This is a genomic window from Pseudoalteromonas sp. SCQQ13, assembly GCF_015864415.1.
Lineage (GTDB): Bacteria > Pseudomonadota > Gammaproteobacteria > Enterobacterales > Alteromonadaceae > Pseudoalteromonas > Pseudoalteromonas nigrifaciens.
This window is the reverse complement of sequence record NZ_JADYXG010000001.1, coordinates 1-115,343: the sequence shown is the minus strand read 5'-3', so window position 1 is coordinate 115,343 and position 115,343 is coordinate 1. Positions and strand designations below refer to the sequence as shown.

General features: G+C 37.9%; 96 protein-coding genes and 1 pseudogene. 52 read left to right on the top strand and 45 right to left on the bottom strand.

Annotated elements, in window-relative coordinates:
* The first annotated feature begins 11 nt into the window (after nt 1-11).
* Nucleotides 12-1,151, top strand: a complete 1,140-nt coding sequence (gene asd / locus I6F41_RS00480) for an aspartate-semialdehyde dehydrogenase (protein WP_197107477.1) — start codon at nt 12-14, stop codon at nt 1,149-1,151.
* Nucleotides 1,152-1,305: 154 nt separating this feature from the next.
* Here the strand turns inward: asd and I6F41_RS00475 are convergent, their stop codons facing one another.
* Entirely contained in the window at nt 1,306-2,115 is an 810-nt protein-coding gene (locus I6F41_RS00475; RefSeq protein ID WP_176359708.1) for an ion transporter, read from the bottom strand.
* A gap of 80 nt (nt 2,116-2,195) precedes the next feature.
* On the opposite strand from I6F41_RS00475, the gene I6F41_RS00470 reads away from it, so the two are divergent.
* The 5 genes from I6F41_RS00470 (at nt 2,196) to I6F41_RS00450 (ending at nt 4,218) form a co-directional block, all read left to right on the top strand.
* Nucleotides 2,196-2,408, top strand: coding sequence for a hypothetical protein (locus tag I6F41_RS00470; protein WP_197107475.1), 213 nt, complete (start codon nt 2,196-2,198; stop codon nt 2,406-2,408).
* 96 nt (nt 2,409-2,504) lie between these two features.
* On the top strand, nt 2,505-2,786 hold the full coding sequence (locus I6F41_RS00465; RefSeq protein ID WP_011330155.1) for a hypothetical protein: 282 nt from the start codon (nt 2,505-2,507) through the stop codon (nt 2,784-2,786).
* Nucleotides 2,787-2,855: 69 nt separating this feature from the next.
* Nucleotides 2,856-3,047 carry a YwbE family protein gene (locus tag I6F41_RS00460; protein ID WP_197107473.1) on the top strand — a complete coding sequence of 64 codons (192 nt, stop codon included), beginning with the start codon at nt 2,856-2,858 and terminating at the stop codon, nt 3,045-3,047.
* On the top strand, nt 3,047-3,565 hold the full coding sequence (locus I6F41_RS00455) for a DUF4240 domain-containing protein (protein WP_086999126.1): 519 nt from the start codon (nt 3,047-3,049) through the stop codon (nt 3,563-3,565). The genes I6F41_RS00460 and I6F41_RS00455 overlap by 1 nt, the downstream gene beginning before the upstream one ends.
* A 191-nt stretch (nt 3,566-3,756) precedes the next feature.
* Complete coding sequence (locus I6F41_RS00450) at nt 3,757-4,218, top strand: hypothetical protein (protein WP_011330158.1); 462 nt, start codon at nt 3,757-3,759, stop codon at nt 4,216-4,218.
* 18 nt (nt 4,219-4,236) lie between these two features.
* On the opposite strand, the gene I6F41_RS00445 is transcribed toward I6F41_RS00450, so the two are convergent.
* The 3 genes from I6F41_RS00445 to I6F41_RS00435 form a co-directional block, all read right to left on the bottom strand.
* The gene (locus tag I6F41_RS00445; protein ID WP_197107471.1) at nt 4,237-5,496 is read right to left on the bottom strand and encodes a Y-family DNA polymerase; all 1,260 of its coding nucleotides are present in this window, start codon (nt 5,494-5,496) and stop codon (nt 4,237-4,239) included.
* Nucleotides 5,484-5,897 (bottom strand): translesion error-prone DNA polymerase V autoproteolytic subunit, encoded by a 414-nt coding sequence (gene umuD / locus I6F41_RS00440; protein ID WP_011330160.1) that lies wholly within the window; start codon nt 5,895-5,897, stop codon nt 5,484-5,486. The genes I6F41_RS00445 and umuD overlap by 13 nt, the downstream gene beginning before the upstream one ends.
* Nucleotides 5,898-5,979: 82 nt before the next feature.
* Entirely contained in the window at nt 5,980-6,399 is a 420-nt protein-coding gene (locus I6F41_RS00435) for a MarR family winged helix-turn-helix transcriptional regulator (RefSeq protein WP_086999137.1), read from the bottom strand.
* Between the two features lie 120 nt (nt 6,400-6,519).
* On the opposite strand from I6F41_RS00435, the gene I6F41_RS00430 reads away from it, so the two are divergent.
* The 3 genes from I6F41_RS00430 to I6F41_RS00420 all read left to right on the top strand — a co-directional run bounded on the left by I6F41_RS00430 (nt 6,520) and on the right by I6F41_RS00420 (nt 9,671).
* Nucleotides 6,520-7,263, top strand: coding sequence for a siderophore-interacting protein (locus I6F41_RS00430; protein WP_197107470.1), 744 nt, complete (start codon nt 6,520-6,522; stop codon nt 7,261-7,263).
* Between the two features lie 128 nt (nt 7,264-7,391).
* Nucleotides 7,392-8,381: an LLM class flavin-dependent oxidoreductase gene (locus I6F41_RS00425; protein ID WP_197107625.1), complete on the top strand. Its 990-nt coding sequence runs from the start codon at nt 7,392-7,394 to the stop codon at nt 8,379-8,381.
* A 270-nt stretch (nt 8,382-8,651) separates the two neighbouring features.
* Nucleotides 8,652-9,671 carry a patatin-like phospholipase family protein gene (locus I6F41_RS00420; RefSeq protein ID WP_011330164.1) on the top strand — a complete coding sequence of 340 codons (1,020 nt, stop codon included), beginning with the start codon at nt 8,652-8,654 and terminating at the stop codon, nt 9,669-9,671.
* Between the two features lie 94 nt (nt 9,672-9,765).
* Here the strand turns inward: I6F41_RS00420 and I6F41_RS00415 are convergent, their stop codons facing one another.
* Complete coding sequence (locus tag I6F41_RS00415; RefSeq protein ID WP_011330165.1) at nt 9,766-10,197, bottom strand: Lrp/AsnC family transcriptional regulator; 432 nt, start codon at nt 10,195-10,197, stop codon at nt 9,766-9,768.
* A 168-nt stretch (nt 10,198-10,365) separates the two neighbouring features.
* Here I6F41_RS00415 and I6F41_RS00410 point away from each other — a divergent pair, with 168 nt between their 5' ends.
* The 8 genes and pseudogenes from I6F41_RS00410 (at nt 10,366) to I6F41_RS00380 (ending at nt 21,530) form a co-directional block, all read left to right on the top strand.
* Entirely contained in the window at nt 10,366-11,436 is a 1,071-nt protein-coding gene (locus I6F41_RS00410; protein WP_197107469.1) for an ornithine cyclodeaminase, read from the top strand.
* Nucleotides 11,433-12,344 carry a citrulline utilization hydrolase CtlX gene (ctlX, locus tag I6F41_RS00405; RefSeq protein ID WP_041454948.1) on the top strand — a complete coding sequence of 304 codons (912 nt, stop codon included), beginning with the start codon at nt 11,433-11,435 and terminating at the stop codon, nt 12,342-12,344. Before I6F41_RS00410 ends, ctlX begins: the two co-directional genes overlap by 4 nt.
* A 112-nt stretch (nt 12,345-12,456) precedes the next feature.
* The gene (locus tag I6F41_RS00400) at nt 12,457-13,863 is read left to right on the top strand and encodes an alanine/glycine:cation symporter family protein (protein WP_011330168.1); all 1,407 of its coding nucleotides are present in this window, start codon (nt 12,457-12,459) and stop codon (nt 13,861-13,863) included.
* 183 nt (nt 13,864-14,046) lie between these two features.
* Nucleotides 14,047-14,163: pseudogene (locus I6F41_RS17980) on the top strand (patatin-like phospholipase family protein); the annotation flags it as partial.
* Nucleotides 14,164-14,270: 107 nt separating this feature from the next.
* Entirely contained in the window at nt 14,271-18,377 is a 4,107-nt protein-coding gene (locus I6F41_RS00395; protein ID WP_197107468.1) for a hypothetical protein, read from the top strand.
* 21 nt (nt 18,378-18,398) lie between these two features.
* Nucleotides 18,399-19,945, top strand: a protein-coding gene (locus I6F41_RS00390) for an IS3 family transposase (protein WP_197107467.1) whose coding sequence is annotated in 2 segments (ribosomal slippage) — nt 18,399-18,858 and nt 18,858-19,945 — 1,548 coding nt in all. Because the reading frame shifts where the segments join, the coding sequence is not laid out codon by codon here.
* 25 nt (nt 19,946-19,970) lie between these two features.
* The gene (locus tag I6F41_RS00385) at nt 19,971-20,477 is read left to right on the top strand and encodes a hypothetical protein (RefSeq protein WP_197107466.1); all 507 of its coding nucleotides are present in this window, start codon (nt 19,971-19,973) and stop codon (nt 20,475-20,477) included.
* Nucleotides 20,478-20,510: 33 nt separating this feature from the next.
* Nucleotides 20,511-21,530: a patatin-like phospholipase family protein gene (locus I6F41_RS00380; RefSeq protein ID WP_197107465.1), complete on the top strand. Its 1,020-nt coding sequence runs from the start codon at nt 20,511-20,513 to the stop codon at nt 21,528-21,530.
* A 5-nt stretch (nt 21,531-21,535) separates the two neighbouring features.
* On the opposite strand, the gene I6F41_RS00375 is transcribed toward I6F41_RS00380, so the two are convergent.
* The 9 genes from I6F41_RS00375 to I6F41_RS00335 all read right to left on the bottom strand — a co-directional run bounded on the left by I6F41_RS00375 (nt 21,536) and on the right by I6F41_RS00335 (nt 34,963).
* Nucleotides 21,536-22,456: a DUF2971 domain-containing protein gene (locus tag I6F41_RS00375; RefSeq protein WP_197107464.1), complete on the bottom strand. Its 921-nt coding sequence runs from the start codon at nt 22,454-22,456 to the stop codon at nt 21,536-21,538.
* A gap of 154 nt (nt 22,457-22,610) precedes the next feature.
* Complete coding sequence (locus tag I6F41_RS00370; protein WP_182684433.1) at nt 22,611-23,174, bottom strand: YSC84-related protein; 564 nt, start codon at nt 23,172-23,174, stop codon at nt 22,611-22,613.
* A gap of 367 nt (nt 23,175-23,541) precedes the next feature.
* Nucleotides 23,542-24,384: a hypothetical protein gene (locus I6F41_RS00365; RefSeq protein WP_197107463.1), complete on the bottom strand. Its 843-nt coding sequence runs from the start codon at nt 24,382-24,384 to the stop codon at nt 23,542-23,544.
* Nucleotides 24,371-26,326, bottom strand: coding sequence for an AAA family ATPase (locus I6F41_RS00360; RefSeq protein ID WP_197107462.1), 1,956 nt, complete (start codon nt 26,324-26,326; stop codon nt 24,371-24,373). The genes I6F41_RS00365 and I6F41_RS00360 overlap by 14 nt, the downstream gene beginning before the upstream one ends.
* 46 nt (nt 26,327-26,372) lie before the next feature.
* The gene (locus tag I6F41_RS00355; RefSeq protein ID WP_197107461.1) at nt 26,373-29,678 is read right to left on the bottom strand and encodes a type I restriction endonuclease subunit R; all 3,306 of its coding nucleotides are present in this window, start codon (nt 29,676-29,678) and stop codon (nt 26,373-26,375) included.
* A 51-nt stretch (nt 29,679-29,729) separates the two neighbouring features.
* On the bottom strand, nt 29,730-31,277 hold the full coding sequence (locus I6F41_RS00350) for a restriction endonuclease subunit S (RefSeq protein ID WP_197107460.1): 1,548 nt from the start codon (nt 31,275-31,277) through the stop codon (nt 29,730-29,732).
* A complete protein-coding gene (locus I6F41_RS00345) occupies nt 31,267-32,883 on the bottom strand; it encodes a type I restriction-modification system subunit M (protein WP_197107459.1) in 1,617 nt (538 codons plus the stop codon). The genes I6F41_RS00350 and I6F41_RS00345 overlap by 11 nt, the downstream gene beginning before the upstream one ends.
* 227 nt (nt 32,884-33,110) lie before the next feature.
* Nucleotides 33,111-34,625: a hypothetical protein gene (locus I6F41_RS00340; RefSeq protein ID WP_197107458.1), complete on the bottom strand. Its 1,515-nt coding sequence runs from the start codon at nt 34,623-34,625 to the stop codon at nt 33,111-33,113.
* A gap of 80 nt (nt 34,626-34,705) precedes the next feature.
* The gene (locus I6F41_RS00335; protein WP_197107456.1) at nt 34,706-34,963 is read right to left on the bottom strand and encodes a helix-turn-helix domain-containing protein; all 258 of its coding nucleotides are present in this window, start codon (nt 34,961-34,963) and stop codon (nt 34,706-34,708) included.
* A gap of 156 nt (nt 34,964-35,119) precedes the next feature.
* Here I6F41_RS00335 and I6F41_RS00330 point away from each other — a divergent pair, with 156 nt between their 5' ends.
* The 5 genes from I6F41_RS00330 to I6F41_RS00310 all read left to right on the top strand — a co-directional run bounded on the left by I6F41_RS00330 (nt 35,120) and on the right by I6F41_RS00310 (nt 41,286).
* Nucleotides 35,120-35,704 (top strand): hypothetical protein, encoded by a 585-nt coding sequence (locus I6F41_RS00330; protein WP_197107454.1) that lies wholly within the window; start codon nt 35,120-35,122, stop codon nt 35,702-35,704.
* Nucleotides 35,698-37,086: a DEAD/DEAH box helicase gene (locus I6F41_RS00325; RefSeq protein ID WP_197107452.1), complete on the top strand. Its 1,389-nt coding sequence runs from the start codon at nt 35,698-35,700 to the stop codon at nt 37,084-37,086. The genes I6F41_RS00330 and I6F41_RS00325 overlap by 7 nt, the downstream gene beginning before the upstream one ends.
* Nucleotides 37,087-37,380: 294 nt before the next feature.
* On the top strand, nt 37,381-38,217 hold the full coding sequence (locus tag I6F41_RS00320) for a hypothetical protein (RefSeq protein ID WP_188161733.1): 837 nt from the start codon (nt 37,381-37,383) through the stop codon (nt 38,215-38,217).
* Between the two features lie 58 nt (nt 38,218-38,275).
* The gene (locus I6F41_RS00315) at nt 38,276-39,466 is read left to right on the top strand and encodes an SIR2 family NAD-dependent protein deacylase (RefSeq protein ID WP_188161734.1); all 1,191 of its coding nucleotides are present in this window, start codon (nt 38,276-38,278) and stop codon (nt 39,464-39,466) included.
* Nucleotides 39,463-41,286, top strand: a complete 1,824-nt coding sequence (locus I6F41_RS00310; RefSeq protein ID WP_197107450.1) for an ATP-binding protein — start codon at nt 39,463-39,465, stop codon at nt 41,284-41,286. Before I6F41_RS00315 ends, I6F41_RS00310 begins: the two co-directional genes overlap by 4 nt.
* Nucleotides 41,287-41,481: 195 nt before the next feature.
* Here the strand turns inward: I6F41_RS00310 and gmtX are convergent, their stop codons facing one another.
* The 3 genes from gmtX to gmtY are packed head-to-tail and all read right to left on the bottom strand — an operon-like array spanning nt 41,482 to nt 46,179.
* Entirely contained in the window at nt 41,482-42,132 is a 651-nt protein-coding gene (gene gmtX, locus I6F41_RS00305) for a gamma-mobile-trio protein GmtX (protein ID WP_086998414.1), read from the bottom strand.
* An 8-nt stretch (nt 42,133-42,140) separates the two neighbouring features.
* Nucleotides 42,141-44,735 (bottom strand): gamma-mobile-trio integrase GmtZ, encoded by a 2,595-nt coding sequence (gmtZ, locus tag I6F41_RS00300; protein ID WP_197107448.1) that lies wholly within the window; start codon nt 44,733-44,735, stop codon nt 42,141-42,143.
* 1 nt (nt 44,736) lies between these two features.
* Complete coding sequence (gene gmtY, locus I6F41_RS00295; protein ID WP_197107446.1) at nt 44,737-46,179, bottom strand: gamma-mobile-trio recombinase GmtY; 1,443 nt, start codon at nt 46,177-46,179, stop codon at nt 44,737-44,739.
* Nucleotides 46,180-46,353: 174 nt separating this feature from the next.
* On the opposite strand from gmtY, the gene I6F41_RS00290 reads away from it, so the two are divergent.
* The gene (locus I6F41_RS00290; RefSeq protein WP_182684435.1) at nt 46,354-47,565 is read left to right on the top strand and encodes a tyrosine-type recombinase/integrase; all 1,212 of its coding nucleotides are present in this window, start codon (nt 46,354-46,356) and stop codon (nt 47,563-47,565) included.
* The gene (locus I6F41_RS00285; RefSeq protein WP_182684436.1) at nt 47,565-48,758 is read left to right on the top strand and encodes a cation:proton antiporter; all 1,194 of its coding nucleotides are present in this window, start codon (nt 47,565-47,567) and stop codon (nt 48,756-48,758) included. The genes I6F41_RS00290 and I6F41_RS00285 overlap by 1 nt, the downstream gene beginning before the upstream one ends.
* A gap of 61 nt (nt 48,759-48,819) precedes the next feature.
* On the opposite strand, the gene ydiJ is transcribed toward I6F41_RS00285, so the two are convergent.
* Nucleotides 48,820-51,870 carry a D-2-hydroxyglutarate dehydrogenase YdiJ gene (gene ydiJ, locus I6F41_RS00280; RefSeq protein ID WP_182684438.1) on the bottom strand — a complete coding sequence of 1,017 codons (3,051 nt, stop codon included), beginning with the start codon at nt 51,868-51,870 and terminating at the stop codon, nt 48,820-48,822.
* Nucleotides 51,871-52,017: 147 nt separating this feature from the next.
* On the opposite strand from ydiJ, the gene I6F41_RS00275 reads away from it, so the two are divergent.
* Complete coding sequence (locus tag I6F41_RS00275; RefSeq protein ID WP_197107444.1) at nt 52,018-52,227, top strand: PGPGW domain-containing protein; 210 nt, start codon at nt 52,018-52,020, stop codon at nt 52,225-52,227.
* Between the two features lie 66 nt (nt 52,228-52,293).
* Here the strand turns inward: I6F41_RS00275 and ppsA are convergent, their stop codons facing one another.
* Entirely contained in the window at nt 52,294-54,669 is a 2,376-nt protein-coding gene (gene ppsA, locus I6F41_RS00270) for a phosphoenolpyruvate synthase (RefSeq protein ID WP_041454953.1), read from the bottom strand.
* 313 nt (nt 54,670-54,982) lie between these two features.
* Here ppsA and ppsR point away from each other — a divergent pair, with 313 nt between their 5' ends.
* On the top strand, nt 54,983-55,792 hold the full coding sequence (gene ppsR / locus I6F41_RS00265) for a posphoenolpyruvate synthetase regulatory kinase/phosphorylase PpsR (RefSeq protein ID WP_011330181.1): 810 nt from the start codon (nt 54,983-54,985) through the stop codon (nt 55,790-55,792).
* 82 nt (nt 55,793-55,874) lie between these two features.
* Here the strand turns inward: ppsR and I6F41_RS00260 are convergent, their stop codons facing one another.
* The gene (locus I6F41_RS00260) at nt 55,875-57,224 is read right to left on the bottom strand and encodes a class II 3-deoxy-7-phosphoheptulonate synthase (protein WP_172459254.1); all 1,350 of its coding nucleotides are present in this window, start codon (nt 57,222-57,224) and stop codon (nt 55,875-55,877) included.
* Between the two features lie 1,151 nt (nt 57,225-58,375).
* On the opposite strand from I6F41_RS00260, the gene I6F41_RS00255 reads away from it, so the two are divergent.
* Complete coding sequence (locus I6F41_RS00255) at nt 58,376-59,251, top strand: DNA replication terminus site-binding protein (RefSeq protein WP_089369317.1); 876 nt, start codon at nt 58,376-58,378, stop codon at nt 59,249-59,251.
* A gap of 58 nt (nt 59,252-59,309) precedes the next feature.
* On the opposite strand, the gene I6F41_RS00250 is transcribed toward I6F41_RS00255, so the two are convergent.
* Nucleotides 59,310-60,524 (bottom strand): hypothetical protein, encoded by a 1,215-nt coding sequence (locus tag I6F41_RS00250; protein ID WP_011330184.1) that lies wholly within the window; start codon nt 60,522-60,524, stop codon nt 59,310-59,312.
* Between the two features lie 772 nt (nt 60,525-61,296).
* Between I6F41_RS00250 and I6F41_RS00245 the strand changes: the two genes are divergently transcribed.
* The 5 genes from I6F41_RS00245 (at nt 61,297) to I6F41_RS00225 (ending at nt 71,923) form a co-directional block, all read left to right on the top strand.
* Entirely contained in the window at nt 61,297-62,535 is a 1,239-nt protein-coding gene (locus I6F41_RS00245; protein WP_058374625.1) for an AAA family ATPase, read from the top strand.
* 15 nt (nt 62,536-62,550) lie between these two features.
* The gene (locus tag I6F41_RS00240; RefSeq protein WP_011329645.1) at nt 62,551-63,513 is read left to right on the top strand and encodes a transcriptional regulator; all 963 of its coding nucleotides are present in this window, start codon (nt 62,551-62,553) and stop codon (nt 63,511-63,513) included.
* Between the two features lie 425 nt (nt 63,514-63,938).
* Nucleotides 63,939-67,085, top strand: coding sequence for a DEAD/DEAH box helicase (locus tag I6F41_RS00235; protein WP_089369318.1), 3,147 nt, complete (start codon nt 63,939-63,941; stop codon nt 67,083-67,085).
* 838 nt (nt 67,086-67,923) lie between these two features.
* Complete coding sequence (gene rmuC, locus I6F41_RS00230; protein ID WP_089368995.1) at nt 67,924-69,390, top strand: DNA recombination protein RmuC; 1,467 nt, start codon at nt 67,924-67,926, stop codon at nt 69,388-69,390.
* Between the two features lie 199 nt (nt 69,391-69,589).
* A complete protein-coding gene (locus I6F41_RS00225; RefSeq protein ID WP_197107442.1) occupies nt 69,590-71,923 on the top strand; it encodes a S9 family peptidase in 2,334 nt (777 codons plus the stop codon).
* Between the two features lie 126 nt (nt 71,924-72,049).
* Here I6F41_RS00225 and I6F41_RS00220 read toward each other — a convergent pair whose 3' ends face one another.
* From I6F41_RS00220 to I6F41_RS00195, 6 genes are read right to left on the bottom strand one after another with little or no spacing between them, the layout of a single operon-like run.
* Nucleotides 72,050-72,577 carry a DUF411 domain-containing protein gene (locus I6F41_RS00220; RefSeq protein ID WP_089368997.1) on the bottom strand — a complete coding sequence of 176 codons (528 nt, stop codon included), beginning with the start codon at nt 72,575-72,577 and terminating at the stop codon, nt 72,050-72,052.
* Between the two features lie 10 nt (nt 72,578-72,587).
* Entirely contained in the window at nt 72,588-73,076 is a 489-nt protein-coding gene (locus I6F41_RS00215; RefSeq protein ID WP_089368998.1) for a YybH family protein, read from the bottom strand.
* Between the two features lie 22 nt (nt 73,077-73,098).
* Nucleotides 73,099-74,001, bottom strand: a complete 903-nt coding sequence (locus I6F41_RS00210) for a copper resistance D family protein (RefSeq protein ID WP_197107440.1) — start codon at nt 73,999-74,001, stop codon at nt 73,099-73,101.
* A gap of 11 nt (nt 74,002-74,012) precedes the next feature.
* The gene (locus I6F41_RS00205; RefSeq protein ID WP_197107438.1) at nt 74,013-74,417 is read right to left on the bottom strand and encodes a copper resistance CopC family protein; all 405 of its coding nucleotides are present in this window, start codon (nt 74,415-74,417) and stop codon (nt 74,013-74,015) included.
* 22 nt (nt 74,418-74,439) lie between these two features.
* Nucleotides 74,440-75,315 (bottom strand): copper resistance protein B, encoded by an 876-nt coding sequence (locus I6F41_RS00200; protein WP_115121849.1) that lies wholly within the window; start codon nt 75,313-75,315, stop codon nt 74,440-74,442.
* On the bottom strand, nt 75,312-77,150 hold the full coding sequence (locus I6F41_RS00195) for a copper resistance system multicopper oxidase (protein ID WP_182684443.1): 1,839 nt from the start codon (nt 77,148-77,150) through the stop codon (nt 75,312-75,314). Before I6F41_RS00195 ends, I6F41_RS00200 begins: the two co-directional genes overlap by 4 nt.
* Before the next feature lie 174 nt (nt 77,151-77,324).
* Between I6F41_RS00195 and I6F41_RS00190 the strand changes: the two genes are divergently transcribed.
* Together I6F41_RS00190 and I6F41_RS00185 are read left to right on the top strand one after the other, a co-directional pair.
* On the top strand, nt 77,325-78,011 hold the full coding sequence (locus I6F41_RS00190) for a heavy metal response regulator transcription factor (protein ID WP_086998455.1): 687 nt from the start codon (nt 77,325-77,327) through the stop codon (nt 78,009-78,011).
* Nucleotides 77,998-79,395 carry a heavy metal sensor histidine kinase gene (locus I6F41_RS00185; protein ID WP_231613327.1) on the top strand — a complete coding sequence of 466 codons (1,398 nt, stop codon included), beginning with the start codon at nt 77,998-78,000 and terminating at the stop codon, nt 79,393-79,395. The genes I6F41_RS00190 and I6F41_RS00185 overlap by 14 nt, the downstream gene beginning before the upstream one ends.
* 186 nt (nt 79,396-79,581) lie before the next feature.
* On the opposite strand, the gene I6F41_RS00180 is transcribed toward I6F41_RS00185, so the two are convergent.
* Complete coding sequence (locus I6F41_RS00180; protein WP_011329657.1) at nt 79,582-80,493, bottom strand: LysR family transcriptional regulator; 912 nt, start codon at nt 80,491-80,493, stop codon at nt 79,582-79,584.
* A gap of 274 nt (nt 80,494-80,767) precedes the next feature.
* Nucleotides 80,768-81,670 carry a LysR family transcriptional regulator gene (locus I6F41_RS00175; RefSeq protein ID WP_011329658.1) on the bottom strand — a complete coding sequence of 301 codons (903 nt, stop codon included), beginning with the start codon at nt 81,668-81,670 and terminating at the stop codon, nt 80,768-80,770.
* 192 nt (nt 81,671-81,862) lie between these two features.
* Here I6F41_RS00175 and I6F41_RS00170 point away from each other — a divergent pair, with 192 nt between their 5' ends.
* The 3 genes from I6F41_RS00170 to I6F41_RS00160 all read left to right on the top strand — a co-directional run bounded on the left by I6F41_RS00170 (nt 81,863) and on the right by I6F41_RS00160 (nt 84,492).
* Nucleotides 81,863-82,294, top strand: a complete 432-nt coding sequence (locus I6F41_RS00170; RefSeq protein WP_086996219.1) for a PACE efflux transporter — start codon at nt 81,863-81,865, stop codon at nt 82,292-82,294.
* A gap of 327 nt (nt 82,295-82,621) precedes the next feature.
* Entirely contained in the window at nt 82,622-83,296 is a 675-nt protein-coding gene (locus tag I6F41_RS00165; RefSeq protein ID WP_182684444.1) for a glutathione S-transferase family protein, read from the top strand.
* A gap of 68 nt (nt 83,297-83,364) precedes the next feature.
* The gene (locus I6F41_RS00160; protein ID WP_182684445.1) at nt 83,365-84,492 is read left to right on the top strand and encodes a zinc-binding dehydrogenase; all 1,128 of its coding nucleotides are present in this window, start codon (nt 83,365-83,367) and stop codon (nt 84,490-84,492) included.
* Nucleotides 84,493-84,643: 151 nt separating this feature from the next.
* Here I6F41_RS00160 and I6F41_RS00155 read toward each other — a convergent pair whose 3' ends face one another.
* From I6F41_RS00155 to I6F41_RS00145, 3 genes are all read right to left on the bottom strand, one after another.
* Nucleotides 84,644-85,435, bottom strand: a complete 792-nt coding sequence (locus tag I6F41_RS00155; protein WP_182684447.1) for an aspartate dehydrogenase domain-containing protein — start codon at nt 85,433-85,435, stop codon at nt 84,644-84,646.
* Nucleotides 85,436-85,494: 59 nt separating this feature from the next.
* Nucleotides 85,495-86,367, bottom strand: a complete 873-nt coding sequence (locus I6F41_RS00150; protein ID WP_182684449.1) for a DMT family transporter — start codon at nt 86,365-86,367, stop codon at nt 85,495-85,497.
* Nucleotides 86,368-86,767: 400 nt separating this feature from the next.
* Nucleotides 86,768-87,196 carry a PACE efflux transporter gene (locus tag I6F41_RS00145; RefSeq protein WP_182684451.1) on the bottom strand — a complete coding sequence of 143 codons (429 nt, stop codon included), beginning with the start codon at nt 87,194-87,196 and terminating at the stop codon, nt 86,768-86,770.
* Nucleotides 87,197-87,287: 91 nt separating this feature from the next.
* Between I6F41_RS00145 and I6F41_RS00140 the strand changes: the two genes are divergently transcribed.
* Complete coding sequence (locus I6F41_RS00140; RefSeq protein WP_182684454.1) at nt 87,288-88,163, top strand: LysR family transcriptional regulator; 876 nt, start codon at nt 87,288-87,290, stop codon at nt 88,161-88,163.
* A gap of 316 nt (nt 88,164-88,479) precedes the next feature.
* On the opposite strand, the gene I6F41_RS00135 is transcribed toward I6F41_RS00140, so the two are convergent.
* The 7 genes from I6F41_RS00135 to I6F41_RS00105 all read right to left on the bottom strand — a co-directional run bounded on the left by I6F41_RS00135 (nt 88,480) and on the right by I6F41_RS00105 (nt 95,645).
* Nucleotides 88,480-89,127: a hypothetical protein gene (locus tag I6F41_RS00135; protein WP_182684455.1), complete on the bottom strand. Its 648-nt coding sequence runs from the start codon at nt 89,125-89,127 to the stop codon at nt 88,480-88,482.
* A gap of 260 nt (nt 89,128-89,387) precedes the next feature.
* The gene (locus I6F41_RS00130) at nt 89,388-89,909 is read right to left on the bottom strand and encodes a hypothetical protein (RefSeq protein ID WP_182684457.1); all 522 of its coding nucleotides are present in this window, start codon (nt 89,907-89,909) and stop codon (nt 89,388-89,390) included.
* 348 nt (nt 89,910-90,257) lie between these two features.
* Entirely contained in the window at nt 90,258-91,865 is a 1,608-nt protein-coding gene (locus I6F41_RS00125; protein ID WP_197107436.1) for an LA2681 family HEPN domain-containing protein, read from the bottom strand.
* A 112-nt stretch (nt 91,866-91,977) separates the two neighbouring features.
* Entirely contained in the window at nt 91,978-92,754 is a 777-nt protein-coding gene (locus I6F41_RS00120; protein WP_197107434.1) for a hypothetical protein, read from the bottom strand.
* Between the two features lie 79 nt (nt 92,755-92,833).
* Nucleotides 92,834-93,157 (bottom strand): hypothetical protein, encoded by a 324-nt coding sequence (locus tag I6F41_RS00115; protein ID WP_197107432.1) that lies wholly within the window; start codon nt 93,155-93,157, stop codon nt 92,834-92,836.
* Between the two features lie 41 nt (nt 93,158-93,198).
* Entirely contained in the window at nt 93,199-93,780 is a 582-nt protein-coding gene (locus I6F41_RS00110) for a hypothetical protein (protein WP_197107430.1), read from the bottom strand.
* 347 nt (nt 93,781-94,127) lie between these two features.
* On the bottom strand, nt 94,128-95,645 hold the full coding sequence (locus I6F41_RS00105; protein ID WP_182684459.1) for a DUF3360 family protein: 1,518 nt from the start codon (nt 95,643-95,645) through the stop codon (nt 94,128-94,130).
* 604 nt (nt 95,646-96,249) lie between these two features.
* Between I6F41_RS00105 and I6F41_RS00100 the strand changes: the two genes are divergently transcribed.
* Entirely contained in the window at nt 96,250-97,119 is an 870-nt protein-coding gene (locus I6F41_RS00100) for an MYG1 family protein (protein WP_011329667.1), read from the top strand.
* A gap of 100 nt (nt 97,120-97,219) precedes the next feature.
* On the opposite strand, the gene I6F41_RS00095 is transcribed toward I6F41_RS00100, so the two are convergent.
* Complete coding sequence (locus I6F41_RS00095) at nt 97,220-97,669, bottom strand: GyrI-like domain-containing protein (protein WP_011329668.1); 450 nt, start codon at nt 97,667-97,669, stop codon at nt 97,220-97,222.
* 138 nt (nt 97,670-97,807) lie between these two features.
* Nucleotides 97,808-98,677 (bottom strand): LysR family transcriptional regulator, encoded by an 870-nt coding sequence (locus I6F41_RS00090; protein WP_086996247.1) that lies wholly within the window; start codon nt 98,675-98,677, stop codon nt 97,808-97,810.
* Nucleotides 98,678-98,781: 104 nt separating this feature from the next.
* On the opposite strand from I6F41_RS00090, the gene I6F41_RS00085 reads away from it, so the two are divergent.
* From I6F41_RS00085 to I6F41_RS00060, 6 genes are all read left to right on the top strand, one after another.
* Nucleotides 98,782-99,282, top strand: coding sequence for a lactoylglutathione lyase family protein (locus tag I6F41_RS00085; protein ID WP_011329672.1), 501 nt, complete (start codon nt 98,782-98,784; stop codon nt 99,280-99,282).
* A gap of 307 nt (nt 99,283-99,589) precedes the next feature.
* A complete protein-coding gene (locus I6F41_RS00080) occupies nt 99,590-100,210 on the top strand; it encodes a fused MFS/spermidine synthase (RefSeq protein WP_089369011.1) in 621 nt (206 codons plus the stop codon).
* Between the two features lie 13 nt (nt 100,211-100,223).
* Nucleotides 100,224-101,111, top strand: coding sequence for a spermidine synthase (locus I6F41_RS00075; RefSeq protein WP_041454960.1), 888 nt, complete (start codon nt 100,224-100,226; stop codon nt 101,109-101,111).
* 231 nt (nt 101,112-101,342) lie between these two features.
* Nucleotides 101,343-101,834 carry a MarR family transcriptional regulator gene (locus tag I6F41_RS00070; RefSeq protein WP_089369012.1) on the top strand — a complete coding sequence of 164 codons (492 nt, stop codon included), beginning with the start codon at nt 101,343-101,345 and terminating at the stop codon, nt 101,832-101,834.
* Nucleotides 101,824-102,891: an HlyD family secretion protein gene (locus tag I6F41_RS00065; protein ID WP_179807978.1), complete on the top strand. Its 1,068-nt coding sequence runs from the start codon at nt 101,824-101,826 to the stop codon at nt 102,889-102,891. The genes I6F41_RS00070 and I6F41_RS00065 overlap by 11 nt, the downstream gene beginning before the upstream one ends.
* Before the next feature lie 10 nt (nt 102,892-102,901).
* Complete coding sequence (locus I6F41_RS00060) at nt 102,902-103,951, top strand: DUF2955 domain-containing protein (protein WP_182684563.1); 1,050 nt, start codon at nt 102,902-102,904, stop codon at nt 103,949-103,951.
* A gap of 225 nt (nt 103,952-104,176) precedes the next feature.
* Here I6F41_RS00060 and arfB read toward each other — a convergent pair whose 3' ends face one another.
* A complete protein-coding gene (gene arfB, locus I6F41_RS00055) occupies nt 104,177-104,590 on the bottom strand; it encodes an alternative ribosome rescue aminoacyl-tRNA hydrolase ArfB (protein ID WP_011329681.1) in 414 nt (137 codons plus the stop codon).
* A 180-nt stretch (nt 104,591-104,770) separates the two neighbouring features.
* On the opposite strand from arfB, the gene I6F41_RS00050 reads away from it, so the two are divergent.
* A complete protein-coding gene (locus I6F41_RS00050) occupies nt 104,771-108,826 on the top strand; it encodes a DEAD/DEAH box helicase (protein ID WP_197107428.1) in 4,056 nt (1,351 codons plus the stop codon).
* A 280-nt stretch (nt 108,827-109,106) separates the two neighbouring features.
* Here the strand turns inward: I6F41_RS00050 and I6F41_RS00045 are convergent, their stop codons facing one another.
* Nucleotides 109,107-109,679: a uracil-DNA glycosylase family protein gene (locus I6F41_RS00045; protein WP_231613326.1), complete on the bottom strand. Its 573-nt coding sequence runs from the start codon at nt 109,677-109,679 to the stop codon at nt 109,107-109,109.
* Between the two features lie 156 nt (nt 109,680-109,835).
* Nucleotides 109,836-110,192: a VOC family protein gene (locus I6F41_RS00040; protein ID WP_197107623.1), complete on the bottom strand. Its 357-nt coding sequence runs from the start codon at nt 110,190-110,192 to the stop codon at nt 109,836-109,838.
* Nucleotides 110,193-110,396: 204 nt separating this feature from the next.
* Here I6F41_RS00040 and I6F41_RS00035 point away from each other — a divergent pair, with 204 nt between their 5' ends.
* Genes I6F41_RS00035 through I6F41_RS00025 form a run of 3 tightly spaced genes read left to right on the top strand, consistent with a single transcriptional unit; the run spans nt 110,397 to nt 112,680 of the window.
* Entirely contained in the window at nt 110,397-110,750 is a 354-nt protein-coding gene (locus I6F41_RS00035) for a hypothetical protein (RefSeq protein WP_011329685.1), read from the top strand.
* Complete coding sequence (locus tag I6F41_RS00030) at nt 110,747-112,348, top strand: PepSY-associated TM helix domain-containing protein (protein ID WP_182684561.1); 1,602 nt, start codon at nt 110,747-110,749, stop codon at nt 112,346-112,348. The genes I6F41_RS00035 and I6F41_RS00030 overlap by 4 nt, the downstream gene beginning before the upstream one ends.
* The gene (locus I6F41_RS00025) at nt 112,345-112,680 is read left to right on the top strand and encodes a DUF3325 domain-containing protein (RefSeq protein WP_086997225.1); all 336 of its coding nucleotides are present in this window, start codon (nt 112,345-112,347) and stop codon (nt 112,678-112,680) included. The genes I6F41_RS00030 and I6F41_RS00025 overlap by 4 nt, the downstream gene beginning before the upstream one ends.
* Before the next feature lie 164 nt (nt 112,681-112,844).
* Here the strand turns inward: I6F41_RS00025 and I6F41_RS00020 are convergent, their stop codons facing one another.
* On the bottom strand, nt 112,845-113,369 hold the full coding sequence (locus tag I6F41_RS00020; protein ID WP_182684560.1) for a lipocalin family protein: 525 nt from the start codon (nt 113,367-113,369) through the stop codon (nt 112,845-112,847).
* A gap of 119 nt (nt 113,370-113,488) precedes the next feature.
* On the opposite strand from I6F41_RS00020, the gene I6F41_RS00015 reads away from it, so the two are divergent.
* Genes I6F41_RS00015 through I6F41_RS00005 form a run of 3 tightly spaced genes read left to right on the top strand, consistent with a single transcriptional unit; the run spans nt 113,489 to nt 114,941 of the window.
* Entirely contained in the window at nt 113,489-113,944 is a 456-nt protein-coding gene (locus I6F41_RS00015; RefSeq protein WP_011329688.1) for a YaiI/YqxD family protein, read from the top strand.
* A 1-nt stretch (nt 113,945) separates the two neighbouring features.
* The gene (locus tag I6F41_RS00010) at nt 113,946-114,509 is read left to right on the top strand and encodes a DUF6942 family protein (RefSeq protein ID WP_011329689.1); all 564 of its coding nucleotides are present in this window, start codon (nt 113,946-113,948) and stop codon (nt 114,507-114,509) included.
* 39 nt (nt 114,510-114,548) lie between these two features.
* On the top strand, nt 114,549-114,941 hold the full coding sequence (locus tag I6F41_RS00005) for an ACT domain-containing protein (protein WP_179807972.1): 393 nt from the start codon (nt 114,549-114,551) through the stop codon (nt 114,939-114,941).
* Nucleotides 114,942-115,343 lie beyond the last annotated feature (402 nt).

The window sequence follows — 115,343 nt, the reverse complement described above, 5'->3', positions numbered from 1 at the left end:
AGGCAACTTTTATGAATCAAATAATGGAACTCACAATGAAAAAAGTAGGATTAGTCGGTTGGCGTGGCATGGTTGGCTCTGTGTTATTAGAGCGTATGAAGCAACAAAGTGATTTTGCACTTATCGACACCACCTTTTTCACCACCTCACAAGCGGGCCAATTAGGCCCAGATATTGCGGGCGAAGCAAAGCCGTTACTCGATGCCAGCAATATTTCCGAACTGGCTAAAATGGACATTATTGTTACCTGCCAAGGTGGCGATTACACCAATGCGGTTTATCCACAATTGCGCGAGTCGGGTTGGGATGGTTATTGGATAGATGCAGCGTCGGCACTGCGTATGGCTAACGACAGCATTATAGTACTCGATCCGGTCAATAAAGACGTTATTGAGCAAGGTTTATCACAAGGTGTTAAAACCTTTGTAGGCGGTAACTGTACGGTTTCTCTTATGCTGCTTGCACTGGGCGGTTTATTTGAGCAAGACTTAATAGAATGGGTAAGCCCCATGACCTACCAAGCCGCGTCGGGCGCGGGTGCGCGCAACATGAAAGAGTTAATTGCACAAATGGGCGCAATTCATCAAAGTGTTGCCGAGCAACTTGCAAATCCAAGTGCTGCTATTTTAGAAATAGATAAAATAGTCAGTGAAAAAATGGCCTCAAACCAATTGCCACAGGATCAGTTTGGCGTGCCACTCGCGGGGAGTTTAATTCCGTGGATTGATGTGCCTATGCCAAGTGGTCAAAGTAAAGAAGAGTGGAAAGCGCAAGTTGAAGCGAATAAAATTTTAGGCTCGGCTAAGCAACCTATTCCAATAGATGGTTTATGTGTGCGTATTGGTGCTATGCGTTGTCATTCACAAGCAATGACTATTAAATTACGCGAAGATATTAGCGTTGCCAAAATAGAGCAAATTTTAGAATCGCATAACGAGTGGGTAAAGGTTATTCCTAATGAGCGCGATATTAGCACTACCGACTTAACCCCAGTTAAGGTCACCGGTACACTTAATATTCCAATTGGGCGTATTCGTAAATTAGCCATGGGGCCTAAATATATTAGCGCCTTTACCGTTGGCGATCAGCTGTTATGGGGTGCTGCAGAGCCGCTACGTCGTATGCTTCGCATAATTGTTGACAGCGAATAATAGCAATTTAATGTAACCGTATAAACGCTCACATTGTTTTATAAAAAAAGGGTTAGCCATTGGCTAACCCTTTTTTATTTTAAATGCTAAATTAATTATTCTTCAACTTAGGGCTATTAAGCTGGTGGCTGTGAATAAATTAATAGTCTTTTATTTAATACTCTTTTTCTTTGAGTAATGATTTTAGATCAGCAATTTGTGCTTGCAAGGCGTTTACTTGCCCTTGTGTCGCGGGTAGTGAGTCGTTATCGGCCAGCTCATCGCGGGCATTTTTGTGCTCTTGCGACATCACTTCTAAAATAGCGCCAACCATCATATTTAAAAATACAAACGCAGTTAAAAATATAAAGGTTAAGTAGTAAATCCAGCTAAGTTTATAAACCAGCATGGTTTCGTACATTACGTCGGTCCAATCTTCAAACGTGGCAATTCTGAACAAGGTCAACATAGATATTGATACATCACCCCACAATACGGGGTTTATATGTGCAAACATCATACTGCCTACAGCGGCGTAAATGTAAAAAATAACAAACATCAGCAGGGCTATGTAACCCATTTGCGGAATAGCTTTAAGTAAAGCGTTAACTAATAAGCGCAGCTCGGGGACCATAGACACCAGCCGCAATACACGAAATATTCGCAATAAGCGTGCAATTAGCATACTTGAGCCTGCCGCAGGGTATAAGCTACCTAGTACAATAAGGGTGTCGAAAATATTCCAACCTTTGGAGAAAAAATCTTTGATGCCTTTACTGGCAATAAAGCGAATTACGAGTTCAATTAAAAAGAACGCCGTAATGCCTATATCCATCCAATTAAGGACAATTTCTACCGTTGGCGGAAGTGAATAGGTGTGAGCACCTACGGTAAGAGCAGAAACAACAATTACAGCAATAACAAATGATTGAAATAGTTTGCTTTTATCTATACGCTGAAACTGCTTTTGCAACTGCGGCAACATCATAATAAGTCCTGTACAAAGTAAGGTTTTTTGAGGCGCTTAATATACAGTTTTTACCTTCTAAAGTGTAAGGAATTTTAATGATTATCAATAAACTAAATGCGAGTTTACTGTTTGTAACCGGTTTGAGTTTGCTCGCTGGCTGCAGCTCTGATGCACGCTTTCATGAAATACAATCTGCTCGTCTTGATGAGTGTAACTACAAAGCAGATAAAGAATATTACGAATGCCTTAAATTACAAGAGGCTAATTTTGAAGAGTTTAAAAAACAACGAGCCGAAAACACTCAGTAACGCTTATTCAATCACTCTTATTAAATAACGGCTATTAAGCGTTATTACTATTTAATTTCAAATATTAATAAATTAAGAGGCTATGGCTAAAAAATTATGACAAAAACTCAAAAACAGCGTGATAAACAAATACGCCAAGTACTGACAATTGCCTGTGAAAATATAAAACAAACCGATTTTGGCTTTGCTTATTTAACACATACCGTTGATTTAAATAACGAAGCTAACACCTTAAAAGTCCAATGCTATTTTAACGATGACCTAGCGTATCAAAAAAGCGAGTTACATTTTGACGCGCTTAAAAATGAGATCACACAACAGCTTGCAACAATTGGTTTGGCTATTAAAGCAGCGAACATTTCGTTTTTAGTCGATTAACCTTTGTTAGGTTGGTTTGTGTATGCTTGAAGGCTATAATTAGCCAAATTATTTTTTAGAGTATAAATTATGGCTGTCCCTACTCGTTCGCAAATCTCCCTTGGTACAAAAGTAAATATCGTATTAAAAGAAGATCAACGCAGTGGCACATTAACGCAAGGTGTGGTTGAGCGTTTATTAACAAAGTCACCAAACCATCCTCATGGTATTAAAGTACGTTTAGACGATGGCCAAGTAGGCCGAGTGAAAGAGATCTTATAATGAGCACTTTAACAGAACAGGCTTTTTGGGATTTAGTAACCGCCCCCGATTTAGGGCTCGATCCGCAAAATGTGAGTGATAACTTAAAGCTTAAACTGCACGATTTAACCGATCAGCAGTTAATTGAGTTTGATAAATTCTTTGGTATTTGTATGCGTAAATGCTACACCTGGGATTTATTTGGCGCAGCATTTGTAATGGCCGGTTGTAACGACGAATATGGTTTTAGTGAGTTTAGATGCTGGTTAATATCGCGCGGCGCAGACGTGTTCGAAAACGCTTTACTAAACCCCGATTCAATTGCCGCCTGTACGCCTGTGTATCATGTTAACGAGCAGCCTTATCCGTACATTGATGAATACGACTTAATTGCTGGTTTACTTTACGAGGAGCGTAACGATGACGAACTGCCATTTATTCCCTCAGGAAGTGACGAGCCAAGAGGCAAACGCTTTAAAGACAAAGCTAAGTTTTTAAAGCAAAGCTATCCGCTGTTATTTGCTAAGTACTGGCAGTAATATTTTCACACCCTAATCGTTTTATTTTTTACTGCGTATAAAAACGCTTAGGGTGTGTAGCGCCTTTTTAAAGCAACACGACTTCTCTCCTTTTAAAGTAAATCTCTGTTATAGTTATAAAAGTTATAAAAATTAAGCAACCAAGCATTTCGCTATTATTTAACCCACTAATTCGAGGATACAACCACTTAATGAAATACTTAACACTTGCTTTATTAGCTATTGCTTTTACCAGCGCTCATGCAGTTGCAACCCCAAGTAATAAAAGCCGTTTTATTCCGCTTTTAAAAACAAAACTGGGTGCCTATGAGGTGGTGTCGGCTAATTCAGCGTTATGCGTTAATAGCCAATTGAGTTTAGTAAATCCAGATAATGAAGATGCCGGTTTTACTTTAGGTGAGCAAATTATTTTTGACTCATTACATAACGGAACACAAACGGTTAAAAAGCCCGATTTTTGTTTTGTTACTAGCTCATTAAAATACAAAAGCGACGGCATTGAAAACGGCTTAAGAATGAGTCGCTGCGAAAATCCAGCTAACGAAAAAATAATTAGCCAAAGCATTTACTTTTTAGCTAACGACACACTTAAATATACTTTAAGCCAGCCAAGCGTTGCATGCACTTTTAAAAAAGTGCCCGACAGTCAGTAACGCATAGGTAAGCTGTACTTACTCACAATATATTTTGGGTATATCACGCCAGCGCGTGGTGTACTGCGGGGATAAAAAATTCCTGTTCATATGCCAACCTTCATTTAATTTACTGCTTGCTAAACTTAGCATTCCTTTACCATAGCGTTTATTTATTGCATCAAGACAATTCATTAATGGTGGATTGTCGGTGCGTTCATTAAATAAATCGTCTTGTTGAAATTGCTGCGCAATAAGCTCTAAAGCACCTACACCACATTTATAATAGCGAATACCCGGCTGGTATATTTGCTCAAACACTTGAGATACAGCACTAGCCATTACGCAGGTGTCGTTAGTGGGGCTGGCAAATGTATACATATACGACTTTTTATAAAAAACGTTTTCGTGAGACGAGCTCGCCGCAAAAATATAAAGTTGTTTGGTAAGCGATTTTTGCTTTCTTAATTTACTAGCAACCACAGTAACGTGATTAATTAACGCGGTTTTAAGTGCCGTTGGCTCGTATATACGCTCACCAAAGCTTCGGGTCGAAAATATCTCGCGCTTATCTTGGCGTACGTCGTCCCAATTTAAGCAAGGTATGCCATTAAGCTCATTTACAGTGCGCTCTACCACCACACTAAATGCACGGCGCATACTGTTAGGGTTTTGCTGCGCTAATTGCCATGCAGTGTGTATGTTCATTACTTTTAATTTTTTGGCTAAACGCTTACCAATACCCCATATATCTTGGCAACTCATTCTTTGTAAAATAGCTTTACGGCTTGCTTCGCAGTTAATAACAGCAACGCCATTAAATCCGGATAATTTTTTAGCGGCATGGTTTGCCGCTTTTGCTAAAGTAGCCGTAGAGCCAAAGCCAACACCAACGGGGAGCTTAGTTTCGCGCCATACGGTGCGCCTAATAGTGTGCCCGTATGCAAACCAGTCATTAATAACAGGGGTGTAACCGTTAAAGTGTAAAAATGATTCGTCGATACTGTATACGTGTTGCACGTCGCAAAAACGGCCAATAACGTTCATCATTTTGTCGCTTAAATCTGCGTATAGCTCGTAATTACTAGAACGAATTACTACATTATTTTGCGCAAGTAACTGCTTAACTTTAAAGTAAGGCGCAAATTTAGGAATATTTAAACGCCGAGCAATGGGGCAAACCGCGCATATGCAACCGTCGTTATTGGTAAGCACCACCACAGGTTTTGAGCGAATAGCCGGATCGAATACTTTTTCAGCACTGGCATAAAAGGCCACCGCGTCTACTAGGGCATACATAACAGTAACTCAGGGCTTTGGCGGTGCAGGCGAATTGAGCGTGTCACTACGCCCTCAAGCTGAAACTCATCGCAGGAGGTTAGTTGTACTGGTTTATACAAAGGGGATGCCGAGAGCAGCCGAGCATTGGTTTTATCAAGTAGCTTACACACAAATAAGCCATTTAAATTAGCAACTATAACGTCGCCATTTTTAGCCTGTTCAGCGCGGTCTACTATTAACAAGTCACCTTCAAAAATACCCACGTCTTGCATTGAGCTGCCAGAGGCAACTCCAATAAAAGTGGCGTCGGGGTGCTTTATTAATAGCTCATCAAGCGACACACCAAGCTCGCTATATGGTGCAGCAGGCGATTCAAACCCGCACACACCCGCTTCTATATAAATGGGAATAACAAACATAAAGATCAACCAAAACACATGTGCTGTACAAGTATACAGTATATGTGTTTTGTTTTACTTTTGCCAAGTAATGAATGAAAGATCACTGCATGTTTTTGATCATTGTTTGTGCGGTATTTAAAAAGTCGTTGATTTGCGTCGAGTTTAAATTTTTACACATTTGCTCGTTAACCTGGCGCTCGGCACTTAGTAATTTGTTAAAAAGCGCAGTGCCAGAGGCAGTAAAAGAGACAATAAAACAGCGTTTATCGTGCTCACTGGCACATTTGTTGATTAAATTTAATGCTAAAAGCTCTTTAATTAAACGGGCAATTTGTGCTTTGTCGCGTTGAGTTTGGGTAACAATATCGTTAGCAGTACACTGCGGCGTTGCTGCAATAATATGCAAGCAACGCACATGCATAGCGTTTAAACCAAGGTCGTTCGCATTAATCGCATCACGCGTTGTTACGCGGTAGCTTTGCATTAGCATAAAGAGTGTATTAGGTAGAGATGATTTCATAGTAATTACCAAATGGTTGACAATATCAATTAAATTGCTATAGTTGATTTTATCAACCAATGGGGCGTTGTGCAAATGTTGCTGCATGCAATTTAAACTTTTTGTAAAACGAGGTAATACATGAGTAGACAAATACGCAAAGCGCAGGTGCTAAGTACGAAGCAAATTACACCGCACTTACAGCGCATTGTGGTGGGTTCTGATGAATTTAAAGATCTTACGCCAAGTTACATAGGCCACTATGTAAAAGTGTTACTGCCCCATAATGGTGAACTTGATTTAAACATAAAAACGGCGCTTATGCGCTCCTATACTATTAACCATGTTAATGAGCAAACGGGGGCGCTCACGCTCGACTTTGTAATTAATATGCACCATGGTCCTGCTACAAACTGGGCGCAAACAGCAAAAGTAGGAGACACCCTAGCCATAGCTGGCCCGGGCCCTAAAAAACTCGATAATTATAGCCATTCGCACTACGTACTCCTTGGCGACTTAACCTCAGTTAATGCAGTGAAAGGCTATGCTCAGCAGTTACCGCATAGCGTTAAAATTGATATGTTTATTCATGCTCCTAGCGAGCAAGACATTATTAGTTTAGATACGCTGCGCCCTGTAAATTGGCTAGTTACCAATAGCCCAGATGAAAGCATGCTAACTGCATTAAACAATTTAAAAATAGGCGTACAACCCCCAATTGTTTTTATGGCGCTAGAGGCAGGTTTAGTGCGCAAAGTAAAAACTAAACTTAATGAGCTATACGCCATACCACGTACGCATATTGTGGCATCGGGTTATTGGAAAAAGGGACTAAATTCAGAGAGCTATAAACAGCAACGTCAGCAAGCGGCACAACCCGCTTAAATATGCTCAGGTTATTTAGTGTTTAGCACCTTTAGTATCTTGAATTACAGGTAACGCACACCCATCTCTAGTTTTTATGCTTGTGGTTATAGCACACCATAAGCATGCCATTTATAGGAGCTGCTATTTTGTTATCTAATATTCCCTTTTCGTTATTAGAGCTTGCCCCGATGCCCAAAGGGGCAACGGTATCCGAAACACTACATAAAAGTACTAAATACGCACAAAGAGCCGACGAACTAGGTTTTAATCGCTTTTGGTTAGCAGAGCACCATAATATGCCAGGTATTATATGTGCAGCTACCTCTATTTTAGTGGGCCATATAGCCAGTAAAACCGATCGAATACGTGTAGGTTCGGGGGGGATTATGCTGCCGAATCACTCGCCATTAGTTGTAGCCGAACAATTTGGTACATTAGAGAGCTTATACCCAGGGCGTATTGATTTAGGGCTTGGCCGTGCACCAGGAAGCGATCCTATTACGAGTAGAGCTTTAAATTCAGACATGAGCCGAGCAGAGCGCTTCCCTCAAGAAGTAACAGAACTGCAAACCTTATTAGGGCCTTATAATGGCACTCACCCAATACGGGCTATACCCGGTGAGGATACCAATATACCTATTTGGTTATTAGGCTCAAGCTTATTTAGCGCGCAACTTGCAGCGCAAAAAGGGTTACCGTATGTATTTGCAGGGCACTTTGCTCCGCGCTTTTTGTACGATGCAATAGAGCTGTATAAGCGTGAATTTAAACCTTCAAAGGTACTTGATAAGCCATACATAATGCTGGCGTTACCGCTGATAGCAGCCGATACCGACGAAGAAGCACAATACCTATCGACCACTTCGCAACAGCGGGTACTTGCGCTAATGCGTGGCAGTGAATTATGGCTGCAACCACCTGTTGACTCTATGGACGGCCTATGGAGCGAGCAAGAGCGTGCACAAGTAGAAAACTTTTTAAGTTTAAGTGTAATAGGCGGGCATGTAAGTATAAGACACAAGTTAGAAATGATAGTAAAAGAGCTGGGCGTTGATGAATTTATATTTACCAACGATTTATACGACAGCGAAAAACGCCATAGAACTATCGAAATTTTAATGGAATTAAAACGTTAAGTTTCATTTAGTTAAGCAGGCGTACACCTTACGCCTGCTATATTATACGCGAAATCTAAACTAGTTTTGCTTATAGGCAACATCAATCTGTATTTTGGCTGCTCATCTAAGTTACTCTCAAATAACAGCAAATAAATTATCCTACCGCATTCGCTTTAAGCGATTAAACTAATAGATTTAATCAAATTTTATAGTGATAACTTACCCGCTATAATTAAAACCACAAAACGTTATAACTCTATAACTCTACTTTTTACAGGAAGGTGCACCGTGAACTCGCTAAATAATGTAATCCCTAATTCAGTTAATAAAGCAGCGCTGCCAAAAATTGCGCTGATTGCTGAAGGTGGCGGACAGCGAGGTATATTTACAGCCGGTGTACTCGATGCGTGGTTAGAGCAAGACTACGACCCATTTGATTTATTTATTGGTACTTCTGCGGGTTCGCAAAACTTAACTAGTTTTTTAGCCAGGCAAAAAGGCTATGCAAAACGCTTGATAAGAGGGTTGTCGCGTAATAAAAATTTTTTTCAATTAAGCCGTGGTTTAATTGGTAAGCACATAATGGATTTAGACTGGTACTTTGATAAAACCACAGAGGTAAATCGTAGTTTAGATTTTAAAACAGCCAAAAATAACTTAGGGGATCGTGAATTGCTTATTACAGCAACTAACTCACGAGACCGCAAACCGTACTTTTTAGCGCCTACAGGCGAGAGCAAGCAATGGCGTGAGCTATTAAAAGCATCAAGTGCGTTACCATTTTTGTATAAGCAAGGTGTAAAACTAACACCTTGGATGAATACTTTAGCAGCTAACGAAGCCGAGCTTGCCTTAGAGCAAGTAGAGCCAGCAGTAGCCGACTTTTACTTAGATGGCGGCCTTGCAGCACCTTTACCTGTACGTGAAGCCTATAACCGAGGCGCACGTAAAATAGTGGTGATCCGCACGGTCGATATTAACTTTCAAGTACAATCGGCATGGGTAAATAAACTAAGAGCATTTGTGTGCGCGTCAGGCTATTGTCCTAAAACCATAGATTATTTACTACAGCACGAACAAGCGTACCAAGAAGAGTTGGAGTTTATTGCAAACCCACCAGAGGATGTTGAAATTATACAAATTTTTGCAACCGAAAAACTGCATAGCAAATTACTTGGCAGTTCAGATAACGATTTACGCTTTGATCACAAACTTGGTTTACAGGCAGGGCGTGCTTATTTAGCAGAGCAAAACCCGCAAATTTGGGATCATAGCCATAATCAAGCATTGCAGTACTGTTATAACTAAATATAACTAAAACTAAGGGGGTTATTTACTCAATTGAATTGAGGTAATAAATAACCTCTTTGCTGGCGTATGTAATGCACGCCAGCATTTTATTTTAAGTAGACGAAAGCAAAATACTGGTTTCGCTATTTAAAATACCGTCTATTTCCCTTACTTGCCTAAGCACCCCATCAAATTCACTTAAGTTAGCAGCTTGAATTTCGGCTACTAAATCCCATGCACCGTTAGTGGTGTGCAATTTAGTTAGCTCAGGAATACCGCGCATCGTTTTTATAACTTGCGAGGTCGACTTACCTACCACTTCTACCATCATAATTGCTCTGACTGCTTCGGTTTCAATGTGCTGATGTACACGCACGGTAAAACCTAAAATTGCCCCTGATGAAAGTAATCTGTCTAACCTATTTTGTACTGTGCCCCGCGACACGTTTAATGTAGTGGCTAAGGTTGAAATAGAAGCGCGGCCGTCTTTTCTAAGTTCAGCTATTAATGCTTTGTCGAGGGCGTCATAAATATAGGGAGTCATAGGTTAAGCCTTAGGTAAGTTTTAAACAAAATACTAAATTTAACCATTGCCGCCTAGCAAAATGACAAAAAACAATGCTATTTGTATAATTAATTGCCATTTTAACTGACGCACCAGAGCGATAAACTGTCTATAAATAATTGCACACACTTACTTATAGAGGTTTTAATGACGCATTTTATAGCACAGCCAAAACAAGGCGTTCCTTTTGTTAGCGTACAAACAATGGCAAAGCTTATAAATAAACTCGGCATAGAAAATGTTTTACAACAGCTAACAAAACGACTAGAAACAGACTTTACTCGTTGGCAGCAATTTGATAAATCCCCACGTTATGCAGCGCATTCAGCAGAGGGCGTAATAGAGCTTATGCCAGTGAGCGACGGCGAACTATTTAGCTGTAAGTATGTAAACGGGCATCCTAAAAATACTTTTAGAGAACTGCAAACCGTTGCTGCATTTGGAATTTTAGCCGATGTAGATAGCGGCTATCCGATTATGATCAGCGAAATGTGCCTACTTACCGCACTCAGAACTGCAGCCACTTCAGCATTAGTCGCAAAATACTTAGCTCCTAAAAATGCAACCACACTAACGCTAATTGGTAACGGTGCGCAGTCTGAGTTTCAGGCGTTGGCATTTAAAAGTGTATTAGGTATTACTGATATTCGTTTATACGATATAGACCCGAGTGCGTCGCAAAAAGCATTTAATAACCTCACTGCCTATGGCTTAAACGTCACTATTTGTAACAGTGCTGCAGAGGCCGTAAAAGGTGCGCACATAATAACAACGTGCACTGCAGATAAAACCAACGCCACAATTTTAACCAGCGAGATGATCCCACAAGGCGTGCATATAAATGCTATTGGTGGCGACTGCCCAGGTAAAACAGAATTAGATGCAAAGCTGCTTGAGCGCGCCGCTGTATTTGTAGAGTACGAGCCACAAACACGTATTGAAGGTGAAATTCAACAAATGAGGGCAGATTTTGCTGTAACCGAGTTTCATCAAGTTATTAATGGGCAAGCTTGCGGGCGTGAGAGTCAGCAACAACTTACTATTTTTGATGGTGTGGGCTTTGCTAGCGAAGATTTTACGGCATTGGCATTTATTCGCGATCAGCTCATTGCAACGGGGCAGTACAGCTTACTTGATTTAATTACCCAGCAAGCCGATCCGCGTAATTTGTTTTCAGTGTTAACCGCTGAGCATACGCAGCAAGAGAGTGTGGCATAAGTATGGTAAACCAAGCACCAAATAGTATTGTGATGGTTCGCCCACATCATTTTACTTCTAACCCGCAAACCATGCGTGATAACACATTTCAACGCAGCTGTTTAACAACAGATCAAAGCTTACACGCGTATAACGAAGTAACCAATGCAGTAGAAGTGTTAAAGCAAGAAGGGATCCTCGTTCACCTTTTTGAAGACCAGCATAAAGATACGCCCGACTCGGTATTTCCTAATAATTGGTTTACTACTCACCAAAATGGCGAAATACTAACCTATCCAATGTACGCACAAAGCAGAAGAGCAGAATATCGCAAAGATATTATTGATTTTTTAACGGATCAATATAAAGTGTCTTCAGTGACTGATTATTCATTTTTAGCGAAAGAAAATTCATTCTTAGAAGGCACTGGTTCACTGGTTATTGATCATCAATATAAGTTTGCTTATGCGGTTGAATCAAAGCGAACGACACAGTCAGTTGTTAACACAGTATGCGAGCAATTAAAGCTAACCCCGGTGGTTTTTAATGCCTACGATATGCAAGGCACAGCGGTTTACCATACCAATGTATTAATGTGTGTTGCTACAGAGTTTGCCATGATTGGCTTAGACATGGTGCCAAACGAACAGCGCAGGCAGCTAGTAAGCCATTTATTGCAAAGCTATCATCAAGTCATTGAGTTATCGGGCGATCAAATTAATAACTTTTGCGGCAATGCCATTGAATTACAGGGTAAAAGCGGACGGATTTTAGCGTTATCAGCAACGGCTTTTAAAGCACTTACTGCAGCGCAAATTAAGGTAATAGAAAAAAGTGCCAAATTGGTGCCTTTACCTATTCCTACCATTGAATCTGCTGGTGGCTCAGTAAGGTGTATGATCGCTGGCATTCATTTACCAACAAAGTAAATGTATAAAATTTAATAGTATAAGGCAGTGTTACTGCCTTTATTATTTTATAACGTATATTTGTGTCGCTTGCAGTGCCTATTTAAATAAGAAATATAACAAGGAATTAGCAATGTTCGATACCGTAGTAAAAAGTGTAAATGGTATTTTATGGGGAGAGGGCCAAGTCCTCATTTACATTTTATTGTTTGCTGGTATTTGGTTTTCGGTGCGTTTAAAAGCCATTCAAATACTTAAATTTAAACATATGTTTAGTTTACTAAAAGGCAGCAGCAAATGTAAAAAAGGCGACATATCATCATTTCAAGCGCTGTGTACTGGTTTATGTGCGCGGGTAGGCACGGGTAACTTAGCAGGTGTTGCCGTTGCTATATCATTAGGTGGTAGTGGTGCCATTTTTTGGATGTGGGTTATTGCCATATTAGGCATGGCCACAGGCTTTGCCGAAAGTGTATTAGGTCAAGTATATAAAGTGCGCGACAGCCAAGGCGAGTTTAGAGGCGGCCCTGCGTATTATATTCAACAAGGATTAGGTAATCGAGCCTTCGCTATTACTTTTGCACTGTGCTTATTTTTAGGTTACGGCTTTACCTTTAGCGCCATGCAAACCAACACCATTACCGATGCACTTAATTTTGCCTTCGAAATTCCCACTTTTTACTCTGGATTAGTGATCACTGTGTTAGCCGGCTCTATTATTGTGGGTGGTTTTAAAGCAATCGCCCGCTTTGCTGAGCGCGTAGTACCGGTAATGGGCATAGTGTTTGTGCTTGTTGCAGTTATTATTACCTTAATAAACTTTACCCAAGTGCCTGCTATGCTTAAAGATATATTTTTATCAGCATTTGGGCTGCAAGAAGCAGGTGCAGGCGCGATGGGCGCAGCAATAAAAAATGGTATTCAACGTGGCCTTTATTCAAACGAAGCGGGCGCGGGCAGTGTGCCACATGCTTCAGCCAGTGCAAGCCCACTGCCTAATCATCCGGTAACACAGGGCTACATTCAAATGTTAGGGGTGTTTTTCGACACCATAGTATTGTGTAGTTGTACTGCGGTTATTATTTTACTTGCCGATATAGACATAAGCGGCGAAATGGAAGGTATACGTTTAACGCAAAGCGCCATGACCGCTCATTTAGCGCAAGGGGGTGTGTACTTTGTAGCAGCCGCTATTACCTTGTTTGCCTTTACGTCTGTAGTAGCCAACTATGCTTACGCAGAAAGTAACTTGCACTTATTTAAACTCGATAACAAAATGGGTCGTGGTATTTATACTTTGCTTTATTTATCAATGATGTTGTGGGGCGCGTCGGCCACATTAAAGCAAGTATGGGATTTAGCCGATATTGCTTTAGGTTTAATGACAGTGGTTAACGTTATCGCTATTATATTGCTAACCCCAACAATATTAGCGGTTACTCGCGATTATCATACGCAACGCGAAAAAGGCTTAGAGCCCGAATTTAAAGTAAATGATGTAAAAGTACAGGGTAAATGTGAAACCGGAATTTGGGACTAGTTAACGTATTTTAAGTCACTTTTAGCATTAATAAACGGTTTTATGGCAGCATAAAACCGTTTTTACTTTTGCATAATTATTCTATTTTTAGTCTGGTTATATACAAAGTAAGTAACAAATATATACCATTAAATAGAAATAAGCAGCGCAATTAAACACAGATTTTATAGGCTAAATTTTTAGATGATCAACATTTACGCAGGTAAAACTGCTGCAAAAATAATAAACGAACAGGGGTTTAAACCCGAATTATTCAGCTCATTTTTAGGTGCCAGCGGCGGGCCAAAGTGGTTTACTTTGTAAAGCTAAACACCGACAATGTGACTTTGACAAATCAAATTAATTAAAAAAACCTTTAAAAATGCTATAAGTAACTCACTGGTTTACGAATTATTAAGAATAAATACATGGACGCAAATTTAGAAAAACATCTTACCAACTTAAAAAATATCCTTTTGAAATTAGATCACAGTGGTAGTGAAGGATTCGAGGGACTGATAGCTAAGATTCTTTACTCTATTACTGGGATTTCATTTAGATTGGCTGGTAGCGGCTCACAGTTTGGACTCGATGGGAAAGCATCATTTAGAGGTGATCCTGTTTGTTTTGAGTGCAAAAGGTATGATAGTTCACCGAGTCGAGAAAGTGTTCTAGCTAAAATAACAGATTTTAAAATTAATCATCGTGAAATAGATCTTTGGGTATTAGCGTCTACAGCATCAATTAAAACCCAGCTAATAGACGATATAAGAAAAGTGTCTGAGAGTGATGGTTTTTTTGTATTTGTTTTAGACTATTCTAGTAACTCATTACCAAAATTAGGTGCTGTCATAGCTGAGTGTAGTGAAATCGCTGAGGAATTCATTAGAAATAACTCAAAATGTGATGCCTCTCTTCTAGAAACCCTCTCACCAGCGCTAAGCGCTATAAAATCATCGAAATTACAACCTAATATAATAAAAAGAATAAAATCAGAATTAGAAGTCCCTCATTTAAGTTATTCGTTTGCGAGGCAAGCAAATGAGGCTTGGATGGAATCAAAATTTTCAGATAGAGCAGAAGCTAAAGTTCATTTTGGACAACCAATATGTCCGAATGCAAATCAAAGAAGCAGCGTAATCACAAGACCTACCTTAATAAGCAAAGTCGAGCAGCATTTCAAAGGTAACAAAACGAATCAGGTTATAGTATTAAAAGGAAAAGAGGGAGCTGGTAAATCTTGGATTTTAGCACAAACATGGTTACATCAGGAAGACAAACCGATTTTACTCTTTTTTTCACCACAAGAGTTTAGTACAAAGTCCAATGTTAATGATTTTAAAAGTCTACTAATACAGAAGTTAATTAAACAAACTGATTCCAAGTTATCTAATGTTTCGACGAATAGGTGGGAACGCTTAGTAGAGCAGTGGGAGGAATCTGAATCATCGGAAAATTTGAATAAAAAAATTGTTATCTTGATAGACGGCATAAATCAGATTCCAAAAAATGATTGGGCAGTAATCATAGATACTATATATATAGAAACCAAAAAACTTAATGTCAGTATTTTTGTATCAACAAGAAAACCATATTTTGATAGCTTCATTAAAAATAGAATCGAATCACCAGTTAAAGAAATTGAAATACCTGAGTGGACAGTTGCTGAGAGGGATACGATTCTTTCTTTAAAAGATATAAAAGTTAAACAACTAAATGAAAAAGTAGCAAGCTCATTATGTAACCCAAGATTATTAAGTATTTCTTTAGACTTATTAACTAAGGAAAAAATTGAAGACCTAAAAGAATTAAGTGTCAGTAGATTACTTATTGAACATATAAGAACAATGGAACGAGATGCTATCGAGCAGAGACCATTTGATGTATTTGCACAAGGTTTAGTTTCAGATGCAAATGAAATACAAAAGCGAATACAAACTGGTCAAAAAGATGACTTAAAGATATTCGAAAATGAGCTTGAAAAAGTTGTTGATGGAAGGTTCTACGAAATATTAGAAGATGAACCAACTAGTTATTATTTAAAAGAGGATGGGGTAACTTTAGCTTTAGGCTTTGCAATTATAAGTAACTTAAGAAAAGCATTAAGAAATAATAGAAGCCTTTATGAAAGATTGATGACAATAATTGAACCAATACAAGCCCTTGATAATACGGCGGATGTAGTGATGGCTGCAATTACAATTGCTTCAATCGATGATAAATGCCCTGAAGAAATATTGATTAACTTAGTGTCTTGTTTTACTGAAATACAAAACATTAATTATAAAGATTTCAGTGTGTTTTATAGAGCAGCGAAGGAAAAGCCTGAGGTTTTTTTTCAAGCAGCAAAATTTGTGTTGCAGAATGTAGGGAAAAACCAAAATTTTGAATGGCTTCAAATTGTACTTATTCATCTATCTAGAAGTGATAATTACTGGGAAAAAATTGAGGAAGGAGTTTTAGAATCTTTACGATTTTACTCTTTATCGCCTGAACTTTCCGCATTTGATAAAAAAGATATTAATAAAACACAGAAAAAGATTGATGAAAAAGTTAACCAATTATCAGATTATGAGAAAGAAATACTTTCGTACCAGTTACAAAATGATTCATTTGACTCCTCAGAACTATCAAGTTTAGTTTTTACATTATTAGCTGGAAAACCTTTAAGGAAATATGTATCAAATTTATTTCATTGGAAGTTTTCACAATCATTAAATTCAAATTACGTATCTTCATCATCATCTGATTTTAAAAACTTAATAAGATTCAATAATATCGATTGGGAATTAACAAAAATTGAATTTATAAAACACCTAGAAAACCTTGAGCATGATACTGTTTCCAAAACAGGCAAGTGGGCATTGGTCGATATACTAAATGCATTGAGTGACCATGAAAGTGGTATGTATTCAGAGGGGCTCTATAAAAAATTAAGATCGGATATAGGATTAAATAAAGGGTGGAGGCTTATCGAGAGCTATTGTGCTAGCGATCCGTGTGACCCAAAATCATTGCGACCTGAAAATATTAACTTAACAATAAAAAAAATAAAAAATATAGATAATAAAAATATTGCAACTTCGAGATATTCGGATACTGAAGACCATGCTATCGCGTACTCTGCAAATGGATTATGTAGGTTTGAACCTATAATAGCGATAAATAAGTATAAAGAGATAATAGCTGAATCATTGAAAAGAGAGGGGGAAGAGCTACGGCAAGGTTTATTCTTTTCATCTAATCATAGCTTTTTAATTGATAAAGAACTTAGAAAAAAAATCATTGATAAATACCTTTCTATCAATCAGTTGAGTGAAGCTGGAACGGATAGCTGGTGGACTAGTAATCTTTTGCTGAAACTAGCTTTTCCTAAAATGAGTTCAAGTGAGCAGGCCTTATTTTTTATTTCTAATGATATGATGGAAAACATGACATTAGAGCTTCTATCTGTACTAAAAAAACCAGATGAAAAATTATTAAATGAAATTTGTAGTGTTATCTTAGAAGAAAAAAATAAAAATAAAAATAAAATATATTTGTTACTTATTTACCTTAGATTTACAAAGTCTAATTTGAGTAATGAAATGTTAGATTTGATTAAATGGGCTTGGACTCTAAATGACTATAAAACAAAATCTGAAATTTGCGCCTTGTCTGCATCTACAAAATCTAAACCTTTATTGTTTCTTGTCATTGATAGTAATTTAGCTGTAAGTAGCTTAAAAACTGATGTAAATAAGATAAAATGGAATCTATCAAATTCATTGGTGCAGTCATTTAAATTAAATTATATAGGATGTGAAGTTTTATTTAATAGAATAGATAAACAATTTTACGGTTTAGCCGTGAGGTTTTTAGATACTAAAAACATTAAGTTTATTTCAAGTGAGTTAGACAAGGCGCTAAAAAATAAGTTGAACCCTCAATTTCTAGAAAAATTTAATGATATCAAATTAGAATTAGACCTTGAAGATAATGATGCCTTTGAGCCAAAAAGATATAGTATTAGTAAAAATAAAAGACACCTTAACGAAGTTGATAAAATTGAAAGCTTTTTCAAAGAAGAATCTATTGAGGAGTATAAACAAAATCAAAAAGAGGCCTCTGACACTTTTTCAAGTATAAAAGAAGGTTTTGACGAAAAATTATTTAATGTGATTATAGATGAGATAGATGATATTTCACTAGAACGTATTGTTAAAATTAACAATGAAATTATTAATGATTGGTTTGATCTATTCATAAACTTAAATGACAGTGAGATTAAACTTTATTATAATTTCATATTGAAATTTTCTTTCGCGATAAGGAATGAAGATTATGAAAAAACTTTAGTATTACTCGAATTACTTAAAGAATCATCACCTTGGATCGTACAGTACTACGGCATAACGAAAATGAATCTGTTCTCTTCTGTATTATGGAGGTTAGATAACAGTTATGCTAAAGAATTAAAATACAGGATATTGGATGAATGTTTAACAGATGATGAGTTGGCTACCCCCCTGTGTCAGGATAGTTGTCGCCTCTAACTTTTAATAGAGGCAGATAAAATGAGACGTCGATTTACACAAGAATTTAAAGTTCAAGCTGTTGAAAAAGCATTATCTCAATGTGATGATGTTCGCCTAGAAGATATTGCGTTTGATTTAGGCATCGGTTATTCAACCTTGCAACGATGGATCACGCTTGCTAAAAACCATGAACTTGAAACTAAAAATAATGGTAGTCACATGACAACAGAAAAACGCCCTCATGACTGGAGCTTAGAAGAAAGGCTTAACGCCATTATTGAATGTGCGAGTTTAGATGAAGCAGCTCTTAATGAATATTGCCGCGCTAAGGGGCTTTACCCGCATCATATTAAACAATGGAAGCAAGATTTTGCTAAAGGGCCCTCAACGAAGCCCGTAAAATCAGACAGTAAACAGCTCAAACAAGAAATTAAGCAGCTTCAAAAAGAGCTTAATCGTAAAGACAAAGCGTTAGCAGAAACAGCCGCCTTACTTGTACTCAAAAAAAAAGCCGATGCGCTCTGGGGTTTCAACGAGGACGATTAACCAGCTCAACTGAGCGTCATGAATTGATAAAGCTCATTACCGACGCGCAGAAATCAGGGGCAAGGCAAGAAAAAGCATGTGAGTTACTTGGTCTAACGGCAAGAACAATTCAACGCTGGATTGAAGCTGATGATATGACAGATAAGCGAACAAGTACGATAAAGCGACCACCAAACAGGCTAACTGAATTAGAGCAACAGCGTATAATTAAGACTGTTAATTCAATAGAATATGGGCATTTACCACCCAGCAAGATAGTCCCTAAACTATTGGATAAAGGTGTGTGGATAGCATCAGAAAGCTCGTTTTATCGCGTTATGAAATCACATGAATTATTAACACACAGAGAAAAAGTTAAACCAAATAAAAAGATAAAAAAGCCAAAAGCACTCAGGGCAACACGTGTAAACGAAATTTATACATGGGATATCACGTATTTGCCAACAGCTGTTAAAGGTCAGTTTTTATACTTATATTTAGTGATGGATATTTATAGTCGAAAAATAGTTGGTTGGCAGGTTCATGACACACAGCTAAGCACACTGGCGGCTGATTTAATGGTAGATATTTGCAGGCGAGAGCAGGTAAAGCCTGAGCAAGTCACGTTGCACTCGGATAATGGCAGTCCAATGAAAGGGGCAACGTTATTAGCGACATTGCAGGAGTTAGGTATTGTTCCTTCATTTAGCCGACCGTCTGTGAGTAATGATAACCCTTATTCTGAATCGTTATTCAAGACGTTAAAGTATCGCCCGGAATACCCTGAAAAAGCCTTCGAAGATATCGCGAGCGCAAGGAAATGGGTTAACGGGTTTGTAAATTGGTACAACGATGAACACTTACACAGCGGTATTAAGTTTGTCACGCCAAATCAGCGTCATTTAGGGTTAGATAAAGCGATACTAGCGAAACGTCATCAGGTAAATGAAATGGCGAAATTACAGAATCCAAGTCGTTGGTCAGGAAAGTCTAGAGATTGGACAATGATCAATGAAGTAAATTTAAATCCGGAGAAAAAAGAAGAAGTGCGGGCGGCATAAAATTTAACTTGATGCGACAACTAACTTGAAAAACTCCGCTACAGAAGTTTTAAATGCATTATATTTTAACAATCAAGCTTTAATTGAAGATTATGTAAAAATAAAAATAAAAATAAATGTAAAAGCACCATCAGAAATTGCCAGAGGGATAATGGTTACGGGTTTTTCAGATCAGAATGAATTCAATGATAAGGTACTCGAAAATTTTGAGGATACAAAAGGCTTAACAAATTACGCATATAATGCAGCAAAATATGTCTATAAGAGAAATTTTTGGTCAAAAATTTGGTTTAAAAAGATGAGAGAAGCAGAAAATATTGAATCATTTTGGTGTTACTTTCAATTATTTAAAAAGATAGTAGATAAGAGATATATACTTTGGAATGATGAAAAACCTGAATATTTTGATCAGTTTGAATTTATGATTAATGATCAACTCAAAAATAGATTTAAAAGACAAGAATCAAAAAGAAGCAAAAAGCTATTTGGTCTGGAATTGCCAAATAGTGTTTTTATTAAAAACGGACGTTGATGTTATAGTAACCTTAAAATCTATTAAGTATTTATGATTGAAATTTACGCAGGCAAAACTGCTGCAAAAATACTAAACGAACAGGGGTTTAAACCCGAATTATTCAGCTCATTTTTAGGTGCCAGCGGCGGGCCAAAATGGTTTACCTTGTTTGGCTTAGACAAGTATATATTTGGTGAGTTTTTTAAAAACCATAGCCAACCACTTAATTTAATTGGCTCCTCGGCCGGTGCATTTCGTGCCGGGTGTTTTGCGCAAAATGATCCGGTGGCAGCCATTGAACGTTTAGCCACATCGTATTCGCAAACTCGCTATTCTAGTAATAAACCTACCCCCGCAGAAATAACATTAAAAGCCCGCGTACTGCTTGAAGATGTTTTTGGCAATAACGGCGTGGCTGAAATCATAAATAACCCCGTATTTAAAGCACATTTTATAGTGGCAAAATCGAATGGATTTATAGCCAGTGAAAATAAATTATTACAGCTTATGGGTTTATCAAAAAGTTATATGCTTAATCGAGTAAACCGAAAATATTTAGGATCGCAATATGAGCGTTTTATATTTGGCCCCGCAACAAGCGACTTATCAATTACCGACAGCTATAATTTTAAAACACAAAAAATAGCGCTTACCCAAAATAATTTAAAAGATGCATTACTTGCATCGGGTTCTATACCTTTAGTTATGCAAGGGATTAAAAATATTTCCGGTTCACCGCTTGGCATGTATCGCGATGGCGGAATTATTGACTACCACTTTGATTTAAAAATTAACAACCCAGGACTCATTTTATATCCACACTTTAATAGCGACCCAAAAGCAGGGTGGTTTGATAAAAATTTAAAACGTAAAGTATCACCACTTAATTACGATAACGTGGTGATGATCACGCCATCAAAAGAATTTATAGCAGGCTTACCTTACGGAAAAATTCCAGATAGAAATGATTTTACCGATCTAGATGCCGACACACGCATTAAATATTGGAATACCGTTTTTAGTGAAACTGAGAAATTGGCTCAGGCGTTTGACGAATATATAAATACTTAAAGACGTTATATAAACGTATGATCCACACTTTCATAAGTCAAATAGCTATCATTATTGACAATTTTAAATATATTTTTCAGCTTTCTATGCGTGACACCGGGGGGACTAGAAATAAAACGACGTCTGAAAAAATCATAATTACGAAAGGTCTTTATATTGGATGTGAAATTTTTCAAATCAAAATCATTTCCAAGTATCAGCTTTCTAATAGCAGCTGAGTGACCAATTGAGCCCATATGAAAATCGATTCTTTTAAGAAAAATAACCTGATTACCTTTATCAAATGAATAACTCCAAATTTTATACCTTTGAAATGCTTTTATATCAACTATCTGGTTGTATGGTATTTTGAAATCACAGCAATAAAACATAAAACCATCATATGTAAACTCTAAGTTTAGATTCTTAAAAAATGAATCTGACTCAAAGAGCGAATGATGTATTTTTATTATATCAACATAGTAAAAAGGTAGTACTAATCTAAACTCATCTTCAGCTAAAAATGAAATATGCTTTTGAAATTGATAATGATTATATATTCCATTAGGGTTAGAAGAATCTGAAAAGGATTTTAAATCAATATAATATTGAATATTTTTAGCAATATATAAACTAGTATCCACCACTGGATTTACATGAAAAAGAGAACCAATAATATCAGAATCATCTACCTCAAGTACAAATGAAAAGCCTTTATGATTATTAGCATAGTCAGTCCACATTAAAGAAGTTGTTTCACTTTTAGTTAAAGAAACAACTCCATGCATATTCATAGCTTTTGTTAGCTTAGGATTATTTTTTAATTCGTCAGATTGCGTGCCAAATTCAGAAGTATCTTCAAAGCATTTACTTGGCGTTAATCTTAAGCATGGGTCTTCTAAGAAACTATCAAGAGCAGCTTCAGGTAAATACTTGACCAATTTCATATTTTTAATATATTAGTTAACGATGATCATAAGCATAACATAAAAGATAAATAACATTTAAGCCCATAAATTACGTTATGTTAAATTGACTTATTTAAAAGAAAGCGAGGGTGATTATTCAAATCAGCTCGCTTTTAGGAGAGTAATTTAGGGGTTAATTAAGCTCGGAGTCGACCCAAAACTTAGTACCTTTTAATACTGCTTGTAGTGCAAGGCCGCTTTCGGTCAAAGAATACACAGTAACTTGGTCTGCTATTGCTTCGGCAACTAATGCACCGCCTTTTTCTTTATATTTAGCTGCTGCATCTGCGTTTCCGCCAAATGCCCAACCGTGTTCAATAAATCTGTTTAGTGCCGCTTGGTTATGAAAAACCATAACAACGTTAAAGTCTTTAACACCTAAACCTAGGCCTAAACCGGCTTCGCCCATATTCATGTATGTAGATTTACCCGTTAGGTTATTTTTAATAACACCATAACCACCACCAAAACTAGCTAAAACAACATTGACGTTGGCATTATCAAAAACAGCATAACCTGCAGAGTTAGCAATTTGCTTTTTAACATCTGGTTTTATCGCGTAAAGTTTACTTAATGTATTTGATTCCATGCTATGCACTAATGCACGTTTTTCGCTTGGTGAGGCGCTGCCTGTTGTTGCACAACCTGTGAGCGCGAGTGTAAATACGAGCATACTTAGCAAAATAAATCTTTTCATGAATTTTCCTTAAATAACATTTATAACTAGCAAGTATATAATTACAAAATAATAGAATCTATTTATGTCCAATACTAGACATTATATATAGTGATTACTGTGTACTAATTATTTTTTTGAATTTTAACAATGAGTTATACTTTAAATTGAGATACACATTGTGTACCTCAATTTTCCTAATCTATGTACTTATTTTACAACAACTATAATGAACGATAACCAAATGGATTCTAATTTTTTAATAATCGTTAATACGTAATAATAGGGATATACGAAAAATCTATAAAATAATAGAATTTGCGAAAAATATTAAGTTAAAAGCTGAATGCTCTCCCCTATTTGAAATGTATATGCTGTCCCATTCCGGTTAAGTTATACAATATTGAATGAAATTTTCTGAAGCACCTAGTGCACGGTATATAACTACCTGCCGATGGTTGTATCCTAAGTAGGTTTCCAGTTCCGTACATTGTTCATTAATTTTATCCTCTATATTAACTTCAAGTCCTTTATACCCCTTAATAATAGCTTTTAAGTTATTAATAATTTCACCGCCTTTACCTCTAAATCTTTCCAATAGATCTAGATGCTCATAATGATTTTTAATTAGATTAAACACATCATCAGTCACATCGTCAGGCTGCTCTAAATAGAACCTTGGCATCCAATTGGCTTCAAATCTTACTTTAAGATAATGTGATTTGGGTAAGTCATCTATAAACAAATTTAAAAATAACTGTGAGCCATTATCATCAACAAATTTATCTGATTTTTTTCTATTACAATCACTACAACATGGAAATAAGTTTTTAGGGTGAACAGAATACTCTGGGAATTCCGTCTGACCTAGTACATGATCCATTGAGTCAACATCATTTATAGTGCAGTTTTGACAAGTACTAAAAATATGCTCTCTATGATGAGGGTGTGTAGTAAGTGTATTTTTTAAGGCTTGAATTCTTTTATTTCTATAATTATATAAAGACTTTAAATTAACTTTATCATTCTCACTGTATGGCATGCCCTGCATTAAAGCTAAAGAGTCCATATCAAATGCATTATCGTAATCTTCAAAGTATTGTGATTGAGTATCAGAGATGGCTGCTAACTCTTTCTTAATATCAGGTTTCATTTTTGTCTTATTTTTAGACTTAACAATATCCTGGTAAAAAGAAAAGGTATCTTCTTCATAAGCTCTAATTTTTAGCATTATTTTCAACCAAAACCTGAAGGTACAATCGTACGTTTAAACTTAGCGGTAAATTATCTTCTTTTAATATTTCCAGTACCTTATCGTATGTTTTATAACGCCTTACTAGCTTTTTCATCGTTGTTTCATAAAATTTAGGGATTGATCTATTACCAAAAACTTCCTCCGTAATTACTGAGAGGTTTTCCCCAAATGATTCAACACCAATTTTATTGATCGAAGGTACATTTTCTTCCCTCGAGATAATTAAGACGTCTCGAGAAAACATCTCTTGGATAATAATTGGTGAGTGTGTGGCAATAACACAATAAGATTCAAATTCATTAATAAGCTCTGCTATGCCGTTCATTAGTTGACTAATAGCATTTGGGTGAAGATGAGTTTCAGGCTCATCAAATAACAGTAAACTATCAAGTCTAATATTCGCTACGATTTCAGAAACTACAAAAAGAACAATAGATTGACCTGAACTTAGTGACTCTCTAGCTTTACTAAACCCATGCGCATCAAAGTAAAGTTTGTCACTATCTACAGGATCAAGTTTAATAAATAGATCTATCAACTCAGGTTCTAAAAAATTAGATATAACTTTTTTCCACTTTTCTAATCGGCCAAGAGTAGTTATTCTTTTCCACGTATGATGGAATTTGTGCAACTGACCTTTCTTACTTCTGAGACCCCCTTTTTCATCCCTTAAACCACAATAAATATAATTAAAATTTGATGTCTTTTTTGGTAATTCAAAATTATCAAATGTGCTATAAGAAACGGCTATAATTTTACTATAAATCGGTTTGTGAGGGCTTAAAAGTTCGCTTTTTTCCTTTGCTATTTCTAAAGGTAAAGTGGTAAGTAATTGTGTTTTCCCAGCACCATTTTTGCCTATCAAGGCAATCATTCTTTTTGGTAAAAGACTCTCTGTCGAAAAGTTAAAAGGGACATCAATACATGAATCGGCATATTTAGGATAAAATTTATATGTAAAGGAATATAAGTTATTTAAATCAGAACCATAAATCATTGGCTTTGCTGTTCTATGTATTCTTTCAGCTTCATCATCTCTAGTTAGAGACTGTTTAAACACATTTGTGTTTTCAAACTCTTCTGAAATTTCGGTAAAAAAAGCCGCATCTCTTAATGAGTAAAGCACAGATGAAATTGCTTTCTCAAAAATTTTATTTAAGTTCTTATAATAATCTTCATCTTGTCCAAGTGAAACGAACTCTTCACCTAAAGAAAAAAACTCAGACGGTAGAGCTTGTATTGTATAGTTATTTTTATTACTAGCTATTTTAACAAACCCCAAATCTACTTTTTCGTTGTTATTAAAAAGAACTAATCCAAACGAAGTTTCATGTGAATAGTCATCCCAATTATCTGCTATTAGAAGAAAATATTTACTTGGTTTTTCATTATCAACCTCTAAAGTATTGACATAACGACCTATTCTCATGTTTGGATATGCGACTACATAAAAAGGGATTTTATTAATTGGGACATCACTTGGTCTGTCTAGAGTATCTTTATCCATTAACTCGAGAACAGGGTAATCACCTTCATAACTTATAGTAGCAAGGGCTATATCTTCACTTTCTAAAATACCGTTAATTTTCTCAATAAAATAGTAAGTCTGCTCAGGAGAGGTTTGATACTTTGGCAGTAAAAAAACTTCTAAGAATTTTATAAATTTAGTTTCGTCATCAAGAAGCTTTAAACGTTGTTCAAATAGTTCATGATTGTCCCAATCGTCATTATTGATTGTATGCTGAATTATGTCTCCTTCAGCATCTTTAAATCTGCTGTCCTCAGACGGCATTAACTTTAGATCCCATATCTCATTTAAGAATGGAATAAACCCTTCATCCCTGTTATTGGCAAAATCAAAAGACCCTTCTGTAGCAATAATTAAATCTAGTATTATTTTTCTAATTGATGAATTCATTACCTAGCTGATTCCTTTAATTAAAGATACTTATAACCATAACAAGTTATATTCCTTGGTTTACTTTAAAACTTTGCGCTTGCTCAAATATTTCTTTATAAACTTCATCGCGGCTGATTGGTGGGTATTTAAATTTAGCGAGTATTAAAATCAGCTCTACTTTGAGCGATGATTTAATGTCGTCACGGTTATTCCAATCTACAAATTTTACCTTGTCATCTACAATTACCTTTACCGCTTGGGCGAGCTCTATTAGCTTATCTTCGGGATAGTCAAAGTCGTATTTAACGGCGAGTGCTTTTAATGCGTCGTAAAAGCCTTTTTCTTCAATATCAATGCCTAGCTCGTCGCCGGCGTTCATTTCGTCGCGTACGCTGTAAATCATATCAACCATGCTGTCAGAAAATTCATCAAGTACACTACTTACCAATACGTCATCTTCTTTTCGTTCGTTGTAGCGCTGTACCAGAGATTCAAAGCGTTTAGTAAAATCGATACCTTGGGTTTGGTTTACTTTTTTAAGCTCGCCAATGGCTTTAGCTAGCATTTGTTGCAGTATTTTTATTTTGGTGTTGGGGAGTTTTATTTTTTCTATTTTGGCGATGTAGTCGTCATTAAAAATGTCGATTTCGCCGCCGTCTTCATTGCCGAGTTTAAATACTTCTTCTACGCCGTCGCTTTGCAGGGCCTCGCTTATCATTTCACGCACTTTGGCGTTCATTTGCGCGGTATCGGGCGCTTCGCCTTTGGTTAGCTTGTAAATAATAGAGCGAATGGCGAGGTAAAAGTGAATGTGGTTACGCTCGTTTTCGTTTATTTTTTCACTACCGCAACATACATCGTAAGCGGCTTTTAAACGCTTAACTAAATCCATAAAGCGCTTTTGGCGTTTTTCGGTAATCATTGCAAACTCGGCGGCGTGGTTTAAACAGTTTAGCTGGGCAACGGCTTCGCCTGTAAAGTAGGGGCTGCTGTCAAATTTATGAAATAACTGGGCAAGTAACGCCAAGTGGTTTTTTACTTCAATGACCGAGGCGGTAATATCTTCAAAATTAGTTTCGTCTGTTTTTGAATACTGCGCTAACGCTTTATTCATTTCAGATTTAATACCAATGTAATCAACCACTAGGCCTTTATCTTTGCCTTCAAACTGGCGATTAACCCGCGAAATAGTTTGTATTAAGCTGTGCTTTTGCAATGGCTTATCTATGTACATCGTATCTAAAAATGGCACATCAAAACCGGTTAGCCACATATCGACCACTATGGCTATTTTAAAGTTTGAGTTTTTGTTTTTAAATTGCTTATCAAGCTCTTTACGTTCGTCTTTACTGCCAAGTAAATTATATAAGCGTTCAACGTCGTCTTTGCCACGGGTCATCACCATTTTTACTTTTTCAGACGGGGCTGCAATACGGCCCTCGCTAATAGCGCGCTTTCGCTCGGTATCTGATAGTGTTTGCGCGTCATCAGTATCTACTACATCAAACCACTGTGGGCGCAGTTCTTCTAACTCTTGATACAGCTGATAGGCAATGCCACGCGAGCTACACACAAACATCGCCTTTCCTGCAACCGTAGAACCTTCCTCAACGCGTTTTTCGTAATGTTCAACAAAGTCCCTTGCTAATACACGTATGCGGTCAGGATCGCCTAAAATGCTATTCATGTTGGCGGTGGCTTTTTTACTGTCTTCTATTTGCAGCTCGTTACTGCCTGCATCGGCACATTCTTTGTAATAAGCTTCAATTTCGGCCAGCTTGCTATTGTTTAAACACACCTTGGCGGCGCGGCCTTCGTACACAATGCGTACGGTTATTTCATCTTTAACCGACTCAGTCATGGTGTACGAGTCAACCACTTCACCAAACACATCTAAAGTCGCATCCACTGGCGTGCCTGTAAAACCAACATAGGTAGCGTTTGGCAGTGAATCGTGCAGGTATTTAGCAAAACCAAAGGTCTTTTTTACCCCCTTTTCGGTAATGGTAATTTTTTGATCAAGATTTACTTGGCTACGATGCGCCTCATCAGAAATACAAATAACGTTAGTGCGGTCAGTTAATAACTGGGTATCTTCGGTAAACTTATGAATAGTTGTTAAAAATACCCCGCCACTATTACGGCCCTCTAATAACTCACGTAAGTGAGTACGGCTGGTAACTGTTTTTACCGTATCATCGCCAATGTAGGTTTTTGCATTACCAAACTGCTGCGAAAGTTGATCGTCTAAATCGGTTCGGTCGGTAATTAAAATAATGGTGGGGCTTTTAAGCTCAACACTTTTCATCAACAAGCGTGTTAAAAATTGCATGGTGTAACTTTTGCCACACCCCGTTGCGCCAAAGTACGTACCGCCTTTACCATCGCCTTGTGGCTTTAAATGCCGCTTTATATTTTCGAACAGTTTATTAGCCGCATAATATTGCGGGTAACGCGGCACAATTTTTATCTTTTTTTTACCGGCGTTTTTATTATCAGAGTCGGGGAAGAATACAAAATTTCGCATTACATCGCGCAAGCGCGCTTTATCAAACAAGCCCTGCAATAAGGTATGTAACGAATTAATCCCCTCTTGCGCTGTGAGCTCTTGCCCCGTTACTTTTCCCCATGAGTAAAAAAACTGGTACGGCGCAAATAAGTTACCCATTTTATTGTTTACGCCATCGCTAATAACACACAAGGTATTAAACACAAATAACTGCGGAATAGCGCGCCTATAGCGAACAGTTAACTGCTCATAGGCTTCAAATATAGGTGCTTGCTCGCGTATTGCGCTTTTAAATTCAAACACCACCAACGGCAAGCCATTCACATATAAAATGCCATCGGGAATACGCAGTTCAATATTGTCGTAGCTTGTGGGGCTTTCTATTTCTAACTGAGTAACAAACCGGTAAATATTGTCGTCTTGCAGGTAAGTAACGCTGGCTTCATTCACATTATCCAAAGCAGCCATAGCACTGCCTGCTATTAGGCTACTTTTAATGCCTTGCTCAACGTTGTCGTAATCAAGCAGCTGAACATACAAATCTTTTTGCGCTGCACTGCCTGCAACCCTGCCGCGCTCGCGTGTAAGTAAAAAGCCATCACTTAGCCACTTACAAAAGGTTTTATTACTCTCGTATAAGTCACTGGCAGGCAGCTTTTCAAGCTTTGCAATTATTGAGTCTACTTCACCCGTTGTAATATTATTTTTACCATAACGCTTGGTTAAAAAAGCACGTAAGTCGTCTTTAATTAATACCTCACTATTATTGCGGGTAAGCTCACCGCCCAATAAATGCGGGTAGCCTTGCTCGCCTAACAACTCAACCACCGCTTGTTCTAATTTGGCTTCAGTAAATTTCATCAAACATCCTTATTCTTGTTTTTGTGGCCTTTAAACGCTCAGCTAAGGTTATTAATCGACTACTTCTTCATCAATGGTTACATCAGGTATTTGCAATTCGCCAGAAATGAGTTTGGGTAATAAAGTGTCGCGGAGTTTGGTTAGTTGATTAATTTGATCAATATTTGATTTTTCTTTGAATAGCATATTATTTACAATGCTATTAAACTTCTCTAAAACAATATTAGAAGGTAATAGGAAATCTATATTTCTTAGTACTTTTAACGAAAGGTACTTTTGAGTGGTGCCAGCAACTCTTGCATTTAAGTAAGCTTGCATATGAGCAGTTTTTAGTAAAATATGTAGATAATTTTTCAAATATAAATTTTGTGATGTTCTAAAAAGCCCTACATTCTTAATTGCATAGTTAGCGGGCTCATCCATCACAAGGTATGGAACACCGACAGTACCTATCATGGTCAGCAAAATATCCCCATATTCAACATTGCTGCGCTCATTGACTTTTTTGTAATCTAACTCTGAGATTAAATAAGCTGCTGATAGATCTAAGCGTCCTGAAGTAATATGTCTAGAAGTAACTAGTGGAAAACCTTTCTCGGACTTCTTAGGTGAATCATGTGTACCATCCCTAACATCTACTAAATCTCCACTTACTCCTACACCCCAACCCTTTGGTATCCAGCCTAGTTGTTCGTTGTGTTCGAACTCATTGGGGAAGTGGGCGTGGGTGTTGGCCTGTTGGGGCAATATATTAGGGTTGGTGCTAAAGTTTGGCTCAACGGGTGTTTCAGCGGCTTGCACTGCTGCTTTTGTTGCTTCTTTTGTTGGTAGCTGTGCTTGCAACTCGTGAGCGAGCGCACTGAGTGAGGTTTTTATTTCGGCCGCATTGTGTAAGCTGTCCAGTGCCGCTAAGCGGCGCTGTGCTTTTTGCTTTAACTCATCAGGTAAGCGGTTTTCTAGATTTTCTAAGTTAAAATCAACGCTGGCAAGGAGATTGTCGAACACCGGATCAAAATCAACAAACCAGCTTTTAAACAACGCCTGCGCCATTTGTTCTAAGGTTTGGTTGGTTTTTTGGTTGAGTTCAATTTTGTTATCAATCGCTAATAGAATCTTTACAGCATTAACTTGGTAATATTCTGGAGGGAATTTTACATTTAAATTTCTTATGGCATCTATGGTTAATGCTTTTTGGGCAGAACCAATCATTACTGATGAGAGTTTATTTTGACCAAAGTCGGACTTTAACCAATAAGCTAAAAACCTAGGATTGATACCGTTAAATTCACTTAGCCAAAGAATATTCCCATCTTTAAAATAGAAATTTTCCTCTTCTTCAATAACGTAAGGTTGACCGGCACGATTACCCACTGAGCTCAATAATAAATCTCCTTTTTGCGGAGATCCGAACTTGGAATCAATCTCTTCGAATCGCTCTTCTGAGATATAAAGATCGTAACTCGAAAATACACCAAGAGCTTTATCTATAACGTCTTTAGAACGCCAAAATGGTATACCATGCTCAACATATTCGCGAGCAAAAATTCTTTTACTAGATTTAACAGTGCACCTATGACCTAACTTAAATTCACTCCCCATAACCCAACGCCTCCAAGTTTTTACGGATAGCTTTATCAAGCTCATCGCTTTGGTTCATTTGGCTGTAAAGGGTTTGGCTAAGTTCGCTCATTTTAGTCTCAAACGGGATGCCATCATCTACAATATCGGCAGCACCCACATATCGCCCTGGGGTCAGTACGTAGTCGTTTGCTTTAATATCAGCAAGGGTGGCTGATTTACAGTAACCGGCAACATCCGCATACTCTTTTTGAACGCTTGCTGTGGCAAGCTCTTCGCCGCGCCATATATGGTAGGTTTCGGTTATTTTAGCTATGTCGTCGTTGGTGAGCTCTTTTAAGGTGCGGTTTACCATAGAGCCCATTTCGCGGGCGTCTATAAATAGCGTTTCGCCTTGGCGGTCGCGGCGTTTTAGTAGGCCTTTTTCGTTATTGCCGCGTTTGTCTTTACTTATAAACCATAAACACACCGGAATTTGTGTGGTGTAAAACAGCTGCCCTGGTAGGGCTATCATACAATCGACTAAATCGTTTTCGATTATTTTTTGGCGAATATCGCCCTCGCTACTGGTGTTAGAGCTCATTGAACCATTAGCCAATACAAAGCCTGCGGTGCCATGCTCGCTCAATTTTGAGATCATATGCATTATCCATGCATAGTTGGCATTACCGGTAGGCGGTGTTGGGTAACCTGCCCAACGGGCATCGTCGACGAGTTCGTTATCGGCGCGCCACTGTTTTTGGTTAAACGGTGGGTTTGCCATTATGTAATCGGCTTTTAGGTCGGGGTGTTGGTCTTTAAAAAAGGTATCGCCTGCTATATCGCCCAAGTTACCCGAAATACCGCGCACGGCTAGGTTCATTTTTGCCAATTTATAGGTGGTGTTAGTGTACTCTTGCCCATAAATAGACACATTTTTTTGGTTACCATTATGGCTATTAATAAATTTAAGCGATTGCACAAACATACCGCCCGAGCCACAACAGGGGTCGTAAATTTTGCCTTCAAATGGCTCAATCATATCGGCTATTAGAGTAACAATTGATTTTGGCGTGTAGAACTCGCCCCCGCCTTTACCTTCAGAGGCGGCAAATTTACCTAAAAAGTATTCGTACACACGGCCAACGAGGTCTTCTTCTGTTTTTTCGTTTTGGTTGGCAATCGTATCGATATTATTAATGGTATCGATAAGCGCCGAGAGCTTACTGGCATCTAGCCCTAAGCGTGAAAAGTAGTTATCGGGCAATGCGCCCGCGAGTGATTTATTGTTTTTTTCAACCGCGTGTAGTGCGGTATCTATTTTAACAGCAATATCGCCTTGCTTGGCGTTGATTTGAATGTACGACCAGCGTGCGTCTTCTGGTAGGTAAAACACGTTATCCATCGCGTAAAAGTCGACCATGTCGATGTATTCATCACCGTATTCGCTGGCAATGGCTTTTTTACGCGCTTCAAACTTGTCACTAATAAATTTAAGAAAGATTAAGCTTAAAACAATGTGCTTATATTCGGCTGATTCAACACTGCCACGCAGTTTATTGGCGGCATCCCAAAGGGATTCTTCAAACCCGACTTGTGTTTTTTTTGCGGCTTTTTTAGTTGCAGGCTTTTTTGATGCAGCGTCCATGTGGTCTCTCTTTGCAAGAATATCAATATAATTTATTGGCTTATCATACCGCAAAGGTTGTGGTTTTTTGAGTGTTAATTAGTAATAAATTGCTATTAAAAAAGAATGATGCGAAACAGGTTTAAAAGATAAGAAAATGAGCTGGTTTTAGGGATTTAGGCTTAGTAAATAAATCATACTCAATACTGCTTGAGTATGATTTATTATGAGCCGTTTTTTGCAGTTACCTATTGAGGATTATCGTCCATTAAGTTTTTAACTATTTTATCTAGCAACTTAGTGGAATTTGATATGTATAAATCATCAGCTTCATCAACTTTTTCTAAGTAGCTACTTGTTAGCTTTACCCAAGTACTAAATGATTTTATTTCACTGGTATTAAGTAATTCGATTAACGCCTCGTGGTGTTTACCTTTCTCCGCCATATAGCCAATACCAATTTTAGAATCGATCTCATCTAGCAGTCGAATTGCCAATGTTGTTTGATTGACCTTATAAAGAACCTTTGCAACTTGGCGCTTCTCATAGTCAGTCATATGTTTTTGTTCTGGTATCACATAATAGACTAGATTAAATAAGTTTGAGTTTAATTTAGTATCATCTTTACCTTCTTTTTTGGCTAATGCTACCTGGTAATAAACTTCACTTTTGAATCTATCAGCTTCATGACTGCTTATGTTTTTATTTTTACTCATAATTAACTCAGAAGCCGCACTTTGATTAAGTTTGTCTAAATCAATAATATCTAAGATTATGGGGTGCTTATATGCAAGTTCGTTAATGAACTCTAAATTAAAGTGAACTCTGTCTGCTGCATGTTCAGTTTGGTGGTAAAGGGAAAGCTCCGTTTTTATAATATCGATAATAGTTAGGTACGCTTTTTTAAACTTATCATTTACGTTGAAGTGCGTGAGATAACAGTCGAACGCCTCATTGTAGTGGTAAAGCTTGTTGTTAGTTGTTGCTGCGTCTTCTTTTTCTTCTATTATGGTATCTAAAGTTGCTGAACATAAATCTGCTTTAAATGTTGGGTTATATTTAGCAAATAATTTAGTGAATCTTTGTGATGCGTATTTTCCGTAAAACTCAGCTTTAAAAAGATCTATTAATTCATTTGGGATAGGTAGCTCATTAATAAGGTGCCCTTCCGCTATTGCTAGAGAGAGTTTTTCATTATACGTTTTGTAGTCGCTGTTTTCTTTTAGTAAGCGCACAGCGTCTTGATCTTTGAAGTTGAGCAATTGTAAATGCAAAATATATTCTTTTGCCTCATCAACTCCAGCAACTTGGCTTGCAATACGATTAAAGCTTTTTCGATCATTGCTTTTTGCATACGCGCTTAAAATCGCTCCAAGTGTTTTTAGAAGCAACTTTGGCTCGGCTTGATTAATATCGTCAAGCTTTGCTTCTAAAAGAAGATATGGATTAACTTTAACTGACTGGGCAAACTGCAACTCTTTTAGCCTTGCTCTAAATTGCTTTAAGTTGTGCTGACCTATCAAACCAGAATTAAGCATTTCAAATACAATATTTGTCTCAACATAATCTGTATTTAAGGTATCAATATTAGATTTTATTTTATTGCCAAGTACGGTTTGGCTTTTTGAGTCTAAGGTATCCTCGTTAAACTGATTGAGCATTAAAATTGTTTTTGAATAGACTGATTTGGCTTTTTCTTCTGATGAATCTGTGCATGCAGATAGCACAAGCAGAAAAAATAGTGAGGTAATAATTTTTTTCATTATTTTATAGTCCTTTATTTTAGTAATTAATTCATTTCAGTTTTGGTAGGTATTTTGTAGTTTATTATCTTTATAAACTCTCAATTCATTTCCTCTAATAAATCAATAAGTTTACGTTTACCTTCGTCATCTAGCTTTTCGATTAGACACGCCAGTGTTGCGCTTTCTTCTGATTCACAAAAGAAATAATTTACGGGGACATTTAACTCAGTCGCTAGCTTTTTTAAAGTAGCTAAGTCTGGCATATGGCGACCCGTTTCGTAATGGTTCATTCTGCCGCTGGCAGAGCTTGGGTCCATCCCCATTTTAATACCTAACTCTTTTTGGCTTATTTTCATTCGCTTTCGAGCCTCTTTAAGACGCTCTGTAAAAAAGGATTTAACCTGCACCGTTGATTCATCTTGGTAACTCTCACATTTAAATGATTGTCTAGTTTTTACATGAGCATGTATACTTAGGAATACTAAGTTTATGGTGGGTGGTAAGGTTTAGCAATGAGTAAGCAAGCGAATATGAATGTATTTTTACATTTTCTTTTGGTAATCAAACAGATGGATAATTTCACTGTGACGCAAGCTAAAGATGCTTTATTGCGTGAACAATCTGAGTTTACAGATGCAGTAGAAACCAGAAAGTTTATATATCGTCAATTAACTCGTAATGTTGCAAAAGGACTCTTAAAACGAACCAATAAAGTAAACAAGGGATCTAAGGAAGTTATTTATTCAAAAACAGAGCTTTTTTTTAATTTAGAAATTGTGCCGAGTTCAAGAGGAAGTAGTGCAAAAAGCATTGAGATTATTAATAATAACTCTACTAACACCAAAGTTGAAAAGCTTCAAATTACAGAGTACCAAGATGAGCTTAAAAAAGATTTATTAACATACGAAATTGATTTGAATACCGTGCTTGAAGAAGCTAAAGAGTATAAACGCCTTACTGCGCGTTACCCTAAACTACATGAACAATTGCAGCTACATCACACTCAGGCTAAAGAAAAATCGATTAAATTACTTGGCAAAATAAATGCTTTGCAAACTTTATTGGGTAATGAAAAAATTGATAAGCCGCTATGTTGAGGGCTTGGCAAACAGCCTGCTTATCGGCAGTTAAAAAACATTACTCTCAAAACCATAAACACTTTTTTTGTTTAGCTACACCTGGGGCTGGTAAAAGCGTGTTGGCGGCAGAAGTTACAGCTTATTTATTTGATACAAAGCAAATAGACTTTGTGATTTGTTTTTCACCCTCTAGTGAGGTTGCAAATGGCATTAGAAAGACGTTTGCTAAACGTTTAAATTGTAATTTTGACGGTGTTATTGGCTCAGTTGGTTGCTCGTATACTTATCAAAACATGCGCTTTTTTAATGACGACTACTGGAAACTATTAAGGAACAACCGCGTGTTAGTGGTGTTTGATGAAATACACCATTGCGCTGGTTCAAGCATTGAGGATGCCAATGTATGGGGGCAAGATATTGTTAAAAATATTCAACAGCAGGCTGCTTTCACGTTAGCTTTAACAGGCACACCTTGGCGCTCTGACCTTCTCCCTATCGCGCTGGCAACTTATAGCGACCCTGATAATAAAATTCAGTGCAATTACACTTACTCGCTGCAACAGGCGGTAAATGATGGCGTTTGCCGTAACCCTAAAATTGTTTTAATTGATAATGAAGAAATTTCGGTAACAACCACGAAACAGGAAACTAAAACCTATAACTCATTAAAGTCTTTGCTAAAAGAGCCATCGATTTCCTACCAAGATCTAATTAAGCACGAAGCTGTAATCAATTATATTGTTGCTCAAGGTGTAAATAAACTTGCTACTATTAGGCAGCAGAATAGCAATGCCGCAGGGTTAATTGTTGCCTCTTCTGTTGAACATGCAGAACAAATAGTGACGGTGCTCACAGAGCTTTTCCATCAATCAGCAACCATAGTTACTTACAAAGAAAGCGATGCTGGCGAGAGAATCAGTCATTTTCGCTTTAGCAACACACAATGGATTGTAAGCGTTGGCATGGTGTCGGAAGGTACTGACATACCAAGGCTACAGGTATGCTGCCATTTGAGTAGAGTTAAAACCGAGCTTTATTTTAGGCAGGTGCTTGGCCGTATATTAAGAGTAAATAGCTCGCCCAACCAAGAAGCTTGGTTATTCACCCTAGCCGAAGAAACACTAAGCACTTTTGCAAATAGAATTGACCAAGAGCTACCCGACACTTGTGTACTAATAAGAAATAACGCCATAGCGAATGAATATTTTAGAACAGAGACTCATAAAAAAGCAAACTACCCTCAGCCAGATAATCAGGTTAATACTGAGGTTGATGATTTATTATTTTCATGGGGCAAAAATGGAGCAAATCAGCTGCAAACAGATCCTCAGGAGGCAAGCTTTTTACAGGCCTTTGGCGGGTTTAGAGAGCGGGTAATAGAGACGTTTTTAGCAGGTTAATTTGAAGCAATTCACATCAGTCCATAGAGTTTTAATGATTAGGCTTAGGTTTCATCTGGCAGACCGCTATGAGCGAGAAGCAGTCATTCAGGGGGAGCTATAGTTAGCTCAGTAACCCTCAGAGAAAACTATCACTTTTTTATATAGTAAAATAACCTTTACTAGGCTTAATATTTATAGGTGGCAATAACTTACACTATTTGCTATTAATAGAAACTCATGAAATAAGGACGTTTTCGCGCAAAATAGGGAAAGTGTCCGCTGATAAAGATGTTAGCAGCCAAAGGAGTTTAAATGACACTTGTACTTGCTGGTCATAGTTCAGGAGGATTTGAAGAAGGGATTTATTTTGCATCAGACTCCCATATCACACAGAACAACCATGTCTTAGTTAAAGGCTTTAAAAAAGTAATTGAGATTCCAATTCGTGTTAAAGGATTAAATTTTTGTGGTGAGTGGTTTAATGGTTACTCAGGCAATAGTTATCAAGGTGCTTGTAGTGTTGCGTTTGCTGGAAGCTCTTTAGTTGCTCAGCATCTGATTAATTCAATGAAGAACCATTTAACAGAGCTATTTCCTACTTATTACAATGATAGTTATCAAATAGTGATGTCTTGTGAAACTAATAAGCACCTAAGACAAACTGATTATGACGACTCTATGTTTTTAGATAGTCACTTAGACACAATTTTGACCGCCGAGTATGTATCTCAAGTAATCTGCCATTCTATTGAAGCAGTATTAAACAAAGCTAGAGAGCATTGCTCTATGAGTCGGTTGTTTACTGCTTATCAGGCAGAGTTTATTTTAGGTGTGCAATGCCCTCAAACCCGAGAGTATCATTTATATCAATATGAAATTGTTCCAGACCAAGAGTTAGGAGCTAAAGTTGAGATAACCAGAGTTAATCAAAATGAACTAGCAGTAATTGGCGCAAAGAAATTTAAAGACGATGCTCTAATTGAGTTAGCGCAATGTGAAGGTGAAGAAAAACCCTCAGAAAAAATATTTCGGTTTCTTAATAGTGTAATTGAGAGTGAAACAAGTATAGGAAACAACGGGATAGGTAAACCAAGTGGTTTGTATAATCTACAAGGTAGTATTCTAACTAGAATTGGATTTGAGCGTTAATGCGATTCACACCTGCACCTAATTGAGTATTCTATAGCGAAAATATTGAGAGAAACTTATGGAAGAATTTGACAATAGATTGGAAAACTTGAAGCAGCTTTTAAGCTCGCAAAGCAGACAAAATTGGCTTTTTGGGGCTGGAATAAGCTTCGGTTCAAAAATACCTTTGATGTATCCATTGACTAATCGCGTTGAGGAAATCATCCAAGAATATTCAGGTGCTAAAGAAAAAAATATTTTGGCTTCTTTAAAAGAGGACCTAACCGAAGACTGCCATGTTGAACATTACTTGAGCCACTTAGGTGATCTTCTCGCTATCGCGGAGCGCTCAAAACAAAAAACCGCATACCTTGGCGCTAATAGTTATACATCTGATGAGTTAAAACAGCTATATCTAGAAATCATTAAGGCTATTGGTGGGATTATTAGATATGGATATGTGGGTGCCAATGCTAACTACGGGGTAGAAGAGGAAGTTGGCAAAGCAGAAAATCCAATTATTGAAATAAAACCTCATTTTGAATTTATAGAAGCATTATTGATTAGCCAATCAAATCTAGAGCGACGCTCAAAAACAACATTTTTTACTACTAATTACGACACATTACTAGAGGATGCCTTAGCTCTACACAAAAAAGTTGTATGCGATGGATTTTCAGGAGGTGCTGTAGGTTTTTGGAATGCCGAAAAAGAGTTTTCAAATACCGCTATAGATTCAAATACCTATCATCTATATAAACTACATGGTTCGATAGATTGGCACCGAGATAATAATTTAGGGCTAGTGCGTGCACGGTATGGAACTAAATATTTATCAGACCCTGCAAATATTATGATTTACCCTCAAGCAACAAAATATGTAGAAACGCAGAAAGATCCATTTGCCAGTTTATTTCTAGGTTTACGAAAAACTCTCATGAATGGTCAGCAAAATACATTAATTACTTGTGGCTACAGCTTTGGGGATGACCATATTAACGCTGAAATAGAAAGTGCGTTAAGAAGTGAAGCTAACCAAACGACAGTTATTGCTTTTATTCAAGAAGCACCGAAAGATGGAGTCGTTATTAATAAAACCTTAGATGCTTGGCTTTGCTGTCCTAAGATTGGTTCTAGAGTGTATGTCGCTGGTGAATTGGGAATTTATCATAATTCAACAACTCCTTTGGCTGAATCTGATGATAGTAAATATACATGGTGGCGTTTTGATGGACTAACTCAGTTCATAAAAACAGGGGACGTATCATGAAGAATGTTTTCCAAGCAAGGACAGAGCTAAAAATCGGGAAAATTATTGAGGTATCCGGCAATAATTTACGTATAGAAATTGATGATAATGTGAACGAATTGATTCGTGCTGTTGATGGGCAAGTTTATTCCGTGGGCCAAATGGGTAGTATCATTAAAGTTCATTTTGGCAGAAAGCTACTATTTGCTTTTGTTAGGTCGCTTAAAATGAGATCAGAGTTGATTTCTGATGACACTAGTCAAATAATTAATGCTGCGGATGATGCTCGTATTTTAGAAGCTGACTTGTTTGGTCAAGGAATATGGTCTAACAAAAATTCTCAACTTCATTTTTCCCGTGGTGTTGAGACTTATCCCTTGCCCCTTCAAAGTGCTTATATCTGCCTTAATGATGAACTAGAGGCTGTATATAAAGCTGCGGAATCAAATGCTCAAGATGAAGCTATCACTCCTATGGTACCCATAGGTAATTACATCGGTGGTAACAATGCAATATGCAGAGCAAATATTGATAAACTCTTTGGTCATCACTTTGCAATATTAGGGTCTACAGGTTCCGGTAAATCAGGAACAGTTGCTTCAATTTTACATTCTGTTTTAGATCATGAGCCAGAAGGTACAACATTGAAGCCCAGAATTGTAATGATTGATCCACATGGTGAATATGCTAGTGCTTTTGGTGATAGGGCAAAAGTATACCGGGCATATAATGATGCTTCTGTAGCCGATGATGAAGCAGAGCTTTTAAAATTGCCTTATTGGCTGATGTCTAGTGATGAATTGAGATCATTGATTATTGGTAAGACTGAACACGAGGCTACATCTCAAAACAATATTATTTACGAGGCAATCACTTACGCTAGATTACTTGAAGCCGGATATGTTCAGGATATCGGAGCAGAGCCAAATGGAGGGGCTGAAGCAGCACTCAGCGTCGATAAAACTGAAGAGCAGGTTTTGAATTTTGATAGAGATAAGCCAGTTCCGTTTAAGTTGACACAATTTGTAAAGCACATTGACAAGGTTCAGGGCCGTAAGGCGGGGAAACAAGATCATTTAGCGGCATCTGCAGGCCGAGATAAAGTTGATAATATACTTAAAAAACTCAAAGTCCTTCGTTCCAACCCTCAACTTAGTTTTTTATTGAAAGAATATACTGAGGAGTCTTCGCCTAAGCTACAGGAAATATTGTCACAATTTGTAGGTGAAGCGGATGGGAAAGATATCCGTATTATCGATATATCAGGTCTCCCAAACGAAGTAGCCGGACCGTTGACAGCATTAATATCTCGCCTTCTATTTCAATACAAGCTCTGGCAAACAAGGGATGAAAGAGAGAAAGACCCTGTACTATTTGTCTGTGAAGAAGCACATCGTTATGTACCGAATCATGGCGAAGCACAATATAAAGAAGCTCAAGATGCTATTCGACGTATTGCAAAAGAAGGTCGGAAATACGGGCTAGGACTAGGTCTTATTTCTCAAAGGCCTTCGGATGTTGAAAGTACAGTTCTTTCTCAGTGTAACTCTTGGATTGTTCTTAGGTTGTCGAATTCCAGTGATCAAGAACATGTATCAAAGTTTTTACCTGATAGCTTAAGCGGTTTAACCAAAATGTTATCAGCCCTTACAACACGAGAAGCTATATTTGTTGGTGAGGCCGCAGCACTTCCAAGTAGAATTCGAATTCGAGAGCTATCACCTGAACAATTACCCAATTCTAACGATATTAAATTTGCAAGTGGATGGTCGAATGACGCGATCCAAGAAGCTGACTTAATGACAATTGTAAATCGATGGTGTGGAACTACGGGGGAGTAATTCAGTAATGTTGGCGAGCAAAGCTTTAACGAGGCAATTCTGTCGGACTCGCTTTGCTCGCTGCAAATTACAGTGTTATCACTGTCCGCTAATGGCACATAACAGCCTGTCAGATTCATAAATTAAACCCACTTGACAGACCAATATACATCTAATTTTACTAACAAACCTCATAGGTAGTACATTGTGTTTATATTACTCATTAGACTTAATTACTTTATTCAAAGCTTGTATAAAGCCTCTTGGGAATATTTCATTTTGATATTCACTTCCTTTTATTTGGCCTAATTCAGTTTTTAGCCAACCATTGAGCTTAATACACTCATCCGATACAGCATAAGTAAGCGCTGATAACTCATTATTAGTTAGTTTTAAGTTAGGAATAAAGTCTGTAGTTTGGGTATATTGATTACGCTTATCGATTACTATTTCCGATTGACTTTTTAAGATATTCAGCTCGGTTTTAAATTTCTTTCTTTCAGCTAAAATTCTTGCAAAGTATGCGCGAGCCGCAATATCGGGTATCGTATTTAAAAGCTCATTATCCGTAGCTGGTAATACCACTTTATTGTCAACCGATTGACTTTTGATTAATTCAGCCCAATAACTAATTAGCTTTCTATAGTGCACATTTTTTGTTGCACGAAGCGTTTCGTAACTGGGACCGCTATTTTTATAACTTATCATTCCGATATTTGTTATTGAAAAATCAACATTTCCTTGCTCAAAATAATTAGATAAAATTAAGTTCAATTTATCAAGTGTATCTTTAGTCTTTTGTGTTTTCCCTTCTTTTAGAGCTTCTAGCTTCTCATCTTGGTGCTTTTTTTCTAAGTTTGATTGCATTGGGTGCCTCATTTATGAGAAGGTAAGTTGATATAATTGTTATGTGTCTCAGTGTACCCGGCATCTAGTAATTTTGAGTCAGTGAGGTATGTTTCGGCTTCAAGATAATCAGCAACAACTCTAAATCCTTCAAACTTATCATTCGGGGCGGCAATTTTAGCCATTTGTCTTATCATTGCATTTCCAGCAATTAATTGTTCTTTATCACCCATTTCTAAGAAAATAGGTTTCTTACCTTGCTTGAGTAAGATCCGACTTAATTGAATTGTACGTTGCTTTAATGCTGGAGTTTTTTGTAATGTATCCATAAAATCTGGGTATATTTCCGCATCCTCACATAAGCATGATAGATGTAATAGTTCAGATTTAGTTTCAACGAACTTCAAAGCCATATTTACATCAGTTGTATTTCCTAAGGCAATTAATTTATTTTTATTATTGTCAGTTTCTCGGTTTTCTTCTAGCTGTATAATTTTAGATATCAGGCCAAAACATGATATCCAGTCTTTAGTGTATTCGTCAGATTCAACTTTTTGTTTTTCATACCTACGTTGTAGTGATCGAAGCTCTTCAAATTTTAAAAATGGTTTGCTGTTCTGCTCTGCGATAAACTTTGTGTCTTTGAGTTTATCTAACTTTTTTTCTAAATCTAATGCTAAGCTTGACGCTTCATGAGCTTTGTAGCTTAACTGATTAAATAAAGCATTTAGTTTTGGTAAATAAACAGCTTCGGTGATGAACCACCTACACCTAATGCAATTCTCTGGACCATTTGGTACTTTTCCATATACTCGGTCTATTGCTCTAGCTTTATTAACTAGAAGTTCACCACCATTCCAGCATCCACCAAGTGTACTCATTTCATCGGAGCGAACATTATTTCCACCTACTAAGCACATACCATAAGCTCTTTCTTCCCATCCTATAGGGTTTCTATTTGCTAGCGATGCAACGATACTATCTTCACTGTTATAAACAACGTTACATTTAATTTGATTAATTGATGCATCTTTTAAAAATGAGCGAAGTGAGCTATCCGAATTTTCGAGCAACTCTCCCTCTGCATATCGCATTTTATCTGCCATAACAGATGGTGATATTTTGTTATAATATATTGTTGAAATAAGTCTCGAGTGACCGGCAAGAAGTTTAGAAATTACTGGAATCGGTACGTTAGAATCCATTGAATAAGCTGTAATTAAGCTTACTCTCAAGCTATGTGGAGGGAAATGTGTTGTTGACCCTTTTAATTTTTCATTTTCATAATTGACAACTAGGCTGAGTTTTTCTCCATTATCAAGAGTATCACCCGCACTAAATAGATTATTTTCGAGCTCTAATAATAAAGAGTGCCAAAAACGCTTTAAGGAATCAGCATCAATAGGTTTAAACTTATCATCTCCTTGAGCTGTTGGGTCTCGAAATAAAAAACACATATTTCCCATTGCATTGAGTTGAAGTTTAGATTTAGTAGTGCCTAAATGCCTTTTTGAAAGTTCTTTACAATGTATAGGTCTTTGTATCGGGTTATATTTTTTCTGCCAGTTTCTAAGTTTTTCAAGCCAATATAAAACTTCTTGGTGGTTCCACGGTATTACATACCCAGCGTCAACTTCAGCATCAGAGGTTTTATTAGTGTTTATGAATAGTCCTGTTGTATAAGTTGAAGTATATTGATCATATATTCTCCTAAAAACACCTTTTTCAACCAATTTAGGACTTGAGGTTTTTGTTAATTTACTTTCATTTTGTATCCAAGATTTATTGTCATATTTCCAAGTATCATCCTCTCCGGAGTCTAACATTCTTATTTGATAGGTTCTCAGTGGTAAATGCAGTTTTATCAGGAGTGCCAATGCCCTGACTGGGGACCACATTTGAATAATTACTCTATCAGTAGCGCCTTTTGATTTGATTTTTCTTTGGCGCCAAACGCAGTCAGGATCATCTTTGTTAATTAAACTTTCAGGTACCTCGAACCAATCACCACCCCTTGTTCCTGAACGTACTCCTGTTTGAGCTTGTGCCCAAAGCCAATCTTTGAATGATGGACAGTGGGATGTATTATCATGCTTAGTTGTTTTATCGTTACTCGGTGAAATTATATCTCTTAGCGAGAGTATATATTTATAAGGGAGTGGTTGGCGAACAGTCTCAAGAGGAACACTTTTAAATTTAACCTTTGTAAATGGGTTAACAACCGTTTTTATGGAGACATTATTTTGATCACGAACTGTAAAATGCTTCTCGATGACAAAGTCAATGAAATCAACTATATTATTTGGTCTTCTTGCCTGCTCGTTAAGGTCGTTGACACCTGATATTTTCATTACTTCAATAAATTCATCTGAATTACTTATATGACCATTTGAACCACTAAAAAAAGTATCGATATTAGATGCATAGGGAGCATGTATTAAAAAATATTTTTCTAATAAAAAAGTAAGAGCTACTCTTTTGACGTCAATAGAAGTTGTTTGCATCTTCATCCATTCGGCAGCCAACTTCTCCCACGAAAGCCATTTAGTGCCAAGAGCTTTAGATAACCAGCTAAATGTTAAATCAACACTCCGATTGTCATTTTTTTTAATTGGTTTTATCATTTTATTCCTTAAATTTTTTATTTTTGCCCGAAAAGTATTGATGAGGATCTATGTCATTGAAACCATATTTCGTAAGGTTTTCCCAACTTAAATCTAATGGTGTTTCACCTTTAACTAATGCTTCTGTAGCAGTAGTTAAAGTATTTGATATTTCGTTGAAATTTGGCTCTGTATATGGAGTTTGAGAATCAAGAGATTTGTGATGCATACATCTTCTGATTATTAATGGGTTTACGTTGGCTCTTCGTAAACGCCTACCATAGCTATGTCTATGACCATGTGGGTCATAACCTTCATGCTTTGAGGGAAGTAAATTAATTCTCTTTAATGCATTTTTATAATTTTGATGAAATGCATTTAATGTGTAAGGAGAGCCGAAATATTTTTGATGAAATGAAATAAAGGCATAGGGATGATTGCATAATATCGAAGCTCGATATTTTTGATAAACTTTCCAGAGACTAAGAAAAATTTCGCCATAGTATGATGGGAACCAATTAACAATTATATAACCATCTCTGTGGTCTATAGTCCCACCTTTCCAGCCTAAATGTTCAGTATTGAACATAGAAACACGAGGTATTCTACCATATTTTTCTTTTAGGTATAATTTTCTAGTATTTCCACCTCTGTTTGATTTCCAGCCATACGGTGCAATACCTTGTTCTTCATTATATATCTTAACAAGCGAAGAGTTATTATTTAGGGGGTCTAATTCAACATCTGAAACCCACAAAGCCATAGCTTCACTTTCTCTTAACCCTCCTCCATGCATAAGTAGTAAAATTAGTTTGTCTCTTATTGAAATTCTTAAATCACGTTGAATTGAAAAACCATCGACGAAAAAAACTTTAAATTTATCTTCAGGAAAAGCCACTGCATCACCTTCGACTAATAAATGTGGTTTCGTTGAGGTGTAATTTACTTCTCTGAAGCTTAACTGTTTGTTTCTGAATTTTTTTATATGCCCAAGAAAGTCATTTATATTTTTTCTATACCTTGCTGAATATAGTAATACACTGTGAAAATCATTAGGGATAAGCTTCTGAGTTTTTGCGCAATTTGGCTCTAACCAATTTAGAAATGATACCAAATAACGAGTAATGTTTTTAGTATTAAAAAAAGACTTTGGTTCCCAATAAAGGCCTGAAGGATCGAATCCCTGTTCATCTAAAGTACCGGATCTCAACCTTAAAATGAATGAAGTAAGCAATAATTCTGGGTCACTAAATATATTTTTATTAGCTTCCATGTAATCAAGAAATAGTTTTAAAGCTCTTGCATAAGATAAAAGAGTGGAGCGACTTTTCCCTTGTGCGGTTAATATTAGGAAATAGTCTGTAATTAATGGTATGTCACCTTTAACGGTAAGAATTACAGGAACATGTACCCACGAGCCTGTGTTATCTGTAATGATTTTTGCAATGACGGTAACTGTTGACATCTTAAGTTTTAATTATTCTTGATATCAACAAGTTAATCTATTTTGTAGTAAATATAAAGGTAATGTTTATTAACTGAAAAGAAAAGTACACATAAATATCACTATATACAATAGACAGTATCGGACTTTATGGTTAATCTATAAGTCTATTATTTTATTGAATATTTTATTACTATGCTAGTTGCTTTGGTTGATACGTTAAAACAATTGAGATATCAAATTGCTCATCTTGAAGATAATACTTTAAATTCAGAATATCCAGAACTGGCTACCTTTATACAGCAAGTTGGCTTGACTGTAACTGAATCAAAACAAGATCTTACCTTCTTATACCAGTTTTTATATGTTTATGGTCGCAAATCGGAAGCAACCTATAGTCGGTTTAGAAGTGAGCTTGAACGTTTTTATTTATGGGCATGGTTAGTGGCTGAAAAATCAGTATTTGATTTAAAGCGCGAAGATATTGAAGGTTATGTAGATTTTGTTGTTGAACCAGATAAAGCTTGGGCTACAACATCAGTACAATGGCGTTATAAAGACGAGAAAGGTATTCGTCGTTTAAATACAAATTGGCGCCCTTTCATCCAAAAAGAATCAATTGCTAGCCAACAAACATTATCGGCAATGTTTACTGCACTTAACGTATTTTATAAATTTGCTATTTTAGAAGAAAAAACCTTTGCCAATTTTGTGCCTGTAGTAAAAAAGAATAGTCCCTATTTAGTGGTTCAATCGCAAATACAGATCCCCGATACGCTAAGCGATATACAATGGGAATATGTGTTTGGGGTAACGCGCGACTTATGTGAGCAACAACCTGATCTAGAAAGAAATTTATTTACTCTGGCATGTTTAAAAGGATTATATTTACGGATCTCTGAATTGTCAGAGCGGCCACAATGGTCGCCCGTTATGTCGCATTTTTGGCAAGACAACGATGGCTTTTGGTTTTTGCGTATTATGGGTAAAGGTAATAAATTACGAGATGTAACTCTAAGCGATGATTTTGTTGAATATTTAAAACGCTACCGACTTTATCGTGGTTTACCTGCCCTACCACGCGTTGATGAATCTGAACCTTTGGTGCATAAAATTCGTGGCCAAGGTGGCATGACAGTTAGGCAAATACGACGTTTGGTACAACAAAGTTTTGATTTAGCTCAGCAATCTTTACTTGATGATGGTTTTAAAGATGACTCTGAACAACTTGAAGCAGCAACCGCACATTGGCTTAGACATACAGGTGCAACACACGATGCACAAACACGACCACTCAAACATTTATCTGAAGATTTAGGACACGCAAAAATAGCAACTACAGATCAAATTTATATTCAAACAAATATAAAAGAACGTGCAAAATCTGGTTTAAAAAGGAAAATATAATGGAATATTTAGTCATTACTTTTATTGGCAGTTTGTTTTTGATTTATTCATTAACAATCCGGCAATTAGAAAGAACCGAAATCACTGGCCCAATGTTTTTTGTGATTGGAGGAATAGCACTGGCTTGGTTTATACCTGAGGAAGTTGAACAATTAAAAAATGGTGGAGCTTATATATTACCTTTAATTGAATTAACTTTAAGTTTGTTTTTATTTACCGACGCTACAAAAACAAAACTAAGCGTTTTAAAACACAGTTATCAGTATCCAAGTTTATTATTATTTGTTGCCCTACCCCTTACCTTGTTGTTAGGTATTGGCACTGCATTATTTTTATTTGCAGAGTTAACACTTATTCAAGCTGCATTATTAGCAATTATTTTAACACCAACCGATGCAGCACTCAGTAAAGGACTATTAGAAAGTACACAAGTGCCCGAAAATATCCGTGAAGGAATAAATACTGAAAGTGGTTTAAATGATGGTTTATGTGTACCTGTATTTTTAATTTTTTTGTTATTAGCTAATAACCCAGAGCTTGGGATCACCGCTTCACAAACTATGATTATTTTTACTCGGGAACTTGGTATAGCGCTATTGATTGCAATTGCGAGTGTTGCGATATTTATTCCCACTTTAAACTTTGCTATGCAACGCCATTATTTTGCACAAAAAACCAGTCCTTTTTTGCTGGTAGGTTTTGCAATGGCGATATTTTCTATTACACAGTATTTTCATAGTAGTGGTTTTATTGCAGTGTTTGTAGCAGGTTTATTATTTGACCGATATTCTCCAGAGTCGATACGTTGTGAAATTGTTGAAGACTCAGAGCACATAGCCGATTTTGCCGCATTATTAATTTGGTGTTTATTTGGTTTTGTAAGTGCCTATTTGGTTTTACCAAAACTCAGTTTTGAAATAATAATTTATGCTTTACTTAGTGCAACTTTGATCAGAATAATTCCGGTTATGTTGTCACTGCAATTTACTGCACTGAATATAAAAGAGCGATTTACTTTTGCTTGGTTTGGACCAAGAGGACTCGCATCGATAGTATTTACGTTAATGGTAATTGATACTCAAATAGAAAATAAAAATCAGATTGCAACTATTGCTATGACCACTATTTTATTTAGTGTATTTATTCATGGTATAACTACTAAGCCAATTGCAGATAGTTTTGCTAAAAAGTAAAAAGTAAAAATGCGTAATTTTATTTATAAAGTTACGCATTTTTTAATTAGCCTAATAAAGTTTAATTGCTAAGTAGGTGTGCAAGTAACTCAATTGGATGTTTAGGTTTAAATTTTTCATATCGTTTAACTTGGCTACGACAAGAAAATCCTGTTGATAACAGTTGCTCGGGTTTATTTTTATCTACAATAGGTTTCCAACTCATTTCGTATAGTGCGCGCGAGTTGTTTTGGTTTTGTGCTTCATGACCATAAGTACCCGCCATGCCGCAACAACCAGTACTGGTTGTTTTTAATGTTAAGCCAATATCGGTAAAAATATTTTGCCAAACACTCGCAGCTTTTGGTAAGGCAGTAGTTTCGGTACAGTGGCTTAATAAAGTAAATTCAGTATTAGTATTTTGTTTTACTTTTAATTGCGTAAACGATTGAGTTTGTAACCACTCGTGAGCAAGTTGCACATGGAAATCACCACGATTATTTTCTAAAATTGTATTGTACTCATCGCGGTAACACATAACTAATGAAGCATCTAAACCAACCAGTGGCGCATTAATATCGTTAAGTTTATTTAAAAACTCTGCGGCGTTTTTTGCTGTTACTTTAAACTCATGCAAAAACCCTTTTACATGTTGTGGTTTTCCATTGGGTTTAAAAGGTAATAACATTGGCTTTTTGCCGAGCTGAGTAATAAGCGTAATAAAACTCTCTACTAATTCTGCTTCATAAAAACTAGTGAATGGGTCTTGTACTATTAATACATATTCGTTTTGTTGCTCAGCACTTAATTTATTTAGTAATTCAAAATTAAAAGTATGAGCTTTGTTTAATCGACTAGTTAGTGCGGGAATACTTAATTGTGGTGTATTTACATAACCCACGGTTTTTTTAATTATGTTACTAACTAGGTCTGTACTTACTATAGGATTAATAATACGTGCAAATTTAGCCATTAATGGCGCACTAACTTCTATATTACCCACTAGGTAATCTTTGAGTGGACGTGCGTAGTAACTATGATAATAATTTAAAAAACGCGAACGAAAAGTAGGTACATCTACTTTAATTGGGCAAGCAGTAGTACATGCTTTACAGGCTAAGCACTCGTCCATCGAAGCTTTAACTTCGTGAGAAAAGTCGTAAATGCCTTTGTTTTTTTCACGGCTGTGAACAAAACGTTCCCACCAGGTAATTACTTCGCCTTTATTAAGTTGCTTTTCGACCTCAAGTAAATCTACATTTTTTGCTTCTTGCAGGCGCAACCATTCGCGCATTAAACTTGCGCGGCCTTTAGGTGAATGTCGGCGATCGCCGGTTACTTTATACGACGGACACATTGGTGAGTTTTCATCGTAGTTAAAGCATATTCCGTTACCGTTACAAGTCATGGCATTATTAAAACTTGTTTTTACATCAATAGATATTTGTTTATCGAACCATGAACGTTTTTGTCCATCAACACTTACTAGTGAGTCTTCACTATCGATAGGTGTACATATTTTACCCGGGTTTATTCGGTTATTTGGATCAAATGCAGTTTTTATTTTACGTAACTGAGTAAATAAATGGTCGCCAAAAAACGCTGGGCCATATTCGCTACGATACCCTTTACCGTGTTCGCCCCACATTAAACCACCGTATTTAGCGGTGAGTTTTACCACTTCATCTGAAATAACACGCAATAGTTTTTCTTGTTCTGGGTCGCACATATCGAGCGCAGGCCTAACATGTAAAACGCCAGCGTCAACATGGCCAAACATTCCATATTGTAAATTATGGCTGTCGAGTAATGCTCTAAACTCTACTATATAATCAGCTAAGTTTTCTGGTGGTACCGCGGTGTCTTCTGCAAAGGCGAGTGGTTTCTGACTGCCTTTTACGTTACCTAAAAGCCCGACTGACTTTTTACGCATGGCGTAAATTTTTAAAATATCACTTTTATTACTGGTTAGCTGGTAACCAATAACACCATTAGTTTGCTGTGCCACGCACTGATCTAATAGTTTGCACAAAGTGTCTACTTTGTCTTTTATATCCTCTGGTGATACAGCATTAAACTCAACCATGTTGAGCCCTTGCATATCTTTATTAGGAATGTCGGTTATTAAGTCCGATACTGAATGCCAAATAATATCTTGGCGTGCTAAGTTTAAAACTTTGCTATCGACAGTTTCAACTGAGGTTGCTCTCGCAGCTACCAAAAATGGTGAATGACGTAGTGCCGAATCAAAACTATCATACTTAATATTAATTAAAGTTTTAAATTCAGCAATGGGGGTTAGCTTTAATTTAGCCTCGGTAACTATACCTAATGACCCTTCAGAGCCGGTAATTAAGCGGCTCATATCAAAAGTTTGTAAGTCATCACTTAGCACATGCTCTAGGTCGTATCCGGTTAAAAAGCGGTTTAATCTAGGGAATTTAGCTAATACAGCTTCACGCTCATTTAGTGCGATATCTAAAACGGTTTTGTATAAATGACCAACTAATGTGTCTTGCTCTGCGATTACCTTTGCTTTTTCTGTATCAATGGCTGCAGTACACATAGGTGTGCCATCGACCAAATAAGTTGTTAGCCCTAAAACATGGTCACTCGTTTTACCGTAAACTAGCGAGCCTTGACCCGAAGCATCAGTGCTGATCATACCGCCAATGGTTGCTCTATTACTGGTAGATAAGTCGGGTGAAAAGAAAAACCCATAAGGTTTTAAAAAGTCATTAAGCTGATCTTTTATTACCCCAGTTTGTACACGCACCCAGCCTTCTTGCGTGTTTATTTCGAGTATTTCACGCATGTATCGTGATAAATCGACAATAATGCCAGGGGTTAATGATTGCCCGTTAGTCCCAGTGCCGCCGCCGCGCGGACCAAATGTTAACGATAAAAAGGGGTCGCGAGATGCTGTTTGCAACGCAAGTTGAATATCTTTTTCGGTTTTAGGAAAAATAACACCTTGCGGTAGCTCTTGGTAAATACTGTTATCGGTTGAAGCTGTTATGCGGGTTGCATAACTTGCGTCAGTGTCTCCAGTAAACCCTTGATTTTTAATGGTACTTAAGTAATTTGCGACAACTTCTGTCGCGGCATCTTGCTGTGTAATAGTTGCTATCATGACGGCGATATTTTAAGGCATTTGATTAATTATATCATGCTGCGGGGTAATAGAAATTGAAGATTTTACAGTTTGTAACACACTTTTAATCGATTTTATTCGCACTGCAATTATACTCAAGTTAACAGTTACTAGGGGGCTTTAACTATGAAAAAAATACTATTACTTTTAGCCGGTGTATTGTGCATGTTACTGGGTTTATTTTTTGCGATTATACCTGGACCATCGTTAATATTTTTTATGGCAGGGTTATTGTGTTTTTCTTTTGACTACCCAAAAGCAAGGCATTATTTGGGGCTTTGTCAAAAAGCGTTAACTAAATCGTGCAGATATTTAGATAAAAAATTAGCTCGTTAAAACTTTGTTTTAAATTACACAAACAAAAATGCCAGCAAAAGCTGGCATTTTTATTAAACAAAGTAATTATTTAGCTAGCTTTTCAGCTAAGTATAACCATGTTTCTAGTACTGTATCTGGATTTAATGAAACAGAGTCGATACCCTGCTCTACTAACCATGCTGCAAAGTCTTCATGATCAGAAGGACCTTGACCACAAATACCTACATACTTGCCTTTTTCTTTAGCTGTTTTAATTGCCATAGAAAGTAGCTTTTTGATTGCAGGGTCGCGTTCATCAAATAGATGTGCGATTAAACCTGAGTCACGATCTAAACCAAGCGTTAGCTGAGTTAAGTCGTTTGAACCGATAGAAAAACCATCAAAATGCTCTAAAAACTCTTCAGCTAATAGTGCGTTTGAAGGCAGTTCACACATCATAATTACTTTTAGACCATTATCGCCACGTTTAAGGCCATGCTCTTCAAGTAGTTCAATAACACGTTTACCTTCTTCAACGGTACGTACGAATGGGATCATGATTTCGATATTGGTCATGTCCATGCCGTTTCTTACGCGTTTAATTGCTTCACACTCTAGAGCAAAACAGTCGCGGAAAGCTTCTGACACATAACGAGCGGCGCCTCGAAAACCTATCATAGGGTTTTCTTCTTCCGGTTCGTATTGTTGGCCGCCAACTAAGTTTGCGTACTCGTTTGATTTAAAATCAGACATGCGAACAATTACACGCTCTGGTGCAAATGCACACGCCAGAGTAGAAATACCTTCAACCAATTTAGAGATATAAAACTCTACTGGAGATTCATAACCGGCCATCATATCGGTTATCTCTGCTTTTAATGCATCAGTTTGTGCATCAAAATTAAGTAGTGCTTTAGGGTGAACGCCAATCATACGGTTGATAATAAATTCAACACGGGCTAGGCCAACACCAGAATGTGGTAAACGAGCAAAATCGAATGCACGATCTGGATTACCTACGTTCATCATTACTTTAATTGGTAGCTCAGGCATTTCGTCAACACGTGAAGTAAGTACTTCAAAGTCTAAAATACCTTCGTAGATGAAACCTGTATCCCCTTCGGCACATGATACGGTAACTTCTTGACCAGCTGTAATTAAATCAGTTGCGTTACCACAACCAACAACGGCTGGAATACCAAGTTCACGTGCAATAATTGCAGCATGACAAGTACGGCCACCACGATTTGTAACAATCGCTGCTGCACGTTTCATGATTGGTTCCCAATCTGGGTCGGTCATGTCGGTAACTAAAATGTCGCCTACTTGAACCTGATCCATCTCTTTGATTGAGTTAAGAACACGAACAACACCGCTACCAATTTTATGACCAATTGCACGGCCTTCAACAACAACCTTGCTGGTGCCATTTAATTGAAAACGTTCCATTACGTTGGCATCTTCGTTTGAGCGAACCGTTTCTGGACGAGCTTGAACTATATATAGTTTGCCGTCGTTACCGTCTTTTGCCCATTCGATGTCCATTGGACGACCGTAATGTTTTTCGATGATTACAGCTTGCTTGGCAAGTTCTTGCACTTCTTCATCTGTAATCGAAAATTTATTTGAAAGCTCAGGGGCAACATCAACGATGTCTACTTGCTTACCATGTGCTTTGTCTTCTGAGTAAATCATTTGAATGGCTTTAGAGCCAATGTTACGACGTACTACTGAAGGTTTGTTTTTAAGTAATGTTGGTTTATGAACATAAAATTCATCAGGGTTTACTGCGCCCTGTACAACCATTTCTCCTAGCCCGTAGCTTGATGTGATAAATACAACATCTTCAAAACCAGACTCGGTATCAATACTAAACATAACGCCAGATGCTGACTTATCTGAACGAACCATACGTTGTATACCAGCAGACAGTGCAACACCACGGTGATCGTACCCTTGATGAACACGGTAAGAGATAGCGCGATCGTTAAATAATGAAGCAAATACGTGTTTAATAGCGACCATTACTGAGTCGATACCAACAACGTTTAGGAAAGTTTCTTGCTGGCCTGCGAATGATGCGTCTGGCATGTCTTCAGCAGTAGCTGATGAACGTACTGCAAATGAAACATCGGCTGCTGTGTCGCCGTGGAGTTGGCTGTATGCTTCGCGAATGGCTTTATCTAGATTAGGTTGGAATGGTGTATCGATTATCCATTGGCGGATATCGGCACCGACTTTAGCGAGTGTATTCACATCTTCAACATCAAGTGTATCTAGAATATCGTGAATTTTTGCGGTGAGTCCTGATTGATCTAAAAACTCATTAAAAGCATCAGCGGTAGTTGCAAAACCACCCGGCACTTGTACACCTGCGTTTGCTAGGTTTGAAATCATTTCGCCAAGTGAAGCGTTTTTACCGCCAACACGAGGAACATCTTGCATACCAAGCTCTTGATACCAGAGAACGTATTCTTGCACGGATCTTTCTCCAAAAAAACAAATTGTAGTACTAAATACCAACTAATTAACATTTAATCATTTTAGCGAGTTAGACATTGTATTAACAAGTTAAAAATTTTCATGTAGAACAACTACCTGTTAATTTTTATGTTGCTAATAAAGCGCTTCCTATCGCTATAATTGACTATTTACTTAATACAATCGATATAACTGTGAGAGTTAAGAAAGAAAACCTTTTATAAAGGTCACACCCATTCTACACTGGCAACAGTCCTCACGTAAACCGTGAGAAACTTAATTTTAAAATTAAAAGTAATAAAAAAGAGGATTTATGAGAACTGCTTTTTATATTTCAGATGGCACAGCAATTACTTCTGAGGTTTTTGGCCATGCTACTTTGTCACTGTTCCCTGTTGAATTTAATCATAAAACCATTCCCTTTGTAGAAACAGAAGAGAAAGCGCATCAAATTAAAGAGTTAATTAATGCAACGGCTAAAAGAGACGGTGAAAAGCCTTTAATATTTTTTACCTTTGTAAATTACAACTTAACTGAAATTATTAGCTCTGCTAATGCAGTGTGTTATGACTTTTTGACAACCTATAGCGAAAAAATAGAAAAAGAACTAAATGTGGCGCCAGTACCAAAAATTCATCGCACTCACTCTATTCATGAAAAAAGCTATGATTTTAGAATTGATGCGGTTAACTACGCGCTGATGAATGATGATGGCGGTAATATTAAAAACTATGGAGAGGCCGATATTATTTTAATCGGTGTGAGCCGCAGTGGTAAAACCCCAACGAGTTTATATTTAGCACTACAATATGGTATTAAAGCCGCTAACTACCCAATCACCGAAGACGACCTTGAAACTGAAGGCTTGCCTAAATGCTTAATACCTTTTAAACATAAATTATTTGGCTTAACTATTGATCCTGAGCGCCTTGCTGCCATTAGAGACAGGCGTATGGCTAATTCTAAATACGCTTCTATTCGTCAATGTCGTATAGAAGTGCGCGAAGTAGAAATGCTGTATAAGCGTAATAGAATTCCATTTTTAAACTCTACTCATCACTCAGTTGAAGAAATATCAGCGAAGATTATATCTGATACCGATCTTGAGCGCCGTAAGTACTAACTTACTTGGCGGTTAACTTAACTAAAAAGTATAAAAAACGCCGCTTAATTAGCGGCGTTTGTATTTAGGGGAGTCATTTTATTTATTTACGTGCGTCTTTTAATAAATCGGCAACTAAAAAGCCTAACTCTAATACTTGATCGGCATTTAAACGTGGGTCGCACTGGGTTTTATAGCGCTGTGCTAAATCGTCGTCAGACAGTCCGTACGCACCGCCAGTACACTCAGTAACATGTTGGCCTGTCATTTCTAAATGCACGCCGCCTGCATAGCTGCCCTCGGCTTTATGCACTGCAAAAAACTGGCTGATCTCACGCATGATGTTATCAAAGCTACGTGTTTTATATCCTGAACTCGCTTTTTCGGTGTTACCGTGCATTGGATCAGAACTCCAAATTACTTTACGGCCTTCTTGTTGTACTTTGCGTACCAATGCCGGCAGTTTTTCAGGGAGTATATCTGCGCCCATACGGGTAATTAATGTTAATCGACCTGGAATGTTATCTGGATTTAATGCATCAATTAAACGTATTAAATCATCAGGGTCCATACCTGGACCAACTTTAACCCCAATTGGGTTTTTAATTCCTTTAAAAAATTCAATGTGCGCGTGGTCTAGTTGACGCGTACGCTCGCCAATCCATACAAAGTGCGCAGAACAATCGTACCAATCGCCAGATAAATGGTCGCGGCGAGTTAGTGCTTCTTCGTAGCCTAGTAATAGCGCCTCGTGAGAGGTGTATAAATCGGTTTCTTTTAAGCTTGGTGCAATAGTAGAATTAATACCACACACTTCCATAAACTCAAGCGCGTCTTGAATTTTATCAGCAAGCTGTTGGTACTTTTCTTTCTGCGGATTGGCTGCAACAAAGCCCATATTCCAACGGTTTACTTGATGTAAGTCAGCAAGGCCACCTTGAGCAAACGCACGCAGTAAGTTTAACGTAGCTGCACTGTGATGATACGCCGTCATTAAGCGTTGTGGATCTGGAATACGCGCTTGTTCGGTAAACTCAAAATTGTTAACAATGTCGCCACGGTATGACGGTAGTGATACGCCATCAATCGTTTCTAAATCTGCTGAACGTGGTTTTGCATACTGCCCTGCCATACGCGCTATTTTAACTACTGGGCATTTACCGCCGTAAGTTAATACCACGGCCATTTGTAAAATTGTTTTAAAAGTATCGCGAATGTTAGCGGCATTAAAGTCACTAAACGACTCAGCACAATCACCACCTTGTAGTAAAAAAGCGCGCCCTTCGCATACATCTTCTAGCTGCTTAAATAAACTTCTGGTCTCTTCAGCGAATACTAAAGGCGGAGCACTCTTTAATTGCGCTTCTACTGATTTAAGTGATTCTTGATCTGGGTAGTTTGGCTGCTGCAATATTGGCAGTTCTCTCCAGCTATTTGGGTTCCACGTTTGCATATTCATTCCTCATTCCTATTTACCTGATACAACGAAATTAACGTATGCAGGGCTGTTTGTTCAAGGACTAAATTCACTATTTACTAATTATTTAGTTATGGGTTAGGTAATTAATATATTTAGCCATATATGTTGGGCCCTTAGCGCAAATATAAAATGATAAATAGAAAGAATATAACTGATTAAAAACATAAAGTTAAGATTAATCATGGTTACTTTTTAGTTGTTGACCTACATTCAATCTGAGTTAATTATTATAACAGGTCGAGCGGGGAACACATCATACTTAAATTACACCATGTGTATTCTTAACTTTACAGTTGATATAAACAATAATTGACCAATAACTATGCAATTTAAAAAATACATGCTAGGGCGAGTTTTATTTGCCACCGCAACATATACTAGATGTTTATAAACAGTGGGTTTATTAGGCTAAAGCTCTCCTTGGTTAAGGTTAAAATACAAAGACTTATTTGGGCTCAGTACTAAGTTTTTATAAAAATGTGAATAGTGGCAGTTATTACTGAGGTTAAAACTTATTTTAATATGTATAAGTTTTACGCTTTGCAGATCTTATGCTGTAGTGTAAATAGACATGACAACGTATTGTATTTCACCCAGGCATACTACAATACGTAAAGCTTATATCTGCAATGTATTAAGTTACTCTTTGTATGAACGTTTGGATCGGCACTAATTAACACCACTAGCTAGCTGCTTAATTAGTTAAGCTACAGGGAGCTCAAAATGGTTTGCCCTGCCCGGTACTAATAAATGTATATTCAGTTCTCACAAGCTAAACATTTTAAGTATCCCAAAGTATGAGCCGGTTAATTATATCAACCTCATTTTAAAGCCTCACCACAAATCATGGCTAAAGTTAAATTGCACTCAGAAGCTAGTAGGCCGTTATTAGCTGTAACCTATAACGGTATACAAATGTGAGTATTGGGGAATTATTATTAAGAGTTAAGCTACTCAAATGCATAAGCACGAGATTTTAAAATTAACCAAAGCTGTAAAGAACACATCATACTTAAATTAAATATTAAATAAACTTAGCCCCGAGTAAACTAAAATTATTAGCTAAACAAAGATAAGGTTATGTGCGATAATTATTTAGGTAAGATGTGTTCTTTGGAGGTTGCATGGTAACTAAAGTACAAATAAGAAGTCAGTTTGATTTAATGAGCGAACTAACATTAAGGCTAATAGAAGAGCTTAATCTATGTGAATATACAAAAGCCGAATATTATCAACTTCCTGATATAAGCACTGTTGATGAAGATAAAGTGGCCGAATCGATTAAAGTTACTAAAATATCAGGCGAACTAGCACATAAAGCTATATTAAATTCCTTTACTGACATTTATAAAAAACAAGGGCTAAGTAGCCGAGTTTTAAAGCGTCATCCTGGCCTATTAGTTATAAAAAATGCTGACAAACAAGCACTAATTAATCGAATTGCTCAAGTAAATAAGGCAAAAGCAGCGTTTAAAGAGTGTATTTTAGCTATTGATAACAACGATGCTCGTTTTGAAGCGGTGCATAATGCAGTACCCAACTTAATTACTTTGGCTGCTTATCGAAAAATTCATAGTGAACATGAATCGCCTTTTTCAGTACGATTTACCTGGATGCACAAACATGCAACTAAAACACTGACCAAAAAAATGGCCCTCGAAATGTTACAAAAGTCAGCTAGTTATAGAAACCCCAGAATGATCGACCAGCAAAAATGGCAGGCGCTAGTAGCACAAGAGCAATTACGGGTAGCAAGTTTAGGTGAAAAAGAAAAACTTAGAATTAGGCGCCCTACTCGAGTTAGCCCTCAGGTAAATGTGCGTTATACCGCGCAAAACCGTTATCACGTCAGTGCGGCGCTACCTTTTATTTTAATAAACCCAGAACCAGACGTAAAACTTGGGGTATTACCAAATTACGAAAAACCATTAAGTCATCCACGAAAACGTGACTATGATTTTTTAGTAGATCGACTTTATTTAGAACAAGTAGAAAAGTGATTATGTTAAAAAGGTCACGCTAGGTGACCTTTGTTATTATTGGACTCTGTAATAAAAATTACTTATCTACTATTTCAACAAGTTTGTCTTCATCAATAAGCACAGCATTTTCTACAATACGCTTACCGCCTTGTATTTCAATACGTTTATTGTGTTTATTCAGAGTAAGTATCTCATCACAAAATTGGTCTGATGGATGCATTTCGTAAGTGTAGTCAATAATATTACCGGTTTTGTCGTCTTTAACATTGGTAATACTGTACTCAGAGATAGCTCCTTTCTCGATCAAATCTTTCATTGTTGTGGTCATATCACGACGCAGCGCTTTTAATTTATTTTCGGTAATATTATCCGTTGAATAAATTGAGCCGTACTTTTCCATAATAGACAGTAATCTAAAATGGTATGTTTTACCCGGCGCTGCATAACGCCAAAGATGATATAAGCGCAACATCATCCAACGCGACAATCCGCGTTTTAATTCTTGGGCGCTGTTAAAGTAATATCCTTTGTATTCAAGGTTATCAATCATGTTATGCACAAATGCATTTAAACACGCAACACATTTAACATTTCCGCCTTGACCTTTTTTTCCACTAAAATGCAGTGACGATAAAAAGTTCATGTTCGATTCGTAAAATGAATCATCAATATTTGTATTTTTGGTGTCTGTTGCTGAATATTTAAACGAAAGTTTCGAGCCTTGTAATGCTTCAAGTGATTCTTTAATTTGTGGATATGGCATAGATTGGCCAACGGTTTTCAGCTCTTGTGCTAATTCGTTCATTGAAAAAACAACAGCATATTGAATACCGGACTTAAAATTTATTTTTACTATTTTACCTTTAGAAGCTAAACGGATCAGCGCACGTTCTACTTTTTCTTCTCGATCTGATGGCCAAACCAAATATTCTACGTCTTCACCATCTTTGCGTGTGCTAACAACCGCCGGCGTTATTTTTAATTCACCATCGTACAAAATACCATCTATTTTTTCAGATATTTTGCGTGTAATTATTGTTTTTTTAGGTGCTTCTTCTAATGGTAATTTTTTATGCCCTGAACGGACAAAGCGTCCCCATAAATCATAATGGTTAAAAGTATTCGAATAAGCACGTAATCCATGAGCTGCATTTTCTATCGAAATCCGCACATCTTTATTATCTGTAAACAGTGCTAAGCTTTCATTATCAATTGCACTTTCCACCCCGTGAATTTGGCCCCTTAGTGTATCGGGCAAGTTATCTACCGAGATGTTGACCTTTCGGCTCATTGTTGTTATTTCCATTTTTATTGCGACAGCTAATAACAACACATAAAGACAAAAAAGTTAAATGTTTAAGTTAGTATAAAAGTGATCTGAGCTAAAATAAAACCTTCGGATCACTATTATACTAAGCGGATGCTAATTAACTCAATTTCAGATCATTATTTTACTAACTAGGCAGTTACAAATCTCATTTTTACTAACTCAGTGAGATTTTTGTCCATTACAAAGCTAAATTTTTAATATTTAACACGACAAATTAACTAAAAAACTAAAAGCCCTGTGGATAAGCACATATTGAGTTAGCATAGATCTGATCTGTACCTACTACAGATCAGATCTATACTAATTAAAAGCCTTCTTTTACTACAGAGTCGGTGTATAACTTTATAATTTACTTAGTATAAAACTGATCTAACAGACCTTTTTTGTGCACAACTTAATGATTAACCTGTGCGTAACTATTGTTTTAATTTTCAGCTTAGTAAAAAGCTGATCTGCTAGTAGATAAAGATCTGATCTTAACCAAGTATAAAGCTGATCTGCTTATTTTATTATTATTCATATAAATCATGTGTTTATGACCTTTATTTAAGCCTCTATCCTTTAATACCTTATATACTTAACCATACTTAACCTTTCTATTTATACTAAGAGATATTAAGCATGTAAAAATATTATTAGATGTCTTGTTTATAAAACACATGTCACTATAAATAGTTGTTTACAGCAAATTGAATGGACATTATACTAACAGCCTAACTTTGAGGAATTAAGTATGTCTATCAATAATAATGCGCTAAGTACCTACCGGCTTTTGAAAGCAACAGCTGAAGTTGCCGAAAAGTCTCTAGAAGGACGTATACAACATTATCGCGCTCATCTTAAATCTGAAGAAAAAGAATTAAGAACTTATACGCAAAAAGCAGCTGCCGATCTGCTTGGTTGTAACAATCGTACCTTAAAAAGACGCCACGACAATGGTGATTTTGATAATTTAAATATCAAACGTGGTGCAAATGGTCATTACGCTTACACTTTGGTAAATATTTTTGCTATGGCCGATATTATGGATATTCAGCCCGATCACCGTACTGGTGATGACAAACTGCAAGTTATTGTAATTAACTCCCTAAAAGGCGGTTGTGGTAAAACAACTAGTATGGTTAATATTGCAGCAGCACTGGCAACTACAAATATAAAACGCTACCGTATTGGTATTATTGATTTAGATCCTCAAGGTTCATCATCTAGCTTTTTTCCATCGGCAGAGCCCGATCCAATCACCGTTGGCGATTTAATGCGTGATTGTATTGAATTAGACGAAGGTGAAACGTGGCCTGAATTTGTATCAAGCTCATTTTTACCTACACATATTCCAAATATTCGTGTTTTACCATCTGGTATGGATGATTTTTATTTTGAACATGAAACAGCTACTTTACTCAAAGACACCTCAAATTATGAACAAACCCGTCATTATCATAAGTTACTTGAAAAAGTAATTGACCCAGTAAAAGACGAGTTTGATGTGTTATTAATCGACACAGCTCCAACACTTAACTTTATGTTTTATAATGCGTTAATGGCATCTACAGCAATGCTAATACCAGTTCATCCAGAAGCAGTAGACTTTGATGCAAATAATAAATATTTAAAACGTTTAGGTGAGATTTATCATACAGTTGCAGCCCTAGGCCATGAAGGATGGGACTTTATGCAGTTTTTAGTAACTAACTATGTAAAAGGTAACCACTCGCAACGCGATATCGTTAAAGATGTTCGTAGTGCCTTTGGTCGCCAAGTAATGAGTTACCCAATTAATCATAGCTCAGCAATTACAGCGAGTTCGTCTTCGTTTAACACTATTTTTGATCAAAAAGCATCAGATAGTTTAGCTAGTCGCGAATCGTTAATGCGTGCCCAAGAAAATATAAAAGATGTAGTTGATGAGCTTGAAATGCTGATCCGCTCTAATTGGCAATCTACACAATCAAAACTAAATACCCCTAAGTAAGGATGTTAAACAAAAATGGCTAAAAAACGTAAAAATGACACCCGCTTAGACCCTTTTGCAACAGCGGTTGGTAGTAGTAGTCTTGATGCTTTATTAGAGCAAGCAAATGCAGGCGATGTAATTCGTATGCCAGCGCCAAGTGATCCTAGCAGAGAAATTACCCTAGTTTGTAAAGTAATTTCCCATAGTGACATTGAGTCAACAACCCAGGTATATGGCAAAAACCGCCGTGTACAGTCGCTGTTAAATGAAAAGTCGGTATCCGATATTCTACCGGCAATAAAAGAAGATGGCCGTAATCAACACCCGGCACTTCTTTGGGATCAAGGCGATACAAGCTTAGTACTTGCGGGATCACGCCGCCGTAAAGCCTGCATTTTGGGTAATGCTGATTATTTAGTGTTGAGCTCTAGCGACTTTACTGATCAAGATGCAAAAATTTTAGCTGTTTCGTCTGATCAATACATAGCACCTAGCTTGTGGGAACTTGGACAAGCTTATCAAAACACTAAAAATGAATTAATTGAGCAAGGTAAAAAAGGCTCTTACCGTGAAATTGCAGTTATTGAAGGCGTATCGCATACCGCGGTTGCCGATGCAATAAAAGCATTCGAGCAAATCCCTGCAGATGTTGTTGCACTTTACCCTACAGCTAATCATGTTGGCCGTGAAGTGGCTAAAAAGCTGATTAGCGCAAAGGAGCGCGACCAAGCAGCCTTTAACTTGCTAGTTGCTGACATTGCTAACCATGAAGACATAAACGCAGCAGCAAGCGATGACAAGCGTGCAATGGCCATTACTAAGTATTTAACTACCGAGCCACAAATAGCCGTTAAACGTGAAGTTGTGCTTGAGAGTAACTTTGTTTCAGTACAGCGCAGTTTAAAAAATGGTGATGTTTCAGTAAAAATAAACAATAAAGTTATGACAGACAAGCGCTTAGAACAACTTACTAAGCTATTAGCTGCATTTAACTAGTTAGTAAAATAATGATCTACAAGGGTGTTAGCTTAGTTAAATATTGATCTGTACACCCTTTAAGTTAGTAAAAAACTGATCCCATATAGCAAAATTTAAGCATAAAAGAGTTACTTGCCTATTTTAGATCAGCTTTTTACTAACTAAATTACCTTTTTATCTTAGATCCTACCTGTTTTGCGCTTTGTTAGTATAAAGCTGATCTGTAAACCCCCTCCTTGTGTTAGTAAGTTGTTTTTAACTTGTGAGTTAGCTGTGTGTTTTATTTTAAATAAATAATAATTAGCGCATTATTTAGCTATAAAGCAATTTTTTACTAAGCGCTCAGCTCCAACCAGTTTATTTAACGTTAATATTGCTTTAGCTCAGAGCATATAAGGCATATACTAAAAAAATTGTTTTTAAAATTTAATACTTTGAGTGACATGTCTGCTAACTTATCTAAAACTGATCTAATGGCTATTTTTGAAGAAATTAAAAATGAGCAGGCTACCCAGTTTCCTCTTTCTGAACGCTTCATTAAGAAATTGTTTAAGCCCGCCGTATTGGCTAAAGGTAAAGCGTATTATAAAAACGGCCAAATTAGCTGGTTAGAGCATAATAGCGATTTTTCAGTTGTGGATTCAACAGTACGTGGCGACAAAGGTATTTCGTTTAATCAACGTATTGAGATCAGTAAAGTACCTACTGGTTATTCGGTAGATACTCACTGTACCTGTAACGTTAAAACGAAATGCCGCCACTTAGCTGCTATTTTGCTCAAACTTAAAATAGAACACTCCGGTGAGTACGGCGAAGACTACTTTATTAATGATTGGTTTACTGAACTCGGAGCACTTAAAAACAGTACCGAACAACCGCCTTCACAAGTGCTTTTATTTGTATTAGATGTAGAAAACAATAAAGTGTTTTTAACGCCAAAAATAGCTAATTACGATGAAAATCAAAGCTATGCCTTAGGCCGTAACCTTACCGAGCAACAGCTAAACAGCTTTGTAACTCCTAGCGATTTATTAGAAAGCGACTTTAGATTATTTAGCTGGATACGTTCACAAAATGCAGTAGGTAATATTGAGCTTAAAGGGCAATGGGGTTTTAACGCACTGCAACAGCTTATAGCAACTGAAAGATTGTTTTTACAACGATCACGCGTATCAATTAAAGCGCAAACAGGTCAAGCGTTAAGCTTTAGTTGGCAGCAAGTAAAAGATCTAACCCAATTAAAAGTTAATTTAGAAAACAGCAAAAATTGGACACTAATTAAAACAACGCCACCTACTTATTTAGATCTTGATACTTATAAAGTAGGACGCATTCGCACGCCCTTAAGTGCAGATGAAATTGCTCATTTACAAACAATTCCAGCATTACACGACACTAATTTTGACCGTATTTATAAACAACTCGCCGATAACTTTGGCTCGGGTGTTATTCCGCATCCCACTAATGAAAAAAACAATACCTCAAAACTCTCTAGTAATGCGGTTTTAAAAGTAACAATGTCGGCGGAAGGATTAACGCTTTCGTTATTGTTTAAATATAAAAATAAAAATTATTTGGCAGGCACAGCGCCAGAAACCCTAGTAAATAGTGCTTTTGAAAACACCGTAAAAAACGAGCTAATAAACTTAGGTTTCGATTTTTGTAAAGGGGGTTTACAAAGTGAGTTTATTTTTAATAAACAATCGCCCATTCACTTACACTGGTTAGTTTATGAGGTGTTTCCTAGCTTTGTTCAACGAGGCTGGAAAGTATCGGTTAGTAAAGTAAATGCTGTTAACCCACAAAGCCAAGTAGCTTTGCATGTACACCGTACTGCGGGGCATCAAATGCAGTGCAAAATTATATTAAACGATGCTAAAGCTACATTATTATTTAATCAAACAGATGCTCATTATGAATCGTTAAATCGTCAAAGTGAGTTGTTTTATTACTACCCAATAGGTCGTGAGTTTGGCGCTATAAATAAAGCAGCGTTGCATTTGTTAAATGAGTTTAAACAACGATTTGAATTTATAAAAACCAGAGATGAATTTAATATTCCGCTTTCATACTTGCCTGAACTGGTAAGTCATACTGCTATAAATGTTGAACTACACGACGAGTCATTGTCACGTTATTTAGAAGAGCTAAATAGTAATGACCAGTCGCGCCCCACTACGCTTATACAAGGGTTAAATGACTCAGTTGTATTGCGCGAGTATCAGCAGCAAGGCGTTGCGTGGTTAAACTTTTTAAAACGCCATCAGCTTGGCGGAATTTTAGCAGACGACATGGGATTAGGTAAAACTCTGCAAGTTATTGCCTATCTAACAAGTAGTTATAATAATGCGCAAGCAGGCCCTACACTCATTGTGTGCCCTACAAGCCTAGTAAGCAATTGGGAAAAAGAAATAACCAAGTTTGCTAAAAACTTAAAAGTAACCACTATTTTTGGTGCCCAGCGTAATGAGTTATTACAAAATGTAGCGCAAGCACAATGTATATTAACTACTTATCCGCTACTTAAACGCGATATTGCGTATTATTCACCACTTTATTTTGAAAATATTATACTCGACGAAGCGCAATATATTAAAAACGATACCGCGCAGGTATCGCGTTTAGTGAAGCGCCTTAATGCCGACTTTAAGCTTTGCTTAAGTGGTACGCCAATAGAGAACAACTTATTCGAGCTTAAATCATTACTTGATTTTGCTATGCCGTCATTACTTGGCTCGCAAACGCATTTTAAAACTCACTTCCAAACGCCAATTGAGCGTGAGAGCAATGCAGAGCGAGCACAGCAACTTAAAGACTTAATTATGCCGTTTATATTACGCCGTACTAAAGCGCAAGTTGCACAAGAGTTACCGCTAAAAACAGAGTTAATTAAAGAGTTTGAATTTGAGCCAAAACAAAAAGAAATGTACCACAGTATTACTCAGGCATTAGAAGAAAAACTAACTGATCTGTTTTCTGAACAAGGTATGCAAAAAAGTAAACTCGCCTTTTTAGAAGCGCTGTTAAAATTAAGGCAAATTTGTTGTCACCCTAAATTAATAGAGCCAACAACTCAGGCTGGCAGTGCAAAACTAGAATGGCTAAGTAATCGCTTACCGCTAATGCTAAGCCTAGGTAGAAAAGTAATTATATTTAGTCAGTTTACTTCTGCGCTCGATCTTATTGCTGAACGCCTAAAAGAAATAAATATAAACTTTAGTTTACTAACCGGACAAACGCGCCAGCGCGATAAAGTGATTGATGAGTTTACCAGTGGTGCAACATCGGTGTTTTTAATTAGTTTAAAAGCCGGTGGTACGGGGCTTAATTTAACGCAAGCCGACACAGTAATTCATTACGATCCTTGGTGGAACCCAGCAGTAGAAAAACAAGCGACAGATCGTGCTTATCGTATTGGCCAAACTAATCCTGTGTTTGTGTATAAACTTATTATGGCAAATTCAATTGAAGAAAAAGTATTTAAAATGCAACAAGATAAACAAGCTCTTGTAGATGCATTATTTACCGAAAAATCAATGAGTTTTACCCAGTTTGACGAGCAACAAATGCTCTCTTTAATTAAAGATTAAAAATGTCTGTAAATATTCAGATCTTTTTTGAACTTAATTAAATATGCAGCGTCTACTATTATGCTAGCGGTTAAATTGCAGTTTAACCAAGCATTATGTTGATTTCCCATTTAGTTACTTAAATAAGTAATGATTTAGCCAGCCCACTTTAGGGCTGGCTTTTTTTATGCCTTTTTTACACCGCTGCTTTACACAAAACTTAAGTTTAATTTTTTTATACTTTTTTGAACTTAATTAAATATGCAGCGTCTACTATTTTGCTAGCGGTTGAATTGCAGTTCAACCAAGTTTCATGTTGATCCCCCTATTTAGTTACTAAATTTAGTAATGATTAAGCCAACTCGTTTGAGTTGGCTTTTTTTTTGCAAAAAATTACTTAGTAGCCCTCTTAAACAACATATAAATAAATTTAAATTATTATTGAACTAAATACTCAACTTGCCGTCTACTATTATGCTTGTGATTACATTGCAGTTAATTCAAGTTTCATGTTGATTCCCCTATTTAGTTACTAAGTTTAGTAATGATTGAGCCAGCTCGTTTGAGTTGGCTTTTTTTTGCAAAAAATTTACTTAGTAGCCTTCTTAAACAACATATAAATAAATTTAAATTATTGTTGAACTAAATATTCAATTTGCCGTCTACTATTATGCTTGTGATGAATTGTTGTTAACGCAAGTTTCATGTTGATTTCCCTATTTGGTTACTAGTTTTAGTAATGTTAGGCCAATCTTTTATAGGTTGGCTTTTTTTATGCCTTTAATTTATATCTCGCCCCTACTGCTATCGATAGTTATTCGTTATGATGGCATGTCTCTAAATTTAATAAGTTTATTTTATGTTTTCTCAGTTATTAACTAGCATTGATTGGCTAAGTGTAGGCGTAGGCGTTACCGCAGGTGGCGTAATTTGTAGCCTAGTATCTGCATCGCTTAGTAAAAAATTAAAACAACAACTTAGTGAGCAGCAACAGCAGTTGTCGTTATTGCAAAGTCAGTTTGAGAGCAAAACCCTGCAATACACCCAGTTAGCGGATGATCACGAACTTTTAGAGCATACCCATCAAGAGCAACGCGACCAAGCGCAGCACTTTAAAACCCGCTTTACCGAACAAGAAAAACAAAGCCAGCAATATAATCAGTTTTGGCAAAAAGCCGAAGCCGAGCTAAGTGCACTGCGCAAACAATATAGCCAACGCGATGTAGAGCTAAATAATATACGCACTACGCTTGAGCAAAAACAACAACACTTTAGCGAACAACTTGCGCAAATAGAGCAAAGCAAAGAGATGCTTAAAAAAGAGTTCGAAAACTTAGCGAATCAAATTTTAGAAGAAAAGTCTCAAAAGTTTAAAGTGCTCAATCAAGAAAGCATTGAGCAACTATTAAAACCAGTGCAAGGCGAGCTAAAAGGCTTTCGCGACAAAATGGAGTCAATCCATGTTGAAGACTTAAAACAACGCGCCGCGCTTAAAACCGAGTTATTACATTTACAAGCAAAAAGCCAAGCCATAACCGAGCAAGCCGACAGGCTCAGTAACGCTCTACAAGGGCAAAAGAAAACCCAAGGCAATTGGGGCGAGTTAATGCTAGAAAACGTGCTCGACAGCGCAGGCTTACGCGCAGGCGTAGACTATAAACGCGAGGTGTCGTTTAACACCGAAGACGGCCGCTTACGCCCCGATGTAGTTGTGTATTTACCCCAAGGTCGCCATTTAGTTATTGACGCTAAAACTTCGTTAAACGCCTACACACGCTATGTTAACGCCGATAACGAGCTAGAAGCACAGCAAGCTATTAAAGAGCACGTTGAGGCTGTTAAAGCGCGTATAAACGAGCTTGCGAGTAAATCGTACGACCGTCTACCTGGGCTTAACTCGCCTGAAGTAGTGGTGATGTTTGTACCAATAGAGTCAGCCTTTGTTGAAGCGCTTAAATACCAAAGTGATATTTACCAGCAAGCAATCGAAAAAAATATTCTAGTGGCAACCCCCACTACCTTACTCACTAGTTTAAATATAGTTAAACAGCTATGGCGCTTTGAAGAACAAACTAAATACTCAAAAGAATTGGCAGCTCGAGCCGAGCGTTTTTATAACAAGCTCAATGGCTTTTTAACCAGCATGGAAGGGGTTGGCAAACAGCTCGATCGTGCTAAAGAAAGCTACGACAAAGCGTTTTCGCAGCTTTACCGAGGTAAAGGTAACCTAATTAAACAGGCAAGCGAGTTTAAAGAGCTGGGCGTATCGGTACAAAAAGAGCTGCCAGCAGAGAGTGTTGAACGTGCAAATTTAGAATTAGATTAACTGCGTAGCAAAAGGGTTAGGTATTTAAAAACGGTAACCTTCATTACACAGCTAATGCCTACTTTTAATTAACATGGCGTATTAATTCCGTTTTTAAGCTTAATCCCTTAATAACGCGATAAACGCTCAGATCCTATTTTGCTTATTTGCTAAAGTAGCGGGGTCAGTATTTATTTAATAACCCCCCCTAGGAAACACGATGAAAATAATTAAAACCTCAGCACTGTTAGTTGCCATTCTGACGGGTATAACCATACAAGGGTGTTCTATGACATCAAATACATCACCATCAACAACAGGTAATGCAGTTACACCTATTAGTAACCCGCTTACTCTTGAGCAAATTTATAAAGATAAATACTTTAAAGCACAGCGTAGTACTTACTTTAAATGGTTAGACGATGGCACTGGCTACACAGTACTTGAGCAACGTGAAGCCGATAAAAAAGTAGGCGTTAAAGCTGACGACGAAAAAGAGCACGGTGTAAAAGGCAACGACATTGTATTTTACAACGCCGATGGCACAGGGCGAAAAGTACTGGTTGCTTTTGAAAAGTTACTGCCAGAGGGCGCAGATGAAGCGTTTGCAATTGAGAGTTATCAATTTTCTAAAGATGGCCAGTGGCTCATGGTATTTACCAACAGTGAGCAAGTATGGCGTTCGCGCAGCCGAGGGGATTTTTGGTTACTTAACTTAAATACGAATAAACTCTCGCAGTTGGGCGGCGAAAACCCTGAGCCCAAAAAGCTTATGTTTGCTAAGTTCTCCCCCGACAGCTCAAAAGTAGCGTATGTGCGCGATAATAATATTTATATGCAAGCAGTTGGCAGCAATACCGTTAGCGCATTAACAACCGATGGCAGCGCTACCACAGTTAATGGTAATTTCGATTGGGTATACGAAGAAGAGTTTTCTATTCGTGATGGCTTTAGTTGGAGCCCAGATAATAAATCAATCGCGTATTGGCAACTCGATACTAGCGGCGTTAAATACTTTACCATGATCAACAACACCAAAGCGCTCTACCCTAGCCTTACTGAATTTCCATACCCTAAAGCGGGCGAAACTAACTCAGCTGTACGCGTAGGCGTAGTGAGCCTGAGTGACAAGCAAACCCGGTGGGCTAAACTTGAGGGCGATAACCGCGATCGTTACATACCACGCATTAGCTGGGCAGGCGATGGTGAGTCGTTACTTATCCAAGACTTAAACCGCCCACAAAACCATAATAATTTATGGTTATTTAATTGGCAAAAGCAGCAGCTAACTAAAATACTGGCAGAAAAAGACGATGCGTTTATTGAATGGTTTTATAGTGCTAATTGGTCAAAAAGCGGTGAGTTTTTTATTTGGCACAGCGAGCGCGACGGCTGGCGTCATTTGTATCGCATATCGCGCGATGGCAAAAAAATTATTGACCTAACCCCTGGCGATTACGACATTGTTGATATGCTTGCAATCAACGAAGATAAAAACGTATTGTACTTTAGTGCATCGCCAGATGATGCAGCTCAGCGCTATTTGTATCGCACAGCAATAGATGGCAGCAGTAAACCAGTACGAGTAACACCAGAGCAGTTTAACGGCTCCAACAGTTATTACGTGTCAAAGGATGCTTCTTGGGCCATGCACACCTATTCTAAATTTGGTCAGCCGGCCGTTAAGCAAATTATTAAGGTGAGCGATCACAGTAATGTAAAAACCTTAGTTGAAAACAGCGAGCTGAAACAAAAATTAGCAGAGCAAAGTTTACCAAACCACGAATTTTTTAAAGTAGCCGCGCGTGATGGCACCGAGCTTGATGGTTATATTATGTTTCCTGCGGATATGGATCCAAATAAAAAGTACCCAATCGTATTTTACGTTTATGGCGAACCATGGGGATCAACCGTACAAGATCGCTTTGAAGGTAATAGCTATTTATACAAATCGTTATTAACTCAAAAAGGCTTTATTGTTGCATCAGTTGATAACCGCGGTACACGCGCACCAAAAGGCCGAGATTGGCGCAAATCTATTTATAAAAAAATAGGCTCAATTACAGTGCAAGACCAAGTTGACGCGCTCGACGCGATGGCTAAACGCTGGGATGTAATAGACACAGAGCGGGTTGGCGTATGGGGACACTCTGGCGGCGGCAGCTCTACACTTAATTTATTATTTCGTCACGGCGACAAATTTAAAGTAGGTATTGCTTCAGCACCTGTGCCCGATATACGTTTATATGACACTATTTATCAAGAGCGTTATTCGGGTAACCCAAACACCGACCCACAAAGCTATGATAATACCTCGCCAATTAGTTTTGCTAAAAACCTTAGCGGTAAATTATTACTGATCCACGGTACTGGCGACGATAACGTACACTATCAGGGGTCTGAGCGTTTAATTGACGAGCTTGTTAAGCATAATAAACAATTTGAGTTTTTTGCTTATCCTAATCGTTCACACAGCCTAAAAGAAGGCAAAGGAACGGCTTTGCATTACCACACTATGATGGCCGAATTTTTTGAGAAAAACTTACTAAAATAATGTCTAATTAATTATTAAAAACTAAAAAAGCCACAATTTTTAATTGTGGCTTTTTTGTGCAAACTGTAATGGGGGTTTACAGTTCTTTATAGGTACTAAACAGTTTCACAAACTATGCCACAACAGTTAAAACTGCTCGTCGTATTGACTAATGTGCTTGTACACACCTGTGGTGGTGTTTGTGGTAATAAATTCAATGTTGTATTTATGAAATGCATCGCCCATTTCCATACCTGGTGTGCCTAGTGGCATTGCGGGTACGGTTAAACCGATAATATGCGCTGGGTGTTTTTCCGATAAAAATTGTTTAATAAACTTAGCCGGTACGTGGCCTTCAAACACAAAACCGTTGGCCGACACAGCTGTATGGCATGAGCGCTGGTTAGGCTTTATTTGATATTGCGATTTTATTAATCCCATATCGTCTGCATCAATGGCTTTTGTATTAATGTCGCTTTGATTTATATGCTCAATCCAGCCTTTGCAACAGCCACAGTTTTTATCTTTATAAACAGTAAGCTTTAACTCCTGTTTTTTGGGACTATCGGCTGAGCTAGTTGCTTTATGTACTTGCGGTGATTGCTCAGAGCACGCCCCCATAAGAGGCAGTGCTAGTGCTAAAAGCACGCTTGAGGTGATTTTAATTATACGCATAATTAACGCCTTAATTTGACCAATGAATATGAGTTATTTTCCAGCCTGAATCGGTATTTTTTAAGGTGATTGACTCCATACCTGTGGCGCTTATTTCTTTACCTTTATAGTTGCCATGACTTTTACTTCTTGATACCGAGTAAGCCATATCACCATTAATAAACACTTGGTGCTCTAATAGGTCGCTGTTAATTGCACTTAGGTATTTCATGTCAGCTAACATGTGGTGGTTAGCGTATTCATCGGCTGAGCGCTCAACGCCGCCACCTTCAAAAATAATCACATCATCGGCTAGTAATTGTCGAGCAGTTACTTTATCGCCTTGCTTAAGCGCAGTATGAAACGAGCTAACAACTTTTGCTGCAGCACTGCTTACATTAACAAATAAAGCTGATTTTTTTGCGTGCTCTTCATCACCATGCGCGTTTACAGTAAAAGAGCTTGTTGCAGTAAATAACAGCGCTGAGATCAATCCAAATTTAGGGTGTTTTATTAACATGTTTTTCTCTTTATAAGATAAATTATACGGGCGGCCCAACGAGCGTGGTAAATACACTGGTGGTTAGCAATACACACACGGCAATAAGCATTTCAACAGAAATAGAACGCTTTAAAGTAACAACATGATGTTGCTGTGTAATTTGCGGAACTAAACGTAGTTTATGCCAAGCACCCAGTAGTAACATAGCACTCACTAACAACAGTTTTAACATTATTAGCTGGCCATAATTTGAAGTAAATAATACAGAAAATGAATTTAAGTATTGCCATAATAAGGTTATACCAGATATGAGCAGTACCGCTATGATAATAATTGCTAGCTGTCCAAAGCGTTCCATTAAATGCTTTATCGTATTTAACGATAGCAGTTGGCAACTTTTATAAAGAGGCCATAGTGAGCCAATCCAACTAGCAATGGCAATTAAATGCAGTGTTAATATACTTTTAATTAATAGGCTTTTTTCGGCGCTGTGGCCGGTTAAGGTAAAGCTATAGGTAAGGATAATAAGTGCGAATAGTGTAATAACAAAATTAGCCACGTTAGCTGAGTTTGAATGGGGGCGCCAAGTGCACACCGCAAACAAGGCAATTATAAATGCAGGCACTCTCATACTTACCTGCTCACCAATTACTGATTGCCAAATTATATCCAGCATGAAGGGGTCTATCATGCCAGCAAAACCAGATTCAGCCATGGCCCCCGCTTCAATTGGTATTTGTAATATTGCACCAATAAAGCCCACCATAACAAGGGTGATTTGCCAGCGCTTTAAATACCGATTAAAACAGCTTAATTGTGTATCTGGCGTTGTACTCTCATTATTAAGTAAGCGCATTAGCAAGCAGCCCGCAAGGGCTGCAATAGCTAAATAGCTTACTATTTTTAATAATAGTAACAGCACTGACCAATCACTTAATTGCATTATATGACTACCTAATGATTATGTTGTTTATGGCTAGGCGCCATGTTTTTCATTTTAGAATGTGTGTCGCTGGCGTGCAGCATAAAGTCAAAATTGCCTGACATTTTGTGGCCATCGCCACCAAGCGCTATCCATTTAACTGTGTAATTACCTTGTTCAAGCTTGGGTAACGGCCAGCTAAAGTTGCTATTAGCTTTTGCACTGGGTTTAAAGTTAAAATCTACTTGCTTGTTTGCAGCATCACTTAAGAGTACTTTGGCAAGTTGTACTTCGCCGCTAAACGTTAACGTAAGTTGCTCTGGACTTTGCATTAGCATCGCACTATTTTGTGGTGTTGATTGCTTTAGCGAAATATGAGCTGATGCCGAAAAGCTTAAAGCTAAGCCTAAAATTGCCGCAATAGTTATAAATTTCATAGTTACCTCTTATTTTTAAATATTAAAACCAAAATTTTATACCGGCAACAAACTCAGTATCGTTGCTGCTCTGCTCGTTTAGCTTGGCGTAATCTGCTGTGCTACCAAATTTATTAGTCCACTCTACACCTACATAAGGTGCAAATTGGCGAGTAAATTCATAACGAACCCTAACGCCAATAGCAGTACTAGATAGCCCACTGCCTAGCTCATTTTGTTCATCGTCTTTACCATAAAATGTTATTTCAGCACGAGGCTGTATAATGAGCCTTTGTGTTAAAAGCAGCTCATATTCAGCTTCTGCTGTAAATGCTGTATTGCCGCTCTCACCTACATACGCTGTCATATCAAGCTCAAACCAATAAGGTGCTAAGCCTTGAATACCAAACGCTAACCATTGACGGTTTTTGCCTTCTTTATAATAATCGTAGCGAATACCGACTTGCGTATCCCAATAAGCCGAAATTGCATGACCCCATAAAATATCAGTTTGATTTTCTTCAAGCTTGCCATCACTAACATCACCCTCGGTTTTTATCACTAATCGATTAAAGGTGGTGCCGTACCAAGCTTGTAAATCGAAAACAGCAGCATCGGCTTGTTCGTTATACTCAAGACGATCACCTAAAATAGCGTAAAACTTATGCTCATCCGCAAGGGTTAAGCGCTCGCCATCTGCTAAAGCATATGGCCCTTGCGTTAAGGTTGTGCCATTAGCATAAGCGTGTGGATCGCGAGCATTTTTAGGGGCATCGCCGCCTTGCGGCTGCATTTTATCGCCCGCCATATCGCCAGACATGTCGCCCATTTCAGTTTGAGCAAACACATGCAGGCTCAATAACGGTGCGCTAATTAATAGTGCACTAGTAAGTACTGTTGATAAGGTTAAATTTCTCATGATACAACCACCTCTCTAAACATACCTGCATCCATATGAAACAGTAAATGACAATGCCAAGCCCAACGACCAACATCATGTGGCGTAGTTAAAAAGCTAATTCTTTGGGCGGGCTGTACCATTATGGTGTGGCGGCGAACTAACACATCACCTTGATCGTTCTCCAAGTCGCTCCACATACCATGTAAATGCATAGGGTGTGTCATCATGGTATCGTTTTGTAAAATAACTCGTACCCGCTGATTATGCTTCATATGCACAGGGGTACTTTTACCAAACTCTAAGCCATCAAAAGACCAGCTGTAGCGTTCCATGTTGCCGGTTAAATGCAGCTCAATTTCGGCTTCGGGTGCTTGGTGGTCAACTATGCCATCAAGAGAGCGTAAATCTGCAAGTGTTAAAACTCGACGGCCGTTATTGCGCAGCCCAATACCAGGATCGTCTAAATTTGTGCGTGGCGTATCAACGCGCATATCAACTGAGGCGCCATATTCTGTTTTAGCGTGGCGAACTTTCTGACTTGGAACAGCCAGTGGGTTTTTACCCATATTATGCTTACTATGGTCCATTGCCATTGCACCGTGGTCCATTGTGCTATGATCCATTGCCCCCTGATCCATACTGGTTTTGTCCATGCTAGCGTGGCCCATAGCGCTGTGATCCATTCCAGGCATAGCAGAGTGATCCATATTGCCCATCATATCCCGCATTGCTAACCACTCAACGGGGTCAAGTGCAGGCACTGGCGCATCAATATTAGCAGCGACAGACAAAGTCCCTTTGGCATAACCTGAGCGGTCCATGCTTTGTGCAAAAATTGTGTATGCGTCATTTTTAGGCTCAACAACCACATCGTAGGTTTCACCTGGACCAAAGCGAAACTCATCTACGGTAACGGGTTCAACATTTTGTCCATCTGCTTGTACCACAGTTAATTTTAACTCTGGGATACGTACATCAAAAAAGGTGTTACTTGAGCCATTAATAAATCTTAAACGTACTTTTTCGCCCGCTTTAAACAGCCCACGCCAATTAGCCATTGGCGCAGTACCATTCATTAAATAGGTCATTGCCGAAGCCGATAAATCAGCTAAATCGGTTGGACTCATTCGCATCTGGTTCCACATTTCACGTCGTTGAAGTGCATTAGCAACGCCGCTTGTTGCTATGTCATCAAAAAACTCAGGTACAGTGGGCTGATTAAAGTTAAACACATCCCCCTGAATTTTTAATTTACGGAATAACTCCATAGGATCATCATCAGTCCAATCAGAGAGTTGAATAATATGTTCATTATCTGCGCTGATAACATCTTGCTCACGAGGCTCAATAATTAACGCCCCATACATACCAGTCATTTCTTGAAAGCCACTGTGTGAGTGATACCAATAAGTACCGCTTTGTTGTAACTTAAATTTATAAACAAATGTTTCGCCAGGCATAATGCCTTTAAAGCTAATGCCCGGTACACCATCCATTTGATACGGTAAAATAATACCGTGCCAGTGAATAGAGCTAGGTACCGCTAAATTGTTGGTAACGCGAATGGTCACATCGTCACCTTCTTTAAGGCGTAATGTTGGCGCGGGAATAGAGCCATTAATGGTGGTTGCCATACGCACTACACCGGTAAAGTTTACTGGGGACTCATCAATAACCAGGTCAATAACTTTACCGCTCAACTCAGGCACAGTACCTGTTAATGTTGAAGCCGCTAAAGATGATGCTGCATGTAAAACAGTTGGAAAAGCTGCCAGCACACCGCCTGCAATTAATCCTTGAACAAAACGCCTACGTGGCTTTGAAATGTGCTGTAATGACTCTTTAAAACCCATTTTATTACACCTGAATAGCAAAATATGCATTGAGTATAATATTTAAACCTGACATCGACATGACGCGAACATTACAAAGTTGTAATCTTAATGTCATGTTGCTGTTGTAGCGCATATGGCATAGTGCTGTTTAAGTGATAACTAAAATTATAATAAAAGTAACAAAGGAATTATATGCGCTTACTAATCGTTGAAGACGAGATTAAAACCGGTGATTACTTAAAACAGGGCTTAACCGAAGCCGGCTTTCAGGTTTGTTTGGCGCGCAATGGCCTTGACGGTCACCATTTAGCAATGACCGAATTATTTGATGTGATTATATTAGATATAATGTTGCCCGATGTATCTGGCTGGCGAATTTTAGAGTCGGTACGAGAAGCCAAAAACGACACGCCAGTATTATTTTTATCGGCTCGCGATAGTGTTGATGACAGAGTAAAAGGGCTTGAACTTGGCGCAGATGATTACTTAATAAAACCGTTTGCTTTTTCAGAAGTACTTGCTCGCGTGCGTACGCTTATTCGCCGTGGTGGCGTACAAAAAGTGGCCGACATACTCACAATTGCAGACTTAGAAATGGATATACCAAAGCGTAAAATACAGCGAGCAGGCAAGCGTATTTTGCTCAGTAATAAAGAGTTTAGCTTATTAGAGCTACTACTGCGCCGAGAAGGCGAAGTGCTATCTCGCTCACTTATAGCGTCGCAAGTATGGGATATGAACTTTGAAAGTGATACCAATGTAATAGATGTTGCGATTAGACGCCTGCGGGGCAAGGTTGACGATGAGTATAGTATTAAACTTATTCATACAGTGCGCGGTATGGGCTATAAATTAGAGGTCGAAAATGCCCAAAATTAACGCTCGACCAATGTCGTTGACCATGCGGGTGGTATTGTTTATTGCTGTTACTGTAATAGCCTGTTTAACCTTAGTCGCGTCATTAATTAACTCCTCCATTGAGCATCACTTTATTGAGCAAGACAGTGGGGAGTTAAAGGTTATTAGCCAGTCAGTTGCAGCTGTTTTAGCCCAGCATCATAGCTCAAGTGAACCTTTAGGGCAGGCATTATCTAAAGCTGTGGCAGGACATCATGGTGTTTATTATCAAGTAAATAGCCAGCAAGGAGCCTTAATTTACCAAAGTTCAGGTCGCGATTTTACTAAGCAGATTATGAGTGCGCCATCGGCGCTTGGTTTTAATCGCGATAACATAGTGCATTGGCAAGCCAATGATCATACCTATCGCGCATTAGTTAGCGACTTTAACGTGCAGCAACAGCATTATAAAATTACCGCCGCCATTGATATGAGTTTTCATAAACATTTTTTGCGCCAATTTAAACAAAGCCTATGGGTGATTATGTTTGGCTCAGCTGTGCTCATTTTACTCGTTGCTTGGTTTGCGGTACATCAGGGGTTAAATCCACTGCGTGGCTTAAGCAAAAAAATATATGACATTCAAACCCATAAAATGGATGTTAGGTTAGATGAAAGTAAAGTGCCAATTGAGCTGGTGAATATGGTGCATTCATTTAATGCCATGCTGGATAGATTACAAGATGAGTTTATGCGTTTATCAAATTTTTCTACCGATATAGCCCACGAACTGCGTACCCCGCTTACTAATATTATTACTCAAACACAAGTTGGCTTAACAAAACAGCGCGACCTTGTGCAATACCAAGAACTGTTGTTTTCAAACCTTGAAGAACTAGAGCGACTAACAAAAATGGTGAGTGATATGCTGTGGTTGGCAAAAACTCAAAATGGACTGATAAAAGCACAACAACAAGTATTACAAAGTGATGAAGAAATAGACGCGTTACTAGAATACTTTGATGCGGTAGCAGAAGATGCCAATATTACCTTTATTAAACAAGGTAGTAATGTTGAGTTTTATTGTGAACAATTACACTTTAGGCAGTTGTTATCTAATTTATTATCAAATGCGATTAGGTATACCCCAGCAGGCGAATCGATAACTATTAGTAGTGAGCGCACTGGAAATGATCAAGTGTGTATTGCGGTTACCAACCCAGGCGAAAAAATAGCAGCAGAGCATTTACCCTATTTATTTGACCGATTTTATCGAGCCGATAAATCAAGGCAGCGACAAGGCAACGGCGCGGGTTTAGGACTTGCGATAGTAAAAGCGCTAGTTACAGCAAATGGGGGCAACATAGTGGTAACTTCAAACGCGAACACTCGCTTTAAGGTATTTTTTAAACACGTTAAAAGTTAAGCTTAATCCTTTTATTAGCACAGTGCCTATAGCGTAAAATGCAGTGTTAATTTGTGGCTTTTGTGCAAACTGTAATGGGGGTTTACAGTTTGCGTAAGCAAAAAACGAAAGTAACCTGCGGTTGGTTTTGTTTAACAAACCACGCAGTTGTAAATTAATCAGCCTAGGGAATCTGTTACTTTGTGTTTATTGTTCATTTTCTGTCTTTATTTTTTGCACTAAAAAGTCTACTGCCGCTTTTACTTTAGGTACTAAGTAGCGCTGTTTTTGATACAGCAAATACACAGCCATATTAGCATTTTGAGTTATAGCTAACTCATGTTCAAAGTGAAGTTGTTGCAACTTACCTGAGTCTATATAAGGGGCTAACGCCCACCGAGTAGACATTAAAATACCTTCACCGTTGCACGCTTTTTTTGCTAGCCACGATCCGCTATTAGAAATAGCCACAGCAGGGCCAGATACATCATGCCATTGGCCGTCCATATTACATAACCAAGGCGTTGGCCCCGTTGGCGCTTTAAAATAAAGGCCATTATGCTGCTTTAGTTCCATCGCATTGTTAGGTGTTCCGTGTTTTTTTAAATAACAAGGTGATGCCACCGGAATAAAACCATTGTCCATTAACCTTATTGCTAGTACTCGCTCATTGGGTGCGTAACCACCGCGAATAGCAATATCAACATCGTCGCGTCCGAGTGTCGATAGCTGATCAGTTAAACTAACATCCAGCACTATCTCAGGGTATAAGGCGCTAAATTCATCTAGCAAAGGTAATAATATTTGCTCACCAAACCCCACCATAGAGCTAATACGTAAACGCCCCATTGGCGTTGTTTGATAACTGCGTACGGTTTCATTACTTTGTTCTAGTTGACTCAAAATTTGCTGTATATCGTTATAATAAATTTGCCCTACTTCTGTTAATTTAACGAGTCGGGTTGAGCGCTTTAACAGCGTAGCGCCTAAGCTTTTTTCTAAATCTGCAACGCGCCTTGATAACGACGACGGCGGCACGTTAAAAGTACTGGCTGCTTTGGTAAAGCTGCCAGTTTCGACTACTTTACTAAAATACCTAATTGCACGTAGTTGATCCAACGAGCTGCTCCATTTGTTGTTTTTAACTCAACTTTAAAATTGCCCTTGGGAATAACAAGGCTTTGAAAAGGACGTTGCTCATAAAAAACTGAAATAAAATTAATATTTTACTAAACGCAGGAGTAAGGAAAACATTAATCTCTGGTTTTTTAAATGCAAAATTTAAGCAGAAAAACGCCCTCAAATTATCATAAAGCAGGCTCTAAAATTTATGTGTTTATGATAGATTAATTTGTTTAAAAGTGACAATTATTCTATCAAAACAATGGGTAGCTTATCTGATTTTCCAGCTGTTTTTACTAAAATGATACTGTTGAAGAGTGTCAATTAAACTCGTTAGTACAGGCCCCGATTGATGGCTTCGAGAAATTAAGCATCCTACAGGCGTTAACCACCCATTGTACTCATGGGTAACAGGCAATGCGACAATATGGCCTTGGTTTATCTGCTCTTTTACTGATAGCTCAGGTACGTTTGCCCACCCCATGCCCGCATGAACTAACTCAACCAGTGTTTGGTGAGTGTTGGCATACCACAACATAGAGCTAATACCGTAACTAAACCATAACTCCTTATGTTCAGCACTGCGGTGTACACATTGTCTATAACGTTTTAAATCAGAGCCTTGCACTTTAGCTAGTTTGGCTAATTCGTGGGTCGATGATGCTACGGTTAAAAAGCGTGCTTGCCCTAGCAAGAAAAAATCCATATCCACCTTTAACTCACCGTCGGCATAAACAATACCGGCTTGCGCCCTACCCGAACGAACGAGTTGTTCTACATCAAAGGTTGAGGTGGTGATGATATCAAAGTGAGTTATTGGGTATTTATCGGCAAGCGGCATGAGAATATTTAAAAAGTCTGGGCTCATTACACTCTCATCAACAGCAATAACCATTTCATGCTCATGCTCTTTTGCTAGCGATTCTATTGTTTGATCAAAATACTTTTGTTGATGCAAAATAGACTTTGCAATTGGCAGCAAGGTTTTGCCGTTATCAGTTAATACCGGAGTGTTTTTATCACGATTGAACAGCTCTTGATTAATGGCTATTTCAAGGTTTGCAATGGCTTGACTTACCCCCGATTGAGCACGCTTTAATTTACGAGCAGCAGCTGAAAAAGATCCGGTGTCGCATACAGTGATAAATACTTTCAATTGCTCGAAGCTATACATGGTGTGTCTGAGAGTTACAGGTATTTGGCTCAGATTATCACTATTCGTGATAGCTGTTAACTTTATCTGTTTTTATTGACTGTCATAATCGCCGCTTAATAATTTCGTTATCCTTTTTTATCACCTTAGTGTTAATTGCTTTGTGTTAATCACTTAATTTTAAAGTAAGACCTTTATTGGAGAAATATAACAATGAGAGCTGTAGAGCGTGTGTTTCACTCTGTGTCATTTGAAGTAATAGCAGTAACTTTATCGATTGCCGGTTTAGCTGCTTTTACTGAGCACGATATCGCTGCATTATCAGGAACTATGATAGTTATTGCGAGTGTCGCCATGGTTTGGAATTATGCTTTTAATTGGGTTTTTGATCTTTATGTTAAAGGAGATAAAACTAAGCGTACTTTTTCAATGCGGCTATTTCACGTTATCTTATTTGAAGCGGGTTTACTGGTGTTAACTATTCCAATTATGGCTTATTTATTATCGGTGAGCTTATGGAATGCTTTTTTAATGGACTTAGGCGTGACTATTTTTATTACTATTTATGCTTTTTTATTTAACTTGAGTTACGACCATATTAGAGCCGCAGTAATTCAGCGCCGAGCTTGTAATAACCAAGTTTAGCCTGTTGGCATAACTTTGCTGAGCTCGCCTGTTTTACTTAATTTAACGTAAATTATTACCAACAAAAATAACTTCTTTAGCTGGGGTTCCCTATTAAAAAATGTAAATAGGGAGCGCTAGTACCGCCACTACCTCCTTGCCAAATAGTTTTCTATTTTTGTCTTAAAAGCAAAAGTGATTAGCATTTACCCCTATATATAAGCAAATTAAAACCAGTAATAATGTGTTTAGCTTAAATAGCCCAGTCGCAGTGTATTAAGCACTGAGGCATTAATTGCATTTTAGGTAATTAAAAAGTCCCTTCACGTTAATGATGGAAAATTTATTATGATTACTTTGCACGGTTTTGCTGCTAGCAACTATTACAACCTAGTAAAACATGTACTTTTATATAAAGAACTGCCATTTAAAGAGCACCTTATTTACGGTGGTAGTGACGAGTTACTGGCAATGAGTCCTGCGGGTAAAGTGCCAGTTATAACAACATCTCAGGGCGTTAATATTTCAGAGTCGAGTGTTATTTGCGACTATATTGAAGAGTCATACCAAGATATTCCGCTTTATCCAAAAAATAGCACCGAGCGTGCAGCAGTGCGCCAAATTATGAAAATAGCAGAGCTGTACTTTGAACTGCCAAGCAGACGCCTTATACCGTATGCGTTTAGTGGTACAAACGCGCCAGAATCGCTTAAAAATGAGGTACGCCAAGTGTTAACCCGTGGTGTTACCGCCTTGAGTCGCTTGTGTAAGTTTTCACCTTGGATTGCGGGTGAGCAGTTTACTATGGCAGATATTTACGTTTATCACGTAAACACCATAGTTAACGCTTTTGGTGCCAGCCAACTTAATTGGGATGTACTGGGTGATGTACCGGGAATGAAACAGTGGAACGACACCATGCGCCAATCTGCTATTGCGCAAAAAGTAGAGGTAGATCGGCTCGCAAACATGCCCGAGTTTATGCAAAAGGTCACAGCGCAAATTCAAGCAGCTAATGCTTAGCTATAAAACAGCCAATTCATTAACCTTATTGGTTTAACTAATTTAATAATGTGCAGGAGCAAATCCCGATGACAGACAAAAATATCCAACTTACTTCAACAATCAGCGAAGACAACACACTAACGCTTGCCTTACAAAACATCGACATGCCACAACCAAGTGCCGATGAAGTGGTTATTCGCATTGAAGCTGCGCCATTAAACCCATCTGATTTAGCGGTTATGTTCAGCGCCGCTGACATGTCTACAGCAACGCAATCGGGTACTGGGCAAAGCCCAGCTATTACAGCTAATGTGCCAGCTAAGTTTATGCCAGCGCTCAAAACACGTGTTAATAAAGCAACGCCTGTAGGTAATGAAGGTGCCGGTACTGTAGTTGCTGCGGGCTCATCGCCAGCGGCACAAGCATTAATGGGTAAAATGGTTGCTGTAATTGGCGGCGGAACGTACCGTCAATATCACTGCGTTAATGTACAAAGTTGCTTAGAGTTAAAAGAAGGCACTACCGCTAAGCAAGGCGCATCGTCTTTTGTTAACCCGCTTACAGCACTAGCTATGGTAGAAACCATGCGCGCCGAAGGCCATAAAGCTATTATTCATGCGGCGGCGGCATCTAGCCTTGGGCAAATGTTAAACCGTATTTGTATTGCCGACGGTATTGATTTAGTTAATATTGTACGCAAAACAGAGCAAGAAACACTGTTACGTAACATGGGCGCAAAGTATGTGGTTAATTCTAGTAGTGAGTCGTTTCTTGAGGATTTAACCGCAGCAATTATTGCCACTGGTGCCACAATTGCGTTTGATCCAATTGGCGGTGGCCAACTAACCAGCGACATTCTTAACTGTATGGAAGCTGCTATAACTCGCGACGTAGAAGAGTATAGCGTGTATGGCTCAGATACTTTCAAGCAAGTTTATATTTATGGCGCACTTGATCGCGGCCCTATTACGCTAAATCGTAATTTTGGCTTTGCTTGGGGCGTAAATGGGTTTTTATTATTTAATGCGCTTGGTAAATTAGGCACGAATACGGTAGTGGCAATGCGTAAACGTATAGCCGATGAAATTACTACCACATTTGCCAGTAATTACACCCATGAAGTGTCGTTGTCTGAGGCGCTACAATTAGCATCAATAGCGGCTTACTCTAAACAAGCCACAGGCGAAAAATACTTAATTACACCGCAAAGCTAATTAAAACTCAGCAATAACTAATTAGTTTTTTAATACCTGAATTACAAATAGGTAAAAGCCGATACTGCAATCAGTATCGGCTTTTTATTTATGAATAATAAATATTATAAGGTGAGAATAGCAGGCTGCTATAGCCGCTCAGCTTAGTGTTTTACATAAAAACGACCGGAGAAGCCGCATTATTTAAAATAGACACCACACTCCATGCTGCAATAGCATAATCGCCCGATTTAATTGTTAAATCTAAAGCTACTTGTTCACCTTTAACTTCAATTCTGTAGTCATCTCCAGCAAAGTTAGGCACAGCATCAATATTAAATTTAGTTGCTTTTGGCCCCGCACTTGCTAGCGAAGTTGCATAAATAACATTAAAAACATAAGGAAAAATATCAATAATTTCCTTAGCTGTTCCGCTAAAAACTCTTTCTGGCTCAGTTATGTTCATTAAGCCCTCTTTGTTAAAAGGGGTTCGAGCAATAAAACCAGATGATTTTTTAGATGTTATTGTTACATCAATCGGTGTTGAACTCATAAATGAAGCGGTTTGAAGCAGGTTAAAGCCACCTGTTGCACCACCGGCAATGTATATTTTAGTATTATTTTTTATTGCTACAGCTATGGCTCTTTGGTACAAAGCTACATCTGCAAATGCCGCCGTAGATAAAACAATTAAGTGCGAGCCACCGGCTAATATTTTTTCACAATAATCGATTACAGATACCGCCGATGCAGCTTCGGCTACAAACTCAGGCTTTAAAGCCATAAACGCATCAATATCTGTGCATGGTGTACAGTTAAAGTAATCAGCAAATTGTTTGGTTCTAATTGGGTTTCTGCCTAATACCGCAACTAGCTCGTAACCAGCAAGAGAGCCACTTTTTACAGCCTGAGCAATAGTTTGGCTTAAATAACCACACCCTATTAGTGCTAACTTCTTCTTCATTTTTACTATTCCTATTTAATTATTTACCGAAATGTCCTTACTGTGTGTGGTTTTAAGCGTTAATAGCTCAGCCTTAGTACAATTACCCCTATAAAAGCGGTCGTTAGTCCTAACAGCTCTTGGCGAGTAAACGACTCTTTTAAAATAATGCGTGAGTACAAAAGAATTATTAAAATATTCATACCAGAAATAGCAGAAACCAGCCCTGTATTGCCAATTGCAAAAGCCGATATTATTGCAACCATGCCAGCCACATTCGTCAATCCAATAAGTAACCCACAAGAAAACGTTTTTACTGGCGACCAATTAGGTCGAGAGTCATTTGCGTCACTGGCCTGTTTTTTGTTACTTACTAACCAACTAATAGCAAAAAGCAAACTACCAAAACCAAACATAGAGGTGAGCGTAGCGAACGTATCGGCCTCCAGCAAAGTAGACTGCTTACCTAGTAAGTCATTAAACGAAAAGAATAATGCAGCCAGTAATCCCCATTGCGCCCCTTGTAAATTAGTAAACGAAATATCATTAGAGTAGCGAATAATATAAAGCCCACCAAAAATAATAAAAAAGCCAATTAGCTGCAGCGTTGTTAAGGTTTCTTGCCATAATAAAAAGGCAAAAACCAACACAAATAAAGGAGTTAAACCCGACAAAATACTAATAAGCGAAGCCTTTCCAACCGAAAAACCTTTATGCAAAAAAGCATTAGCGGCAAAAGAGCCAAAGCCCAACGCTAAGCCAACAGTAATATCTGCCCAGCCATACCACTTTTGATTTAACAAGGTTACACCCAAAACACTGATTATAAATCCGACAAAAAACACACCGAATAATAATAAGTTTCGATCAATTTTTTTCTGGGATGTCCATTGATACATTATTCCTCGTGCGCCAAAAAAAACCGTGGCGAGTAATGCAAAAATTATCCACATAATTAAATGATTCCTTTATAAATTAGAATGAAGTAGCCGCTCTAAGAAATGTTGCCATTAAATTGCATAGCCAACATGATCCCTTGCACCATTCTTAGCTTAAAATTGATAAGGTAATAAAGGCTTACAAAAACACCATATAAGAAAGTCGCAATATAAATAGTTTTAAGCTGTTAAACAGACAAGGCAGCCAATTTTTATTTAACGACAGAACATTGCCTGCTATTTAATTAAACGATTAATAAAATACTAGCTTAGTATATTGACCTTAATTGATTTTATAAATAAGCATAAGCTGCATAGTAAATCCCATAAATGGCATTTAAAAGGTGGGTATTTGGTTTATATAAAACATACCCCTATTGCGCTAAATAGTAATAGAGGCATGTTTTTTTGGGGGCTACTGGGATTTCTTGTTACTAAACAAGATTTTGTAAGGTTGATATTTGTCGTAAACCAAATTAAATACAAATGTGTAAATAAGTATAAAGATTAAAAACCCTGCTTCTAAAATGGCAGCGCCCAGCCATGTAATATTTAAATAAAAAGCAATTGCGGGCAGTGTAATTACCACCATTCCTAGCTCAAAACCAATTGCATGGGTAATGCGTAAGGCCGAGCCTCGCTCTAAACGATTAAAGCCCATAAGCTTGTCGAACATAATGTTGTAAGCATAATTCCACACCATAGCAAATAAAGATAAACCGATACCTACAACAAGCATTTTACCTGTGTCGAATCCACTAATAGCAACCGATGTAGGTACAATTATACAAAGTACTATTACTTCAAAAAGAATTGCCTGAAATATTCGCTCAACTGTTTTCATTCTTAACTTATGCCTATTTTTTAATGACTAGGTAGCTATTTTCATCCATTATTAAGGTACTTTATAGTTACGTAGTATCTGGAAAAGCGATATGTTTAGCGTAGAACAACTGCAAGCATTTGTAACAACCGTTAATACTGGGTCATTTTCGGCTGCTGCACGGCACTTATGTAAGGCACAATCAGTAGTAAGTCAGCACATTATTAATTTAGAAATAGACTGCAATGCCACACTTTTCAAACGTACTGGTCGATACCCACAATTAACCGATGCGGGTAAAAAGTTATTACCGCAGGCTATGGCATTGCTTAATCAGCATCAGCGTTTAACTAATTCTGCGCTAACATTAAACGATCAAACGCCAAGAGAAATAACCGTCGCCTTAGACGAGGGGATCCCGCTAAGGGTTATTGCACAGGCTATTTCTGAATTTCAAATTAAGTACCCTAATGTGTCGCTTGAATTTTTAAGTGCGTCTAGCCTCGACATAATTGATATGCTAAAAAGCGAAAAGCCTTTAACAGGTATTATTTTTAGTGAATTAAATATTCCGAGCTATTTAGATTATGAATGTATTGGCTCGGTAAACTTTGATTTATACGTGGCTAAATCGCACCCATTAGCGGGTCAGGTTTGTGAAAATATGGATAACTTACGTTTGCACCGCCAGTTACTTATTCGATCACGTAATACGCTAACAAGTAGTTTTCAATTAAAAATTAGCCCCGATACTTGGTATGCAGATAACTACTTTGTATTACTTGAGCTTGCAATACAGGGTTATGGTTGGTGCTTACTACCAAACCATGTTGCAGTAGAAGCGCTTACAAATGGTGAGTTAGTAAAACTAGCGCTAGAATTTGAAGACGTAGGTTGGCTTGCTAATGTAGATATACTCCAGCATCAGCGCCATAGTAGCCTTGAGGTTTTTAAACTACTCAGAAAACTGTTACGCAACTTATTATGAACTTAATTTATTGGTAGGTTGGTTTGAGCGCAGCGAAACCCAATGAAAAAAGGCAGTGCCAATTAACATTAGCGTTTTGTATTATCGATTGACCGAAAAGTGCCAAGTGTAGGTCGGATAAGCGAAGCGCCATCCGACACAGTAAAATATCTTGCCAATTTATTATCAGCATTTTATGTTGTCGAATGGCTAGAAAGTGCCAATTGCGGACATTGGCAACTCCCGCATAAGTTGCGGATTATAGTTGACTAAAATAAGCGAAGAATGAGCGACTGCCAACTGTTAGACATCCATTTTAATGCATTTGTTAGGCTTACTATTCGAATTTTCTCAGTACTTTTTCTCTATGAAATATTATTAAGCTACCCAAGCTAGCAATACCTATTACCAGCATAATTTTTATTCTATATTCAAAAAGCGTCTTTTGCACATCGTCATTTATCTCTAAATATGCAAAGGCTTCTTCTTTTGACTCGAAAAGCTTTTTACCCTCATCGGTAGGGTGATTAGTACTCATAACTTTTTCTATAAACTGGCCATAAGCAAACTCACCAGATAGCTTTGTCATTCCAGCAATCAGGTTACCGCTAGTTTTATTGAATATTTCGTATATCTGATCCAAGTTTTCTTCAATAGAAAACGGAGATGCTTGATGTGCTAAGTTATTTCTAAGTTTTCTCAGTAAATGCAGACAATTAACTAAATCTAAAGGCAATAAGCGGCAAACGTAAGCTATATCCAACTTTGCAGACAAACTGCCAAAAGCACTTTTGCCATCAAATATTTCTTTTAATCGCTTATTGCTTGTTTTTTCCGGAACAAAAGATTTAAACATTTTATTTAGTTCTTCATCCAATAAAGAAACACCAAGCAAAACACATCCTCTGTCAGCCTCTTCCATCAGTAGCGAATATGTATGGTCAAAGAACTCTTGTGAATCAGGATGTTCTAAAAGGGAAGCCATAGTTAAATTTTCCTGAAGGCTAACGAGGCTGTAGAATAACTCCAACAGCCAAAATCAATTAAAAAACGAGCTCCTGCAATTAATTCTAAGCGTTTTTAGAGCATTAGGTAATGCATTTGGAACCCATAAAACAGGCTGTTTTCTTTAAAAAGAGTAATTCTACAGCCAAAACGCCCTGTTAATAGGCAAATTTATGTTGGCTATAATGTGAAGCGGAGCGAAACCAAGCCTGCGTAATTTTATCCAATTTAAACAGTTTGTTAGCTGCCAGTAGCTAGTTCATTTATATACCATTGCTTATGAAACTCAGTTAAATCTTCCATTTGCTTTCCAAGCACACCGATAAAGCCGCCAGTCCACGTTGAAAAAGCTTGTGAGCCATCAAGTTTGTATACATTTTGAGATAAGCTCCTTAAAGTATAAACAGGATTCTGAATACCATATTCCATACCTGTTTCCTTAAAGTAACTACCTTCAAGCATAAATTTTTGGCGACCTTTAAATGACAATACAACTCTGTGGTACTCGTTGTCTTTTAAACTCTCAGACAGCTGTAATAGGACTCTTGAAACATCCAATGGACTTTTATCTGATTGAACATCTCTAATATCAAAAACTATAATGCTTGGGTTAACAAACCATTCAAAATGGACAAAAACACTAATTCCTTCATTTCTTGGGTCTGAGGCTAATACGCCAGATAGTTTTTTTTGCAAAGTAAGGTAATTCCAACTAGCAACTAAAGCACCAATCAAAGCAAATATCATTATAAGTTTACGCATAGTATTTATCTTCCTTGAGGCAGCTAACAATTTAATAGTGCGCTCATCGCGCATATTTCTGCCGATGTCACACTCATTTTTCTACTTTATACAGTTTTAACAAATAACCTAAGGTATTACTATCACTAAGTTTTCTAAAATTTCTTAGTAACGTTAAATAGATCAATATGCGTACACAGCTCACTTTCATGAATATATTTGCAAAGAGCAATTTGACCAATCAATTAACTACGATATTTAGCCAATATCAATGACCGCTGATCGCTCTAGGCGGACTTCGCCAAAGTGCCATTTGCGGACGGTCAAAAGTTAAGGTTTAATCCCTTTGGCTCCATCAACATGTGCTTGTTATAAATCTTGCTCTTCAAATATATAATCTTGTCGATAGATGCTATCAGGAAGATAAATACCCCCATCTTTCTTTTCGTTTAATGCTTTATCACGCACTGCAAATACAAACGAAAATATTGCAGATCTTGTTAATTGCAATATACGTCGAAGATGTTCAATAAAATCATCTTCTTTGATAAATACTATGTTATCCATGAATTCGTAAGACTCATAGATATCACTTGGAGCCTCGCTCTTATGAACAACCACAAACTCATGCTCCAAGTCATTTCTTAACTGTTTCAAAAATGACCACTCACCATCTTTTTTGTCATTCAAATCAGTAGCAATACTATACAAAGCTAGAAGTCCCGGACTTTTAATGCTATTAAAAAGTTCTCTTCTACTGTCACGGTCGAGTTGCCAAAAACTTTGGAAATAGACTTTTCTATTGGGGGGATAGAGGTCAAATAGCTCGCAAATAGCTATACCTATTTTGTCCAATATACCGAAGCATGATCGAAAAGAAGTTCTAAGCTTCTCAACATCTATACCTAGTAACTCATCATTAAAAAGCTCTGAAAAACATGAGTCGTGAAGTAGTTCAAAATCACTCTCTGTTGTAAGGTATTCAAAATATAAATGTCGTGAGAACGCAAACTCTGACTTTAACCGATTAAGAACCATTTCCATCGGAATAACAAAATCACCAACCACTCCTCCGGCAGTAGGTATAGTTAAATTATCTCTGGCGCTTCCTATACATGGACAGTACAAACCATGTTCAGATAAACTTAAGTTATTGTCTAAACAAAATTTTCTGTAACTACTTAGTTTTTCGTATTCATCTTTAGTTTTTTCTGAATCATGTAAATCAGGTTCAATACCAGCATCTTCACAAGCTTCGCTAATCTTATTTTCATGAAAAGCAACCTGTTCCTTATAATGGTCATGCCACATTGGAGGAATCTGCTCTGATAAAAGTACATTTTCATACCCATTTTTAATCTGTTCCAGCATTTGTATAGTAATTGTATTCGAAACTTGGTTAAGTATCATAAGAGTTTCAGATCTATTGATCCACGATTGGGGGATATCTTGATTTAATGAATTAACTAGGTCGTAGCACTCCATAGCCTCAACTATTCGAAACTGCTGTTTCAAGGAATTTCCTAAATTGACAATAAAGGTTGGCTCAAATTCTCCAGCATTCTTATCTCTGAATAATTTGGTAGCCTTCCAAAGGTCTGTTTTTATCTCTACAAGTTGCTCAATCGTAGAGAAGGTATGGTTAAATGGGTTCTTCTCACTGATTAAATTTGATTTTGCATTACTCAAATTGTAAAAATAGGCATCTTCTCCAATCTGTTCGGCTATCTCATTCTTATGCTCATTGAGAATATTCAAACCCTTTTGAGCAGAGTCAGCACATGGTTTCATGTGCCCAATATCAATAAATATACTGGCAACATTAGATATAATTGTAAAAAAATGAGCACTTCTCTTAGTATCTTCATTGACTTGTTGAAACAAAATATCGGCACCGTTCATAGCCTCATCAAACTGCCCAATACTTACTGCCTCTGACAGTCTATTTAACTCTATTGCTATGACCTTTATTTCCATGAGAATTCCGATTGTGATTTATAACGCCGCACTCAGCGGACTAAAATTGTGGGTTATAATGTGTAGCGGAGCGAAACGTAACCCACTGTTATATTTGCGTTTAAATGCCTTTTTAGCCCTTTAAAAATGCACCAATTTGAGTTGGCATTCTAAAAGGATATTTATCATTGAATGCACTTAAACTTAAAAATTTGATGATTTCACATGAATCATCGAATGCTTTTTTTGCATTTACAATAGAGCATTGTTCTTGCCAGCTTGCTTGAAGAGGAGGTATGGACTCAGAGGAGAAGCTACTATTATCATCTGCTTCAATCCAAACTGAACTTGAAACGAATTCAGACCTTCCATGAGCTAATGAATTTCTTAGATTAAATAAATGTTCTATTAGTTTTCGGTGCTCTTTTTTTTTAGTGTCATCAGCATATAAAACTTCAGATAAAGCGAAAAATTTGGCTTTTGGAGAAAATCTTATTTTATCATCTATTTCATAGAATGATTTTCCGACACATAATCGGTTAAAGTCTACTTTTTTTCGACCAAATAAGTTGTCATTAAACACACCTATTAGGTTATCCAACTGCTCTTTAAATCCATAAGCAATAGCAACTTTATCGTTTATATGAGTGCCTTTAACTGATTTGTCATCAATAACATCAAAGAAATCAGAAGGATAAGAATCAAGTACTTCGTTTACCCTAGCTTGCAAATCAAAGATCAATTTACAACTTAGGTTCAAATAGCTTTCCACCATAAATGCAGTTAAGGCCACCGCCGTAATTCCCCCACAAATATTACCATAACCTTCAAATTGAAATGATCGCCTTGTTGATTCATAAAACCAACAATGAGAATAGATATCTCCAGAGAGATGACCACTGAATGACAATTTATACTCTCCTATAAAAGGCTAACGCCGCAATAAACCGTTACTAATCCGACTTTATTGCCTTGTTAGCCATAATTAACTAGTTAATTAACTTTACTTCGAATAGCCTTTTACAGTCTCGACCTATACTTTCTTTACCTTCACAACTAAATTGAGCAACATCAAATTTAGCCGCAACATTAGGGTTATTACATAATGGGTTTGTGCAACTTACAGATGGGTTTATATCGGAAAAATTAAAGTAAGATTTTCCCAGTTTCTCTGTATAGTTGTATTCAGTTATTTCGACTTTTTTATGAGACATGATTATTCCTTTATGTTCTTTATGTTCTTTATGGCTAACCCCAAAATAACGGGCAAATAGTGTTTGGCAATAATTTTGTAACGCAGTGACAAAAGCCAAACAGTATTTGTCCTTGTAGATTTTTCTTGTAAGGCATGCATTTACGCAGACACATATATTTCTGACTTACCTTGTGAACCATCAGGATTTGTCCATAAAACTGTAGCATTAAATCCCAAAGGAGTGTCATCACAAATTGCGGCTATAAAAGAAACATCGCTTCCAGAACCGAGAACAGATATAGGAAGCTTTTCTTCCACTTCACTACTGATGAGTGGGCTAGAATAATTTGAAGGAATATTTAACTCAAAGGAAACATTTTTAGCATTTTGCTGGCTATTATTTGATAAGAAAAACTTATAGTTGTTACTCGAAACCTTTCTTAAGTCTAAACGAACAGATGCTTGTAACTTTTGGGTCTCTTCTTTTTCAAATGACTCTAATTGCTTTTGGGATAATGTAGCTTGTGCTTTTTGCAACTCGACTGTACTTTGTAAAATTTTCTTTTCACTTTCAATTAGTTGCAACTGTTTTTCTGCTAACTTAGATTGTGATTTTTGCAGCTCAATAGATTCCCTTTGTAGCTTGCTCTGATCTACCTTAGTGAGCACACTAACAAAAACGGCTAATAGCGCAACAACAATTGCCCAGTCTATTGAAGCGAAAAAGTCATTTAATTCCACCAAACTCTCCTTGTATACATAACCGCTTATTGAACACCATTTTTTGGTGCTTTATAACACACCAAAATGGCCTATATTACATACCATGATAATTTCACCAATAATTACCTTTGTAAACAAGTAATTAAAATAGCTAGAAATTAAGCATGTTATTTTGCCCCAAAACGGCGTTTAATAATGTTATTGGACAAAATTAGATTTCTACTTAAAACACATGAATAAATTTAACTTTTTAAGTGTCCGGTTATCGCTCTATGCTGCCACCTAAAAAATTAAGCTTTAAAACGCAGTAAGCGCATATAAAATGCGCTTACTGGGAGTAATTTACTTTAAGCTAACTTTTAAAGTTAGTGCCTAAAGCTTGATACTAGCGCGGGTATACCTGGCAGCATGCCTACCATGGCCATTACGCTGGTTAGTAGTAAAAACATGACCAGTGGAATGATCCAGCGGCTCATGCGGGTGAGTTCTTTACTTCTTTCTTTACAGCCAATAAAGCCTAAGTTGTCTAGCAATATGGTGAGTGACCAACCAAATGCTGGGTTAACTAAGCTTGAAGCAAATACTACAATAGCAGCTGATTGGGTGGTTTTACCTACGCGAGTCATTTCCATGCCGGCTTCTAGTAGTGGAATAAATACCCCTACTATTAGCGCTACACATAGCACAGGTTGCCAAATTGCAAGGTCCATAGGGTAGCCCCATACGCCGGCAATAATACAAAATAGTGCGGTTAAAATAGCGCCTGCTGGTATTGGGCGTTTAGCAATGGCTGCAGGCACTATGTAAGTGCCCCACGATGATGCAAAGTTAGCGCCGCCCAGTAGCGAGCCAAAGGTTTGCCTAACTGATGCGCTAAGCATGGTGTCGTCTATATTCATTTGTACTTTTTCGGTACGTTTTGGGTAGCTTATTTTTTGAAATACCTGATGGCCTAAAAAGTCCGGTGACCACATAGCAACAGCAAGCACTGCAAATGGCAGTACTACTACAAAGCTTTCTAGGGTAGGTAAGCCTAACATCCAGCCAGTGTCTTCGCCCCACCAGTACATAGGGTCCATGTTTGGCAGGCCCGGTGCAGTATGAAACTCAAACGGTGCGCCTAATGCAAAAGCTATTGCGCCGCCTAAAATACAGCTAAGTGGTACGGCTAACCAACGCTTTTTAAAATGCTCTAACATGGCATATAAAATTATAGTGGAAAAAATAACAATAAAGGCAATGTGGGTCATATCGATGGCTTCGGCCCATGCAAACAGCTTTTTAACTTGCGAGGTTATGCCTATAAACCCTAGGTAGAGTAAAAGCCCGCCACATACGCCTTTACTGGTTAGTTTAGCCAGTAGGGTTCCGCCTTTACTTATTGCCAAAATTAAACCAAAGGCAGCTATGAGCAAGCCAAATGCCATAGGGTGCCCCCCTGCTGCAACTACAATTGGAATTAACGGGATTAAAGGGCCATGAGTACCGGCTAAGTTAGCGGTAGGTAAAATAAAGCCTGAAAACAAAATAATAAAAAAGGCGACGATAAGTAATTCGTAACGCACGTTTTCTAAAACAAAAGCGTCGCTTAAACCCAGTGGGCTTGCAAACGTTGCGGCAATAGCGGCAACCATAACCACTTTACCTATGGTGGCAGCCATTGCAGGAATAGCGTCTTCAAATTCGAATCTGTAGTCTCTAAAGGGTAAGTTTGGGCGCCAGCGTTTAGGCTGCATAATTTGCAGCTCGTGTTCTAGGTATTCGTCTCGGCTATTAAACTCAGAGCTAGGCTTGTGTAGATTTTTATAGCTATTGGTAGCGGTTTGAGTATCCGCTCCTGGTTTGGCATCAGATGAAATATCATCTTGCGGCGTGGTATTCATGGCTTCTCCTGCAACATGGTTGCTCACTCAAAATAAAAATACAGCTTTGTTTAAAGCAAATAAAAATTGAGGCGGCAGGATAAAGCAGCTAGCAACAGATTACGATTAGTCAAAGGTCTTGTATGAAACTATTTAGTAACATTTATATACCTATAGCTGAATGTAGTATTTGATGTTAAATGTAGTTTTTATTGTTTTTAAACAGATGGTTAGCTTATTTTTATAAAGGTTAAAGTGCAATGCGTTGTTTTTTAGCACTTACAGCAATAATAAAAATTAAAATAATTTTATCTGCATTTATATTATGTTGTTTAAGAAAATAGGGCATTTAGCCATGCTTTAGCTGATAATTTAACTAAAGTTTGGTTATTGATACAAAAATAACGCAGCAAAATAATAACGTGTGGCTTTGCATCTCTCTATAATTAGTAGGCTATTGCATGCGAGCTTAATTGCTTTAACAAGGATAAAAAACAGTTTACTGTTTTTGTTAGCGCTCATCAGATAGAATCCGCCTTATGATTTTTACTTGTTAAGTATTTTCAAAACCGTAACGTTTAAATAGCGAGACCTTCTTATCCTTTTAGAAAATGATACAAAACCAATGAATGATATAACGATAGCAACCCACAACGGTACTTTTCATGCAGATGATGTTTTTAGTGTAGCTGCACTTAAGTATATTTATCCTTCTTTTAAACTTATACGCACCCGCGATATGGAGCTTATAAGCAAAGCCGATGTTGTGATTGATGTAGGTGGCGAGCATAACCCAGAGACAGGCCGTTTTGATCACCACCAACGTGGCGGTGCCGGGGCGCGTGAAAATGGTATTCCTTTTTCTTCATTTGGTTTAATTTGGCAAAAATATGGCCTTGAAATATGCCAAGGCAGCCAAGAAACAGCCAATGCAATTGACTCTGGTTTAGTCTCTACTATTGATGCAATTGACTGCGGCCATGTTGAAGGCGTTGCTAAAGGCATTAGCCTTAGCCAAACTATTTCAATGTTTAACCCAACGTGGCAAGAAGAGAGTAACTTTGATGCCTGTTTTGATGAAGCGGTTGAGTTTGCATCGCGCATTTTAACTCGCTTTATAGCTGCGGCTAACGGTGGCATTAATGCAAAAGCAATTGTTGCTAAAGCGATTGAAAATGCAGCTGATCCACGCGTAATTGTGTTAGAGCAATACACACCGTGGAAAAAAACCGTGCATGCGCTTTCTGATAAAGCATTATATATGGTTTATCCTTCGCACTCTGGCCAGTGGATTGTGCAAACTGTACCGGTTGAGCCAGGATCGTTTGAAGACCGCAAGTCACTCCCAAAACCGTGGGCTGGTTTATCTGATAAAGAATTTCAGGACGAAACTGGGCTTGAAGATGCTGTTTTTTGTCATAACGGTTTATTTATTGCTGGCGCAAAGTCGTTTGCAAGTGCGATGAAAATGGCAGCAATGGCGCTAGAAGCTTAGTAATATAGGGCTTTAAAAGTGCTAGTCGCTAAAATTAATATTTACGCGCATAAAAAAACGCTAGCAAGTTAAGCTAGCGTTTTTAATTATGCCTAAAGCTTTATTCTTTAACTGCTATGGCTATTTCTACTTCATCAGCACTTTTGTAATATTCGTAGTCGCTGCTGTAGGTACGAGTAAAACGACAGTCGTCTGAGCTAAAGTATTGCCAAATTTCGCCCCACAGGTCGATTACCGCATCGGGCATTTCACCTGTCCCGTTAAATACTAAATAACTCCCTGCCTCGGTAGTTACTTTTACTGACTTTTGATCTCCAATCGATAAGTCGTCGCAACAGGCTATTACATCAAATTCACCGGTTACATCGCTTTCATAGTTAGTGTAAACACCATACGTTTTTGTATTTTTTGTTAGCTGTTGTCCATGCTTTTCACCAAATTTTTGCCAAAGCTCCGTTATTTTTGCAGTGCCAGAGTTCATTTCATCGGCGTTACACGTTCTTACCTTTAAACCAGTTAAAGTTATACTTGGGAGTTGCTTTACTTGCATTATGACCTTCCTTACTTCAATCACTTAGCTTTAACGTAACTATAACGTAACAGAAAAACCATTATGGACTGTAACTATTTATAAGTCCTTTAAATTATTTAATTTGAACTCTGGTTAAGGGATTTATTATTACAGCAATTATAAACTCTCTTTTATTGTGTAAATTACTGTATGCATACGTTTTGCTAATGGCCTGTTGCGATGGTGGCACACGTAAATATTTTCACTTATAGGGTTTGCCAAATAATGAGTTTGTATAAGTTTAGGCTTATTAAACGCACTTATTGCATGCGCAGGTAACACAGTAAAGCCCAGGCCTAAGCTTACCGGCTCCAGTATTAAACTAATTTGATTAGAAAAACCGGTGTGTTTTATTTGCTCTAAATGTTCAAACTGCGGGTAGTTTTCGCTCAACAAAAGTTGCGCATGGTGTTTAGCGTCGGGGTGAGCAATAAAGCCAAGTTCACATAAAGCTTGCCATGTTGGGGTTTTAATATGTGCAGGGGTAACTAATAGTAACGGCTCTGTACCTATTTTATGGCTGGTTACTTCGCTAAGTGTGGGTGCTTGGGTTAAAAAACCAATGTCGGCATTATGGTTAGCTACAGCCTGCTCAACACTTATATTTGGCGCAAAGCGGTAGTCAATATTCAGCCCTTGGTGCTTTGTTTGCAAAGCTAATAACTGGCTATAAAACTGCAATCCACAACTACCAGGCGACTGTATTTTTACTTTACCGCTGTAAGGCGAGTCGTCTTTTAATTGCTGCTCTAAAAACTGCCACTCTTTAAGTAATAAACTGCCTTGTTGATATAGATTTTGCCCATGCACAGTAAGCGAAAACTGTTTGCCGTGTCTTTCTAGCAAAGCACAGTTAACGTGCTGCTCTAATTTTTTAATGTGTTGGCTTACACCCGACTGGGTCATGTGGAGGCGATCGGCTGTTTGCGTAAAGTGGTTTACCTCAACCAAAGTACAAAACGTATTTAACCATATGGGATTTATCATTACAAAATGTACTCAAAATGATGATTAATGATTATTTTACTTAATTTAACTGGCTTCGTAAACTAAACGCATTAACCAGTAACAAGATAAGCAGGAACATTATTATGAGTCATACCTATCCACGTAGTTTTTCGCATATTGGTATTTCGGTACCAAACGTTGAAAAAGCAGTAGAGTTTTATACCCAAGTTATGGGTTGGTACACTATTATGGAGCCAACCGAAATACTCGAAGACAAAAGCCCAATAGGCGAAATGTGTACTGAAGTGTTTGGTGAAAAATGGGAAAAATTTAAAATAGCGCACTTATCTACAGGCGATCGTATTGGTGTAGAAATTTTTGAATTTAAAAACCAAGAAAACCCAAAAGATAACTTTGAATATTGGAAAACCGGTATTTTTCATTTTTGTGTGCAAGACCCAGATGTTGAAGGCCTAGCAGAGCGTATTGTAGCCGCCGGTGGTAAAAAACGTATGGCCGAGCCACGTTATTACTACCCAGGCGAAAAACCATACCGCATGATCTACATGGAAGACCCGTTTGGTAATATCCTAGAAATATACAGCCACAGCTACGAACTTATTTATAGCGCCGGTGCATACTAAGTTAGTGTGTAGCTAGTATTTAAATATATAGAGGCTGCAGTAAGCTACTGCAGCTTTTTTATTGCCTAAAATTAAGTAGACACCCACACTTATTATCCGAATTTAGGGTATTTGAACAAAGCCATTCTTAGTTGAATAGTCACTGGTTTTTAAGATGGGTGTCTACTTAATTGGGTTTTAGTTGGTTGCCTTAGCTGCTTCATTTGGGGCAGTACTGTAAACGCCCTTTACAGTATAAAAATAAAGCATAGCCAGTTATTGAGCATCACGTTAATATGGACAAAAATAACACGATAAGAATTATAAAATGTTAAACAAAACCAATGCACTTATTTACTTTTTGGCCTTTAGTAGTGGCTTTAGTATTATGGGAATTGAGCTATTAGGTGGGCGTATTTTAGCGCCGTTTTTTGGTAGTAGCGTACATATTTGGGGCAGTATAATTACGGTATTTATGCTGAGCCTATCGTTTGGTTATTTACTTGGCGGTAAATTGTCAATTAAGCGCCCTAGCCTAGCCAAGTACGGGAGTATTTTTTTACTGGCAAGCATTATGGTGTTGCCCATTGCGTTATTTGCTAACCCGATAATGGAATTTATTTTTACTCACATTGAAGACAGCCGCTATGGCTCGTTACTCGCCTCTACGGCATTATTTTTTGTTCCTACTATTATATTAGGCATGATCTCCCCTTACTCGGTTCGGCTTTTAGTTACCGACAGCGAACACAGCGGCCAAGTTGCTGGCGGGTTATATTTTGTAAGTACCTTGGGCAGCGCACTAGGCACTATTATTACCTCATTTTATATGGTGCTCGCGTTTGACGTAAACGCCATAATAATTGGTTTTGCCTTAACTTTAGCGGTATTAGGCTTACTAGCCATACTGGTAAATAAACTATTTTTAGCGGAGCGTCGTTATGCATAAAAGCAATTTTTACATGGTTTTATATGTGCTGATGTTATTAAGCTTGTTGTTTTCACACTTAAGTGTGGCTAAAACAATACATAGCGAGCGCTCGCTTTATCGTAATATATTAGTGGAAGAAACCGGTAATTTACGCTGTTTAAAGTTTGATGAAAAATCTAGCCAAAGTAGTCAAAGTTGCATGTATATTAACGAGCCAAAAAAGTTAGTTTTTAATTACACTAAATTGGTGTTTTCAAGCTTGTTGCTAATAGAAGATCCTAAAAAAGTACTTATTATTGGTTTAGGCGGTGGCACTTTGTCTAACACCATTTCAGAGCTTTACCCTAAGGCAATAATCGAAAATATTGAAATAGATCCTGCGGTAATTAAAGTGGCCCGCGATTACTTTAATTTTAAAGAAAGTACTAAGGTAACGGCAAAAGTACAAGACGGTCGTATTTTTATAAAACGTGCGGCGCTTAAAAAACAGCAGTTTGATTGGATAATTTTAGATGCATTTAATGGCGACTACATTCCCGAGCATTTACTAACTAAAGAGTTTTTTGAAGAGTTAAAAAGTGTGCTTGCGAGTGACGGCGTTATTGCGGCAAATACGTTTTCATCGAGCAAACTGTACGAGCACGAGTCGGCCACTTATAACGCTGTTTTTGGCGACTTTATTAACGTTAGCCGAAAAAACCACAGTAATCGTATTATTTTAGCCGGCAATAAAAGTACCCTTACCCAAGCGCATATTAATAAACGCGTAAGTGAGTTAACCCCTCTGCTATTGCCTTACGGTGTAAATATTAAAGCTATTAGCCAAATGCTGCACTTTACAAAAAATAATCACGATTGGCCTGAAAATACAAAAGTCCTTACCGATCAATACTCCCCCGCTAACCTACTCAACTTTTAGCCTAGGGCGTGTTTGGTATTTATGTGTGGTTACCGCCTTTTTATGGGAGTAACCACACTACACAGGCTCTGCCTTACCTAAAACCAAATATAACGCTGCAAATTAAATCTTAAAAGATCAACAACCCCTAGTGTTTTAGCGGCTAAACCTTTACTAAACCCTAGCTAAATATTTACTTAGCATGCTAACTAATGGTAAAGTGCTTAGCATGCTAAGTAGTTAGAGGTTGAAATGTCTAAACCGGTTCCTTTTCATGAAACACTCGATTTAACCTTGTGTGGCAGTATGGGTCGAGTGCATAGATTATGCCGAGAAGTTGTTACAGTTGCCGTTGAGCCGCTAGGCTTAACTCAATCGCGTTGGATTGCTTTGGTGCATATAAATATGCTGAAAGAGGGAGTTACTCAACAAGCGTTGGCGCATAGTTTAGGCATAGAAATGCCGTCGCTTACGCGTACCCTTAAGCAACTCGAAGAGCTTTTTCTTATTACCCGTCAAGTTGATAAGCACGATAAGCGCAGTAAAAAAATTTATTTTACAGAGCAAGGCCGCAATATATTAAAGGCGGTAGAGGCACAGATCACTGATATTAAAAATCAGCTTTATAATGGACTAAACGATGAGCAGTTAGATGTAATGGCTCATGGTTTAATTAAAATGGAAGACAACGCAAAAAATTATATTAAATATCACAGTTCTAATAAGGTTAACAATGACACCTGATCAAAAATTTGCGCGCTATGTGAGGCTTTCACTCGTTGGATTCATTTTAGTGTTTTTATACTATGTTATAGCCGATATTTGGCTGCCAGTAACGCCACAAGCGCGTGTTTACCACCCAGTAGTACAAATCTCACCGCAAATAAGTGGCCGTGTTACTAAGGTGTTAGTTAGCAATAACCAACCGGTAAAGGCTGGTGATATATTGTTTGAGATAGATCAAAGTACTTACTTACTGGCTGTTGAACAAGCTAAACTAACCCTCGATGATGCCAAATTACAAAATAAACGCCTTGATACTAATGTTAAAGCGCTTGAGGCACAAATTAGTGCAGCTAAAGCAAAACAACATGAGCAAAGCTTATTAAAAAGTAGAGGCGAAAAGCTCTATAAGCAAAACTCTATATCGGAACAAGAGCTGGAGAGTATTCGGGCTAACTTTGCTGCAAGTAAATCAAACGTAGCGGCTTTTGAAGCGCAATTAGCCGAAGCTGTTTTAGCGCGTGGCACATCAGGGGAGGATAACTTAGCGCTGCGCCATGGAGCGAATCAGTTAGCGCAAGCTGAGCTTAACTTATCGTACACACAAGTACGTGCTTTAAGCGATGGTGTGGTTGCCAACTTGCAATTACTTGACGGTGCTTATGCTCTTAGTGGCCAACCTTTGTTAGCTATTGTGGCTAAAAAGGCTGATTTAGTAGCCGACTTTCGTGAAAAATCACTGCTTAATATGCACCCAGGTAGTTTAGCAAAAGTGGTTTTTGATAGCCGCCCCGGTGAAGTATACGACGCAAAAATTAGTACCTTTGAAGCGGGTGTAAGCGATGGCCAATTAAGTGCCAATGGCTTGCTAAGCACTACCGAAACCAGTAACCGTTGGGTACGCGACGCACAGCGCCAACGTATTCATTTGCAGTTATTAAAAAACGATCAAGCGCTAATTGCTAATATGCCTAGTGGCGCGCGTGCTACGGTGCAACTACTTCCTGAGTCAAAATTTGGACAATGGTTAGGCGCATCACAAATACGTTTTATTAGCTGGTTACATTACATTTATTAGTGGAGGCAAAATGAGTCAAAAAATTAGCCAGTCTCCACAACTTGACTCTAACGGCCTACGCCAAGCGCTGCGTATTGCCGGCGGGTGCACGTTAGGGTTTGCTATTAGTAAATTAATGAACTGGCCAAATGGGATTTTTTTTACTGTTTACCCCATGCTGCTATTAGGTTTAGTGCCAACGTTAAATAAATCTGTGGTTAGGCAGTTTTTTGCCAGTGCCGCATTTAGCGCGCTTGTTGTGCTTATATTGCAGGGGTTATTTTCGCACTTGCCGGTACTTATGGTACTGATTGTATTTGCCTGCTTTTGTATTTTATTTTACCAAATGAGTAGCGGAAGTGGCTTTTTGTTTGGTGCCTTAGGTGCGGTTAGTTTATCGATTCAATTACACTTTGCCAGCTATGTAACTGGTAGTAGCAGTATTTATCCGCTTATTTTAAGTAACGGTATAGCCATTATTTTAACTGTAGTAATTGCAGCATTAATGCATGGTTTATTTCCCGATGTTACTGCGCGCCCTGGGCGTGCAGTGCCAACAAAAGATAAAGCAAGTATTCGTCACGAAGTGCTGTTGTGCTCGAGCGTGGCTACGTTATCGTTTATTGTTTTTCAGGCACTGGATTTACAAGACTCTATTTCGGCGCAGGCGGCATCTATTTTAATTTTATTTTCGTTATGCTGGAAAGCCGCAGGCATAGCCAGTTGGCAGCGTATAATTGGCACGCTTATAGGCTGTAATGCCGCACTTTTGTCGCAGCTATTTTTATACACCCATACCGACTTTTTACTGTTTCCTGTTATTGTGTTGTGGATTTTATCGTTTATATTTAGTCGTTTTCATATTTTAGGTGGGGGGCCGCCGGGCATTGGTTTTGGTGTTTTAACCACGTTTGGTATTTTATTTGGGCAGTCGTTAGCCCCGGGGCAAGACTTGATTTACAGTGCGCTGTATAGGTTTAGCTCTGTGACAGTGGCTGTTGTTATTAGCTTAAGTGCGGTATATGCGATGCATAGATTATTAAATAAATTTAATACTACACGCCATCATACCTACGATTAGCGTTAACATCGATGCTGATTTTGGGTTACAAGCGCTGAGCTTGCAGCCCACTTCCCTTTCTTCTTTAAAGCGCAGCGCCTCATCCCTTTTTTGTGAATAATTTACTTAATGGGCTATTACACAAAAAACAGACGCATATAAAATAGATATCAGAAAAAGAAGAAGTCTTATATCAAGAAAATATTCGGGCTTCGCCCGCGCGTCAGCAAGCTTAACGCCTTACTTTTAAAGCTTAATATTGCCGCGTAACGCTTTGGTTTGGCCGTGTTTGGTTTTTTTATCCATGCGTTTACGCTGCGAATTACGGCTCGGTTTAGTGGCTCTGCGGGCTTTATTTACTTTAGTTGCGCTAATAATTAGATCTTTTAAGCGTTTAAATGCATCTTCGCGATTAAGCTCTTGTGTGCGGTGGCTTTGCGCTTTTATTATTAATACGCCGTCTTTGGTTATGCGGCTGTCGTTTAGTGCAAGTAAACGTTCTTTATAAAAGTCGGGTAATTTAGAGCGGTTAATATCAAAACGAAGATGGATAGCGCTGGCTACTTTATTAACGTTTTGTCCACCGGCACCTTGCGAGCGAACTGCGGTTAATTCGACTTCCCATTCATCAATGGTCACGGTATTTGAAATAGTTAACATTAGACTCAGCTAGTTTTTATAAAAATCTAGTATACCATTTGTAATTAACTATACCCAAATCAAGGTAAGCAGCTATTAATTGGCGTAAATTTAACCCTTAACGGTTAAGCAGCCCTTTAGGTTGTAACCTAAAGGCGCGGGAGTATATACTCAGTTATCTTGTGTTTATTATAGTGTTTTATGTCTTTATCTACTTTTGCCCCAGTAACCACGATTGATGATCAAAAAAAGCTTTGTGTTTTATTAAGTTTACTTTTAAGTTCTTCATCTTACAGCTACCAAAATTCGCCTCAGCTATTTTCTAAACTGCTATTTAATCATTTTATAAGCGGGTATTCGTTTTCACTCGCCGAAGTAAAAAAAATTACCCGCGAGTTAGAAGAACAATCACTGGTTTGGGAGCAACCGTTTAGGCAAAATCATAAACTTTCTATTGATGCCATCGTATATGCAATTGTAAGTTTGTTAGAGTACTGCCCTGGCTTAATTAAAAACTTTTTAACGCAAATAACCACCATATACCGCTTTAACGACAGTGCTTTAATGTTTATGTTTGAACTATTTAATAGCATTGAAAAAAGTGAAGGTTCACCGTTAGCGTCATCTGCAGAGCCTGAAATTGATCATCACTTTATTAATTTACTAGCACAATCAAAATACAGTAAGCAGCTTTGGTTAGCTTTACCCGCGCAGTGGCAACAAATATGTTTAGAGCATTTTATTCGCGGTGAGTTTTTTAATCTAACAGCTGAGCATTCATGGCCATCAATAGTAAAAAGTACTGCAACTGCTATTGAGCCAAGTAAGCGAATTTATTTAAACGAAAGCTTAGCTACGCTGCTGCAACAACCTGACTATAATGAACTACTCATTGATAAGTCGCACAGTAACTTAGCAATATTTAGTCAGGCTAATAGCCTTGCCATTGACGGCACTCATTTAGAATTAGCGCTGCAACAATTTAAAACGGGGTTAACGCTTTATCGTAAAACCTTTGTTAAGGGTAGCTATCCGTGTGAAATAAGCGGTTTACTGTATATGGTGTGTTTATATGCCAGTGGTACAGAAGCTGATTTAAAACAGCTAAAAACACATAAAAATTGGTATAACAAACAACTCGGCGAGCTCAGTAGTACAACGCAAGCCATTGAATTTTTGTTACTAGCACCCGAACAAGTAATAAGTTTTGAGCAGCGCTTACTACACGATACGATTGCAAACCTACAGGCAAACCCAAACGCACTAGCGCCTCTTTTTTGCCTATTACTGGCGTTAATAAAGCACGGTAGCGAAGAGCAAATTAATACCCTTAGAGACAACAGTAAACTGCTGAGCCAATTAATTCATTCAAGCCAACAGCATCAGCACTGGCTAGGTGAGCAATGCACGCATTTAGCAAATTGGCTAACGCACGATACGCCATTGCCAGATACCGGTTTATTACAGCATTTTAAACGCGTGCCACAATGGCAGCGTTGGTTAAATGAAATAAGCAAAATAGACACTCCAGCGCAAAATGAGCGCCTAGTTTGGCAACTCGACCTTACCCATTTAGACCTGCCACTTATTCAAGCTAAAGTGCAAAAACACAACAGCAAAGGCGAATGGACTAAAGGCCGTAAAGTAAATATTTATGATCTTGACGATGATCAATACCGACATTTACTTAGCCCAGCCGATCATAATTTAGTGCAAGTAATTAGTAATCATGCGGGCTTTGGTTACAGTGAAGTACAAGCAACCAGCGCAGTGTTGCAAGCGCTAATTAACTTCAAAGGGCTTGAGGACATTAAAGGTAACTTAGTTACGCTTAACAAAGGTGAGTTTATAATTGAAATTGGGCAAAATATTAACGACTGTTACCAATTAATTATACAGCCTAAAATTACCGACATAGACGGCGACTTTTTACTTACCCATAGCCACGCTAATAGTTACCAAGTATTTGTAGTAGACGACAAACAACACAAACTAAATAGCCTGCTTGCTCAGCAACCTAATAACTTAACAGAAGAAAAACTGCCACAACTTAATGCGGCATTAGAGGCCTTGTCGGAGGATCATTATATTAGCAGTAGCCGCAGCGAGTTTTCTGCGGTTAATAACGTGCGCCAAGGGCTTGTTGATTTAGCCGCAGTAATTAAGTTAACCCCAATGGGTATAGACGTTAACTTTTATACTATGCCATTTGGTGTTGACGGCCCATGGGTTGAGCCCGCAATAGGCGCAATAACCTTAGCCTATAGCGATAACGAGCAAGCCGATAACAGCGTTGTAAAACGTGATTTAAAAGCAGAGAAACGCGCTTTAAAAAACCTACTTAGTAATTTAGCTGGCGTATTTGCCGATCAAGAGCATCCGCAGTATAACAGCGCGCATCAGCAGTTTTATTTACCAGAAGATATTAGCCAAGCCATAATACAATTAGAGGCCGCGCAAAAAGACAACGCACTAGTATTAAGTTGGGATGAAAACGCCCAAGGTATGAAGGTTGCCAATAGTAAGCACCTTTCTCTTAATTTAAATGATGATAACGATTGGCTCAGTGTTAGTGGTAAATTATCGCTCCCCGATGGTCAAATTATTGCTTTGCAAACACTCCTTAAAGCCCCGCGTCGTGGCAGTATTATAGAGTTTGACGAAAATAACTCGTTATTATTAGATCAGCGCCTAACTAACTTATTAAATCGCTTAGAGGGCATGCAAAGTAAAACTAAAAACGCCTTCGACGATCAACTTCGTATTGCTAATGCGCGCGCTCTTCCTTTGTATCACAGTGCTGCAGAACTGAGTGATGTTAGCTTTGGTGCAAACTGGCAACAGCGCTTAGCTAAATTTGAGCGCCCAAGTGAACCTGTATTGCCCGCGCATTTAGTTAATATATTACGCGACTACCAAGTGGTTGGCGTAAAATGGTTAATGCAACTGGCTAACTGGGGGTTAAATGCCTGTTTAGCCGATGATATGGGCTTAGGTAAAACGCTACAAACACTCAATGTATTACAAATGCGCGGTGCTTTAGGTGCCAGCTTAGTTATAGCGCCAAAATCGGTATGTCATAACTGGCAGGTAGAGGCCGCGCGATTTACCCCTACTCTTAATATTAAAACTATTGATAATGCAGCCGCAACTGATGAGGTGCTAGCCGGTGCTACCGCTAATGACCTAGTAATTGTTAGTTATGGCTTGTTACCTTTAATAGGGGATCAATTAGCTGCGTACGAATTTGCCAATATTGTACTAGACGAAGCACAAGCCATTAAAAATCCATTAAGCCTTCGCGCTAAAGCTGCTTTTGCACTTAATGGCCAGTTTAAAGTTGCGCTTTCGGGCACACCTATCGAAAATCATTTAGGTGAACTGTGGAGCCTATTTAACTTTTTAATGCCGGGTTTTTTACATTCATTAGCTGAGTTTAAAAAGCGCTTTGGTAATGCCGATAAAAACCAGCAGCAGGCTGATACGCTAAAAACATTAATTGCGCCGTTTATTTTACGCCGTAATAAAAAAACGGTACTGACCGAGTTACCCGATAAAACCGAAATAAACCTTACTTTTGCGCTCAGCGATAAAGAGCAAGCCCTTTACGAAGCCACTCGCTTAAACGCGCTTGAGCAAGCCAGCCAAGAAGACAGCCAATACATTACTATATTGGCGTCATTAACTAAATTGCGCCGCGCGTGTATTGCTCCGCAGTTATTAATTGAAAACAGTAAGTTACCTTCAAGCAAACTCGACACCGCCGAAGCAATAATTGAAGAATTACTTGAAAATGATCACCAAGCACTTATTTTTAGCCAGTTTGTTGATGTACTTAAATTAGTTGAACAGCGACTAAAAAAACGCGGTATAGCATATTGTTACCTTGATGGCAGCATGAGCAGCAATAAACGCAAGCAACAGGTTGATAAATTTCAGGCAGGTGAGGCGCCTTTATTTTTAATTAGTTTAAAAGCTGGCGGCACCGGGCTTAATTTAACGGCTGCCGACTATGTGCTGCACTTAGATCCTTGGTGGAACCCCGCGGTTGAGCAGCAAGCCTCCGACAGAGCGCACCGCTTAGGGCAAACACGCCCTGTAACCGTGTATCGTTTAATTGCGCAAAACACCATAGAAGAAAAAATACTGCAACTGCATGAGCACAAACAAGCCCTTGCCGACAAAGTACTCAGCGGCAGCAGCAACACCGGGCAATTATCAAAAGATCAGTTATTGTCTTTGTTGCAAAATCAGTAAAAATAAAGCGTTTAGTACTAAGTGCGATTTAAAGTCGCACTTACAATAAACTTTAAACACAGCCATAGGTTTACTCGAAGTTGCTAAGCTTGCAGGCGCGATATTTTCAACGAAAATATAATTATTAAAATGTTTGCATTAGATACGCGTAATATGAGTAGACAAAAGCAAACGTACTTGGTTTTACTCGTAGGCGCTAAGCTTGCTGGCGCAATATTTTCAACGAAAATATAATTATTTAAATGTTTGCATTAGGTGTGCGCGGCAACAAGCTACTTGCCTACAATAATACCTCTGCTACGCGTTTTTTTAACTCTGGCAGTACCTCCTGTTCAAACCAAGGATTCTTTTTAAGCCAAATATTATTACGCGGGCTGGGGTGTGGTAGTACTAAATGGCTTGGCCAATAGTCACGCCACGATTTTACTAACTCAGTAAGCGGTAGCTTTTTAGTGTCGGGTAAATGATAAGCCTGAGCATACTTACCTAGCACAATAGTGAGCTGTAAATTAGGCAAGGCGGCTAAAAGCTGCGCGCGCCAAGCTGGGGCACATTCTTTACGTGGTGGTAAATCGCCCGACTTGCCTTTACCCGGATAGCAAAACCCCATAGGTAAAATAGCAATGTTATTGGCATCATAAAACTGATCGTTAGTAAGCCCTAACCACTGCCTTAGGCGTTCACCGCTTTGATCGTTAAACGGTATACCGCTTTGGTGTACTTTTATACCGGGCGCTTGGCCTGCAATTAATATTCGGGCGTTAGGGTTAAATTGTATAATGGGGCGTGCTCCTAACGGTAATTGCGGCTCGCAGATCACGCATTTACTAACTTGAGCTACTAATTCATTCAATTCTATCTTTTTTGACTGTTTTTCACTCAAATTTAGGCCTCTATTCGTTATTTGCGGTATTGAGTTGGTAAAAAATCGGTTTATTTTAGCGTGCCTAACTACTAGTTAGTATAATAGTGATCTATTACTGGTTATGCACTTAACCTGTTATATAACCTAGTTTTTTTCAGCCCATACTGCAAACTCATTACCGCTTGGCTCGGTAAAATGAAACCTACAACCGCCAGGAAATTCAAAAATAGGCTTAATTACTTTACCGCCGTATAAGGTTACTTTTCTTTGTGTTGCATGAATATCGCTGCTGTAAAAAACCAATAGCGCCCCACCCTCTTCAGTACTCGATTTTAACGGCGATTGGTAAAACCCACCATTAAGCTCTTGCCCGCTAAAAGCCGTGTAGTCTGGGCCGTAGTCGGTAAATTGCCAATTAAAAACTTGGCTAAAAAACGCTTTAGTTGCGGTTAAATTAGCGGCTGGAAACTCTACATAGTTTAGCTTTTCGTGATTATTCATCATTATTCTACTTACTATTTTTAAAGGGTAAATTAACCATAAACCTAAGTTAACTACCAAGCAAGGCGCTTAAGCGTATTTGGGATCAATATTATACTAAGTTAAAGTTAATTTACGCATGCAAATAGGAATCACTATCTTTTGCATTCATAAACTATATAATAGCACTTTTATTTTTCGCCATATTTAAGGGATTGACTCATTATGCAGGCTTCATCACTTAGTTTAGGGTCAACTAAGCTGCTTTTATTAAAGCCGCTTTTGATATTTCAGCACATAAGCCGTTTTAGTTATGCTTTTAAAGTGTGTTTACGCTTTTTTATTGCCATTGTCGGTGGCTACTTTTTTACTGCGGTGAGCTGTTCGCTACTGAGCGCTATTTTGCCACTAAATAAAGCGGATGCAGTTTTGATGAGCGTGTCGTTAAGTATTTTAATTTATACGCTGGTATTTATTTACGCTTTTTATGTTAAGTCATTAAAAACAGTATGGATCAGTATTTTACTAGCTACTGCAGCACAATTAAGTTTATTAGCACTAATAAAGGGTTGGGTATGAAGGATAGTTTTTTTCGTTCAATGACCTGGTTACATACCTGGGTTGGGTTATTAGTGTGTTGGTTACTTTATTTGATCTTTTTTTCTGGTACGTTGAGCTTTTTTAGAGACGAAATGAGTTTATGGAATCAGCCCGAAATTCATAATATTCAAGCACAAACTGATCGTATAAGTGCCCAAAAACAGCAAATAATTACAGGTTTTGATTACCTAAACGCTCAAGCAAGCAATGCTCCAAATTGGCGTATAACACTTCCTGAACAACGCGTACCTTACTTAACCTACGGCTTTGCAAAACCTAAAGAGCCGGGCCAGCGTAGAAGTAAATTTGAAGACACGCAATTAGATCCAAATACTATGCAGCCGCTTGCATCTTTTAGAGAAACCAAAGGCGGTAACTTTTTTTATCGCCTGCATTTTGATTTACATTACATAGATGTTATTACAGCGCGCTGGATTGTGTGTTTTGCAAGTTTATTTATGCTGATTGCCATTGTGTCGGGGGTGGTGATCCACAAGCGTATTTTTAAAGATATGTTTACCTTTAGGCGCAATAAAGGCAGCCGTACATGGCTCGACGCTCATAATATAAGCTCAGTATTAGCCCTGCCCTTTCATTTAATGATTACCTACACTGGGTTAATTACCTTAATCTTTATGCTGTTTCCTTACCCGGCAGAAACTAGTTACGACAAAGGTATGCGAGACTTTTTTAATGATGTTACCCCGCGTAATAATGTAACTGACAAAGCGCAGGGTGCAGCGCCTATGGTAAAAGTAAATAGCATTTTAGATCAACTTTATACTAAGTGGCCAAATGCTGATATTCGCCGTGTACAGGTAAGTAATCCTAATATGGCAGCATCAACTATCACTGTACTAGTTAGCCCACAAAAAGCATTTCGTGACCAAACGCCGCGGTTAATATTTAGTGGCGCCACAGGGGAGTTAGTAGCCCAAACAGATGAAGAACTAAGTGCAGGTAAAGCGCTTTATGAATCGTTAAACTCAATGCATACCGGGCGCTTAGCCGAACCCTTACTACGTTGGCTCTACTTTTTAGGAGGTATTGCGGGTTGTGTAATGATTGCCTCTGGCTGCATTATGTGGGCAAAACGCTTACGTGAGCGAATGAAAAAAAATGCTCACCCATCGTTTGGCTTAAAATTAGTAGAAGGATTAAACCTAGCTACTTTAATGGGGCTTCCTTTAGCTACCTGTGCGTTTTTTATTGCTAATAGAGTACTTAGCCTACAAGTTGCCGGGCGTGCTGATAAAGAAGTGTTGGCGTTCTTTTTAACCTGGCTTGTGGTGGCTATTGTAGCGCTTATAAAGCGTGATAGAGTGCAATGGCGAGTTATGGCGGCAATAAATGGTTTAGCCTGTTTAGCAGTGCCTGTAATTAATGCGCTAACAACTAACGGTAATATAGTTAGTTATTTAATAAATAAACAGTGGGCGTTATTCACCTTTGATGCGCTGTTTATACTCTCAGGCATATTGTTTTTTATACAAACCGAAAAATTACGTACTGCCAAGCCAACTACAAAAGCGATAAAAAAAAATACTAGTTCTGACTTAAAAGGACAAAAAGCATGATGGAGTTATTACAATTTAGCCTCTGTTTGCTGGCTTTTAACGCGTTTGCGTTGGCTAAATTTAATCATTTTAAAGATATTTTTAAAAAACGGCCGACTAATTTACAAAGAAAATACCTCCTAGTTACCGCTTGGATCAGTATTTTACTAAGTCTGCTCCTTTGTGTGAATGATCAAGGCGGGTATGGTGCGTTGCTTTTTTGTGGTTATATGTCGCTAAGTGCTTTAATTATAATGGTTTTTTATAATTTTATAACTCAGCTTGTTAAAGTTTTTAGTGTGTTAAATTTGGTTGTAACAGCCTTAACTACTCTACTTTTAGTATTAAACTAGGCTAAGTTAGTAAAATACTGATCTGCTAATGTAGTTTTAAATAAGTAGTAAATAACTAAAATGGTAAGCTCATTGCTTGCCATTTTAGTTATTGCGAGCATTAAGTTTAAATAGTTATTACAATTGCTCTAGCGGTAAGTATTTACTGTAAACCCCCTTTACATTTATTTTTGCTTAACCCAAATAATTTGCTCAGTTGCAAAGCCTAAGTCTTTAACTGTTTTTAAAAAGTGCTCTTTTAACTCATCGTTTACTTGTGGCGTGCGTGATAGAAACCATAAGTAATCTTTGTTATAACTCGTTATAAATGCATATTGGTAATCAGCTTGCTCAAGTTCAAAAATAACGTAAGCCCCATAAAATGGACCAAAAAACGATACTTTAAAATGTCCTATGTCAGAATCCCCAACAAATTTTGCAAGGCCTTCAGCATTCTTCCATTGTTGCTCTTTAGTAATGTAGCCCTTATTAATTACCTTTACAGTGCCATCGTCATTAATAGTATAGTTAGCAGTAACCTGCTCCATACCCTCTTCGAACGAATGATTTAGCCGTGCTATTTCGTACCATTTACCTTGATACTTTTGTAAGTCAAAGTTTTTAACCGCAGTGATCCCTTCTGGCGGACTAGTGCAGGCACTGAGTAAAAATAGTGTAATGATGAGAAAAAAATATTTTATTTTGTTCATTTAAGCTCCTTTTTGAGTGGTTATTAATATTACGTAATAGCTATAATAAAGTTTGCTAGCCGATTAAAAAAAATTGCTATAGGATCAATTAAATACTAGAACAATTTAAAGATTTAATCATGAAAATTTGGGTAGATGCAGACGCGTGTCCAGTGGTTATCAAAGAAATACTTTTTAGGGCCGCAGAGCGCACACAAACCGAAACCATATTAGTGGCTAATCATGCCATGCGTATCCCGCCATCAAAATATATTAGCCGCCTACAAGTGTCTTCGGGTTTTGATGTTGCTGATGACGAAATAGTAAAACGCATTGCCAAAGGTGACTTAGTGATCACCGGCGATATTCCACTGGCCAGTGAAGTAATAGACAACGGCGGGCAAGCACTCAACCCGCGTGGCGAGCTTTATACTACTGAGAATATTCGCTCAATACTTAATGTACGCGACTTTATGGATACCATGCGCTCGAGCGGCGTAGAAATGAGTGGCGGGCCGCCGCCGCTTAGCCAAACCGATCGCCAAAACTTTGCTAATAATCTCGATCGTATTTTAGCGCAAAATAAGGCAGGCTAATTTGAGCAAGCAGTTAATTGGTTTAGGTGACGAGCAATTTAACGTGGCGGTGTATGTAGCAAAGGCCCCGCCAATGCCCTACTTCGAAACGCTCAACAGCCTAGAGCCCGTTATTAATGAGCAAATAAATACTATAAACCAACATTGCGGTAATGGTTGGCGTAAAGTATTTAACGTATACGCTAAAGTATTGTTTGCCCTGCCTAGTGAGCATTACTCATTTGCAAAACAAGCACCTACTTGGCAGCAATATCGCGATGAATTTTTACTTCAAAAAAACAGTAAAACCGCCCTACTGTTTAGCGCGCCTAATCTTACTATTACTTCTGCAGATAAAGCTTCTAGCAATAAAAACCAACTGCACATAATTGCCGGGCGCACCCACGCTAAAAATTTACTCCAACACGGTAAATTACAAACGCAGTTTGATTGGCTCGATGACGAGTTTGCAATAGACGCTATTAATAATATTATTGTGTGCCCGTATTTCGACTACAGACAACTAAGCAATATAAAAATTGCACGATTGAGCGAGCTTGTCGCGCAACTTAAAAGTAGTTTATGAGCGCTACAAACAATTCAAAAAATAGTACAAGGAATAGTTATGGCCGGAATTTTAGCTATAAACGAATTATTAAAATCAATGCAGCCTGTGCTTAAACAAGATGAGTATATATTTTGCTGTTTAGCAGGCTCACTTGCCGATTATGTTCATTTAAACCCACTGGCCACTTACGTTGAAGAAGAAGGGCTAACCCTTATTTTGAAAGCTGAAACTGCCGATAAAGCAGGAATTACTTACGAGGGAAAATATAGTTTAATTACTCTTAACGTACATTCCAGCCTTGAGGCTGTAGGCTTAACAGCGGCAGTATCTGCCAAACTGACAGAGCATGGCATTAGCGCTAATGTGGTAGCTGCGTTTTATCACGACCATATTTTTGTACAAGCAGATAAAGCCCACGCAGCGTTAAATGCGCTGAAAGAGATTGGTTAGACTAGCTTGGCTTTAAATGTTAAATGAGAGCTATTTTAAGGTGATATACAATGATCTGAGTGATGGTGGCATTCGTTCTTCGGGTGGCGCTTCGCTTAACCGACCTGCGTTTTGTAACTTTCTTATGTTAAAGCTTTTAAAAGCGACGCTAAAAATTCTTTAAGATGACACCCATTTTAATATTTGTAATATCAGCAAATTCTTTAAGATGACACCCATCCTAATATTTGCAATATCAGCATGATTAACTAAGCTCTGGCTAGAATTCTTTAAACAGACACCCACCCTAATATTTGTAATATCAGTGTAATTAACTATGCTCTTTTTAGTGCAATAATTAAGCAAGGTGTCACATGGCTATCGCAAGAAAACGTCAGGTTAGTTTGGTCGATACAAAATACT

Bases quoted from the DNA above. Each gene is read 5' to 3' on its own strand.
- I6F41_RS00150 (WP_182684449.1), bottom strand. From the start codon at position 86,367: ATGTGGATAATTTTTGCATTACTCGCCACGGTTTTTTTTGGCGCACGA.
- I6F41_RS00260 (WP_172459254.1), bottom strand. From the start codon at position 57,224: ATGCAAACGTGGAACCCAAATAGCTGGAGAGAACTGCCAATATTGCAG.
- I6F41_RS00380 (WP_197107465.1), top strand. From the start codon at position 20,511: ATGATTGAAATTTACGCAGGCAAAACTGCTGCAAAAATACTAAACGAA.
- I6F41_RS00040 (WP_197107623.1), bottom strand. From the start codon at position 110,192: ATGAATAATCACGAAAAGCTAAACTATGTAGAGTTTCCAGCCGCTAAT.
- I6F41_RS00320 (WP_188161733.1), top strand. From the start codon at position 37,381: ATGACACTTGTACTTGCTGGTCATAGTTCAGGAGGATTTGAAGAAGGG.
- gmtZ (WP_197107448.1), bottom strand. From the start codon at position 44,735: ATGATAAAACCAATTAAAAAAAATGACAATCGGAGTGTTGATTTAACA.
- I6F41_RS00015 (WP_011329688.1), top strand. From the start codon at position 113,489: ATGAAAATTTGGGTAGATGCAGACGCGTGTCCAGTGGTTATCAAAGAA.
- I6F41_RS00085 (WP_011329672.1), top strand. From the start codon at position 98,782: ATGAGTCATACCTATCCACGTAGTTTTTCGCATATTGGTATTTCGGTA.
- I6F41_RS00140 (WP_182684454.1), top strand. From the start codon at position 87,288: ATGTTTAGCGTAGAACAACTGCAAGCATTTGTAACAACCGTTAATACT.
- I6F41_RS00100 (WP_011329667.1), top strand. From the start codon at position 96,250: ATGAATGATATAACGATAGCAACCCACAACGGTACTTTTCATGCAGAT.
- I6F41_RS00105 (WP_182684459.1), bottom strand. From the start codon at position 95,645: ATGAATACCACGCCGCAAGATGATATTTCATCTGATGCCAAACCAGGA.
- I6F41_RS00355 (WP_197107461.1), bottom strand. From the start codon at position 29,678: ATGAAATTTACTGAAGCCAAATTAGAACAAGCGGTGGTTGAGTTGTTA.
- I6F41_RS00455 (WP_086999126.1), top strand. From the start codon at position 3,047: ATGAGCACTTTAACAGAACAGGCTTTTTGGGATTTAGTAACCGCCCCC.
- I6F41_RS00395 (WP_197107468.1), top strand. From the start codon at position 14,271: ATGGACGCAAATTTAGAAAAACATCTTACCAACTTAAAAAATATCCTT.
- I6F41_RS00470 (WP_197107475.1), top strand. From the start codon at position 2,196: ATGATTATCAATAAACTAAATGCGAGTTTACTGTTTGTAACCGGTTTG.
- I6F41_RS00060 (WP_182684563.1), top strand. From the start codon at position 102,902: ATGAGTCAAAAAATTAGCCAGTCTCCACAACTTGACTCTAACGGCCTA.
- rmuC (WP_089368995.1), top strand. From the start codon at position 67,924: ATGTTTTCTCAGTTATTAACTAGCATTGATTGGCTAAGTGTAGGCGTA.
- gmtX (WP_086998414.1), bottom strand. From the start codon at position 42,132: ATGCAATCAAACTTAGAAAAAAAGCACCAAGATGAGAAGCTAGAAGCT.
- I6F41_RS00235 (WP_089369318.1), top strand. From the start codon at position 63,939: ATGTCTGCTAACTTATCTAAAACTGATCTAATGGCTATTTTTGAAGAA.
- I6F41_RS00435 (WP_086999137.1), bottom strand. From the start codon at position 6,399: ATGAAATCATCTCTACCTAATACACTCTTTATGCTAATGCAAAGCTAC.
- I6F41_RS00400 (WP_011330168.1), top strand. From the start codon at position 12,457: ATGTTCGATACCGTAGTAAAAAGTGTAAATGGTATTTTATGGGGAGAG.
- I6F41_RS00245 (WP_058374625.1), top strand. From the start codon at position 61,297: ATGTCTATCAATAATAATGCGCTAAGTACCTACCGGCTTTTGAAAGCA.
- I6F41_RS00190 (WP_086998455.1), top strand. From the start codon at position 77,325: ATGCGCTTACTAATCGTTGAAGACGAGATTAAAACCGGTGATTACTTA.
- I6F41_RS00075 (WP_041454960.1), top strand. From the start codon at position 100,224: ATGGTTTTATATGTGCTGATGTTATTAAGCTTGTTGTTTTCACACTTA.
- I6F41_RS00360 (WP_197107462.1), bottom strand. From the start codon at position 26,326: ATGAATTCATCAATTAGAAAAATAATACTAGATTTAATTATTGCTACA.
- I6F41_RS00460 (WP_197107473.1), top strand. From the start codon at position 2,856: ATGGCTGTCCCTACTCGTTCGCAAATCTCCCTTGGTACAAAAGTAAAT.
- I6F41_RS00005 (WP_179807972.1), top strand. From the start codon at position 114,549: ATGGCCGGAATTTTAGCTATAAACGAATTATTAAAATCAATGCAGCCT.
- I6F41_RS00250 (WP_011330184.1), bottom strand. From the start codon at position 60,524: ATGAGCCGAAAGGTCAACATCTCGGTAGATAACTTGCCCGATACACTA.
- I6F41_RS00155 (WP_182684447.1), bottom strand. From the start codon at position 85,435: ATGAAGAAGAAGTTAGCACTAATAGGGTGTGGTTATTTAAGCCAAACT.
- I6F41_RS00350 (WP_197107460.1), bottom strand. From the start codon at position 31,277: ATGGGGAGTGAATTTAAGTTAGGTCATAGGTGCACTGTTAAATCTAGT.
- I6F41_RS00410 (WP_197107469.1), top strand. From the start codon at position 10,366: ATGACGCATTTTATAGCACAGCCAAAACAAGGCGTTCCTTTTGTTAGC.
- I6F41_RS00475 (WP_176359708.1), bottom strand. From the start codon at position 2,115: ATGTTGCCGCAGTTGCAAAAGCAGTTTCAGCGTATAGATAAAAGCAAA.
- I6F41_RS00185 (WP_231613327.1), top strand. From the start codon at position 77,998: ATGCCCAAAATTAACGCTCGACCAATGTCGTTGACCATGCGGGTGGTA.
- I6F41_RS00195 (WP_182684443.1), bottom strand. From the start codon at position 77,150: ATGGGTTTTAAAGAGTCATTACAGCACATTTCAAAGCCACGTAGGCGT.
- I6F41_RS00030 (WP_182684561.1), top strand. From the start codon at position 110,747: ATGAAGGATAGTTTTTTTCGTTCAATGACCTGGTTACATACCTGGGTT.
- I6F41_RS00340 (WP_197107458.1), bottom strand. From the start codon at position 34,625: ATGAAAAAAATTATTACCTCACTATTTTTTCTGCTTGTGCTATCTGCA.
- I6F41_RS00135 (WP_182684455.1), bottom strand. From the start codon at position 89,127: ATGGCTTCCCTTTTAGAACATCCTGATTCACAAGAGTTCTTTGACCAT.
- I6F41_RS00325 (WP_197107452.1), top strand. From the start codon at position 35,698: ATGTTGAGGGCTTGGCAAACAGCCTGCTTATCGGCAGTTAAAAAACAT.
- I6F41_RS00345 (WP_197107459.1), bottom strand. From the start codon at position 32,883: ATGGACGCTGCATCAAAAAAGCCTGCAACTAAAAAAGCCGCAAAAAAA.
- I6F41_RS00275 (WP_197107444.1), top strand. From the start codon at position 52,018: ATGAAAAAAATACTATTACTTTTAGCCGGTGTATTGTGCATGTTACTG.
- I6F41_RS00370 (WP_182684433.1), bottom strand. From the start codon at position 23,174: ATGAAAAGATTTATTTTGCTAAGTATGCTCGTATTTACACTCGCGCTC.
- I6F41_RS00160 (WP_182684445.1), top strand. From the start codon at position 83,365: ATGACAGACAAAAATATCCAACTTACTTCAACAATCAGCGAAGACAAC.
- I6F41_RS00465 (WP_011330155.1), top strand. From the start codon at position 2,505: ATGACAAAAACTCAAAAACAGCGTGATAAACAAATACGCCAAGTACTG.
- I6F41_RS00025 (WP_086997225.1), top strand. From the start codon at position 112,345: ATGATGGAGTTATTACAATTTAGCCTCTGTTTGCTGGCTTTTAACGCG.
- asd (WP_197107477.1), top strand. From the start codon at position 12: ATGAATCAAATAATGGAACTCACAATGAAAAAAGTAGGATTAGTCGGT.
- I6F41_RS00020 (WP_182684560.1), bottom strand. From the start codon at position 113,369: ATGAACAAAATAAAATATTTTTTTCTCATCATTACACTATTTTTACTC.
- I6F41_RS00035 (WP_011329685.1), top strand. From the start codon at position 110,397: ATGCAGGCTTCATCACTTAGTTTAGGGTCAACTAAGCTGCTTTTATTA.
- I6F41_RS00430 (WP_197107470.1), top strand. From the start codon at position 6,520: ATGAGTAGACAAATACGCAAAGCGCAGGTGCTAAGTACGAAGCAAATT.
- I6F41_RS00165 (WP_182684444.1), top strand. From the start codon at position 82,622: ATGATTACTTTGCACGGTTTTGCTGCTAGCAACTATTACAACCTAGTA.
- I6F41_RS00170 (WP_086996219.1), top strand. From the start codon at position 81,863: ATGAGAGCTGTAGAGCGTGTGTTTCACTCTGTGTCATTTGAAGTAATA.
- I6F41_RS00445 (WP_197107471.1), bottom strand. From the start codon at position 5,496: ATGTATGCCCTAGTAGACGCGGTGGCCTTTTATGCCAGTGCTGAAAAA.
- I6F41_RS00215 (WP_089368998.1), bottom strand. From the start codon at position 73,076: ATGTTAATAAAACACCCTAAATTTGGATTGATCTCAGCGCTGTTATTT.
- I6F41_RS00365 (WP_197107463.1), bottom strand. From the start codon at position 24,384: ATGCTAAAAATTAGAGCTTATGAAGAAGATACCTTTTCTTTTTACCAG.
- I6F41_RS00335 (WP_197107456.1), bottom strand. From the start codon at position 34,963: ATGAAAATAAGCCAAAAAGAGTTAGGTATTAAAATGGGGATGGACCCA.
- I6F41_RS00200 (WP_115121849.1), bottom strand. From the start codon at position 75,315: ATGAGAAATTTAACCTTATCAACAGTACTTACTAGTGCACTATTAATT.
- I6F41_RS00145 (WP_182684451.1), bottom strand. From the start codon at position 87,196: ATGAAAACAGTTGAGCGAATATTTCAGGCAATTCTTTTTGAAGTAATA.
- I6F41_RS00285 (WP_182684436.1), top strand. From the start codon at position 47,565: ATGGAATATTTAGTCATTACTTTTATTGGCAGTTTGTTTTTGATTTAT.
- gmtY (WP_197107446.1), bottom strand. From the start codon at position 46,179: ATGTCAACAGTTACCGTCATTGCAAAAATCATTACAGATAACACAGGC.
- I6F41_RS00415 (WP_011330165.1), bottom strand. From the start codon at position 10,197: ATGACTCCCTATATTTATGACGCCCTCGACAAAGCATTAATAGCTGAA.
- I6F41_RS00240 (WP_011329645.1), top strand. From the start codon at position 62,551: ATGGCTAAAAAACGTAAAAATGACACCCGCTTAGACCCTTTTGCAACA.
- I6F41_RS00070 (WP_089369012.1), top strand. From the start codon at position 101,343: ATGTCTAAACCGGTTCCTTTTCATGAAACACTCGATTTAACCTTGTGT.
- I6F41_RS00080 (WP_089369011.1), top strand. From the start codon at position 99,590: ATGTTAAACAAAACCAATGCACTTATTTACTTTTTGGCCTTTAGTAGT.
- I6F41_RS00175 (WP_011329658.1), bottom strand. From the start codon at position 81,670: ATGTATAGCTTCGAGCAATTGAAAGTATTTATCACTGTATGCGACACC.
- I6F41_RS00375 (WP_197107464.1), bottom strand. From the start codon at position 22,456: ATGAAATTGGTCAAGTATTTACCTGAAGCTGCTCTTGATAGTTTCTTA.
- I6F41_RS00225 (WP_197107442.1), top strand. From the start codon at position 69,590: ATGAAAATAATTAAAACCTCAGCACTGTTAGTTGCCATTCTGACGGGT.
- I6F41_RS00130 (WP_182684457.1), bottom strand. From the start codon at position 89,909: ATGCGTAAACTTATAATGATATTTGCTTTGATTGGTGCTTTAGTTGCT.
- I6F41_RS00450 (WP_011330158.1), top strand. From the start codon at position 3,757: ATGAAATACTTAACACTTGCTTTATTAGCTATTGCTTTTACCAGCGCT.
- I6F41_RS00095 (WP_011329668.1), bottom strand. From the start codon at position 97,669: ATGCAAGTAAAGCAACTCCCAAGTATAACTTTAACTGGTTTAAAGGTA.
- ydiJ (WP_182684438.1), bottom strand. From the start codon at position 51,870: ATGATAGCAACTATTACACAGCAAGATGCCGCGACAGAAGTTGTCGCA.
- I6F41_RS00330 (WP_197107454.1), top strand. From the start codon at position 35,120: ATGAGTAAGCAAGCGAATATGAATGTATTTTTACATTTTCTTTTGGTA.
- umuD (WP_011330160.1), bottom strand. From the start codon at position 5,897: ATGTTTGTTATTCCCATTTATATAGAAGCGGGTGTGTGCGGGTTTGAA.
- I6F41_RS00315 (WP_188161734.1), top strand. From the start codon at position 38,276: ATGGAAGAATTTGACAATAGATTGGAAAACTTGAAGCAGCTTTTAAGC.
- I6F41_RS00310 (WP_197107450.1), top strand. From the start codon at position 39,463: ATGAAGAATGTTTTCCAAGCAAGGACAGAGCTAAAAATCGGGAAAATT.
- ppsR (WP_011330181.1), top strand. From the start codon at position 54,983: ATGAGAACTGCTTTTTATATTTCAGATGGCACAGCAATTACTTCTGAG.
- I6F41_RS00205 (WP_197107438.1), bottom strand. From the start codon at position 74,417: ATGAAATTTATAACTATTGCGGCAATTTTAGGCTTAGCTTTAAGCTTT.
- I6F41_RS00125 (WP_197107436.1), bottom strand. From the start codon at position 91,865: ATGGAAATAAAGGTCATAGCAATAGAGTTAAATAGACTGTCAGAGGCA.
- I6F41_RS00065 (WP_179807978.1), top strand. From the start codon at position 101,824: ATGACACCTGATCAAAAATTTGCGCGCTATGTGAGGCTTTCACTCGTT.
- arfB (WP_011329681.1), bottom strand. From the start codon at position 104,590: ATGTTAACTATTTCAAATACCGTGACCATTGATGAATGGGAAGTCGAA.
- I6F41_RS00255 (WP_089369317.1), top strand. From the start codon at position 58,376: ATGGTAACTAAAGTACAAATAAGAAGTCAGTTTGATTTAATGAGCGAA.
- I6F41_RS00290 (WP_182684435.1), top strand. From the start codon at position 46,354: ATGCTAGTTGCTTTGGTTGATACGTTAAAACAATTGAGATATCAAATT.
- I6F41_RS00210 (WP_197107440.1), bottom strand. From the start codon at position 74,001: ATGCAATTAAGTGATTGGTCAGTGCTGTTACTATTATTAAAAATAGTA.
- I6F41_RS00050 (WP_197107428.1), top strand. From the start codon at position 104,771: ATGTCTTTATCTACTTTTGCCCCAGTAACCACGATTGATGATCAAAAA.
- I6F41_RS00090 (WP_086996247.1), bottom strand. From the start codon at position 98,677: ATGATAAATCCCATATGGTTAAATACGTTTTGTACTTTGGTTGAGGTA.
- I6F41_RS00220 (WP_089368997.1), bottom strand. From the start codon at position 72,577: ATGCGTATAATTAAAATCACCTCAAGCGTGCTTTTAGCACTAGCACTG.